Raw genomic sequence first — 115,343 nt, 5'->3', positions numbered from 1 at the left:
GATGTGCGGACAACATTGCAGAAAAACTCCTTTTTTCGCGCTGAATATTTTGATGATGTGATGGCAGCCGGCCGTTTTTCTGAAAATCTATGGAATTTCAGAATGAAAATAATGAACTCAGGAGTTGCTCTGAACAATAACGTTTTTTTCGGTTATAAAGGTTTTAAAGTAAGTTATGAAAATGACCTTACCAATGCCTTAACGATCAATATTGCTGCTAAAAGGACCCAGGAAGAATCGAAATTTAATTATAATTTTAAAGAGCTTGGAAGCCGTTTCGATATTGCATCATCAACCATCACATTGAAATATTCTCCTAATTCTAAAAATATTATGACGCCTACCGGAAAATATACGTACGAACAGAATCTTCCGGAATTCTATCTCAATTATGAGCAGGCTTATAAAGCATTGGGAGGTGATGTTCAGTTCAGTAGGTTTGACGCACTATTTGTTCATAATTTTAAGACCAAGCTTGGTTTAACGGGGGTGAGACTGTATGGAGGACTGGTTACCGGTGATGCCCCAATATGGAAGAATTTTACACTGAACGGGTTAGGGAATGGAAATGGAGGATTGAATTTCAACCTTACTTCCTATCTGGGTTTTGCAACAATGGAAGGCGGGAAATATTATAATGACAAGTTTGTAGGAGCTTATCTGACGCATAGGCTGCCGTGGTATTTTAAAAGCTTTGGAAAGAATGTTTCAAGTTTCGATGTGATTTACAGAGGAACAGTCGGCGACATGAAAAATCCGGAATTTCACCAGTTTGAATTTAAAAAATTAGATCATTTGTATAATGAGCTGGGACTGGAGTGGAATAATTTTTTATCCTCCCAGTTTAATCTAGGGTTTTTCTACAGGGTAGGGCATTACAATACTCCAAAATTTAAAGATAACTTTGCGATTCAATTTAAGCTTAAACTTCTGGGCTTCTAAAAACGATATGAAATTTAACTCAAAAAAAACTGTTCAAAAGAACAGTTTTTTTTTATAAAGAATACGATAGCTTTATCCAAATTTTCGACATCTCATCCCGGTTTTTGAATCGTTGTTTAAAACTTTTTACACGGATAATCAAATGGGAATCAATTAGACTGACTTTCTCCTTTCAATTTTAGGGTAAACATAAGGTTATCCTTTTAAATATTTAAAATCAGATCTGTAAAAATAAAATTTTGATACAGAGAAAATTGCGTAATATTACTCAGAAGGGTAGTGGAGGCAAAGACGAAAATAATACTAAGCCAAAACTATTTTTCGGGACCCAAAAACATCAGTAACAAAAACAAATTAATATGACATCTAAAACATTCTTTGTGGCTGCATTAATTGCAGGAACATTATCAACAGTGACCTCATGCTCTTATTTTGAAAGCGGTAAAAACCGTGAAAAAGGGACGCCAGTGGAATCCTCAAAGACAGCAGTACAAAAAATTTTGGACGACAAAGAAGCCAGTGAAGGGAAACGTTTTTCTATTACAGGCTATTTGAATTATTCGGCAGGAATGACGGTTTATGTTGGCAGACCTCAAACAGTATATGTCAATACCGCACCGGGTGATGGCGGAGAAACGATCACTCCCATAGAGATGGCATGGGCAGAAAACGGACATAATAGTGTTTTCGTTCCTGAAAATGCGGGACGCGGATCTGATAAAACAATATTTTACGATAATGAAGGAAATCCACTAACAACAAATGATAAGGTAGAAGTATCGTTTGAAGTGGGAAAAGCATCAGTTTATCCCGTTGAAGTAAGAATAGACAAAGTAAAATAATTAGGGAGGGAAACCTGCAGCATTTGACGAATTTTTCAAAATCAATTGTGATAGGATAGTTCCTTCTGCTTAATGGCTTGGGAGGTATTGGCAATCCGACAGAAGGGAGAGGACTGGATTATCCTTATTTCATTACAACCGAGCCTGTAATAGTTAAAAAAATAGTACTGCCTAAAGGAACAAAGCTGACATATGAGGAACAGCTTTTTAAGAAAGGACAGCAGGACAGGATCATGAATGAAAAAAAGCTTACCAATATAGAGCTGCCCAAAGGAAAAACGAGCACAGGCAAAAGTTGGGGCTAAGCAAAAAGATACGATAATCTGAATAAGAAAAAAGCATGATCCTTCACTCCCCTAAGCTGTAGTCTAAAATTTTTTATTTTAGCATTGAAAGATTCAGCGGCTGCCTTGGTGCTTCCTGTCTCAAAATAATTCAGTACATCTCTGCAATGATTAGTTATAGTCCTGCTTAAAGTAGCAAATGTAATATTTTGATTGTAGATAAGCCCATATTACTTGTATGGTATTCGGAAAACATCTTTTTGAAATAAGTTTCATAGGCCCTGCCATATCTAAAGTGATTTCTTTTATTTTTCTCCGAAGTTTGCTGCTTATTTTTGAAAGATGTTCTATGATAACATCACTTTTTATTCCTTTAATAATCGCTGCAATACTTCCTTTTTTAGCTTTTGCTTTTTTGGAAGTGAGAACATTATAAAGTTCGCCATAGGATAACGCGAGTTCATCTAAAGATAAATATTCCGGGAGATTACAGGCATAAAGTATCCAGTCTTCTGCATGGGATTTTTTTTCTATTGCCGATATCCACTGAGCTTATTTTTGTATTGTTTTTGAAAACTCTTCCCATTGATCCCGAAAAGATCAACAATCATTTTTAGGGGATACGCTTTAGTATCGGCTAATTTTTTTTAAGAATCCCGCAAAGTCCTGAGGTATTCTAGTTCCTTTACAGACTACTTGCCAGTCTCTTTGCAGTATTTATCCAGATGACTTATCTGTCCATCTTCTTCTTCTTTTTTTACATGAAGTTTTACAATTTTACCACGCAAGGAATAATCAGTAATGGTGATTGCAGGTACAAAGCTTTTGATTTCAATAAGCGATCGGAGAATTTATGCGGATGTATTTTTTCTTCAAAGAAGATGTGAAGTTCCTTATTCTGTTGTTCTTCTGCGATAATATCAAAATGCTCTACCAAAAACTCAGGTAGTAATAATTTTAGAAGGTCGCGATAGCTTATCATAAAAACACAAAAAACGTATAGCTAATTGATTTCTTAATCTCTTGCCGGCGATATAAAAATTTAAAAAGATTCAATTAATTTATTTCAAAAAAATCTTTTAATTAGGATGCAAAAAAACTATATTTGCCTTCTTTTTAATTAGTTTAAATAACAATAACCAATGCTAAAACTCTACATGTGTACATTATTATGTACAACCTTGAACATGTCCGCTCAGGAAATTCTCTGGCAGCAAGATATTAAATCCTCTAGTCAGGATTTTCTGAGCCAAGTGACCACAACTATTGATCAGCAGTATTTAATAACAGGAAGTACCATCCAAGCCGATAAGCTGCAAAATTCTCAAACTAAACAAAATAACGGTTACGATTTTCATTTGGTGAAGCTAAACCAACAAGGGGAAAAAATTTGGGAGAAGTATTTTTCTGGTAAGAATCATGATTATCTCTCTGCAACAGTTGCTACGCAGGAAGGAGGTTTCCTTTTGGCGGGAACTTCTTATTCGGAAAAAGGAATAGATAAAAAAGATGATTCTAAAGGAGGATCCGATATTTGGCTCATCAGAATCAATGAATTTGGTGATGAACTATGGCAACAGACAATTGGCTCAAGATATGATGAGCAAGCCAGATCTGTCATTCAGACGGCAGATTTGGGGTTTTTCGTTGCTGGAAATACACTAAATAATGCTAAAGGTTATGGTTCTAAAGATGTTTTAATTATAAGGTTAGACAAAAACGGAAAAGAGGTATCCCAAGTAATTATTGGTGGAAAAGGATTAGATGAAATTGAAAAAATAATTCCTACAAAAGATGGAGGGGCTTTACTTGGAGTATATTCCAGAAGTAGTGTTGGAGGACTAAAAAAAACTGAAAATTATGGTGAAGGCGATTACTGGATTATTAAATTGAATAAAGAAGGAAGGATTGAATGGGAAAAGAACTTTGGAGGGAGTGGTGATGATCATCTGAGAACTTTAGCCTTGACTACCACAGGATTTTTAGTAGGAGGGGAATCAAGATCCGAAAGATCAGGAAACAAATCTGTGGGTATAGAAGAAGGTACGGATATATGGCTGCTTTCACTTAATGAAAAAGGAGAAGAGATATGGCAGAAATCTTACAATTTTAAAAATAGAGATGTTCTTATGGGAATGAGCGTGGTTCATTCTTCTGATGATAAAATTTCAAAGGGAATTTTATTGGGTGGGTACACTCAGAGGGAAGATAAACCGGAGAGTGATGATGAAACTTTTTGGATTCTGTATTTGGATGAAAGTGGTAAAGAAGAATGGAGAAAACATATAAAAGGCGAATCCGGGAAGAGGGAAGAAAGGCTTGCTGATCTGAAATTAAATAGAGACGGATCAATTATTCTTGCTGGAACCAGTGCAGAAGAGTTGGGAAGGGAAAACTGGAAAATTATAAAGCTTGGAGACAAACAAATTGATCAGCTAATTGAAAAATTGGATATCAAAATTTATCCTAATCCTGTATCAGATTACTGTTATGTGGAGATAGGTCTGGATTTTAAAGAAGCTGATATTAAACTTTATGATATGGGCGGAAGACAGCTCAAAAGTTTAAAAACCCAAAATAAAGTAACCAAAATAAATACACAATCATTGATTCAGGGAGCTTATCTCGTAGTAATATATACAGATGCAGGGAAGACTGCCAACGCGAAATTAATTAAAAAATAACGATAAAAAAACTAACCATGTGGAGGAATAACCTAATGATAACAGCTCTTTTGCTGTTATTCACAAAACTTTTATCTCAATCGGATAATAAAAACACATATCCAAACAATGAAATGTTGTTATCGCCGGATGTAAGTGCATTTCAAAGATATAATTTAACAGATGTCAATCTTTATACCGGGAAAATCGATTTATCAATTCCTTTGTATGAAATTAAGACCGGCAATATTACAGTACCTATCAGCATAAGCTACAACTCGTCAGGAGTAAAAGTAGATAATATTGCATCCAGTGTAGGAATGGGTTGGAATCTAAATGCAGGAGGTAATATCATTAGAAAAATTAAAGATCTGGATGACCACTCGATACTAAGCCAATCAGGACAAAGCAATTCCAAACCTTACATTTATGAACTTGGCTGGCTAAGACAGATGACTGATATAAGTCCTGACGGTACATTAGGAAGTGGTCTTATAACAACTTATTCTAAGACAGATGCTTCTCCTGATGTTTTTAAAGCAGTTGCTCCAGGATTAAATGCAAATTTCTATCTTACCAATTTAAACAGAGGAAATCCAAATAATTTTTACAATAACGTTAGTACCTATAATTTGAAGTTTCTCGATGGAAGTGGTACCAAAGGTGATATTGTTACGAAAAAACTTTTGAGTACATTGCCTGCCAGCGGTTTCTCCGGTGGGGAAGTTTTAAGTACTTTCTTTCCGCCAAATGTTGGTAGTGGAGGAGTTCCTAATGACTATGAAAAGTTCCAGCTGACCAATACTGAAGGTGTCAAGTATTCGTTCGACTCACCGGACGTCGTAGAATCAATTCCTAGTTTTGCAAGCGCAGTAAATCGTAGTATTATGTCTTTTTCCAGTGCATCGTTCTATAATTCATATATGCAGGCTATGGCAGGTGGGCAATATAGGCTGAGAGTAAGTGCGTGGCATTTAGGTAAAATAGAAGATTCAAATACCAATAGAACGGTTGAGTTTAAATATCAAAAATATGCTAAGCCTGAAAAAAACTACATCCGGACGAATATAAATACTGTTTTGCTTGAAGATGCGATGCCTTTCGGCGGCGGTTCTTACAATTATCCATCTCATGGTATTTGTGCTTACGGCTTTATAGCAGATTATATGACGAGTTATCCTTATTCGTCACCGCCAGATGAATGTTTAGTGAAAAATGCATTTTTGTATACAAAAGCCCCGCAGAACAATAGGATTGAAGAAATAAAATGGGATAATGGTGAAGTTAAATTTTATTATGATTTAACAAGACAAGATGCACAAAATGAAAAAGCTTTAACGAAAGTGGAGGTTAGGCTTAATAATAAAATAATTAAAACGTATTTGTTTAATTATTCATATTTTATTTCTAAAGAAAATTGTAACGACTGGCAGTGCAAGAGATTAAAACTGGATAATATAGATGTTCTCGGTAGTGAAGAAATACAACCCAAAAGATATTATACATTTGAATATGATTATACCAATCCTTTACCTAGGGTAAATTCATTACAGCAAGATTATTTGGGATTTTATAATAATCATGGGGTAGAGCTTGAACCTATCAACATGCACATTCACCCACAAATCCAAAAAAGCCCTAAATTATATTTCCGCTCGCAAAGAGGGAAGTACTCTATAACACCTTTTTCTGGGAGTAAGCTCATCCCGGGTGATTATAGTTTAGATGCGAATAATTATGCTCTTACAGGTCTATTAAAAAAAGTAATCAATCCTTTAGGAGGTTTTAACGAATATGAATATGAATTAAATGACTTCTATATTGATTCCGAAATATATCAAAGAACTGGAGGTGGTGCAAGAATAAAAACTCAAATAATTAATGACGGTAATAAAGAAAGACATATTTATTATGAATATAAAGAAAAAAATGGAGTTTCGTCAGGTAGGCTGGCAGGCATGCCGATATATGGTTATCCTCTGGCATATGACCAAGCGAGATATGCGGATCAGAATAATGTTTCTTTCGTGGTTTATACTACGAATAGAGAAAACGTGGAATTAACGAGCAATGGTTATGTAGGATATACAAGAGTCGTTGAAAAGGAAGAAGGAAATGGGTATAAGGAACATATTTTTTCCTTTGAGGAAGATCAGCAAAATACAGTACTTCCTAGCAGCCCTTCAGGAAATTATTGTTATGCCTTTCTATATCAAAATAGTTCTTTTCATAATTCGAATTCAATAAGCAACGAAATTGTCAGGGGGAAAAAGTTAGAAGAAAACTATTATAATCAAAATGGAAATCTAGTTAAAGAGATAAAAAATAACTATGCCAAAAATATACTGGAAGAAATTTCCGTTCCTTACCAGAATACAATTTTTCAACCACGTGGAATTGTAAATTATGATCCTGGTTTTAATAATGTATCATTTCTTGCTCGGCATAACTATATAACAAAATTAAGAACAGAAAGAAATGTTCTGACAGAAAGAACAGAAAAGTTGTTTTTCCAGGAAGGAAATGTAGAGACGAAGAGTATATTGACATATGATAGTGTTTTTCCTTTTATAAAAAAGCAAAGAAACTTAAATCCTGATAATTCATTTGTTGACACCAACTTCTTATATCCGCATGATCTTGCAAATCAGATGATGATAAATGCGAATATGCTTGACAAACCTTTGGTTACAGAAACCGTTTTAACCAAAAATGGAATAGCAAAAACAATTGCTAAAAAGGAAAGTGTTTTCAATAAAAATGTCAATACATCAAATCTGATCTTACCAGTTTCGGCTGTTAATTACAAAAGAGACAATTCTCAGGAAACAGAAATATCTTATGATAAATATGATAATAAAGGTAATCTTCTCCAGTCAACCTCCAAAATGGGAATTTCTAATGTTACAATATGGGGATATAAACAAACACTACCCATCATTAAAATAGAAGGTGCTACTTATGAGCAGGTAATGCAGAAATTCAATCTTAATTCTACTGATAATCAGGCTTATCTAAATTTAGATGCAGTATTGAAATCTGATGCTGATATAAGCCCATCTACTGAGCAGGATTTGATAAATTCACTGGTTAATTTCCGTAATACAATGGATTTGCCAGGCAATCAAATAATTCTGTATACTCATGATCCGGGAAGAGGTATTACCAATATATTACAGCCAAACGGACTAAAGCAGGCTTATAAATATAATGCAGAAGATAAATTGGAAAAGATAAGCAATGACCAAAATAAGACAATAAAAGAATTTTCATACAATAGCGTTCCTAATCATCCCCAAACTATTTTTTATAACAGAAAGCAAGAGAAGGTGCTTGTAAGAAATAACTGTCCTATAGGGTATAGTGGAGGAAACTATCCTTATGTGGTACCCGCGGCGAAATATTCTTCTACAATTAGTCTTGCAGATGCCAATCAGCAGGCTTTAAATGATATTCTACAGATTGGACAAGGCTTAGCCAATACCAATGCAGCATGTACATCCATGACATGTCCGTTTACTCCTGAAAGCAATGTTAATTCTGTCATATCCAGCATTCACAGAACTTCAAATACTAATGTAGTTGTAAACATCAAAATACCCGTTGTGTCTAATACGGGATTAAATTGGCAGAGCTTTGTTGCAGGAACAATAGGGGAGAGTTGTAAACTTCTTACATTACAAAACCATGTTTTTGCTACAGAAAACGGAAGAACATGGCGAGTGCTGATGAGCTGGAACGGAAAGATCCTTTTACAGCTGATGAACGGGAGTATAGGTGCTTCAGACACTGTTAATCTGAATTTTCAATATGATATTAATGACTTTAATATGCTCTAATGCAAAGAAAACAATATAAATAATACCATGAAAAAAATTGTAATCCCTATATATATATTATTTGCTACAGAGACTTATTTTGCACAGGCCAATCAGGCAAGTAATACAGAAAACTATATTTATACAAAAACTTATCTCGATGACTCTTCAGCACCTAATCCTAAAATCACTGAAACAGTTCAGTATTTTGACGGGCTTGGAAGACCAAAACAGATTGTAAATATAAAATCATCACCTCTTGGCAGAGACTTAGTAAATCATACAGAATATGATAATCTTGGTAATCAGGCTAAAGATTATTTACCTGTTCCGCAGGCTACTACAAACAATGGTGCAATATATACTAACCCATTGGCTAATGCGGGAAATATTGATGTTTATACATCCGAAAAAATTTATTCCGAAAAAAAGTTTGAGAAATCTCCTCTAAGCAGGATAAGCGAACAAATACAAGTTGGAAATACTTGGGAAACGAAGCCTGTAAAATTCGAATATGGAACTAATATTGATGGTGAGGTAAGGAATTATGTAGCAACGTTTAATTATTCAACATTTCAATCCGATATTAGTCTTTCGGGTTCATATGGCGCTAAGCAGTTGCATAAAAGAGTTATTATAGATGAAGATAATAATAAAACGATTGAATTTAAAAATGGGCTCAATCAGACTTTATTGATAAGAAAAGTTATAAGCCAGACTCAAAATGCAGATACTTACTATGTTTATGACGATTACAACCAATTGGCATATGTAATACCTCCTTTGGCTGTCTCGTCACCTACTATTGATACAGCTTTGAAGGATCATCTTTTTTATCAGTTTAATTATGATGAAGCAGGCAGACTTGTTGAAAAAAAATCTCCGGGAAAGGACTGGGAATTTATAGTATACGATAAGCAAGATCGTGTGGTAGCGATACAAGATGGGAATTTAAGAACGAAAGGACAATGGCAGTATACAAAATATGATCAGTTCTCAAGAGTAATCATGACAGGAATATGTAATGCCATGGGTACCACACGCCAGCAAGAACAGATTTATGCGAATTCCAAAGGAATGAATAGTGAAGAACGCAAAGATAACATGGTCATAAACTACAGTGGGATGGATGTTTATTATTCTGTAACAAATGCATATCCTCAGGTAGATAAAGTGTATAATTTTTTGTCTGTAAACTATTATGATACATATCCGAACGGGAGCCCTTCTATTTCTGGTCAGATATTGGGACAAGACATTTTGCCATACGGTACAAAAAATACGAAAGGTTTTTTATTGGCAACTTATATTAAGAATACAGACGCAAATGACTTCGGATGGACCAGGAACTATACCTATTATGATACATTAGGAAGAACTGTAAGTAAGCATTCTATCAATTATCTCGGCGGGTATACAAAATCTGAAAACGAGTTAAGTTTTGCAGGAGTAATAAAAAAGTTAGTTACAAAGCATAAAAGACTTGTCTCAGATACAGAAAGAGTAATTACAGAAAACTTCACTTATGATACACAAGACAGATTACTAACACACACACACAAAGTCAATAACAATCAGGAAGAAGTACTGGCCCAGAATGAATATAATGAACTTTCTCAGCTAAAGAATAAAAAAGTTGGCGGAACAATAGGTAACGCTATTGAAATTGTAGATTATAAATACAATATCAGAGGCTGGCTTACGAAGATAAACGATCCTCAGAACCTTAATGGGAAATTATTCGCTTATGCAATTAAATATAATAATCCTGAAAATGTAAATGTTTCAGGTAAATATAATGGTGGTATTTCCGAAATAGACTGGAAGACATCCTATAATACCAATCTTAGAAGGTACTCCTATACGTATGACGGTCTGGACCGGCTTACTAACGGCGTGTATAAAGAAGTAAATGTTACTGTTCCTTCAAATGATAATTATAATGAAGCAATTACATATGACTTGAATGGAAATATCAAAACTTTAAAACGATATATCAAGCCTACTGTAGGGATAACGCCTGAGCTTATAGATGATCTTATTTATAACTATGAAAATAATAACCTGAGTAATAAGATTAATAAAATTACACTGCCGCCGGGAGTAGCTAATAATCAATACGGCTATAATGCCTTGGAAAATATTTTCAGCTATGATACAAATGGTAATATGAGCAGTCATTTGGATAGATATCAGGATGTTATTACATATAATCACTTCAATCTGCCAACATACATTCATGCTGCTTCTGGGCATGAGGTATCAAGATTTACTTATCGGTCTGATGGTCTTAAGGTAAGAATGGTCGAAGAGTTACCGTTGTTCCTTAAATATAAAAAAATAACGGATTATCTTGATGGTTTTCAGTATGAAACAGTTTCAGATCCATTTACACCAGAAACTTTAACACTTAAATTTATTCCGACTTCGGAAGGATATTATAATTTCGAGAAAAATAAATATATTTACAATTATACAGATCATTTAGGTAATATAAGAGTACGGTACTCAAGAAACTCAAACGGAGCAGTTGAATTTTTGGGTGAAAGAAACTATTATCCTCTGGGCTTAGATCATGCCTATGCAGATTCATTTATAGGAGACTCCAATCCGTCAGAAATTTTGACGTCGTATAATTATGCATTTAATGGAAAGGAACTTACCCCCCTTCCCGGTATGTATGATTTTGGAGGACGATTCTATAATCCCACTTTAGGAAGATTTGTTTCACAGGATCCTATGCAGGTTTTTGATATGTGGCAAAGCTCATATGCGTATGCTAATAATAATCCAATCTCATATCCTGATGAATATGGAATGGGTATAATTAATGTTGTGGAAAGCCTCGTGGACCGGGTTTCAAACTTTTTTGTAAAGCTATTTAGTAATGATTGTGGATGTGGAAATAATCCCGAAAGTTTCGGAGATGCATTCAGAAGACCTGACTTTAACTTTAGTTTATTTAGAGGAAGCGGGCATTCTTCTCCTGTCCCTCCGTCTGCCAACGGTAATTATATTCCTAATCTTAATCCTGTCGCCACGAATCCTGTGCCTGTTATGATGCCAAATATAAATATGGCAAATATGACACAACCAAATATTTCAGGAACTCCGACTCCTTTTGTGGGTAATAATGTAAGCTATTCACCCTTACCTACAAATGTCCAGTTTAACAGAGATATTGATTTCAACCCCAGCACTACCAAAATCTTTAACAAGGCTCTAGCGGAAAAAACACTTTATGACCTGATAACAACGCTGCAGGAACATGCAGAGCTGAGAGTTGTAGTAAGTGGAAATACTAATTTTGAAAATATAACGGATAAAGATCCCGTTGTTATGGATGGTAAGTCAGGTACAATCTCACAATTACAATTAGGAAGAGCAAATGCTATTAAAAAATTACTGATACAGAAGGGTATTGACCCAAAAAGAATTATTATTAAGAGGGGTAAAAATCGAGGTGCCATTAGCACGACTTTTGAATTAAAAGAAAAGAGATGAAAAAGATAATATATTTTACTGTTTTTTCTTGTACTGCACTATTGTTAAGCTTCAAATATCAAAATGAGGGTTTAATATTATGGGAGTCAAAAAGACCTTTAAAAATTGAAGATTTTAATATCGCTAAAAAAGATACTATTAAAATTGCCAATACCATAAAATTTAAAGGAGCAGAAAGTAAATTAATCTACAAATATGAATTCTTACCAAGCACTTTAACTCCTCCTCAGGTAGGAGTTAAGGTTTTTTTTGATAAACATGAATCTTGGATGCTTGTTAGAGATGGCTCTACATTAGAACATGAACAGATACATTTTAATATTCATGAAATCTTTGCCAGAAAAATGAGAAAGTCGATAGACAGCCTATATGATCTTAATATTCGATCTCTCGATATTTATATGAATAAAATCAATGACTGGACTCAAAAAAGCAGAAATTATTCTCAATTGTTTGATAAAGAGATTGATGATAAAATAATCTTTTCCAATGGTAAATTTTTAACCCATAAAAATCCAAGACAAAAAATATGGAACACAAAAGTTGAAAAAGAACTTAAAGAATTGGAAAAATATAAATTAAAATAAATGAACTTGTTTAAAGATTGTACTTTGTTAATAGATAATTCAATATAAAATAGACTTTATTAAGCCACGTATTTATTCCGGTTTAAGATTCAAATAGTAGTACATTTTGAAAAAACCTGATAAGAAATGACTAAATTTAATATAATTATATGCAGATAAATTATTTTATACTCTTATTTACGGGGCTTTTTTTAATAGGCACATTCATTAATTATAAGTATACCCAAAAGAAGGGAATGGTATTCAGATACAAGCCTCTTTTTTTAATCGTTACAGCTGTTTTATTTTTGGTTTCTTTATATGGCATTATCTCAGGAAAACCATACAACGAAATTCTACCTTTTATACGGTGAAAACAAATTTCATGAAGAAATTTTTATCCAGGATAATGTAATTGAATTATTTTATAAAAATATAACCAGGCCATTCATATAAAAAAGAATTTTATGAGACGAAAATATTACATTATCATAGGAATTTTAACATTTGTAGTTGCATTAGTGATAGGGTACTTCCTTCTGCTTAATGGCTTGAGAGGTATGGGAAATCCGACAGGAGGGAGAGGACCGGATTATCCTTATTTCATTACAACCGAGCCTGTAATAGTTAAAAAAATAGTACTGCCTAAAGGAACAAAGCTGACATATGAGGAACAGCTTTTTAAAAAAGGACAGCAGGACAGGATTATGAATGAAAAAAAGCTTACCAATATAGAGCTGCCCAAGGGAAAAACGATCGATTGGGGTGGCGTGCCTGTCTATATGATTATAAAGTTTTTCAATCCTGAAATGAAGGGATTTTCGGTTTATGCAGATTTTAGCCAGTTAAATGATGGCAAAAAAACTAAGTTTTCCGAAATATGGGAAAGTTGTGGTGGTGATTTAGGGGTTTTAGTCAAAAACCAGAATGACTGGACCTTTGATACAAAAAACATTGTTGATATTTCGGATTGCAGTGTAAACTTTCAGCGTTATTTTAAAGAAGATGCCCAACAGCAGCTGTTGCTTGATAACCTTTATATCGAGCTCAAAAAAGTTGGTCAGACCCGGTAAACTTTAAAATTCATAAGATGAAGAAAATACTGTTTCTCTATTTTTTATTTTCAGCCCTCACCGCCTGCAAAAATGGTGAAGATAAAGTCCGGAATAATAGCAAAGGGAAGGCAGCTGAATCGGTTCAGGCTAAAAATGAATCTGACAGCACTTCACAAAGCCCTTTAGCCGAAACGCCACCACCTGATAAAAACCAACCGAACAGCATTGAAATTTTTGATGCTGATCTGATGCTTTTTAATGGTAAGGTAAAAAGATTTTTCTCGTTAAACGATTTTAAGAAGAACTTTGGAGAGCCGGATAGTACTCAATTAATGAGCCGGGAAGAACCATGCTCCTATGTTTTTGAAAATATTGACGCTGATAAATTTTTGTATAAAAATGGTTCGCGTTTCGAAAACTCAAATGAAAAGGTTGCGATTGACGAATTTAAATTCACAAAAAACAATTTTTTGGTATACAAGGGAATAACATTTAATGCTTCGACTACCATTGCTCAGCTTAAAGAAATATTTCCTAATGCAGTAGAAAATATAGGTATTATGAACGTTTACGGTGAGGGCGAACTGCAGATGATCCAGTTAAGAGAAGGTGATTATGAACTTTACGATGGGCATATCAATATTTTCCTTAAAAACGGTAAACTATATTTTATGCATTGGTGGATTCCTTGTTAGTGGTACACTGATAATCTGCTAAATTCAAAAATAAGCAAATGAAAGTTACAGTTTATATAATCTATATCATAATATTTACTTTTTGCTATTATTACCTTAACAGGAAGTTGGGCAACAAAGGAATATTTATTTTGTATCCCATGCTGTTCGTTGCCGTTGTATTTGCACTTAAATTTTGGTTTCAATACGCCAAATTACAGTACGGTGATAACATGGCAGGCAGTTGGCTGAAAATAGGACTAATGACGCTTGGATGTTTTTGTTTATTTACTATTGTTTACGGGCTTGTTAACTTTATGGTAAATACACAGGTTAATTGTCATCAAAATTATGGCAGACCCGGTACAATCCCCATAAAAAGCTTTTTAGCCGGCACCTCCAGTATCAAAGGTGTTTTGCATTTCTTTTTTTATACAGGAGGGATCATATTGCCGGGAATAGCTATTTTCAAATAGTAAAGATGATTTATAAAATTAGGTAAACCACTGAAATTTTTTACAGAGCCTATTCTGAAGAATAATAAAAAAATACAATGAAACAGGATTTTTAAATAATAGAAAAATGGTTAATGGAAAACGCGATAAAAATTCTAAACCTTTCACTTCAAAAGCCGGCTACAGAAGATGAAATTAAGGAACTTGAAACAGCAACAGGTAAAAATTTGCCCGGTGATTTTAAAGAACTTTATTTATGGCATAACGGATTAAATGATCAGGAAAATTTTGGAAGCCTGTTTTACGGAATGGATTTCTTCCCTGTCAGCAGGATAATTGAAGAATATCGGTACAAAAAAGAACATTACGCATCTGAAAATATTCCTTTGAAAAAAGCAGATAAAGAAATTGACTCCGCCAGCATGTATAATACCGATTGGATAAAATTTGCTTTTGACGGATCTCATACCAGTTTGCTGATTGATCTTACCCCAGCCAGCCAGGGAACTTATGGTCAGATAATCTTTATAGATGATGAGTACGAAACAGGAATCTTAGTGGCAAATTCTACGGCAGAACTGATAGGAAAATTTAAAAACGATTTAGAAAATAATCTGTATCAACTGGATGAAGATGCATTGGAAGACGAAAATCATTATTTAACAGCTGATAAAACAATTGATATCGTCAATTGGGAAACAAGTGAAATTTGGAATCGCTGAGATAGATCTTTGCTGCCGCAATAAAATGATATCGATTAAAAAACAAAATAAAATGAATGGAATTATGAAAAATATTTATCTGTACTTTATATTCATTTTAAGTTCAGTTCCAATGAATTTATTTTCCCAAAGCATTAAAAGTGAAGACAATTATACTTATCAGGTTAGGGAAGAAAATGGAGATTTGAATAATGATGGTAAATTAGATAAAATAACGGTAAAAATGGATACAGTAGACGAAACGAGACCATTAAGACTGCAGATTTTTCTGTCTCAACCCAATGGAAAATTAGCATTGGCCGTATCTTCAACTAAAATCATTGAACCGCAGTATCCCGTTGAAAACCATGGAAAATTTAATGGATATCAAATTCCCGATTTCTTTATTGAAAAAGGAATTTTGAAAATGTGGAGTGAAATCAAAGGTGGAAACATCACATATGACTTCAAATATAACAATGATAATTTTGAATTAATTAATGTAATTAAGCTCACCAATAATGCAACCAAAGGGTATATTGATGAAAATACAATATTTACAGAAACTAAATTTAACCTTGTTACAGGAATCAGAACTGAAACTGACGAAATATCAGGTTCAGCCAAAGCATTGAAAGTAAGAAAAAAAAGAGTTGTAATAAGACCCCTGCCCAAAATACAAGATTTCAAATTTTCTGATAAAGAATTATATTGAGAACCTGATGGCTAATATATAGTGTGTGCCATTAGCCGGATAAACCGAAAGCACAAAACTTTAATAAAGAAGTGTGAAAGAAAAGAATCTGCCCTTTACTGTAAACAGTAATCTGATAATCTTTTCGCAACCAATTAAATAGATAATATGAAAAGTATCCTGATGTTAATTGTTTTTCCGTTAATGATGTCTTGTCAAACCAATAATTTTGACCTGAACCAGTTATCCTTTCCAATAGACGTATCGTCCCTTGAGAAAAAATATGATCTACGCAAAAACAGTGATCTCTCAGGTATTATTGTGTACAACAGTACCAATTCTGATTTGCTGAAATTCTCTGGATTTTCTTTTGCGGGAACCCTTAACAGGCAAGATACCTCCATATTATCCACAAGTTATGTCTCTTTTTATGAGAACAGGACAACCAATCAGGTGGATGCCTACATGGTGGAAATAAAAACAAGCCCAAAAGCAGAGGGATTCGAGAAACTACTGGAAAAGAAAATGGGGAAAACCGATTTTTACTATCGAAATTCGAAATTTTCGTACAGGGTATGGAATAATGGCAGTAAGCTGTATCTGTTTGAGACCAACAATACAGGAATATACAATAATGAAAAATTCAAATCATGTAATTTGTATGTTGTAGCTCAGGGAGATAAGCAACTGAGCAATTATTTTATTTCAGGAGGTTTTCAATACTACGGAGATTACCTTCAGGAGAAAAACAAGCCGGAACATAAAGGAAAAAAATACACGTATAAAAATTTTGTAGATGAAAAGGAGAAAGAAGATGGGAAGGATTCATTCTACCTGAAAAATTATGTGAAATAAACCGGAAATAGTAATATGATGAGAATCAGTGGAAATTATTTCGATAGGTTATGGTATACTGTTTTTCCGATGGCTGTATTTTGTGGAATACTATGCGGAATTTTCTCTACTGATAAAGTGCAGGCCTTTCTGGGGCTTGGAGGAATAATCCTTATCATAACCTGGCTAATTGATACCGCTATTATTTTTCGAAAGTTTGGAACAAAACTTAACAGGTTGGTCCTGACAGACAAAATCCTATTCAACGGTGTCGAAATCCAACCTTCCCAAATCATTAAAATAAAAACTGAAAACATCTACCCTGATTCTATTATCTCTAAATGGAGAATAACCACCATTCGGTTGACGTTGAATGATCATTCAGATTTTTATATTCTCGCAAAACCATATTCCATATTTTTCTATATCAAATATTTAACAGGCATCTTCAGGCATTATTTTAATGATTGGAGAAAGTATAAAAGTGGGATACAAAGAGGCTTTGCACCATTATCGAGTTACTTCGTTAAGGAAACCTCTCAAACTTTGGATCTTTTGATTTTAAAATATCCGGATTTAAAGCTAAAAGTATTTTAAAAACTTTTATTACAGCTGAGAAAATATAATATAAAGCTTAAATCAAGCATTAGTATATTTTTACAAAATCTTCTACCTCACCAGTAGTTAGCTCATCAAACTCTTTTTTACAGATCGAGATCTTTCATTGATGGCATATTAATTTCTTTTACACAAGCAGCATTTGACGTGTTTATAACAAATTTCAATGCATGAATGACGTCAGCGAGAGGGATTAATTCCCCTTTATGTTTTTCCTTGACAATCTCTATACCTTCTTCATATTCGTACTCCGTAGCCAAATCTCCCAGGTTAATGGCAGTTACTCCTATACTATGTTCTCTCAAATACGTTCTTAAAGAATGAATAATTCCCCGGACTGCAAATTTGGTCACTGAAAAAACCACTTCTTTTTTATTGTGGTTCTCAAGACCTAATGTTGAACCAATAATAATGATCTTTCCATTCTTTGATAATCTGAGGTTGGGTAATAATGATTTAATTGATAAAATGGAAGAGGTAATATTTGTGCTGATTATTTCTTCTATTTCATGATCATCTAACTGTTCAAAGTCGTAGTCTGATGTGAATGCGGTTTTTTCCCAGATCCCAACATTATAAATTAAATAATCAATTTTTTCTGCGCCTATAACATCCTTAATGGTGGCAACCGCCTGTTTGGAATTAGATAAATCGGCTTGTATCCATACATTATTGTTGTCCGTTGCTTCCGGGTAAGAAGGTTTAGTTCGGGATATTCCAAAAACTTTATCATTTTTATCAGGCAAAAACTTTAAAATTGCTTTTCCAAGTCCTTTACTAACTCCGTAAATTAAGTAGGTGTTTTTCATTTCTGTCATATATCTTCTTGCATGAGTATTGTTGGTCTGTCAGTTTTCCTTTAAACCAAAGAAATCTGTTATACTTAAATGCAATTTATCACTTCTTTAGATTTAAAATAGTTTCTGGATTAAATATTTTCAATATTCTGTCCTTTAAGGCTATCGTGTTGGTAGTATAAATTCATATTGTCAGATTTTTGATGCTATATAATCATTGATTTTTCACTTGAAATTTAGCTGATCCACCGTGAGAATTACTAAAGTCTGCATTCTGATTTTTCTCTTTATGATCATTTTTGTAAAAATCATCTTATCAAAAAACTGCCCATTATTGTTCTCCAAAATATCATAGAAAGTTAATATAGAGAGCCAAACGCAAAACAAACTACCGAACAACAGCTTGTAACAGCGATTAGAAATCCTTCCAAAATTGGGTTAATGAAATATGCGGTATGGACTTTGATCGTATAGCAGGATATTAATCTACTCTATAAAGTTTTTGTCCAAAAATGCCGGCAGATCCCACAATCATGTCGAAATAAAAACTTAACTTTTATCCGGTGGGTTTGCCAACCTCAATAATACCAGTCACTTGATTTGTTTTTTGTCCTCCTCAGAGAAGAGGATAAAAAATAGGTTAAAAAAATAAATATTAAAATGGAAAATAAAAATTTAACTCAAAAAAGTATTGATACCGTAAGAATTCTGGCCGCCGACGCAGTTCAGAAAGCAAATTCAGGACATCCCGGAACACCCATGGCTTTGGCTCCGTTAGGTCATGTATTATGGTCTGAGTTTATGCATTACAATCCTCAAAATCCACAATGGGCAAACCGAGACCGGTTTATTCTTTCCTGTGGTCATGCATGCATGTTACAATACATTTATCTGCATTTGACCGGTTATAAGATTACCCTCAAAGACATCGAAAATTTCAGACAGTTACACAGCATTACAGCAGGTCATCCGGAATACGGACTTACCCCCGGAATTGAGGTGACAACTGGTCCTTTAGGGCAGGGATTTGCCAACGGAGTAGGAATGGCCATCGCCCAGCAATATATGGCAAAGCGCTATAACCAACCCGATTTTAATATTTTCGACTATAAAATTTATGCGATTTGCAGCGACGGTGATCTGATGGAAGGCGTTTCTGCTGAAGCAGCCTCAATCGCCGGGCATCTGGGATTGGGTAATATGATTTATTTCTACGACAGCAATCATATTACCATAGAAGGCAATACTGATTTAGCTTTTGATGAAGATGTCTCTAAGAGATTTCAGGCTTACGGATGGCATGTGCAGGATCTTCCTGATATGAATGATGTAGAAGCATTGTCCAATGCGGTTAAGAATGCACAGAAAGAAACGGGTCGCCCGTCACTTATAAAAATCCGCAGCCAGATCGGTTATGGAAGTCCCAATAAACAGAATTCTGCTGCTGCCCACGGATCACCCTTAGGTAAAGATGAAGTACGTTTGGTAAAAGAACATTTCGGATTTGATCCGGATAAAAGTTTTGTTGTTCCCGATGAGGTTTCAGCGTTTTATCGTGAAGTAGGCAAAAAATCTTCTGAAAACGAAGATAAATGGAATGAGCTCTATGAAAATTATAAGAAAAAATATCCTGATCTTGCCAGAGAATATGAATCCATCACTTCTGGTAAATTACCCGAAGGATGGGAGGAAAAACTTCCTGTATTTGAACCTGGTGAGGAGATGGCCACCCGTAAAGCTTCAGGTAAAACGCTGAATGCGATTGCAGAATATTTACCTCAGTTGATTGGTGGTTCAGCAGATTTATCACCTTCTACAGATACCGTTCTTGATGGGTACAAATCCTTTTCAGCGAAAGATCGGGACGGTCGTAATTTTCATTTTGGAATCCGTGAACACGCCATGGGATCAATTCTCAACGGAATGGCTCTCAGCAATTATCTGATTCCGTATGGTGCCACCTTTTTAATATTTTCAGATTATATGCGTCCGCCACTTAGACTGGCTGCCATCATGAAAATACGTCAGATTATGGTTTTTACCCACGACAGTATTGCTCTTGGCGAAGACGGAACCACCCATCAGCCTGTAGAACAGCTGATTGGGTTGCGAACTGTTCCCAATATGACCGTCATTCGACCGGCAGATGCCAACGAAACCGCACAGGCCTGGCGCGTAGCCATTGAACATAAAGATGGACCCGTCGCCATTGTACTAACCCGCCAGGAAATTCCGGTTATCGATCAAAAGAAATATGAGACCGCGAAAAACCTTGAGAAAGGCGCTTATATTCTTTCAGATTCAGAAGGAGAACCGGATCTTATTCTCATTGCCACCGGATCAGAAGTTCATTTGATCCTTGAAGCCCAGGAAGAGTTAAAGAAAAGCAACATTAAGGCTCGTGTTGTAAGTATGCCATGTTGGAATTTATTTGATCAACAAACTGCTGCTTATAAAGAACAGGTTTTACCAAAGAAAATTAGAAAAAGACTGGCGGTGGAAGCAGGTTCATCTGTGGGCTGGATGAAGTATACAACGGACGATGGTGATGTGATCGGAATCGACAGATTTGGAGAATCTGCACCGGCAGAAGAAGTCATGAAAGAATACGGATTCAGTGTAGAAAATGTGGTAAAAAGAGCGAAGGATCTGTTTTTGAAAAGGGAATAGAATTTTTTACGAATTTAAATATCCTTTTCTCCTACAAAATCATTTCTCAATTAAATAAAAAGAAGAATGTCAATAGTACAAAAAAAAATAGGGATTTGTGCAGATCATGGCGGTTTTGAACTCAAAGAAAGAATAAAGTCTTTTTTAATTGAAAATCAATTTGAACCGGTAGATTATGGCGCAATGGAACTGAACAGTTCCGATGATTTTCCTGATTATGTGATTCCACTTGCAAAGGATGTAGCTGAAGGTACCGTCTTTCGCGGGATTGCTATTTGCGGAAGCGGTGTAGGTGCATGTATTGCAGCTAATAAAGTTCCCAAGGTAAGAGCGTGCTTAATTACAGATTATTTCTCAGCACACCAGGGCGTTGAAGATGATGATATGAATTTAATCTGTCTTGGCGGCCGTGTGACGGGCTATGCAAGTGCAGAAGAACTGGTTTTGGCTTTTCTTAATGCCAGGTTTATAGGAGCAGAAAGACATCTGAGACGCCTCAAAAAAATTCAGAATCTGGAAGACCATCCATAGGGAGATGCTTTTCCAATCTTTCAAAATATAATCTTTTTTAAAATAAGAAAAATGAATCCATTAAATAAAATAAGAGCGTTTAAACAAAGCATTTGGCTCGATTTGCTGGACCGTGAAATCATGAGATCCGGTAAGCTTCAAAATCTGATTGATCAGGATGATCTGCGGGGCTTAACTTCTAATCCTGCCATTTTTGAAAAGGCCATCAGCGGAAGTTCAGACTATGATGAAGATATCATCAGACTTTCAAAGACTGAAGAAGATAATGCCGCTATCTTTTTTGATATGGCCATTTCTGACATTCAGAAAGCTGCTGATATTTTTAAACCGGTATATGAGAAAACGAATGGGACGGATGGTTTTGTGAGTCTGGAAGTGTCGCCTTTTCTGGCTCGTGATACAGACGGAACTATTGAGCAGGCAAGAGAGCTGTGGAAAAGAGTAAACCGTAAAAATGTCATGATCAAAATTCCGGGAACTCAAGAAGGTCTTATTGCAATACGTGAATGCCTTCGCGAAGGCATTAATATTAACGTCACACTGCTTTTTGGGCTTCCCCGTTATAAAGAAGTTACAGAAGCTTTTATGGGCGGGCTCGAAGACAGGCTAAAAGAAGGCAATCCGATCAATAATGTCTCTTCCGTTGCCAGCTTCTTTCTCAGCCGTATTGATGTGATGGTAGATCCTATGCTGAAAGAAAAAGATGCAGCAGATCTGAAAGGAAAAACAGCTATTGCTTCCGCAAAAATGGCATACCAGATCTATCTTGAAATGATTTCTGGTGACCGTTTTAAAAAACTGGAAGAAAAGGGAGCGCAGAAACAAAGGGTGCTTTACGCGAGTACCGGAGCAAAAGATCCCTCACTCAGTGATGTACTCTATGTGGAAAGTATTATCGGAAATGATACCGTCAATACACTCCCTTTAGAAACGATTGATGCGTTTCGCGATCATGGAAAAGTGGCTGAAACACTGACGGCCCATGTAGAGGATGCTGGTAAAACAATGGAAGAACTTAGCAATAAAGGAATTGATATTGACAAAATCACGCAAAAGCTTGAAGATGAAGGGATAGAGAAATTTAACAAGGCCTACGAGCAATTGCTTAAAAGCATTCATGATAAAAAACGCAAAAAAGAATAAACAATGACTGAATTTAATGCATCGAAAATAAAAGTAATCTTTATGGATATTGGCGGAGTATTGCTTACCAATGGCTGGGATTACAATTCAAGGGAGAAGGCTGCGGAAATTTTTAATTTCGACTTTAAAGAAATGAATATTCTGCACAATTTCATCTACAATGTTTTTGAGATAGGAAGCGTTTCTTTCGATCAATATTTAAATACCGTTCTATTTCACACCCCCCGTGACTTTACGAAAGAACAGTTTAAGGAATTTATTTTTTCTCAGTCCACAGAATTACCACATCTCCTGGAATGGGTCAAAAAATGGAAAAAACAAACTGACCTGCCTGTATTTGCACTCAGTAACGAAAACCTAGACCTGAATGAATACCGGATTCAGACCTTTAACTTACACCAAGTTTTTGATGGCTTTTTCTCATCATGTTATTTAGGTGTCCGAAAACCCGATCCCCGAATTTTTAAGATGGCCATGGATATCACCCAGGTGAAACCCGATGAATGTCTTTATTTTGACGACCGGCCAATGTTAGTCGATGCCGCTGGAAATATGGGAATCAATAGTATTCTTCATACAGATTTTGAAACAACTCAACATATTCTCGAAAATTTTATACGTAAATAATAGGATGATATCGCTATGATTTGACCAATATAAATACAGGAGAGAATTGGCGATAATCCTAGGGCCTTAAAAAACAATAAAAATCTACAGATGAAACAAGAAAATAAAAGTCAGAATGCATTCGGAATGATAGGTCTCGGGACGATGGGTTCCAACCTTTTGCAAAATATCGCTGACCACGGTTATCACTGTGCCGGATACGACAATAGTGCAGATAAAGTAACCACCCTGAATAATTTAAATAATGAAAATATTCATGGGTATTCCAATATAAAGGAATTTACAGACAGTCTTACAAGCCCGAAGGTTGTCATGATGTTAGTTCCTGCCGGTGAAATAGTAGACAGTGTGATTAAAGAATTGCTGGCTGTTTTGGATAAGGGCGATATCATCATTGATGGAGGAAATTCACATTATACAGATACCGAAAGGAGGTATAAAGAGCTGGAAGGTAAAGGCCTTCATTTTGTGGGAATGGGCGTTTCAGGAGGTGAAGAAGGTGCACGAAGAGGTCCAAGTATGATGCCCGGCGGCGACAGGGAAGCGTACGAAATCATTAAGCCTATTCTGAAAAAAATTGCAGCTCATGTTAATGGTGAACCTACCGTTGGCTTTATGGGAGATCGTTCTGCGGGTCATTTTGTAAAAATGGTGCACAACGGAATTGAGTATGCGATCATGCAGCTCATCTCTGAATCCTATGAAATCATGAAGAAAGGTCTTCAAATGAAGAATGATCAGATCTATCAGGTGTATAAAAAATGGAACGAAGGTCATTTACAATCCTATCTGTTAGAAATTACCACAGATATCTTCACGTACAAAAATGAAGGGGAAGATCATCTTTTACTGGACAGTATCAGAGATGAGGCTAAAGCTAAAGGAACGGGTAAATGGACTTCTCAGGCAGCCATGGATTTACACCTTCCCACACCAATCATTGACATTGCTGTTTCCATGCGTGATCTTTCAAGTCTAAAAGATGTACGAACTCAGGCTTCGAAAATATATCCCGATGTAACCGAAATGCATCAACAAAAAAATGAAAGTGATTATTTGGATAAGCTGGAGGATGCTTTTTATTTTGCTATGGTTTCCGCTTACGCTCAGGGAATGCACTTACTCTATCAGGGGAATGAAGAATTGAAGTACAATCTGAATTTAGATCTCATTGCAAAGATCTGGCGTGGAGGATGCATTATCCGATCCCAGTTTTTGGAAGATATTTATGCGGCCTTTAACAGAAATCCGAAGTTACAGCATTTACTTTTGGATGAAGCTGTTGCGGGTAAAGTTGCCAAAACCATTCCGGGTATCCGTACCATTGTTTCTGATGCGGTAACCCATGGAATTTCTGTACCTGCATTTTCTGCGGCATTAAGTTATTTCGATGATTTCCGGAGTGAAAATATGCCGACCAACCTTATCCAGGCACAACGGGATTACTTTGGTTCGCATACTTACGAACTGAAGGGCAGGGAAGGTGTTTTTCACACCGAATGGACGGAAGATCGTAAAAGTTAAACTGTTTTTTTAATCAGAAATTTATAAAAATTAAACAATGGCAAACACATCAAATATAAAAGTAAATCCCACAGTTTTAATTATTTTCGGAGGTAACGGAGATTTAGCTAAACGGAAAATTATTCCGGCTCTTTACAATCTTTTTCTTGAAAACCGCTTACCTGAAAAATTTGCTATAATCGGGACTTCAAGGACCGAGTTCACCGACGAAAAATACAGGGATTCCCTATTGGCCGGGATCAATGAATTTTCTAGGACAGGTAAGGCTAAGAAAGACGAATGGGCTAAGTTTTCCGCCAATATTTCTTATCAGGCATCAGATATCAAAGATGTCGCCTCTTATAATGAGTTTGATCAGAAAATTAATAAGTTGGCAACCGAATGGAAGCAGGACCCTTCAATATTGTATTACTGCGCTGTTTCACCGGATTTATTCTGTACCATCGCAGAGAACATTTCAAAAAGTAAATTAGACAACAATAAAGAAACCACGCGCATCATTATTGAGAAGCCATTTGGCAGGGATCTCGAATCTGCAAAGGCTTTAAACGCAAAGTTACTGACGATTTTTGATGAAAAGCAAATCTACAGAATAGACCATTATTTGGGAAAAGAGGTCGTTCAGAATGTAATGGCTTTTCGTTTTGCCAATACCATTATGGAGCCACTTTGGAACCGTACCCATATTGAACATGTACAGATTTCCGTTACCGAACAAATCGGAGTGGAAGACAGGGGAGGTTATTTTGACCATTCCGGAATCTTGCGGGATATGATTCAGAACCACCTGCTGCAATTATTGTGCATCATCGCCATGGAACCGCCAGTAAACTTTGATGCCGATCTTGTACGTGACCGGAAAGTAGATGTTCTGAAAGCGATACGGAAAATTGTACCGGGAACGATAGATACGGTTGCCGTAAGAGGGCAGTATGGTCCGGGTTGGGTAGAAGGAAAAGAAGTTTCCGGTTATCGTGAAGAAGTTGATGTAGCCCCGGATTCTAACACTGAAACCTATGCTGCGATGAAATTTAATATCGATAACTGGCGCTGGCAGGGGGTTCCTTTTTATCTGCGCACAGGCAAAAGGCTTTTTAAATCGGCTTCACATATTATCATCCAGTTTCGGGAAGTTCCCCATAATATGTTCAATAATGGAAAGCAAAATTTCCTGAAACAGAACAGACTGATCATCAGTATTCAACCCGATATGGCGATTAGATTCCAGCTCGAAAGCAAAATACCGGGTCTTGAAATGAATTTGAATACGGTAGATATGGTATTTGACTATTCCGCAAAAACAAAAATAGATGCTCCGGAAGCCTATGAGACCCTTTTGCTGGATGTTATTTCAGGAGATCAGACCTTATTTATGCGCGCAGATCAGGTAGAAGCAGCCTGGGAAGTGGTCATGCCGGTTCTTGATTATTGGGAAAATAATAAAATGAACAACTTCCCGAATTATCCCGCCAACTCATGGGGTCCTGAAAACGCAGAAGCACTCATTGCAAAAGATGGTTTTCACTGGATCAATCTTCCTGACAAAAAATAAGAAAACGCAGAGGAGGTTTAAATTTTTAATTGGTTTAAAACAAGCTCCTGATTTTCTAGATTTTTCCTTAACCTCAATACATGTTCTTAGAACGTAAAATATTAATAAAAAAGTAAAAAAATGTTTCCTACCATAAACCCAACACAAACAGCAGCCTGGAAAGCATTGCTGGCACATCATGCTGAAATGAAAACCGTTCAGATTAAAGATCTTTTTAAAAAAGATCCCAAAAGATTTGAAAAAATGTCGATACAGTTTAATGAGATTCTTTTTGATTATTCCAAAAACATCATCACAGACCAAACGCTGGAAAAACTGCAGCAGCTGGCCGAAGATTGTCAGGTGAAAAATGCGGTGAAATCGATTTTTGACGGAGAAAAAATCAATGGAACAGAACATCGTGCCGTCATGCATATGGCGTTGCGAAATTTCTCTGGCCAGCCCATGAATATTGATGGCGAAGATATAATGCCGGAAGTTCGCGAAACCCGCCAGAAGATGAAGGCCTTTTGTGAAAAAATTCATAGTGGAGAATGGAAAGGCTATTCCGGGAAAAAAATTAAGAATATTGTCAATATTGGGATAGGAGGAAGTGATTTGGGCCCGGTGATGGTTACTGAAGCACTAAAACCTTATTGGATTGAGGGAATTCAGGCTTATTTTGTTTCCAATGTAGATGGGACTCAAATCGTGGAAATTTTAAAAAATTTAGATCCCGAAGAAACACTTTTTACCATAGCCTCAAAGACTTTCACCACACAGGAAACGATGACCAATGCACAAACCGCGCGGGACTGGTTTCTGAAATCTGCTAAAGATGAACAATTTGTGGCTAAACATTTTGTAGCACTTTCAACGAATGGGGAAGGTGTGAAAAAATTTGGAATTGATCCCGAAAATATGTTCGTTTTTTGGGATTGGGTAGGCGGCCGGTACAGTCTTTGGAGCAGTATTGGTCTTTCCATTGCACTCACGATAGGGTATGATCATTTTGAAGAATTACTGAAAGGGGCTGAGTCAACTGATCATCATTTTAGAACGACAGATTTTAAAGAAAATATTCCCGTGATTATGGCTTTGGTAGGGTTGTGGTACACCAATTTTTTCGGTTCAGAAACAGAAGCTATATTTCCTTATGACCAGTATATGCACCGTTTTCCGGCCTATTTTCAACAGGGAAATATGGAGAGCAACGGAAAACATACCGACCGAAATGGAAATGATGTCACCTACAGTACCGGACCTATTGTTTGGGGCGAACCCGGGACCAATGGACAGCATGCATTTTATCAATTGGTCCACCAGGGCACTCATTTGATTCCATGTGATTTTATTGCACCGGCAATCAGTCATAATCCTGTGGGCGATCACCACAAAATATTGGTTTCGAATTTTATAGCCCAAACAGAAGCTTTGATGAACGGAAAAAATGCTGAGCAGGTTGCTGCCGAGCTGAAAGATACAGGAATGGAAAAATCAGAAATGGAAAAATTAATTCCGTTTAAAGTTTTTACCGGAAATAAGCCGACCAACTCTTTTTTACTGAAAGAGATTACTCCATTTTCATTAGGAGCGCTTACTGCACTTTATGAACATAAAATCTTTGTGCAGGGGGTTATCTGGAACATTTTCAGTTTTGACCAATGGGGGGTGGAACTCGGGAAACAATTAGCCACTAATGTACTCCCGGAGCTGGACAATAATGATAAAATAGATTCTCACGATGCTTCTACCAACGGATTAATCAATGCGTATAAAAACTGGCGAAAGGTATAATTCTTATCATTTCTGAATGCCCATTGCCGCATAATAGGCCGCTCCCATTAAAGCTGTTTTATCATTAAGAACTACTTTAATGGGAGTGGTTTTTAGCAAATGTTCCATTCGTCCGACGGTAATAAAATTTTTGAAGAATTCCTTTTTATCAATCAAACTGAGAATTTTAGGGGTAATTCCTCCACCAATATAAATTCCACTGGTAGCTTTTGCTTTCAGGGCAAGTTGGCTGCATTCCACAGCCAGATATTTTAAAAACAGCTGCATGGTTTCAACACACACTGAATCTTTTTTTTCTATAGCTGCGGAAGATATCGCTTTGGAGGGACTGTCACTTTTTAACTGCTTTGTGAGCCAGTCAGGCTCTTTCCCGCCTCTGTAGCTTCGTAGGAATTCATATATATTGTTGATGCCCTGCCCGGAAATGACTCTTTCCCAGCTTACATGTTTAAATTTCTTATGTAAAAACGTCCATAGTTCCAGATCCAGTTCAGTACCCGGTGCAAAATTAGAATGACCACCTTCTGTAGCATAGGGATGGAAGTATGAGCCATCCCAATACATTCCTGCTTCCCCAAGGCCTGTTCCCGGTGAAATGACCACAGCATTGCCTTCACTTTTCTCACCTTTGGAAATAGTTTCAAAATCTGAATCTTTAAGTGCAGACAAACCGTAAGCGTTGGCCTGGAGGTCATTAATAAGCAAGACACTCTTTATGTCCAAATCAGCTTCTAATTTTTTAGCGTCTATTTCCCAGGTGAAATTTACTCCCTGAACCTTGTCACCATCTACCGCACCGGCTACCCCTAAACAGGCACAGTCAATAGCAGAAGTTTTATCTCCGTGGAATTGGCGGATTGCCTTCACAAATGAATGGTGATCTGTAGTTGCGTACCGTTCACTTTTGATGGAAACCAATTTTCTGTTTTTGATCTGGAAAAGCGCAAGTTCTGTCTTGGTCCCGCCCACATCTGCAGCCAAAACAACCCCTGTTTCAGGTAATTGTTTTCCTTCTGAAGGATAAGCCATTGGTAAATCGGTATCTGAAAGGGCAGGCAACGTAATTTCTTGAAGATTCTTCATAGGGGTGGTAATTAACAGGTTAATTTAGCGAGATTTTTTGACATTTAATTATCTAATCTTTTCATAAATAACAGCCCGGAAAATGATAGGATTCGAAATATAAAAATAATAAAGGAAAACAATATCGAATCAGCACCAACTTATGGCTATAAGTTTTTATAGTATAACCTATTTGAGATTTAATTTGTGCAATAATTTGAATGTATTCGTATTTTTATTTGTAAATTTACGACGTAAACATTTTAATTTATGGCCACAAAAGAAGTGTTGAAACAACTTATCGATCACCTATATGAATTCGAGAACCAGTACCAGGGAGATAAAGATTATAATATGACTGACTTTTTGGGGTTTTTAAATGCAGGCCAGATTCATCAGCCTCCGAATACCAGAGAATTGGCGGGAGGCGAAGAAGAATGGGTGCGTGATAATCAGGATCAGAACACTGAAATAGCCAGGATGTTGGTTTTTATTTATCGGTACGCAGTAATATATTTTAAAAAAGCTTTAAAGGAAAGTAATATCAATACTTTAGATGAATTTTCGTTTCTAATTGTCCTGATGACCTATCCCTTTCTTACGAAAACTGAACTGATCAATAAACTGATTATGGAAAAAACCTCAGGTGTTGAAGTGATCAAGCGTCTGCTGAAGCAGGGATTAATTCGTGAATTTGACAATCCAAATGATAAACGAAGCATAATGGTGGCTATCACACCAAAAGGTAAGAAGGAATTGTCCGAATTATTGCCTAAGATGGGGTTGGTAGGGAGTGTCGTGGTAGGGAATCTAAATTCGACAGAAATTAGCTCCCTGTCGTTCCTTTTACAAAAACTGGATTATCATCATAATGACCTATTTATAAACTATAAGGGCCTGAGTTTGGAGGAGCTTTCCCAAAAAGCAAGAGAATTAAAAAAGGACATATAAATGTCTTATAAAAAATTAACGGAGCACATTTTACCAATTGAGAATTTAGTATAAAAACGAAATGAATAGTAAAAAGAAAGTACTCATATCCGGTGTAAGCATTGCTGGTCCAACCCTCGGGTTTTGGCTGGCTAAATATGGCTTTGAAGTGACGATTGTGGAGCGTTCCAAATCATTGAGATTGGGTGGTCAGAACCTCGATGTCAGACGAGCCGGTCGCGCTGTAGTAAGAATGATGGGAATTGAGAAAGAAATACTTGCCGCCAATACAGGGGAGCTAGGTTTACAATTCGTCAACCGTAATAATGAGGTTGAGGCCGAATTTCCCGCGGAAGGTAATGACAGTTTTACGAGTGAAGCCGAAATCCTCAGAGGCGATTTGGTTAATATCTTATATGATTGCACAAAAAATGACGTAAAATATGTTTTCGGTAAGTATATTACAGCAATACATCAGGATTCCGATAAAGTTGAGGTCACATTCAGTGATAACCATAGCGAGTGGTTCCACTTACTGATTGCTGCGGACGGAGTTCGGTCTACAACGAGAAAGATCATTTTTGGTAATGAACCGGAATTAAAATTTGTGGGGCTTTATAATGCCTGGTATACGATACCAAGGATTGAAAGGGATACTCAATGGGCACGCTGGTATACAGCACAGGGATCACGGGTTATGGTCCTGCGCCCTGACAATCATGGTACCATAAGAGCTTCTTTCAGCTTTCTTTCGGATGATGAAAAGTTTCTCAGCCAATCTGATAGCGAACAAAAAAAAGTTCTCAAGGATAAACTCTCGGGTGCCGGATGGGAAGAAGATCGTTTAATGAAAGAAATCGATGATAACAATGAAGTTTATTTCGATGGAATCAGTCAGGTTAAGGCACCAAGATGGTTCGATGGCCGGACTGGTATGATTGGCGATGCAGCTTATTGCCCGACTCCTTTAACAGGTATGGGGACTACACTGGCTATGGTGGGAGCCTATTTATTGGCTGGTGAACTTTACCGTCATGATAAACATGAAGATGCATTTGCTGCATATGAAAAACGGATGCGCCCCTTTGTGGAAAAAGTTCAGAAGCTGCCTCCGGGTGTTCCCTGGCTAGCTCATCCGAAATCAAAACTTGGAGTTACTATAGTGAATAAGGCTGCAGCTCTTTTAGCAAGTCGTCCTGTCAAAATGATAGGCAAACTGTTGAGTAGTAAAGAAAAAGATGTTACTAAAGATGATATTGAGCTTCCTGTATTTGAATAGATTTATTTATAAAATTGAAGAAGCATAAAAATCTCCAAAGTCTTGAGACTTCGGAGAGTAAGAGATATCGAAATTTTTCGAATGAATATTGTTTGATTAACAGGTGTTTATAAATGGTGTCAAGATCTTTAAAAACAGTTCTTGCCATTAAGGACATTTGTTTTTATCTCAAATCACTAAAATTTCTAATTCTATAACTATTAGTTTGTTCTAACGGGTTTATTTTTTCGGCTTCAAAGAGAGGTTATCCAGATAAACGGCCTGATGAACACCATTCAGCATGACTTTCAGACCCAGACTTGAATCTTTTTGTAAAGAAATGTTAAATGTCTTTTTGTCCTTTGTAATCTTTGAAGGTTTAGCTATTGAAACATAGGATTTTGCATCAGAAGCATTAGGTATTGAGAAAAGTTCCAGTGTCGTTTCTCCTCCGTTGTCGGAAATATCAAAAGAAAGAGTATAAGTTCCTGCTTTAATTTTTGGCGTAACTAAATACATATTTTCTCCCGGGCTGTTCATCGAATAAAATATAATTTTTTTGTCATTCGCATAAAGCATTGCTTTTCCGGACTGAGCAGTCCAGCATTTGTCAATATCTTTCCAGGTATCAAAGTTTTCCGTAAGTGTGGATACACTTTTGCACTGTGCATTGGCCGTTAGAAATCCTCCAAAAGCCAAGACTCCGGCAAGTACGATTTTTCTCATAAATCATTTATATATTATCAGGTAAAAATAAGTAAAAAACGTTGTATGAGAAAGCTATTGTGTAAGTTTATATTATACTGGATTCTCCTCAGCTTTCTCAAGCGGATCTCAAGAATATAAAGTACATGTGATGAGACACGATCCGTACTACGCGTTACAAATTACTTTTGCAGCTGACTTGGCCAGTTTAACCGGCGAGGAATTCTCTGTTGCTTTACTGCGTAGAATGGCACCCTCAAAAAGCATAATAATCTGGGTAGCCAGCGACCGGCTCTCGGCAATATTTCCCTGAACCAGATACCGCTCAATGAGTTGCTGAAGTGTATTCACATGTATATCGCAGGCAGCTTCAATTTCTTTAGCCTTATGAGCATATTCTGTTTTGGCGTTCATGGCAAAACAACCATCCACATTACCGGCATCCACGCGTTCTGTAAGAAAGTCAAAAATTCTTAAAGCTTTATCTATTGGTTTTTTTGATGGTGACTGTTCTATATAATCAGTGATGGCTTTATAGGTGATCTGATGGTAGTAATTGAGGGCAGCAATAATCAACCCTTCTTTTGATATAAAGTGTTTGTAGAGTGTTCTTTTGGATATTCCTGTGCCTTCGATGATTGCATCCACACCGGTAGCATGAAAACCATTTCTGTAAAAAATGTCGTATGCACTTTTAATCATTTCATCTCTTTTCTGAGAGCTTGAAGTCTGATCTGTTTTTTTTTTCATGAGTGAAAATTTCCTTTGCAAATGTAAACTATTTAGTTTACATTTGCAAAGAGTAAACAGGTCGGTTTACATTTTGATTTATCTGTAAACCTTAAAAAAACAATTTAATATTTTTCAAATGGAACAAAACAAAACAATGGGAACTGCAGTGGTAACAGGCGCATCTTCCGGTTTAGGTGAAGTATTTGCTGAAAGATTGGCAAAACGTGGATATGATTTAAAATTGGTGGCACGCCGTAAGGAGAGATTGGATGTGATTGCCGAAAAGCTGGAAAGCCAATATGGCGTGAAAGTAACCAACCTCGTTGCAGATTTAGGTTTGGAGACTGATCTGGAAAAAGTTGCAGAAGATTTAAGAAAAGATGACAGTATAACGCTGCTCATCAATAATGCAGGTACTTCCACACTTTCTTCAGTAGCAGCAACACCTGTAGAGAAACAAAAAGAAATGGTCAATGTGAACGTCACCGCATTGATGCTTTTATCAAGTGCTGTTTTACCTCGTTTTATCACAAAAAATGAAGGTGTCCTGATCAATATAGCTTCAGTACTTGGATTTTACACATTACCCATCAGTGCTGTTTACAGCGGGACAAAAGGTTTTGTAGTGCAATATACCAAAGGTTTGCAGGAAGAAGTACAAGGAACGAACATTCATGTCCAGCTGGTGAATCCCGCGACCACAGCTACAGAAATATGGGAAGTTGGCGGAGTTCCTTTATCCGCATTGGAACAGTCGACCATTATGACCACTGAAGATTGTGTTGATGCTATTCTTGCGGGATTAGATCAGGGAGAACTGACAACGCATCCATCAGTAAACGATCAGAATCTAATTGATAATTATGAAAATGCCCGCATTCAATTATTCCAGGGATCACAAAGTGGGAAGCCTGCAGAACGTTATCTTAACAGTTAATATTTGATACTGTCCACGAATGGAGGAGTCTGAAAAAAGGATTACTCTGAAAAATTGCAACTTTCTGTAGAAGAAGTTGCAATTTTTTTTATCCGAAAAAAGTTTTGCTTTCATCAAACGTGATAGGCTGAATTTTATCTTCATTTTCAATGGCTCACTATTAAGGAGCAATCTGTTAAGAGATTGGTATACTCATGTTTAAAATCAAAATTTTTATTTCACCCGAATCATTTTGCAGTAAAGGCTTTCCGGAGGTAAGTTGCAGATACCCAAATACGTCCCCATATTGTGACAGGGTCTTTGCGTAGAAAAATATGTATCTTCGCCATTGCTTTATGAAAAAAATCCGGTTTACCGGACTTTTTTTAGCAAAGAAATAAGAATAAAAAATTGACGATTAATTTTAAACACGTATTATCTCAGAAATATATTTATATAGCTGTTCTTTCAGCCTGTTTAATTGCGGCAGCTGCATTTGCCGTTCTGAGTATTCTGATTACCCGTGACAGCCGTAGGAACAACGAAGAATTTGCCCGGAAAACCTTTGTCCGTAAATATGAAACGGTAGAAAAAGAATTCAGAAATATAGAAGACTACCAGTATCTGCTTCGTGCGCTGATCCAAAAAGACGGCCTCAAGAACTACAGGGAATATTCTGCCGTCTTAAATGATATCAACCGGAAGCGCAATCTGCTGCCTTACAGTTGGTATTCGTATTATAATGCCACATCCGGAAAATCAGAAAACAACAGTCTGCTGTCTGATGTATTCAGAAAAAAGGGAAGGGAAAACGGATATGTGAAAATAAAAAACAACGGATCCGGACATTTCAGTGATCTTTTGATTACGCGTAAAGACAGCACGTACTGGGTAAGCTATGATTCTATTGTGCTGCCCAGAAAAGATATTCTGTATTATGGTTCAGCAGTAAGTCTTGATGATCTCCATCAGTACTTTATCAATGTTGATAAAACCCCTAATAATTATGCCTATGTTTTTACGAAAGAAGGCATCTGTATCACCCATCCCGAAAAAAAATATATAGGAAAAAACATATTTGATTTCACCAATATTAAACCAAAGGATACTGTATGCAGTACCACCCAATTAGGATATACAGAAGGAAGTACCATTTCTGAGTATCTTAATGTTGAAGTAACCCGATTTGTAAAACCTCTCAAGACGGATAATTTTGAAGGGTATGCAGTCGTGAATCATGTCAATTTCCTGATTGATGAAAGTGTCAACAGAACAAAGACGTATACCGTCTATATTTTTCTGGCAGCTTTGTTTCTGATTGTGACGGTCTTTATTTTATTTTACAGATTTACCAATAGCGCGTATAAGGAGAAAGAAAAGATTCAGTCTGATAAAAACTTACTGCTTATAGAAAACGAAAAGATGCATAAGGCCGAAGCTCTTAACCAGCTTCAGCAGCTTAAAAATAACATCAATCCGCATTTTCTTTTCAATTCTCTGAATTCTCTGTATATGCTGATCGGCATCAACAAAGAAAATGCCCGGAAGTTTACCATGAATTTGTCTAAGATATACCGGTATCTTATTGTTCCTCCAAAAGAAAATATTGTCCCTGTTGCGCAGGAAATCAGTTTTATTCAGCAGTATATGGAGCTTCTTAAAAGCAGGTTTGATGAAGAACTGAGCTTTACTCTGATTATCAACAATACGGAAAGTTTAGAAAAAAAGATTCCATACTTATCGCTTCAGATGGTAACAGAAAATGCCATTAAGCACAATATAGCGACGATAGACCATCCTTTGGAAATTAGTATTACTGTTGAAGAGAATGGAATTACGGTGAAAAATACATGGCAGCCGAAAACGGATGAAGCAGTTCAGGGTGAGAAGTTCGGACTTGACTATTTGAACCAAGTTTATGATTATTTTAAAAATAATTCTGTTAATATTTCTGTAGATAGTGAATATTTCATATGTTTTTTACCATTATTAGAATAAAAAATGAAATCCATTCACTCTCGAAATACTGCCTTTCACTCCCTAATAATGTTTATATTATTTCTTTACCTATAGTTTTGTGAGCTGAAACTGAGATATCTAATAATTTGGAATGAATCGGACTATTTTAATGAAGAACTACAGACTTGCACTGTACTTAGGAATGGCTATGGCTTCGCCAATGGCACTTGCACAGAAAAAAGATACTTTAAAGACGGATAAAGAAAAAACGGATAAAACAGATGTTTCGTCCAAAAAAACAAAGAAAATCGAAGATCTTGTTAAAAAAGGAACTTACAAAAAAGGACTTTTTAATACGATTCAGGTGAAGACCGATGTTTATTTCGAAATCCCCGACAGTTTGATGGGACGTCAGTTCCTCGTTGTCAATAAACTGTCCCAGGTACCGATGCAGGTGAATGAGGCGGGACTGAACAAAGGAATGAATTATGAAAATAAGGTCATTTCTTTTCACCGTGATGCAGTAGCAAAAAAGATATGGGTTAAAACCGTGGTTCCACAGGTATCATCCCCAAAAAATGATGTGATTACAAGATCTGTTAAAGACAATTTCTCAGAATCTGTGATCGAGGTTTTTGACATTGAAGCTCAGAATAATGATTCTACAGCGGTAGCCATTAAAGTCAATAAGATTTTTGACGGTAATCAGAAAAGTTTTAATGATGTTTTGGCCAATGTAGGTCTCGGAGGATCCGTAAAATCAAACCTTTCCTATATCGAGGGGGTAAAGACATTTCCTCAGAATCTTGTGGTGAAATCTCAGCTGACGACTTCAGTGAATGAAGGTGGAGTGGATCTGCCGGTAACACTTGGGGTAACTACAAATCTTGTACTGCTCTCCAAAGTGCCGATGGAGCCAAGGGTAGGAGACTCAAGAGTAGGTTTTTTTGGTGAAAAACACTGGACATTCAACGACCGCCAGCAGAAAATGGACGAAAAACAGTTCATTACCAGATGGCGTCTTGAACCCAAAGATGAAGATAAAGAGAAATATGCAAGAGGGGAATTGGTAGAACCGAAGAAACCGATTGTTTATTATATAGATCCTGCAACGCCGATACAGTGGCGTGAAAAAATCATAGCAGGAGTTTTCGACTGGCAGGCTGCTTTTGAAAAGGCAGGTTTTAAAAATGCAGTGATTGCAAAAATGCCTGATGAAAATGATAAAGACTTTGATATTGATGACGTAAGATATTCAGTGATTACGTATGTAGCTTCACCGAAATCGAATGCGATGGGACCTTCAGTGGTCGATCCGAGAAGTGGTGAAATCATTGAATCTGATATTATCTGGTGGCATAACGTAATGACTTCCCTTCAGGAATGGATGAGAATTCAGACAGGTCCTATCGACCCTAAAGCCAGAGGAAATGTATTCAGCGACGAGCATATGGGGGAGGCCATTAGGTTTGTATCCTCTCATGAAGTAGGACATACTTTCGGACTGAAGCATAATATGGGATCTTCTTTCGCATTTCCTGTAGAATCTCTTCGTTCGAAAGAGTTTACAGATAGAATGGGTGGAACGGCGCCTTCCATTATGGATTATGCACGTTACAATTACGTAGCTCAGCCGGAAGATGGCGTTACCGCGATCACTCCAAAGATTGGAATCTATGATAAATACGCTATTGAATGGGGGTATCGCTGGTATCCTGATGCCATAACCGAAAAAAAGGCTTTGAGGAATTTAATAGAAAAACATCAGGATGATCCTATGTATTTCTATGGAGAACAGCAGAGCTACCTGGAAACCATCGATCCGCGTTCACAGTCTGAAGATTTGGGAGACGATGCGATGAAGGCCAGCGAATATGGAATGAAAAACTTAAGAATTGTTGTAGACAACCTTCTGAAGTGGACTTATGAAGACGGTAAAACATATACCGATGCAGGGAAACTATATTTGGGGGCCATAGGGCAGTGGGATCTTTATACGGGTCATGTGATGGCTAATGTAGGAGGAATCTATTTGGATAATACAGTCTTTGGCAGTAAGAAAAAAGCGTACGAGGCGGTGCCTGCTGAAATTCAGAAAAGAGCGGTGGATTATCTCATTAAAAATTCGATCAATCTTCCGGAATGGCTGTTTTTTAACCCCATCACAGAAAAAACCTATCCGGTAAAAAATTCACCGATGGGACCATTCGAGCAGACTCCTTATAATCTGGCAAGAGGGATGCAGTATGGTAATCTGTATTCTCTGTTTATGGATGACCGTCTGCTTAGAATGATGGAGAATGAATTAAAACATGAGGTGTCAGGTTCGAAAGAAGAGATCTACACCGTTGAGAATTTATTTGAACAGGTTCGTGGGGCTATTTTCAATAAAAGGGGAAGCCTGACCATGCTTGAAAAGATGACTCAGAAAAACTATGTCGATGCGCTGATCGTTTCAGTGAATAAATTATTCGAGAAAACGGCAGTCAAAGCTTTAAAGGTAGACAATACCCTGAACATTCCGATGATCTGCAATTTCCATGAAGGGGATAGCTCACTTAGGAATATCAACTATTCATCCATGAAAAGGGTATCTGAAGTTACCACTTACAAAAGAGCAGAACTACAGAAAATATTGAACTTATTAAATAAAAGTAAGAATAAAGGAGATGAAGCTTCCAGGGCTCATTATGCAGACTTGATCATCCGAATAAAAGAGGCTTTAAATAAATAATCAGCTATGAAAAAAACTCTAATACTTTTACCTCTTTTAGCGGCTCAGGTTGCATTGGCCCAGGAAAAGAAAACCATTACCGGAAAAATCGAAGATGGAAACACAACGACAGTGATTTCCGGGGCATCTGTAAAGATAGAAACCCAGTCTGTTTCTACAAAAACCGATCTGGTAGGAATTATTGAAAGTGTATCTGTAGGGACAGTAACCGACAGTAACGGAAAATTTATACTGGAAATTCCTGCAGATACCAAGTCTGTACTGGTAAGTTATCCGGGCTATGAGTCCAGAGTGATCCAGATCAGTGAAGGGCAGACCAATTATACGGTAAGACTGATTCCTGAGGTTTCAGACAAAAATAAAATCCAGGAGGTAATTATCACCGGATATCAGAAGATTGAAAAACGTAAACAGACGTCTGCCGTTTCAACGGTGAAAATGGATAATATCAACCAGGCCGGGGTTGCCAGTGTAGACCAAATGCTTTCGGGGCAGGTAGCCGGGGTTGTCGTAACCCCTCAAACAGGATCTCCGGGAGGACCTGCGAAGATAAGAATCAGAGGGACGGCTTCTCTTTCCGGTACTCAGGATCCATTATGGGTTGTTGATGGGCTTCCTTTGGAAGGAAATGACGTTCCAAATTTCAGTGACAAAGACAATATAGACCAGCTGCAGAATTTTTCTATCGCAGGTCTAAATCCTAATGATATTGAAGATATCACCATTTTAAAAGATGCTGCGGCTACTGCAATCTATGGAGCCAGAGCAGCTAACGGAGTGATCTCTATTACCACAAAAAAAGGGAAAAGAGGAAGCATGAGAATTAATTTCTCAGCAGATACTTTCGTGACTTCCCGCCCGGATTTTAGCAAACTTAACCTACTGAATGCTGCTGAAAAAGTGGATCTGGAATTAATGCTTGCGAGCCGTGCAGATTTAACCTACCGTGCCGACAAAGGTGAGGTGATGCGGATTTTAACGCAAAACGGACAGCTGGACACTTTCAGAAACGGAGGATTAGGCGCACTGAACTCATTTACCCGTCAGCAGTTAGATGCTTTAAGAACTAATGATACAGACTGGGGGAAACTGCTGTACAGAAACGCGATCAACAATCAATATGGAATGAGCATTTCAGGAGGAAGCGACCGCTCAGATTATTATTTCTCGCTAGGGTATTATGATGAAGAAGGAACAACAATAGGAACAGGTTTCAAACGGTTTAACCTGACTTTAAAAAACAATTATAAAATAAGCGATAAACTGAGTGCGGGAGTCTCTGTTTTTGGAACTCAAAGTGAAAGAGAATCGTTTGTTACAGATGCTGATGCAGCGGCTAGCCCTATCAATTATTCAAGAAACGTTAATCCTTATCTGAAACCGTTCAACGAAGACGGAAGTTACAGATATGACGCAGATATTGACGGTTTTGCAGACCAGTATGTTCCGTTTAATTTCTTGGAAGAAAGAGAAAATACAAGCTATACACTGAAAAACCATTCCTTAAAGGCAATTTTCGATCTTGAGTATAAAGTGTCAAAAAATCTGAAATTTACTTCACAGTTGGGCCTCCAGTACGATACCAATAAAACAGAGAAGTATGCTGATCAGAATACTTATTTTACAAGAAAGATGAGAGAAGCAACCCGTTATTATAAAGATGGGACCTACCGTTATTTTTTACCTGCCGGTGGGGTAAAACAGGATTGGGATAATAACTTTTTTCAGTATAACTGGAAGTTACAGGGAAGTTACAGCACAAAAATAAATTCGAGACATGAAATTGATTTAATGGCTGGAACAGAAATCCGTAAAACTGAGGATAATACAACTATTACCAAAGGTTTTGGGTATAATAAAGCGACAAGAACATCTACTCCAATCATGTTTCCGAGTTCTAATGATGCTGCAAACAAAAGATTTGAGACCTATCGTGAAGCTCCTCCCGTAGAAAATGCATACGCTTCCATGTTTGCTACAGCTTCTTATACCTTCGATCAGAAGTACACCTTTTTTGGAAGTGTAAGATATGATGGAACCAATTTATTTGGGGTGAATAAGAAATATAAATACCTGCCGATATGGGCTGTTTCAGGTTCATGGTTGGTAACGAAAGAAAATTTTATGCAGGATCTTAAGGCTATTTCTAACCTTAGATTAAGAGCTTCCTACGGTTTACAGGGAAATATAGACCGTAATACTTCACCATTCTTTATTGGGGAATACAATGATGCTACGATTCTTCCAGGCGTAAAAGAAAGTGTGATCAGTGTGATCAGCCCTCCAAACGATAAACTTCGTTGGGAAAAAACAACCAACATTAACTTTGGAGTTGATTTAGGATTATTCCAAAACAGGATCAACTTTACCGCTGATGTTTATGACAGAAAAGGGACAGACATGATCAGTATGAAAGAGACTCCACTGGAAACAGGGTTTGAATATATGATGGTGAATTGGGGAAGTCTGTCGAATAAAGGTTTTGAATTGGCATTATCCACCAGAAACATTGACAAACAGAATTTCAAATGGTCAACCACTATTAATTTTGCCCATAACAAAAGCAAGGTCCTTAGTGAACAGCCCCGTGGAAATTCTCAGGTTCCTTCTAGAGAGGGGCTGCCTGTAAATGCTATTTTTGCTCTGAAAACTGCCGGATTGGATGAAAATGGAAATCCAATGTTCTGGAAAGGAAATGAAAAGGTAAAGGCCGAAGAGTTCTTTAATCTGTATGATGTATATGGAGACTTTCTTCCCGGTATGTTTGTACAGACAAAATATTCAACAGAAGAGATGAGAAACCTTTTTACCTATGTGGGTGACAAGGATCCCAAATTTACAGGAGGTATTATCAACACATTTAAAGTACATAATTTTGACCTGACTGTTTCTGCGACCTTCAATTTGAAGCAAACCGTAATGAGAACTCCTTCCTACCGAGGAATGGATCTGGACCGTGGTAGAAATTATACTAGAGATATCTACCAGGCAGGAAATTCACTTCCTGGAATTACAAGTCCTGATATGAATACCAATCCAGGTTGGATGGCTAATAAGTGGTTTGCCAGTAATGACTATAATACATACAATCTACTTGATATCTGGGCTAAAGAGATCAGCTACGTAAGAATCAGCAGCATCCGTTTAGGATACACACTTCCTAAGGAGTTTACCAATCCTATGGGAATCAGCAGTCTGAGGCTTAGCGTTGAGGGACGTAATCTGTTTGTATTCAGTAACGGGTACAAAGGATATTTTGATCCGGAAACCTATGGTAATATTTATGCACAACCAATTACCAAGTCTGTGACAGTAGGATTTAATGTTTCTTTTTAAAAATTGAAAAAAATGAGAAAAATTACAACATTCATTGCGATAGCAGCATTAAGCTTTTCCAGTATCGGATGCGATCGTTTTCTGGATATTCAGCCTGAAGGAAAAGTTATTCCGGTAAGTGTTGAGGATTACCGCAAAGTACTTACATCAGCCTATGCAAAATATCCAGAGCATAGATCTTTATTGGCACTTCGTACAGATGAGGTCAATTTAGATGAAAACACAAATGAATTTAATGTTTATCGTGAAATTGCGATGTGGCAGGATGTCAATAACGATCCGAAGACGATGGAGTTTCCGTGGGTCAACTTTTATTTGATAAATTTCTATCTGAATCAGATCATCAATGAGGGAAGTAAGACTATGGCAGATTCTCCCGAAAAAATGCAGATCCTTGGTGAAGCATACGCATTACGTGCCTATGTGTACTTTGATTTGGTCAACTTATATGGGAAACCATACAACAGTGCTACTGCATCTACCGACAGAGGTGTACCTATCAGTTTGGAAATTGATCTTGAGCAGGTGCTGAAGCCTTCAAGTGTGCAGGAGGTATATAACCAGATTCATTCAGATATGGAAAAGGCAGAAGGGTTTATGGTAGAGGAGAAGCAGCCATTAGGAATCAATTACAGATTCTCAAAGGTAGCATTGAAAGCACTTCAGGCAAGAACAGCTCTCTATCAGGGCGAATGGAATAAGGCTCTAAACTATTCAGAACAGGTATTGGCTGTAAAAGGAGATCTAAGCAATCTGAATACAACCAATGTAGCCCCCAACCATTATGGTTCGGTAGAATCTATCCTGGCTCTGGAAAATGTATTTAACGGAACTGTACAGAATAATTTAACCTTTGCATCTCCGGAATTGATTTCAAAATATAATAACAGTACAGATAAAAGGTTTGGAATTTATTTTGAAAAAAATAACAATCAATACAAAATCATTAAAAAAGGACATTCTGATTTTAAGGTGTCTTTCAGAACAGCAGAGATGTACTTTATAAAATCTGAAGCCTTATTAAAACTGAACAGGTTGAGTGAAGCTAAAGCTGCAATACTCAAAGTAGCAGAAAACAGATATACTCCGGAAGGCTACAATACAGTTCAAAATACCCTCAGTTCAATGAGTGCCGCAGAATTTATGAATTTTATATTAGACGAAAGATTCAGAGAATTTGCAGCGGAGGGACAACGTTGGTTTGATTTGAGAAGAGCCAACCAGAAAAAGATAACCCATATTGTAAACGGAACAGAATATATTCTTCAGCAGAATGATGTGAGATACACCATAGAATTTCCAATGAGTGCGAAGAAGAATAATCCCAATTTATAACATTTCATATTAACACCCCCTGAAACCGCTAGAACTTAATCGTTTTAGCGGTTTTTTTGTATTTTTGCAATGTTATGAAAATTGCAATTATAGAAGATGAATTGCTGGCAGTTAATTATCTCAAAAATTTATTGGATATACAAAACATAGTCCCTGTTACAGAGACTGTTATTCTCCGTTCAAAAAAACAGGCCATCGAGTTCTTCGAACATCATACCGCCGATCTTATCTTTATGGATATTCATTTGGGTGACGGGATGAGTCTGGAGATTTTTGAATATGTGGAACTTTTTACTCCCATCATTTTTATTACAGCTTTTGATGAATACGCCATGAGGGTTTTCAGGCATTTCACCATAGATTATCTTCTCAAACCTTTTGAAGAAGAGGATTTGCATAAAGCACTGCAAAAATTCATTTCCATCAGATCCAATTTTGATCCCGAACCTTTATTGAAATCTGTTTCTGCCTTAAGACGCTCAGATGATCCTGAAGTCATGAAACGGTTTATGGTAAGAGAAGGCAATAAACTTAAATCGATAGATGAACATAACACCGCTTATTTTTTCGCATCGGGAAAATATCTTTTCCTTACAACCATGGATCATCAGACCTATATTTATGATGATACCATTAAAGATATCATCCACAGGTTAAATCCCCAGATGTTTTTTAAAGTGAACCGTAAATTTATCATCAATAAAAATGCGATTGCAGAGATCATCAAGCATTCCAGTCAGAAAGTAGAATTAAAACTTTCTCCTGAGCCTGAGACCAGCACCGAAGTATATGTCAGCAAAAGACAGATTACTGAATGCCTGAACTGGCTTAAAAGCTGATGGTTTAAGGTGAACATTGTTATTCATACTGTACAAAAACAATAAAATTCCCGTGATGGATCAGAACCTTGTCAATACCTATGAAGTTAAGTTAGAAAATAAAACCATGAAATGGGACGGATTTTTTGGAAAGAAAAACTGTAAGATCATAGAAACCAATAATTACTGCCTTACCTGTTTTTTAATCTGTTGGAAGTCAGTGTCAGAAATTAATGATTCATTACTGCCGGATATTAATGAAGCCCTTGCAGATGCTGACTTAGAAATCGAAAGTGATTCTGCACCCGTAGACATCATCATGTTTAAGAATACGGTAGACTTTTATGATCGTGATGGATATGTAAACAGTATGCCATTAAAAGATTTCAAAGAAATTGTAATAGGATGGAGAGATTTTCTCAATAGACATCCTTTGAATGGAGCAAAAGTATATTTTTAAACTCATTCTTCCAGAAACTCCATAATCGTAACTCCCTCAGACCGTTATTTATTTTTTTTTCTTTGTAAATAAAATCAATAAGTGTTTATACTCATAACCATATTGGTTTGTTTTTACTCTAAGATCCACACTTTTTCCGTCAGTACTTTGACTTGTTCGATGAGAAAAATCAGGAAGCTGTGGAACAGGATAACAATACCTTCTTATTTTAAAAACCACATCTCAAAAGAACTGCCTTCCTCCAGAGCGCGATAGATAAGATATCCGCCGTGGGCTTCCATAATACTTTTCGAAAGAGTTAAGCCAATGCCTGAACCTCCGTTTCTCGTAGTATAAAAAGGAAGAAATATTTTGTCTTTGATTTCATGCGTAATGCCCGAACCATTGTCAGATAAAGTTAAGATAACTCTGTTCTTATGTGATTTTATGGAGGTTGTGATGATCTTCTTTTCCTTTTCAGAGACCGCAAATATGGCGTTGAGATAGAGATTGATCAGACTCCTTTCGATCATCTTCAAATCGGCAGAAACAAAATGTTCCTCAAGATCTAAAACAATCTCAATATGATTTTTTTCAAACTCCTTCTTAAGAAAGTCAATCGCAGATTCTACGATCTTTTTCAGAGAGACATGCTTAAGAATCGGCTTTGGCAGTTCGGCAACCTGCCGGTAATTATCAACAAAATTGAGAAGCTGCTTTGATTTTGAAGTGATGATTGTCAGACTTTCTTTCATTTCCTCCTGATCCTCTTTATCAACCACGTCCTGATTGCTGATGTATTCCAGATTCTGGATGAGACTGTTAACCGGAGTTAATGTATTTAAAAGTTCATGAGAAATTACTTTCATCAGATTATTCCAGGCCAGTTTTTCTTTTTGCTCAATAATTTTCTGAACAGATTCCAGAGTGATGATATAAAAATGATGCTGAACATTCCTGATCTGTTTGGTTCTCAGAGAAAAAGACTGTTTCGTAGTCTGTCGGATAGAAATGTCAAAAAACTCCTGGGAACTCTCATAGTGGGTAGCTTCAATAATTTGATAGAAATCAGGAATTTTTGCAGCGTACAGTTTCCATGAATTATATTTTGGAATGTCTAGGATTTCAAGAAATACTGGATTCACATAAAAGACTTTCCATTCTTCTTCTGTGTCGGACAAAATCATAAGGCCAATATCCAGCTGGTCCAGAATACTTTCATAAAGAAGCTTATAGGAAGAGAAAGAAAGATGTTCATCTTTACTGTGATAATAAAGCTGGACGCTATTTTTCATTAGATCAGAACCATCGTCTTTGGGAAATAACGAAAAATCTTTTTTAAGAATAGACTGAATGATCCGATCCGCTTTTGTAATCTGAGAGGAAAAAGAAGAATTGGCTAAAAGCAGAAAAATCAGCAGCAGCACAGAAAAGAGAATCACATTGATCCATTTTTCCTGTAAAAAAAAGTGATAGCATATGATGCCACTACCGATGGCAAGTGCGGTATAAATCAGCCATATGTAATTATTTTTGCTCATTGGATTCTAAATATAAAGTCAGTTATAATCCGAATTTTTCCATTCTTCTGTACAGGGCAGCTCTTGAAAGTCCCAGATCTTCGGCAGCGGTGGAGATATTACCCTGGTGTTTTTTCAGGGCTTTTTTGATGAGTATTTCTTCCATTTCCTCAATATTGAGGCTGGTGGGCAGGTTGGTTTCTTTTTCTTCCAGCTGGGGAATCAATAGCTGGAGATTTTTGTCATTCGATAAAATAACACTTCTTTCTATACAGTGATCCAGTTCACGGATATTTCCCGGCCAGGGATATTTTTTGAGCTGAGTTAATAAATTTTCAGACCATTCCAAATCCGGTTTGTGATATTTCTGTTTGTATCGGTCTAAAAAATAAGCAGCAAGAATCTCTATATCTTCCTGTCTTTCCCTCAATGCCGGAATATGAATTTCTACCGTATTGATTCTGTAATATAAATCCTGCCTGAAGCGGTTTTCTGCCACCGCTTTTTTCAGATTTTCGTTGGTCGCAAAAATAAAACGGACATCCAGGATCCTTTCCCTTGTCTCACCAACTCTGGACAGCTTTTTGTTTTGGATTAAACTGAGCAGTTTCGTCTGAAGATGAAGAGGAAGATTGCCGATCTCGTCCAGAAAAACTGTTCCGTTCTGGGTGTTTTCTATCTTTCCTGCGTAATCCTGATGGGCACCGGTAAAGGCTCCTTTTTTATAACCGAACAACTCAGCTTCAAAAAGATTTTCAGAAATACTTCCCAGATCGATATGCACAAAAGGCTCATTTTTTCGGTCAGACTGTTCATGAATAGATTCTGCCAGAACATATTTTCCGGTTCCGTTCTCCCCTAAAAGAAGGATGTTGGCATCCGTAGGAGATACCTTTCTGATCTGCTCAAGAACCTCCTGCATTTTTTGTGAATGACTTTCCAGCTGGTACTGATTGCTTTTCTGATTGATATTTTCCCACTGGCTCAGCTTTTTATTTTTCCGTGAAATATCAACAGCAAGATTCACCGAAGCATATAGCTTTTCGTTGTTCCATGGTTTTAGAATAAAATCAGATGCTCCCTTTTTTAAACCTTCAATAGCCAACTCTACTTCTCCATATGCGGTCATCAGAATAATAGGAATCTGTGGCTCCAGCGTCTTTATTTCATTCATCCAATACAGACCATCCTGACCGTTTTCAAATCCCTTTCGGAAGTTCATGTCCAAAACGACCGCATCGATTTGATGTTCCGTTAAAAATTTAAGAATTTTTGTAGGATGGCTCAGGCAGCTTACCTCTGTGAAAAATTTTTTAAGCCAAACCCTGGCAGAAAATAAAATGTCTTCTTCATCATCAACAATCAAAATATGAGCTTCTTTTTTACGCATGATTATTTTAAAATTTAATTAAACAGAGAACCCCATTAAACAAAAAGAAAGCTTTACTGTCCGTATCCGCACAGAAAGTGTCCGATAATGAACAGTTTCAAAAAGAAAGATAAAGCTTTATTTCAGATTTTCAAAGACTTACAACTTTATAAATGTCTGGCACTTGTATTGTGTAATTAATTGTAAGCAAACGAGTTATCTTAAATATGGATACGAAAATAGTAAAAAAGAAATCTAAATTGAAAATTGTTTTGATCGGATTGATCATCATTGGGGCAGGTTCCGTGTTCAGTCTGTATTTTATCAAACAGAAAAGCACGTATAATGTTTCAGTAGAAGACATTCAGACGGATGAAGTCACAAGTGGAAAATTTGAAGATATGCTGATGCTGACCGCACAGACCCAATCTCTAAATTCCTCTTTGGTCAATGTTCTCGAAGGAGGGGCAATCAAGGAAAAATTTGCCGAAGACGGGCAGATGCTGACGAAAGGGCAGCCCATTGCACGGGTGTACAACCCCAATACAGAGTTTAATTATCTGAACCAGGAAACCGGAATCATGCAGCAGATCAGTCAGATGAGAAGCACCCTTCTTGAACTTAAAAATCAGGAATTTGCGCAGGACAAAGAATTACTGCAGTCTCAGAATGATTACAACACGGCTTTACAGTCATTCAATCTCCAAAAACGTCTTTATGATGCAGAAATCGGGAAAAAGACAGATTACGATATCAGTCTGCAGAATCTTAACTATCAGAAACAGAGAAAATCAATTGTAGAAAATGGAGCTTTTAATGAAAAAAAATCCAGAAATTCACAGATGTCTGCTGTTAATTCTTCTATAAGTCAAATGGAAAAAAGTCTTCAGATACTGCATGCCAACAAAAATAATTTTCTGATTATGGCCCCTGCTTCAGGAAGATTATCTTCATTTAACGTTTCAATAGGAGAGAATCTCACGACAGGTCAGAGTATCGGTAAAATAGATTTGATGGATGGCTATAAATTAGTGGCGAAAGTAGACGAGTATTACATCAACAAGCTTCAGAACGGAATAAAAGGAAGTTTGGATAATGATGGTAAATCTTATAATGTGATCATCACTAAAATTTTACCGGAAGTAAAAGACGGACAGTTTTCTGCAGAGCTTAATTTTTCAGATACAAAACCCCAGAATCTCAAAATAGGAATGACCTTTGGCGTTAAGCTCAAACTTTCTGCAGATACTCAGAGTATGATGATTCCTAAAGGGAATTTTTATAAAGATACCAACGGAAAATGGATATTTGTCGTAAAAGGAAATAAGGCAGAAAAAAGAAACATTGTTTTGGGCCGTGAAAATCCTTTATATTACGAAGTCGTTTCAGGGCTGAAAAGCGGGGAAACGGTGATCACATCTGATTATTCAGATATCAAAAAATACGAAATCCTTGAGATTAAAGATAAAAAATAAATAACCTTCACCTTTAAATAAGAATTAAAATGATTAATGTTCAGAACCTTTCAAAAACATATAAAACAGAAGATGTACAGACCAATGCGCTGAATAACGTAAGCCTTCATATCACAGAAGGGGAGTTTGTAGCAATAATGGGACCTTCGGGTTGTGGAAAATCAACATTCCTTAACATTCTTGGCCTTCTGGATGAAGCCTCTGCCGGTTCTTACCAATTTACGGGAATAGAAACAGTAAAGGCAGGAGAAAAAAAGAAATCAGCCATCAGAAAGAAACATATAGGATTTATATTCCAGAATTTTAATCTGATTGATGAGCTTACAGTGTATGAAAATATAGAATTACCACTCATTTATAACGGAATTTCCTCTTCAGAAAGGAAAAAAAGAGTAGAGGAAATTATGGAACAGATCAATATCGGACACCGTGCCAGGCACTATCCGCAGCAGCTTTCAGGAGGTCAGCAGCAGAGAGCGGCAGTAGCCAGAGCTTTGGTCACCAGGCCTCAGTTGATTCTTGCCGATGAACCTACCGGAAATCTGGACAGTTCCAACGGAAATGAAGTAATGAACCTGTTGGCAGAGCTTCACAGAGAAGGATCCACCATCGTAATGGTGACCCACTCTTCTTACGATGCCGGTTTTGCTTCCAGAATTGTCAATATGAAAGACGGCGAGATATTCAGTGAAGAGCATGCTTCCCAAAGAAGAGATGTCTTCGAAAAAGCAGATGCTGCCCAACTCCTGTAGTGAGATCATTTTTTAACTCAATTATATTGTAAAAAACTAATAACCGTGGAACTCAGCTTCTTTGATGTCAGGTCTGTTTTTGACCTGTGCATCAAGATGTACTTTCTTCACTAATAATACTACTATCATGCTTAATAACTGGCTCAAAATAGCGTTCATCAATTATAAAAAAAACTGGCTGTCCACTGCCATCAATTTATTTGGTCTTACAGTGGGTCTTACAGGATTCATGCTCATTCTGATGCATTGGAATGATGAAGAATCATTCGAAAAATGGAACCCAAAAAAGGATAGCATTTATTATTTCCAAAGCTATCATAAGAAAGAAAATGATTATGGAAACAATATTGCTGTTCCCATGGCAAAACGTGCCAAAGAGGTAATTCCGGGAGTAGAAGATTATGTTTTGTTCAACGGATCAGGAATAGGACTTAAAATGACGACCAAGTACAAAACATTTTATCAGCAGGAAGGAATGACGGCTACGGAAAGCTTTTTTAATTTCTTTCCCTTTAAACTGGTTTCCGGAACCTATAAAAATGCTTTGAAAGGAGAGGGTGTTATTGCCCTGTCAACTGTTGCGGCAAAAAATCTTTTCGGTACGACCAATGTTGCTGGAGAAAGTGTGAAGTTTGACGGCAAAAATTATGTAGTCACTGCCGTTTACGAACTCCCGAAAGAAAACAGCCAGATTAAGCCCGAGTTTATTATCAACCCGGTAGAGCAAATCAAAAATGATGAAAAGAATTGGGGTAACTTCAATTATGGATGCTTTTTTATGCTTAAACCAGGAACAGACCTTTCAGTTTTACAGCAGAAATTCTTAAAAGATATTTTTGAGTACCGTGCAAAACTGGATAAGGATTCTGAAGGAATGACACCGCAGCAGTATCTGGACATGTATGGTCCTACAGACAGCGTGTTTACTCCTCTTGATGAGGTAAAACTCCACGCAAAAGCATCGTGGTTTGGAACCCCTGATTTCAAAACGATCATGATCCTGTTTACCCTTTCTGTTTTAATTGTTGTCCTGTCAGCGATTAATTTCATCAATCTGAAAACCGCACAGGCTTCTCAGCGAGCCAAAGAAATAGGCGTAAGAAAAGCCATTGGAAGCACCAGATCCAATCTTATTGTTCAGTTCTTACTGGAAACTTTTGTGATCTGCATCGCGTCTTATTTGCTTTCTCTGGCTCTTACGGAAATTCTTCTGCCAGGCTTCAATAAATTTTTTGGTAAGGAAATGAAAATGGATGACTGGCACATTTACTTTTATTCCTTTGTCATGGTTATTATGGTCACCGTGATTTCAGGATTGATTCCCGCTATGTATCTGTCCAATTTCAAAGCTATAGAAACCCTGAAAGGAAATTTTGCAAGAAGCAAACACGGTATTTGGCTCAGAAACGGAATCCTGACTTTGCAGCTGATTATTTCTTCATTCTTCATTATTGGCGGACTGATCGTCAATCAGCAGGTGAAGCATATGATGAACAAAGATCTTGGGTACAGCGGCAAACAGATACTGATTGTGAATTTCAGAGATTCCAATCCGAAACCCTGGCTGAAATACGAAAGATTAAAAACCGAAATGAGTAGGATCCCCGGAGTTGCTGAGATTTCTTATGGGGAAATTGTTCCCGGAAGCAACAGATCCAGCACATCCAATGTCGATTTTATGGATAAAAGTATCCAGGCTCAGCACGGATCTATGGATTACAATTACCTTCAGTTTATGAATGTAAAATTGAAAAAAGGACGTTGGCTTGATCCGAACCTTGCATCAGACACAATCCACAACGCCCTGGTTAATGAGGCTTTTGTGAAAAAATTCGGCTGGAGTGATGATCAAGCTTTTAAGAATGAAATCCGTCCTGGATTCGACAGTATAAAATACAATATTGTAGGAATCGTGAAAGATTTCAATATCAGAAGTTTAAGATCTAAAATAGAACCTGTTATCTTTTTTCATTATAAAGAAACAGATTGGAAAAAAATGAATGTTTATAATATTCAGCTGAAAATAAAACCTGATGATATTGACGGGACGGTGCAGCGTATAAAAAAATACTGGTCGGGCTCAGTAGAACCGGGATACCCATTTGATTACTTTTTTATCGATCAGAGATTTGCCAAAACCTTTGAAAAATATCAGAAACAGCAAACCCTTTTCACGATTCTTAATGCCATGGTTTTGATGGTAGCCTTGCTGGGATTATTTGCTTTGTCTTCCTTGATGATTGAGCAGAAACTGAAAGATGTTGCGATTAAAAAAACTTTGGGTGCTTCAGACGGAATTTTAATCATGGGACTGACAAAACAATTCCTTTGGATTACATTAACAGCGGTTCTGATCAGTATTCCTATCAGTTATTATCTGATGAGCGAATGGCTGAAAGATTTTGCTTACCGTATTGATATGCCGGTCTGGCCCTTCATTACAAGTCTTGTTGTCCTTGTTATTTTAACATTCGCTGTAGTGAGTATTAAAGCCTATAAAGCTACAAAAGTAAGTCTTGTGAAGTATCTTAAATATGAATAGTATTTCTTAACACTAAAATAAGAACATACCCGAACTCAGATGATATGGGAATGCTGTTTATTCTGAGTTCTTATGTTCCTTCAATCTATTTAAATTCATCTTTTACATGAAAAATTTTATTTTCATATTCTTTGTTGGATTATTTCCTGCACAGCAATCGTGGAACCTCAAACAGTGTCTGGACTATGCTTCTGCCAATCATCCGCTGGTAAAGCAGGCAACAGTAAATATAACGAAAAATGAGCGTCAGATTGCAGCCTCAAAAGGAATGTTATTACCCTCTGTAGAAGCTGGAATTAATCACAGCTATAGTTTCGGATCATCGATTAATCAATCCAGTAATCAGAGAGAAGTCCTTAACACGCAGTATGATCAGTTTATTGCAAAAGCCAATGTTGAACTTTTCAACTGGCAGAATTATGTGAATATCTCCCTGTCGAAACTCAATAGAGAAACAAGTACCTATAAACTTAAAAAAGCTCAAAATGAAATAAAGCTCAATGTGATTCAAGCTTTTTTTAGTTATCAAAACAGCAAAAGCTGGCTCGATGTACTGGAAACTCAGATTTCAGGGATGGAAGAGCAGATTAAGCGAACAGAAAAAGAAGCGGAAATCGGAAGCCGTTCAAAAAGTGATATTTACGATATAAAAGCCAACTTAGGAACCTTACAGGAACAGTGGGTATCTGCAAAAAATCAAAGAGATCTGGCGAAAATTAACCTTCTCAATGCTTTGGCTGTCACTCAGGATTCTATAGATTTTGTAATGGACAGTGAAGAAACTTTACCCGAAGAAGATTTTGATAATGCTGATTTTACCAAAAAATTACTGGAAAACAACCCCGCCTATCAAACCGTCCTTGCGGAAATCAAAGTACAGGAGAAAAATATCAATCTCGCTGGTTCCGCTTATTTACCAACACTTAACGGAAGCTATAGCTGGTCCACTTTTTATAATAAATTTCTGAATAAAGATAATGTCTCTGCCATCAGTTTTTCGGATCAGTTTTCTCAGAATAAAAACCAATCTGTGTTTTTTGGACTTAGTATTCCAATCTTCAATAAGTTTCAGGTTAAAAATAATGTAGAAGTTGCCAAACTCAATGTCATCAATTCCAATTACGAAAAAGAACTGGTGATTAATAATCTTACGCAGAGCATCAATTCTATAAAAACCCAGTTTTTAAATGCTCAGGAAAAATACAGCCTTCTGGAATCTAATTTTGAAAATCAGAAACTGTCATTTCAGAAATCAGAAGAAAAATACAAAGAAGGACTGATGGATGCCTACACCTTCTTTGTGGTAAGAAACAATTGGCTTCAGGCTAATTACAATCTGATCAACAGTAAAAATGACGTGATTCAGCAGACCGAAATGCTGAAAGTACTGAAGTCCGGTTTATAATCAGCTGTTGTAAATAGGTATTGTCAAAACAGAAGCTCAATTCAATCATGCTTTAAAATTCAATAGGGGTGGACTTTAGTCCGCCCTTACTTATGATATAAACATAGAAAAGGCTTTAGTCTAAAATTAAAAATAACTATCCGGAAACCAAAATCCAATTTCAGCCTTACCCCAAAATTTCTTTTCTGTGTGTACGTCCCCAGCTTAAAAGTTCGTATAAAACATTTCTGAGGGAAGCTCCATGCTCCGTGATTGTATATTCAACGGTGGGAGGGAAGGTGTCGTAAACATCCCGTCTGATAAGCTTACTCTCCTGTAGAATCTTTAATTCTTTGGCAAGAGCTTTATCCCTTATTCCATGTACTTCCTTGGCAATTTCTGTAAACCGTTTCGGTCCCGTACAAAGAGAATACAGAATTAACAGTTTCCATCTGCCTTCCACCGCTTCCAAAGCATCTTTAATCAATAGCATTGCTTTAGAACAATCCTTGTCTTCAAATATTGAATCATCAGTTTTTACCATCGTTACTTTCATTTTGGAAAGTGCTTTCCAAACGGAAAGTACTTTCAATTGTAAAGCAAAGATAAATAATTTTACAGAATGAAAAATGAAGTAAAAATTAAAGTTAAATCTGATAACAGTAAACGCAGCAGGCAGTTGATCTTAATAACAGTCTGTATTGCATTAATGGCAGTCGTTGCATCAGTAAGCGGACTGAATGTAGCCCAGCAAAAACTCGCCGTCGAATTTAAAGTTTCACAGAATACAGTGTTGTGGATCATCAATACCTATACACTTACTCTGGCAGCTCTTCTTCTCCCATTAGGTGCAGTGGGTGACCGGATAGGAAGAAAACCTGTGTTACTTGCAGGCCTTTTGATCTTCGGTATAGCAGGCCTGATGTCCGGTCTGGCAGTTTCACCTGCTGTCATGCTTATGTCAAGACTGTTGAGCGGTATCGGAGCTGCTCTTATTATGCCGGTAACACTCGCTGTTATTACGTCTACCTTTCCCGATGAAGAACGCTCCAGAGCGATTGGTATCTGGACTGCTGTAGCAGGAGGCGGCGGCATTCTGGGAATGTTTTTATCTGCTGTTTTAGTAGATTGGGGATCATGGCGGTGGCTTTTTGTACTTCCTGTTCTTTTGGCTGCAGTTGCGTTTGCAATGACATGGCGTCTTATTCCCAATTCAAAGGAAATACCCGGACATAAGTTTGATATTGTAGGATCTGTACTGTCTGTTTTTGCCATTATCGGACTTGTTTTCGCCCTGCATGAAGTTCCCGGAAAAGGATGGACAGATCCGGGTACGGTTACAGGATTGGTTATAGGCATTGCAGGGAGTATTGCTTTTATATTTTGGGAAAAACAGCACGTAGCTCCTCTCCTTGATATCCGGCTTTTTAAAAAGCGTGGTTTATCAGGCGGTTCACTTTCATTAATCATTGTTTTCGGTGTACAGGCGGGGATTTTTGTAGTTCTGTTTCCCTATTTTCAGGCAGTTTTGGGCTGGTCTGGTCTCAGGTCAACCGTGGCAATGATGCCGATGGCCGTTCTCATGATGGCCGCTTCTGGTTTAGCCCCTAAAATTGCGCATCAATTCGGAAGCCGTCTGACAATGGCAGCAGGAGCAATCCTCGGAAGCACGGGAGCAGCGATGATGGCTGTTTTTGTTTCCGTAGAAGGAGGATACTGGTCGATTTTTCCCGGAATGCTCATGATGGGTTTTGGAATGGGACTGTCAATGACCCCATCTACAGAAGCCATCACTTCTGCTCTTCCTCAAGACAGGCAGGGAGTGGCATCTGCACTTAATGATATTACCAGAGAACTTGGATCAGCTTTGGGAGTAGCGCTATTAGGTGCATTGGTAACTTCAGGTTATAGTCATGCCATGACTCCTTATCTTACAGATTTACCTTCTGCAGTTTCATTACCCGCAAAAGCAGGAATCGCCAATGCTTTAGCCGTTGCTCCCGGACTTGGGCTAAAATCAGATCTCCTCATTCATGCTGCCAGGGAATCTTTTATACAGGGATGGAAAGATGCCATCTGGATAGGATCAGCAGTTATGGCATTACTGTTTGTGTACATCATTACGGCAGGTCCGGAAACGTCCGGACAGGCAGATACATCCAAAGCGTTGGACGAAACAGTTTAACGATAGCTTTTTGTAAGATAATATCATAAGTAATCATTAAAAAAATAAAAAATGCTTAACTCATTATTCGGAAGAATTAAAATATGCAACGTCATAAGAACCTATCAGGCAGACTCGCTGAATCCAGAACAGGTAGGTAAAATTGAAGATGCTCTTAAAAAACTATTGCCGGAAGCAATCATAACATTCGATCTCAAGGATGATAAAAAACTGATCCGGATTGAAAATATACCGTTTGATTCTGATCTTGTTATTGAAAAGCTTGAAGAGCTGGAGATTTTTTGCAGCCTTATATCAGATGATATCTTGACGGATAATCTTTTGAATACATCTGAACAGATGCATGATTTTTGGGATTCAGCTTTTCTGCGGCATCAGACCATGTGGGGCTTTGAGCCAGCCAATTCAGCAATCTACGCAAAGAATTTTTTCCTTCAGAACGGCGTAGAAAATGTTCTCATTCCGGGAATAGGATATGGCAGGAATGCGGGCTTGTTTATTGACAACGGGATAGAAGTCACCGGAATTGAAATATCGGAAACAGCGATACGTCTGGCTGCCCAAAAGTATGGAGAAGAACTTATCATCAGGCAGGGTTCGGTTACCGAAATGCCATTTGACAGCCGGACTTATCAGTCTGTTTTCTGTTATGGCCTGCTGCATCTGCTTACACCACCGCAGAGAAAAAAGATGATACACGATTGCTATAGTCAGCTGGAGGAAGGGGGCTGGATGATCTTTGCAGTCTTATCCAAAAAATCACCAAATTATGGGAAGGGCAGAAAGATTGCTGATGATACATTCGAAGTGGGGAATGGCGGACAGATTTTCTTTTATGAGGATCAGTCCGTACAGGAAGAATTTAATCAGTACGGCTTCACGGATTTCATTGAAGTTGATGAGCAGGTCAATGTCAGTACTCAAAAGCCGGATTTCAGATTTTTGATGATTAAATGCAGAAAACCGGTCAATAATAAAACATAGCAGATCTTTCTGTTACCTCTTACAGGTTAAGTTTTTAAAACATTATTTTGTGACACCTAAATTTTTCAGTACAGACTTGGTGATTTCTTTTCGGCAGTTTCCAAAATTGGGGGTATTCACCTTTCTGTCCTGAAGAAGGAGAGTAGCAAAAAAGTAAGTGCCATGTTGGCTTTCCAGATAGCCAACCCACCATCCTGTATTGATGCCGCTGTCTCTCGTCCATCCGGTCTTTGAATGAATAGTATAATCGGAATTATTTTCTGTAATCATAACCTTTTTTACAATGTCGATATTGCGTTTTGAGAAAGGAAGCCGGCCTTTATAAAAATTCCTGAGAAATTCAACCTGTTCAATCGGTGAAATCGCAAAATGACCAAAGTTCCAGAAATCCGGATCGGTTTCAGAAAGATCAAGATTGCCATACCCGCTTTCGGTTAAGAATTTTTTATAGTTTTCTTTTCCTATTTTCTTGGCTAATTCTACAAAAACCCAACCCGCTGAAAGTTCAAAAGCCTCTTTTACAGATAGATCACGATAAATGTCCGGTCGGTATCCATATTGTATAGTATCGGTTTTTCCCGGCCATCTGACAATGTCGTTTTCACTTGCAATCGTTTTAGTTTCAAGAGCTATTAATAAGTTAATGACCTTAAATGTTGAAGCCGGAAGCGATTGCTTTCCGGTCTCAACGGGATCCGACAGGATCCATTCATTTTTTTGATTGTCATAAATGGCTATAGACCCATTGGTATGACAGTCATCAAAGTATTTTTTAAAATCATGCCTTACAATAACAGGATCACGGAGCTGAGTCGTTCCGGAACTATGTTTCATATCCGTTGACGCACACGAAACCAGTGAAATAATAGATACTATTCCAAAAAATAGATTTTTTAAAAGCATTGTATGATATTTGTCTTTATTATATTAATTCCAACAGCATCTTTTGCTTTTAAATACAAACAGAATATTATCGAAAATAAAACGTATGATTTATTTCGGCTAAGGATGGATAACCACAGGAGTTCCACCACATACTGTATCGCAGATTTCATACGGGGCAGGGCCCATCGGAAGATCCGTCTGACTCTGGTAGTTTCCGAGACAACAGTTGTAACATGTCGAAAATTCAGCAGTTCCCCAGTTGTCGCACGCCCCTGCAGCCACTCCGCCGTTGATACTTTTTAGTTTTGATCTGTTTAAAGATCCGCTACTCATGGCTTTCATTCTTAATTTCATATTTTTCATGATATAGGTTTTAGTTATTCAAATATAATCATTTCATTGATATGTGAAAAATAATGTATAGTCAATTGATTTTAAGATGATTATTGTGATATTTACGTCGTGTATGCCTGTTTTAAAAGTAGGGTAATAGACTTTTAAGCCTATATGAAATGTTCCATAACGGTCTTACTCAATATCCGAAACCTGTACCATCTCCACCAATTGTATAGGCTCACTCAGAAGGATATCCATCTGTGTTGCGAAATTTTTAAAATGAACGGTCTCAATATGATATTCAAAGGCTGCTTTATCTTTAAAGGCCTCACGCATATAAAATGTACCTTCCTTATTTTTATCTTCGAAAAGAATATAATACAGACATCCGGGTTCGTTTCGGGTGGGCGGTATCAGGTCCAGTAAGGCTTTTTTTAAGGCAGTTTTTTGTCCTTCTTTAGCTTTTAAAATTGCAGTTGACAGAAATGGTTCGTTGATCATGATCTTTTTATTTTATAATTAATTATTGTTTTAAAGTATCTGGTTTTCAGATGCCTGATGAAATATTTTCTATTACAGTTTGATTCTGTAAATAAAGTAAGGAGGCTTTCCCTGATCTGCTTCACCGGAAAATGCAGGAGTTGTATTCAGTTGATTCACCGATATGTACAGATATCCATCTTCAGAAACGGCCACATTATCCGGCCATTTTAACCTTGCATCCTTAACGAAGTCACTCAGTGCTCCATTTGCATTCAGCTTACTGATGCTGTGTCCTCCGGGATTCGTTATATAATGATTACCATGTTTATCCGTAGCAGCACCGTCACTCACCGGTTTATTTCCAAACTTTTGGATCGCATGTCCAATGGTAATATCATCAGCATTTTCCCTGAAAAGCTTTGCCGGAACTTTATACCATGTTGTACCATTCATGGAGCCGAAGAATAAGGTTTCCCTGTCATCGGATAGGGTAATAGGGTTGACGGCCACACGGGAAGGTTTTCCGCCAAAGTCGATCACTTTTCCATCGATGATCATATCGACATCTTCAGATTGAAGAGATGAGTGGCCACTGAATCTCCTGGCTTTTTTTGTTTTCAGGTTCAAAGCTATGATACCGGGATTGGCAATGTCTGCAAGATAAGCCCATTCATTTTTTTCATCGATCGCTACGTCCTGTACAAAGCTTCCCTGAGGAGCGATATCAGCGGGCAGATCAATTTTTTCTGTAACCCTATTTTTCTTTAAATCAAAACACCATAAACGGGTCTTTCCCAACTCCAGTCCCATATCGATCATCCACAGACGGTTTTCCTTATCTACGGTTATTCCGAGAGGAGTATCAAACTTTTTGTTCCCTGCCTTTCCTCCGTTTTTCTGTAATCCTGCAGACGGAAAGGAAACGGGCTGCCCATTAACAATTTCTACAAGTTGCTGCTGAGGTGACCCTAAAGGATGAATGGTGGCGAACGTACGGCCATTACGGCTTACGGCTACATTGCCCGGCCTCATATCATTGAACTGTGCTACTGTTTCAAGGGGATTTGCCTGCTGCTGAAGATACCCCGCTGTACCATTTGTCCAGTCTTGACGGACTGGAGTAAAGAAGTCCAGATCTTCTGTACCATCTTCCAGACAGAAGAATTCATGCGTAATCCCCGCAGGGATAATCAGGACTCCTCCGGCTTTTACAATATGTTCTTTATTATTCATCAGAACTCGTACACTGCCTTTCGCAATATAAGTGACCTGCTCATTGGGATGCTGATGAGGTGGAACGTGAGCTCCTTGATCCATTTTCCAGAATGCAAAAGTACTTTCTGCTCCCGAAACCCATTGACGTTGCAGCCCATTGCCCACCTGCTCCCAGGTTCCCTTACTGAAGTCGGTTTGCATTACTTTCTGCTGGCCGGACATAAAACCCAATGACACTATCGCCAATGGCAAAAAGATTGATTTTCTAGTATTCATGATGTTGAACATTTATTTTTTATAATTGAATTAATACTGTGCTTTTGCTTCAGAAGAGCTCCATTTGCGTTGATAACCTGCCTCATTACTGTTCGGTAAGATGACTTCATAAGCGTTTTTTTCATCAAGCTCAACGGTGATTTTAAGATCCGAAGGAATACCTTCTATCAAATGTCCACCAACACTTTTATCATCTGATAGAAAGTGAAAATGAAACGGTGTGAGGTCCAGACCTCCTGCATAGGGAGGATTGTAAAAACCTATCAGGGTTCCTTTTACATTCTCTTTTTGATAAACAGGACGGCTTTTCATAAAATAAGCAATACCTCTTGTATCTTTCTCATTCACTTTTTCCGCTCCGCCTAAGCTTATGCTACGGAAAGAGGCTTCTATTTTTACAGCATAAAAACGATTGGGAGAAGGCAGAAGTTCAATTAATTTCTTTTGCAGATCAGCAATATTGCGAACACCCTGCAGTTCAATTGACTGCTCTTTTTTGAAAAAAGTAAATGAGCCAAATGGAATCAGCCTTTTTAAATCTGCTGTTTCAACAGAACCATCAGAAGCAATACGGTATATATTTCCATCCAGCGCTATCAGCTCACCATCCAGAAGATTATAAGTGCCCAGCCCAAAGTTTCCTTTTTGCTTTGCATCCTTCACCGTAATATCACCGGTATATACTCCGTTTCTCATGGCATCCATGGAAGAATAATGAAAGATTTTGTCATCATGCTGCTGTGCGTTAAAGGGCACAGTCAATAGATTCAGCATGGCTATCGTTAACAGCGATTTTATCATAATTTATATTTGATAAAGCAAAATTATACTGATTTTTGACGGATTTGTGGTATATGGTTTCCATCTTTTTGTATATTTTTGCCATCAAACCAATCTCATTTTTTATGAACCGTGAAGTATTATATCAGCCATACAGCATTCATTTTGAAACTTTGGATGTTTTTCCTGATAAAGAAAGCAGAAAGAATTTTTTTGAACTTGTATTTATTTTATCAGGTACAGGACAGCACTGTATCAATAAGCATAGCTTTTCCTACAGCGCCAATCATATGTTTCTGCTCACCCCGCAGGATTGTAGTCAGTTCTGGATTGATACAACAACAAGATTTTTCTTTTTAAAGTTCAGTGATATCTATTTAAAGGACAGCAGTATTTCAAAAGACAATATCCAGCGCCTGGAATTTATTATGGAAAATGCCAACCATAAACCGGGTTGCATTTTAAAAAACCAAAGCGACAAAACACTGATCCGTCCGATTGTAGAGGCACTGATCCGCGAAGCAGTCAACAGAGATGTTTATCATAGCGATATCACAGCACAGCTGGTCAATACACTTATTGTGGTGGTAGCCCGGAATATTGCCAAATACCTGCCCCAAAAAATAGACGAAACCTCCGAATCACGCATTATCAGCATCCTTAATTATATTCAGAGCCATATCTATGAGCCTGAATTGATCAGGACAGAAAGCATCAGTAAGGCTTTTGGGTTTTCAGAGAATTATCTCGGCAAGTATTTTAAGAAACACAGCGGAGAGACACTGCAGTCATACATTAATAATTATAAAACCACTTTAATAGAACATAGGCTGAAGCACAGCGACAGAAGGATTACTGAAATTGCAGATGAGCTTGGATTTACGGATGAAAGCCATCTTAATAAATTTTTTAAGTCTCAGCGGGGCAAAAGTCCGAAAGCATTCAGACTGGAATTTGCACAGTCATAAAAGGGGCCAGTTGATCTAAAATAAAAAAAACTTTAATAGGAAAAGGTTTATATTATAAAGTCTTGATCTGCTTTTCTTAGAATAACTTATTTAACTAAATAAGAAGGGTATTATAATTTTAACTTAGTGGATAGAAAGGAGTCATATCGTCTTTGCGGTATACCCAATTTGGTCTGGTATTTGTAAAGTGTTTAACTTAATTTCTAAAATACAGAAATATATGCATTCTAGGGATTGATGAATGAAAAAAAAATGAATGGAAAGACTAAAACCTTACATTTGTACTAGAAAACTATTTTTAATAAGAAGCAGATTTGAGAAACTTTTATACAGTAATTTATTGATGCCGCCTGTTTTTTATTACATGTTTTGCCTGAGCTTTATTTTAAATTTTTTTTAGACTGAAACTTGTTAAAAAATATATGACTAATAAACCATTATACCTTTTAATTTCTATTGTACTGTGTAGCCTCCCGCTGCGATCTCAAATTAAAAAAGATCAAACATTTGATGCTGCTTTTTTCCGTTCTTTCAGGGAAGAAGGAGTGGATATTATGCTTAAAAAGGGAGACTCGCTGTATGCAAAATCAGAATCAGAACTGCAAAAAGTAAAATCACTGGTTGTCATTGCAAGTGCTTACTCCCGAAAACTTAATACCAGTAAATCGATCAAATATTGGAAGAAAGCAGATTCTATTGCAAGAAAAGAAAAGCTGCCCGATTGGATCGCACTTTCGAATGAGCGGCTTGCAGCGGAATATTTAAAATTAAATCTTAAAGATGCAAGCAAACAGTTTCTTGAAAGAGCAGTAGTGGCCAGTAAATCTCTATCTGGTTCGCTGGAAAGTAAATACACATATGCCATGATGCTTGAAACAGAAGCATTGCAGAAAATGGAGGATAAGGATACGATTGGATTTCTAAAAAGTATTAAAAGCAACCAGGCCTATCTGGAAACTATACCGAAAAATACAATCAGAGACTATCTGTTGGGAAGATCACAGCTTAAGCTGGGAGAGGTTTATGTCCAGAATAACCGGCTGGATTCTGCTGATTATGCTTTCCATTTGGCTGAAAAAAATCTGAAAAGCTCCAAAATTAAATCTTATTACGGGGAAAGTGCCACATTGTACAGAGGTTTGGGAAATCTTGCGTTAAAACGTAAACAGCTGGATGAGGCTAAACAATATTTCTTAAAAGCTCAGAAAATAGCGCTGGCCAACAACAATCGTGAAGTGACAGATCTTATTATCAATGACCTTCGGAAGTATTACAGAACGGTTGGAGATCATGAAGGTCTGCTTTACATCAACCAGACCAAGGATTCTATAGACCTTCTCAAAAAAGATGAAATGGTCATTCTTGCAGATCAGGATTTCAAAGATGAATTTGCCCAGAAAAGCAGGTTTGAGGGTTATACTTATATTTTTATAGCATTGTCTGTTCTCCTTGTTCTTTTTCTCATTGGTCTGTTTCTGTACTACAAGCAGCAAAGGAAGAAAAGCAGATTACAGTTTGAAAAGATTATAGAAAAATTAAAAGTTCAGCAGGAAACAGAACGTTCAGAACCTATTGCGGTCTCGGCTGTAGCCGATTATCCGGCTAATGATATTGAGGATGATTCCTCATTAAATATGAGTGCTGAAAAAGAAGAAGAGCTGGTCCGGCGTCTTAAAGATTTTGAGCAGCAGGACCTATATCTGGATCAGAATATCTCAAGACCTAAAATGGCCTCTTCCCTTCATACCAATACAAAATACCTGTCTTATATTATCAGGAAATACAGAGGTTTGGATTTTAGTGATTATATCAATCAAAACAGAATCAATTATATCACAAAGAAATTATATACCGAACCTTCTTTCCGCATCTACAAGATCAGTTATCTGGCAGAATTATGCGGCTATTCTTCCCACAGCCGGTTTGCGAATATATTTAAAAAGCAGATGAATATCTCACCTTCCGATTTCATCTCACAGCTTCAGAAAAGAGCTAAAAAAAACACTTAGTTTCCCCAAACTATAGTGATTGATGTAAAAAAAGATAACATCCCTGAACTTCCGGTTTAGGGATGTTTTTTTTTGCAGATATAGAATCTGTGTATCCTGTAATAGTCTGTTAATATTCGCGAATAGTGACAGACCTTTCGTTGCAGTTGTAAAGTTCAGTGTCTACATTTGTCACAGATCATTATCCGGAAAGATAATTGATATGCAGATCATTCACTTTGGAGACCTTACATTAAAAGCCCTCAATATTATTTTGCTTTACACAATGATGGAAAATCATGGGGGCTTTTATTTGAGTAAAACGATACTGAACTCGGTTAGTTCTTACCAGCCATTTAAAGTTATAGGCTCAAAAATAGCATTTCGTTCTGAAAACCAGTATTATATATACAATAGTTTGAGTGTGTTTTTTGACACATCATTTGTTTTTTTGTGTTCAGTCTGCCTGTAAAAGGCAGACTTTTTATGACAGATTTTTTATTGTAGAGAGGTAATGAATAGTGGGTTACAGTTGACCTGTAATTGAATAAATACGATATCATAGTATTCTACATGATATTTTTTTTCATATTTAGTATTTTGTTGTGTAACTTTTCCGGGAATTCCAAAGTTCCCGGAAAGTTTTATAATAATATAAAGTATTCTTTTTCTTCTTCCAATTTTATATACACTTAACACTTCAAAATAGGTCTTTCACTTAAGTGACAAGGAAGTTTGTACAGCAATAGGTGATCATTCCTCTTTTTAATCTTATCAGATTTCATGCAGGATGTTTTTTACCTGTTAATATTCGCGAAAAGTAACAGCCAATCTTTTTGAATTTTGTGGAATATGGAATAGTTTTGCGCTATCAAATCAATCTATATGTAACACAATTATCTTTATGAAAAGCTTTAAATTAAGAATCTGCCTTTATTTAGTAAGGGATATGATTTTTGAGACTAATGTTGGACAGAAAAATAGAATTTCATATTAAATAGTTGTGCTGATCTGCTCTGAAAAGAGCAGATTTTTTTTTCATCATGAAGTATTAATGGATTGATGGTGCTAAAATGGTTTAGAGGATTAATATGAGATTTTAAAAAAAATTATGATTAATACTTTTTGATTTGTGTTTTGGCTGTTGTTGTTGACGGATAACAGCAGCTTATTTTTACCATAGGCTGTCATTATTCGCGAATAGTGACAGCTTATTTCTTTGTATTCGGAAAACTTCAATATAATTTTGTGCCTTACAATAACGATATTTTCATCTGTTTTCTCAATTCCATGGGAATTTTTAACTGGAAAATAACGGACCGTATGTTTTGTTAACGCAATCAGAATTTTAAATAACACAAGTATGAAAAAAGAAAAATTGATTTTATCAGCAGGAGTGCTGTTTTTTTCAATGTCAGCCTATTCGCAGGTCGGTATGAATACTGCTTCTCCCGCCGCAACTTTTGATATCACAGCTCAGAATGCAACGGGGAATTCCAAAAATGTTGACGGTCTGCTTATTCCCAGAGTCGATAGGGAAAGGGCGCAAAATATGACAGGTATTCCAATATCAACCCTGATCTATGTAAACGGTATTGTCACAGGAGATACCACTGGAAATGCAGTCAATATTGACGCGGTCGGATACTATTATTACACTGGAACGGTATGGGAAAAACTCATTACTCCGGCATCCGCCAATACGAATATCTATGTTACGGATGGTAATTTGAATGACAACAGGACAGTAGCTCAGGGGGATAAAACCTTAACTTTTACAGGGACAAAAACCAATGCTTTTTCCGTAGATGGAGCTACTTTTTCTGTAGATGCTGCCAATGACAGAGTAGGAGTTGGTACAGCTACTCCGTCTGTTAAATTACATGTGGTAGCTACTGCTTCAAGTTGGAACAGATATAATTTATTTGATGCGCCCGCGTCCAATGGTGAGGTAAACCTGGCATTAAGAAATACTTCTGCTCTTGCTGTGGGAAATCAATCACTTATTGGCTTTACAAATAGCGGCCCAGATTCGGGAGGAGCCAACTGGGGAATTGGAAGCATAAGAACAGGAGCAACAGCAACAAATGGTACTGAAGAAGCTTTTTACATTGGGAATTCGAGAGGAGCTAATTATATAGAACGTTTTAGAATTGATCCATCAGGAAACTTAGGAGCTGGAACATCTACTCCGCAAAAAAAATTACATGTGAACGGATCTTTCCAGGTGACCAGTGAACTGAATGTAGGGGGAAGTGCAACCGCAGCAGGCAGCGCAGGAACCACAGGTCAGGTGCTTACTTCCAATGGAGCAGGAGCAGCACCAGCATGGACTACCGCCCCGGCCAGTGTGAATATGTACAATGCCAATGGGACGATCGATTCGGACCGTACCGTAGCTCAGGGAGACAAGACATTATCTTTTACAGGGACTAAAACCAATGCCTTCTCAGTAGATGGCACTACTTTATCAGTAGATGCAGCGAATGACAGGGTGGGAATAGGGACTTCAGCTCCACAAAATAAGCTTGATCTGGGTGCTACAGCTGGAAGTAGCGTAACAGATGTTGCCGGTAAAAAGCTGGCGGTTTTTAATAATGCATCAGGGACCGATTTCTATGGATTGGGTGTTAGCTCACTTGCTTTACAATTCCATGCTGCTGCTGTAAAGGACAAGGCACCGGGTATGGTTTTAAGTAGTTCAGGCAATGTGGGAATAGGAACTTCAGCTCCTCATGCGACACTGGAAGTAGCTTCGGCTCCAGGAAATAATACAAAAGCAGATGGGATCATCCCTCCCAGATTAAAAGGATCTGAACTGAAGGCTAAGGACGGAGCATACGGTATAGATCAGACAGGAGCTGTAATTTACGTTACAGAAGGATTAGCAGCAGCAGCGATCACTGCGAAAACAAAAAATGTTACTGTGCCGGGATATTATTATTTTAATGGTACAGAATGGATGCGCTTTAATGATGTAGGTGCTGCTCCTCTTACCAAAGTGGCCTTTAATGGCATGGGCAGTGCAGAACCGGCTATGATTGCTGGGGGAATGTCTAAAAAACTTTCTTTTCCTGTTACGAATATTACAGCAGATGCCCAGATTGGAACATGGAACAGTACGACAAGTGAAATGACAGTCAGCAAAAAAGGCGTCTATACAATCACAGCTTCTTTGGTATATCAGAATGTGGCAACTACCGGAGGGGCTACATTAACCGTAAGAGGAGGAAGCGACTCTGACTCTTCAAGTTCTGTAGCAATAGGTGGTGCTGCCGCACCTTACACGCAAAGAAACAATATTACTTCCATTATGGTTTTAAATGCAGGTGAAAAAATATGGATTGAAGGGTTTAGAAATAATTCCGCCTGGTCGGTTGGAAAGAGGTCTCTCAATATTACTTTTTCTGAAATTAATTAAAAGGAAATAAACAAATTGAAAGATTCTTTCAGAATGACATAAGACAAAGATCAATTGCGATTTTTCGTCCTGTCAAATTCTATCTTATTGGAATTTTTGGCTGTCATTATTCGCGAATTATGACAGCCTTTTTATTGCAAAGCTGCATAATAGGTTTTAATTTCACAACACATAACAGGATATTAAAAAGAATAAATTCATAGTAAAGTATTTTTAGGAGTGTTTTTCAGACAACCCTGTTTTTTGTGTTCGGTCTGCCCAATTCTCAGGGCAGACTTTTTTAGTAAAGCTGCTTCTGATCACAAAAATTTGTCCTTTATAGAAAGTTAATCGATTAGTCAAAAGATGGAAGAGATTCTTTATGAGGATTTTGAGATATTTTTCATAAGGTATAACCAGTGAGAGCATATGAATAAAAAATGGATACAATATATTTTTTTGTTTTGTAAGATGTTGATTAATAGTAGATATTGAGTGCATTCAAAATGATGCAAACTATTGTTTTGGGTGTTAATATTCGCGAATAGTGACAGTCTTTTAATTGCAGCAGTCAAAACTTCATTATAATTTTGCGGTACACAAATGATGAGAAAAGATTGTACTTGTCAGTATTTATTTTTTATTCTCCGGGAGTTTCCTCTGTTTACCCTTACCCTACCGGAGAATTTTTATCCTCAAGATCTTTGATCTTATTTTTCCTTCTTCCCCTTGATAACACCTATTAAAATAACACATTTTGAAAAAAAAAATACTTTTATCTGCCAGTGCACTTTTATTTTTTACAACGGCAGCCTATTCTCAGATTGGGATTAATACACCAGATCCCCATGCTACTCTTGAAGTAAGTTCAGAACCAGGTACCAGCTCAAAAACAGATGGTTTTATTGCTCCGAAGCTGAAAGGATCTGAGCTTAAAGCTAAAGATGCTCTGTATGGATCTCATCAGGAAGGGACCATCGTATATATTACAGAAATGCTGTCTTCCGGTGAGACAACGCCCAAGACACGTAATGTTGTGAATACCGGATATTATTACTTTAATGGTACGGTATGGATGCGTTTTAATGATCTGGGAAGAGCACCGCTCATGGTGACTGCTTTTAATGGAAGTGGGGCTCCTGTGCCTGGTGTCATTATAACGGAGGGAGTCTATCAAAAACTTTCTTTTCCCAAGGTCAATATAGGAACAGATTCTTCCATTGGGATTTGGAACAGTTCGGGCGACGAATTTACCGTGGTTAAAAAGGGGGTGTATACGATTGCCACTGCTCTGAGGATGGAGAATGTCATTCAGTTTGGATCAGCATTACTTATTATTCATGGCGGGACTCAGATCGGTTCATCCGGAGCTACAGCATCGGGGTCTGGAGCCCCGCTTCCACTTAGCAGTAGTTTTGTCATGATTCTGGAACCGGGAGATAAAATCTGGGCTGAAGCTGTTCGTAATATTACCGATTCGAAATGGGAGCTCGGAAACAGATCAATCAATATTACTTTTTCTGAGATAAACTAGAATGTAAAGGATAGTATAATATCTGCGGATTCAGCGTGATCGCGGGCAATAGGTACCGAATCATAATGATGATCTCATTTTCACAACATTAAAAATGGTCGGGAGGATTTAATCTTAGTGCTGTTTTTGTAATATTTCTACGCATTCCCGTTTTATAAGAAAAAGTGTCATTCTGTGGACAAGATCAACAAATACTTAGGCTGTCATTATTCGCGAATAGTGACATCCTTTTAGTTGATTTTCCAGGTACATAGACCTAATTTTGACCCACTGATAATAAGAGCTCTTTTACAATACGATGTTATATGGTTATCTCTTTGGGACTTGTCTTAGTCAGTATAATGTATTGTCCCAAAGAGTTTTTATAAGATCTGTGATGAAAAACAACGGTAGAGCCGTTCACCATTTCCGAAAAAATTAATCTCCATAGGAGGGTCAATATATCCCTTACAATTCGTTTTAACTGATAGATCAAAATTTGATGATTGTATCATTCTCTTGTTCCCATATCAATTATCATCATAAAGTTTTGTCTTACCATTAATATTCTGTATTTCAGAAATTTTTATTGGCAAGGCCCCAAATAAAACAGCTGCAGCAGCTAACCTGTTTCCCTAAAAATACAAAATACATTCTTTTCTGTCGATAGGGCTTGAAAAGAGAAAAATAATTTAATATGCTGAAAAAAGTTTTATGTCTTAGTTCCGTTATGATGTTTTCGGGACATGTCTTCTCCCAGAATTACAGTGACAGGCGGTCACAGTTTGTCAAATGGAACCTGGGGCTCAATTATAGTGGAGGTTCTCTTTCCAATAAGGAGGAGAAAAGCAGTCAATGGGTGAATAAATATACTGCAACACTTTCTGTAGATGTAGCCCTCTCAGAAATATTTTACTTTGACTCAAGTACCTTATACCTGCAGCCATTTTTTGAAGTGTCCTTACCGGTTAAAAACCCCAACAATAGCGAATTTAAGTTTGTGACATATGCCGGAGGTCTGCACCTGAAAAAATACCTCAACAGCAATTTTGAGAAAAGCAGATTCTTTCTGCTTGGAGGCGGAAAACTTGAATATGTAGTCTGGACATTGGATTATGTAAAAAATAATAAAGAGAGAGAATATAAGTCGACTCAGTTTGATTACGTTTTGAACGGGGGAGGAGGTTATGTAATTTCAGACCGGATAGAAGTTTTTGCTCTTTACTCCAAAGGATTTGGAAAAGCTTATACGACTACAGACCTTGATCATATGACGAATTTAAGTTCTTTTTCAGTAGGAGTAAAAGTAACATTGGTTAAAAACTGGTGGTTCACTAAATAGAAAAATAAAAGTTCCGTTAATGGTGTCTCAAATTTATGAGTGGAAGGTAAAGCAATTTTTCTGTTCAACAGATCGTTAAGCTTTTCCTTGAATTGTTTTTTGATCATTTCACTTCCAAACCTTGCCAATTTTTGTTTATTATTTTGAAGTTGGCTGTTTAAATAATCACTAATTTGTGAGTATTTTGTTCTTAAGTTGTGTTTATGCATGATCTACAGAGGCTTTTAAGGGAATGTGGTGTTATTATTCGCGAATCCAGACAGCCTTTTTCTTGTGCTGAGTTTTATTTAAAGATAATTTTGTTGTGAGTCTACAACAGATATTTTAGGGGTTGGAGGTAAAGTTTCGGTAGTAAAGAATTATCTCACACCTATTACTTTTTATAACCATACTAAAACTTATAAATATGGGATTTGATATAACTTACCACCCGATCAGCGAGCATGAAATACAGGAATGGTATTTTGATGCCATGAATGATCTTTCCCTTATTGAAAAATTAGCCATCCGAAATAAGATGGATGAATTTCATAAGGAAAAGTACGAAGACATTATTTTACTGGCTAAAGAAACCCAGCCTGCTGATATTTTTGATATGACCCACGGCCGTTATATATCAGTGATTCAGGGGTTTTTCAGAACGTATTTTTATACCCGGAATTCTGCTTTTTCTTTTTTGATAGACCAATATCCGTTTTTCAAAAAGTATACGAAAGGATGGGCTGAAATTATTCACGGACCCATCTCCAATCCCATTAACGACAGGATCACAGAAAATTATAGTTCAGGAATTTTTATCCCTGAAGATCAGGTCAGTATATTGCTGAGTGATTATCGGTCAAACCAAAGTCTCAGGGATGTACTGGACAGTTTCTATTCTCATGAAAGGATTACTGTCTTTATAAAAGCACTTGAGTTTTCTAAGCAGAACAGGATGGGAATTCTGGAAGCAGCAGATGTTATAGAGCCCAATGTACGGGAACTTAATAATACACTGTATTATTCAAATGCCTGCAATTGTGATCAGGAAGGAATCCTTCTTTATGTCGAGGAAGCGATGAAGAAGATGAATGAAGCAGAGAAATTTAAAAGTTCCGGCCAGCAGAACAGAAAAATTCCGAATAATCAAATTTCAGACTTGGATTCAGATCAATTAAAAAATAAAAAGGGATTTTGGAGGAAGTTGCTGGGAATTTAATTTTTAAAAGTGGAAAAAAAGCCTGATCCGATTATTTTGAATAACAATACTGTCAATATTCGCGAATTGTGACAGCCTCTCTTTTGTGTGTTCAATATATTCACAATATTTTTAAAATCTTCAAACAACGTTTTTCATATTAACATTTTTGGTATGCTTCTTAGGGGTTACAATACCCCTGAGAAGTTTTTTTTTGCCAACTCTTTAAAAGTATATCCGGCCGCAAGCAGATCACCATCATAAAAAATCATTATTATTCAGTTTTAAATAAAATTAAATCTGTCGGAGAAAAACTTAACATTCACCTGTTCATATACACTCCGATAATCAATGGGTATTGATAGTAGGTTTCTGAATAAATAAGAAAATCCCATTCGTTCTTTTACAGTCATGCTTTATTAAAGAAATGAGAGAAATTCTTATTTCCGTAATTCCCAGTTTATTCATAGACAATATCAGATTAATGTAGGTTTTTCGCCAGCTGCTGTAAGATTCAAACAGGCTGAAGAGTAGTGTTTTTTATATTGAATGCTGTCACTATTCGCGAATATTAACAGACCTTCTTTTTTGTATCTCCCGGTTAAGTGATAGTTTTAGCAGGTAAATAAAGTTTTTTATTTCATAAGATTTTTTAAACTTCTTTGGAGGATCCCGAATGATTCGGACCTCCAAAGATTTAAAACCCAATAACGGTTCTGAAATTGGAACTGAATATTCTGACTACAGAATTAAAATTCTAAAATCCATTCATATTAGCGGTTGTATTTACTTTGTCTGCTTTCTTTAGATGAGATTCCAGTATATTTTTTTCATTTGTGTTCGGGCTGCTATTAGTGAGGGGGAATAGCAGCCTTTTTTATTTTTAATTATCGACGTTCGTTACTTCTCCCATATCTGTTCTGGTTTTTATGGATAAAAAAATTTTACTTCCAAATCAGACAATCCTGGTATAATGCTTAAAGATTTGACTGTTAGTATTCGCGAATAGTAACAGCCTATCCTTTGCTATTCTTAAAACTCCAATATATCTTTTCACGGTGTAAGGAATAAAAAATAAATTCTTACAGCAGATTCTGCTTCTGTAATAATTCTGGAAGGTTTACGAAGAACCCGGAACATAATGGATAAAGAACATCCATTTAAATATTAACCTCTAATAAAACAATTATGAGAAAAAGCAAATTATTGGCAAGTGCCGTTACGGCATTGTTTTTTGTAAGTCTGCATGCGCAAGTGGGCATTAACAACCAGGCACCGAAAGCCACTCTTGAAATCACAGCTAAAAACCCGACAGGAATTTCTAATGCAGTGGAAGGTCTTCTGATCCCTAGAATGGACAGGGAAAGGGCTCATAGTATGACAGGAACTCCTGAATCGACCATGATCTATGTCAACAGTGTGGCTACCGGAAGCGCTGCAGGAACGACGGTCAACATGAATGAAACAGGATATTATTACTTTGATGGATCCGTATGGCTGCGCTTTAACGATGTTGGGGTAGCACCTCTTACAAAAGCTGCATTTAACGGAAGTGGAACGTATAATGATGCCGCCGAAACGGTGGCGAATGGAGTCGTTAAAAAAATATCTTTTCCTGCAGTTAATATTACAGCAGATCCGGAAATTGGGGTATGGAGTATGGTAAATAATGAAATGACGGTCAGCAGAAAAGGAGTATTTACGATTACTGCATCATTGCTGTATGAAGACTGTTCCAATACAACCAGTGCCTTTTTGGTCATTAAGGCTGGAAATGAATCTGAAACAACGGCTAACAATATACTCATTACTCCAACACCCGGGACAACGGGCCCTTTTACACAGCGTAATAATCTTTCTGCCAGTTTTGTCCTTAATTCCGGAGATAAAATATGGGTTGAGGCAAGCCGGGCTAATTTGGGCTGGGCGGTAGGAAAAAGATCTGTAAACATTACTTTTTCTGAAACAAACTAATTAGGGAAATTATACGATGACTAAACACTTAAAAATGAAAAAACAATTATTTTTATCGGCCGGAGCTGTATGTTTATCAATGACATTACATGCTCAGTTTGGCGTTAACACCAACTTTCCAGCTGCCACACTTGATGTGACAGCGACTGCTGAAACGGGGACTTCTTCCGTCGTAGACGGAGCTTTGATCCCCAGGGTGGACCGCCAGAGAGCCCAGAGTATGAAAGGAGTTCCTGTCTCTACCCTTATTTATATTAACAATATTGCTACCGGAACGGCTGCGGGGGCAGCGATCCATATTGATGCGATAGGATTCTACTATTATAACGGAACATCCTGGATCAAACTGATACCACCGTCTGCAAATACTAATCTTTATAACAGCAACGGAACGCTTGATGATAACAGAGTGGTAGCTCAGGGAACAAAAACCCTGGCCTTTACGGGAACCGCAGCCAATGCGTTTTCTGTAGACGGGGCTACTTTTTCTGTAGATGCCGCAAATGACAGGGTAGGAATGGGAACCGTTTCTCCTTCAAGAAAACTTCATGTAGAAGGTGGGCAATTTCTCAATGCAGCAAAAGAAGATACAGGACGTGATGCCACCACCAATGCAATAGATATCAATATTGGCCAGGATGGATATGGTTATGGGAACCGCTGGAACAATTACGGGATTAATATAAAAAGTTCCTCTTCTGTTCATACAGGTAATGTTGCGAGGATTAATTTTGGGGATACCTCGACTTCTACAGCAGGTGGGGAACGTTATCTTTCCTTCAGTGTAGGCAAATCGCTAAAGGAGCTGATGTTTCTCGAGAGTGCCAATGATGGCAGGGTAGGTATAGGAACAGCTGCACCTGAAACCAGGCTTGACATCAATACCCCAACAAAAAGTTATGGACTGCAGCATACTGATGGAACTGTAAAGTTAAGGTCTTATTTGGGAAAACGCATCTCAAATGGTGGTACTGATGCTGCATGGCTGGGAACCTACAGCAATCATCCCCTTGATCTGATGACTAATGATACAGCTAAGATGAGAATTGATACCAATGGTAATGTGGGGATAGGGACAGATTCTGCAACAGAAAAACTGGATATCGATTCCGGAAATGTTAGGATACGCTCTATCAATACCAAACTGGGATCTGCAGGTATGGATAGGATTGTGGTTGTGGACGCCAATGGAGTATTAAAGACTATTGGAGCAGGATCAGAGGATTCCGGATTGTTTTATGCACGTTTGGGACAAAATAAAAATGTATTTGGAGTACCTGTTACTTTGTTATTTTCTGAACTTGCGGCCGCTTCGGCTCTGTATTCTTATAATACTTCTACTGGAATACTGACTTTTAAACAAGCGGGATCTTATCAGATTAATATGCAGGCCAGCTTTGCACAACCTTCTGTTAACCTGATGAGATATGTATTGGGAATAAAAACTTCTTCCCAGAGTAATGCTGATGGAAATTATATTGCACGGGCGAGTAAGTTTTCTTCACGTCCTATTCTTGCTAATGATCATAATCCAACCATAGGAGATCTTATGACTTTTACAACGGCAATTAAGGTTCCGTACTCTGGTTACAGTATAAAATTTGTAGCTGCTTCGACAAGAGGGGATAGTAGTGGTCCTGCTACAGCTGTAATTTTGTCAACTGAGTCAGGAACATCAGGAGATGGAAATGTCACCAATATTTCAATCCAGAAAATTAAGTAGAATACAATCTCTTTTTTAGGGTCTAGTTTGGAAAATACTACTAGATGAGAAATATAAAGATATTCAATTTCTGCGATTGGTAAAGGATCATTACATTTTTTTTAATTTGTGTTAGGCTGTTATGAAATGATTGATCATAGCAGCCTTTTTAGGGTAAACAACTTCAATATCGCTGTGGTATATCGGAAAGATCTCCTATTTCGTCTAGTACTGAATATTTTTTACCACGTCATACACTGATATCTTCTTTTGCAATACAATCATACAGATGGGTATAAAATTGCATATGGTGTGAGTTATAAACTTAAAGAAATATTTGATGCTTAATTCTGATTTTCATTTAATTTTTAATATTTTAATTACCTTTTTTGATTGTCAGATGATGAAATTATCAGACAGTTAGCAGTCTTTTTGTTAAGATTAACTTCAATATTTTAAAGTGGATTTATTTTATTTAATTAATTGTTTGTCATTGTTTTATGCTTTTTTCAGTCTGTTAATATTCGCGAATAATGACAGGCATTTCTTTGTCGCAGAGAATGATTAAATCTAAATGTGCAGCACATTATTTCTCATGAGTCACAGCTTAGAATATTAAATAACACGAATAGTCCTTTAATAGAAGGAAATTTTGCTGAAGAAACCTTAAAAACCAACGGAAGTTTTGAAATCAATAGCGGAACGAAAAACGGAGGTATAAAAATTACAGATGGTACTCAGGGGGAAGGAAAGGTATTGACGTCCAATGCTGATGGATTGGGAACATGGCAGTATCCCAAAACTTCTGTAAAAACGGTTACAGGCAGCTACACCATCATCAGTGACGATGATAATGGATTTGTATTTGTAAATTCAGATTCCAATATAATTATTACGGTTCCAGCCGGGTTGCCTGCAGGTTTCAACTGTGAAATTATTCAAAAAGGGATCGGGCAGATAGAAATACAGGGAGATTCTGTTGCGATAAATTCTTCCCAGGGATTAAAAACCCGAACAAAATATTCTGTGATGAAAATTATATTGGAAACTGCTACAAATGGTATTGCTACTGGAGATCTGGTACATTAGATCTGCTATTTGCTTATTTTTTTGTCTGTCATTATTCGCGAATAGTGACAGACATTCTTTTTTATATCTCCCGGTTTAGTGATAGTTTTACGATGTAAATGAACGTGGTTTTTCTTTGGAGGCGATACGGATGATTCCTGCCTCCAAAGATTTTAAATCAGTACATTGAATGTTCAGGACCGCTATTCTTCAAAGTTTTTATTATGGTTATATATGAAAAATAATAAAAGCTTTTAACCATTATTCATATTAGTGTCTCCTTTAGAAGGGAGTAGCCTGCCATCTTTGGCAGGCTTTTTATATGTGTTGCAAACCGTAGGATATCAACCCAAACATAATACCTCTTTTAATAGAATGACTCAAACTGATCCGGACAGCCTCTTACACTAAGACTGTTTTGTGTTGCCTTTTTACCGGAAAAACAGAAATAACTCTAATTTTTATCTGTGTATGTTAGTTTTGTTTTTAATGCATTTAAATGCCTATTAATAAGTGTTTTAAGTATTAAATTATGCTGTTAATATTCGCGAATAGTAACAGCCATTTGTTTGTGTTGTACTCAATTCCTTCCTAGATTTGCAACAGAAATACAATGATGATCTCATAAAAACACAGTGATGATTTCGTAGGGTTTATTTTTAATTTCTTTGGAGGGTTCCTCAGTTCCTCTGCCTCCAAAGAAATTTTTACCTCAAAAAAATAATACGTATTTCATCAAATGATCTTAACCATTTTATCAGGTAGGTATTCGGATCTCATTATATAATCTGTTATTCTCATTTTCTTAATGTAAACAGAATTTCGATAGAGTAAAGTAAGTATTGGAAATACAAAATAATAACAACAATGAAAATAAATTTAAAGAATATCAATGTCGGAAATTTAATTGCTGAAAGAGTCGGGGAATGTGATATTGATATGTTTCGTATTTGTAATTTTTTTAACTGTACAGAAGATGAGATCTTAAAAATGTATAAAGAGGAAAACTTAAGTACTGATCTCCTTCTTAAATGGAGTAAATTATTGAGCTATGACTTTTTCCGATTGTACACACAGCATCTTGTTTTGTACTCTCCACCGGATGGGAGTGAGAAAACATCCGGAACGAAATCTGCCATTCTGCCTACATTCAGAAAAAACATTTATACCAAGGAGCTTATTTCATTTGTCATGGAACAGCTTAATACCGGAGCGATGAAAAGGAGTCAGATCATTGAAGAGTACAGGATACCCAAGACCACACTGTATAAATGGCTGAGCAAATATAATCATGTACATCTATAATTTTTACCAGAACAATATGGATTGGAGAATTGCATTTCAATTGAAAGGGAGAGAAAGAAATAAAAAAAAGGTTTTGGAGGCGGAATGTATCGAAAAAATCAGTTTTTATGGGAAAACCAGATCTGAGGTTTTAAAGGTATTGGATCACTATAGCATCGAAGGCGAAAATGATTTCCTGTCCGCTGTCCTGTCTGAAACCTGGTATGGAAAACGAAAAACAATCAGACTGATTTTTACGGAAAATAAAGTAGAGGAAAAGTATATTAAAACAGAATATGGAAAACTGTCAATCACCAAATTATAAGAGGATTTATCAGGATATTATTGAAAAAAAATACCCCGATAAAAAAGAAAAATGCATTGATCTTCTGGAAAAGGAAAAGCTTACAACGAGAGAGATTATTCTGATCAACACCTATATATTCGGTACAGAAATCGTGTCAGAAGTCATTGAAAATAACAGTAAATTCAGATCTTATGATCAGGAAACAGTTCTATATATTCTAAATTATCAGATAAGAAATAATCTGAACAATACGGAAACGGCCAATTATTTCAAAATAAGCAGAAACACGTTGGCTAAATGGAAAAAAATGTCTAAACAACTGTAAATCCATTTCATTTGCAAATCAGTAAGTAATGAAATGGATAACGTAGATGTAAAAGGTGAATTAAGTAAAAGAAATCCTTTCTGGTAAAGAGATTTAGAAATATATTTATAATTTTGCTTCATGAGAATATTTCTTTGTGCATTATTATGCTTACCCCTTTCTTTTTTCTCACAGACGTTGGCAAAAGTAGTAGGAATTTCAGATGGTGATACCATTACAGTTTTATTGGACGGAAACATACAGAAGAAACTTCGTCTGGCAGAAGTAGACTGTCCCGAAAAAAGACAGCCATTTGGAAAAAATGCCAAACAGTTTACATCAGATCAGGTTTTTGCCAAGCAGATCAGGTTTACAGAAATGAAGAAAGACCGTTATGGGCGTTCAGTCGCCAAAGTGTATTATGACAACGGAAAGTATCTTTCTGAAGAGATTATCAAAGCCGGATATGGATGGTGGTATTATTCCTATTCTAAAGATAAAAATCTTGGAAAAATACAGGATACCGCAAAAAATAAAAAATTGGGCTTGTGGCAGGATAAAAAAGCAGTTTCACCCTGGGAGTTCCGTAAAGAGCAACGGGAAAACGCTAAAAAGAAACGCCTTCAAAAACAAATGGAGTTGCTGAGATAATTTAGTTCCCGATTAAGTCTTTAAGATATCTGAAAGAAATATAAAATAAAACCGCTGCTAACAAGCAACGGTTTCTTTATAATAAACATGATCAACTAAGATTCTGCCTTCAGCATTCCATAACTGGATGTTGACGGCTCTTTTCCGAAAAGACACGAGAAAATATTCTGAAACTCGTGAATATACCTGCACTTGATGGAGTTTCCGTATATTTTAAGGCCCTCCAGAATTTTTTTTGAACTTAAATCAAAGTCGTATTTGATAAACGCTTCGGGTCTTTCATAACGAATTCTCTGCTCCGAGCTGTAAGTGCGTAAAAATCCAAATTTTTCAAGCCATTCCTCAGTTATTTGGATCGGTGTAATAGATTCAGCCGGAACTGAAAAACTTTGGATGTCATTTTCAATTTTCACAAAATAATCATGATTTCCTCCCTGAAAAATTTCAGTAATCGTGTACGTCTGATTTTTGTATTCAACTAAGTTTTTAATTTTAAGATCTGCTGCGTTCATAATATTGTGAGTTTAGAAAGGTGTGTGGTCTTTAAGTACTTGCAAATATTATGCCCTGCATTAGAGTAATGTCTTTGTATTCTTGAATGTTTTGTTAATTTTTCTTATAAATAATTAATTATTTGTTAAAATAATAGGGTAAATTCTTAAAATCAGTACAAAACCAATATGATTTGTGGTAGCTGTGTGGTATATTTTATTTGTTAAGACATTTTAATTTCCTTTAAATCCTTGTTGGCCGAAGCGAGTATAAATGAAATAGCAACCGAAAACAGCAGGATGGTTATAAAAATATTCCACGAAAATGCGTGCAGAATATAACCTGTACCACTGCCCAGAATACTGGATCCGAAATAATAAAAGAGCCAGTAAATAGATGTTGCCGAAGATTTACCCTGTTTGGCATGCAGTGCGGTCATTTGGCTTGCCATGGTGTGGGCTGCAAAAAAAGCCAGAGTAAACAGTCCCAAACCAAAGATGACCACATAAATATTCTCCGACAGCAGCAGTGCTGTACCTGAAAGCATGAAAACCACTGAACTTTTGAGAATCAGATTTCGGCTGAATCTTGTGGAGAGCCTGCTTGTAATCATTGTACCAAATACCCCGAAAATGTACATTAAAAATATAAAAGCGATCACAAAATGACTAAGCGAAAAAGGTTTAGCTTCCAGTCTGAATGTTAAATAATTATATACGCTTACGAAGGTTCCCATCAGAAGAGCTGCAATACCATACAGGCGAAGCAAATAGGGATCTGTAAAAAATTTTCTCATCTGCTTTACTTTCAGAGAATAATCTGTTTTTTGCGGATTGAAGAATTTGGACTCGGGGAACAGTTTCCAGAAAACAAGTCCCAGCAAAAGACTCTGTAAACCTATGATAAGAACTGCATTGCGCCATCCGAATTCTCCTGCCAGAATAGTGGCCAGGATCCTCCCGCTCATTCCACCGATTGTATTACCGCTGAGATACATACTGATGGCGAGCCCTACGACGGAAATGTGAACTTCTTCCGTAAGATAGGCAAGGGCAACTGCAGAAACCCCCGATACCACAAAGCCTTTTATAACACCGGCGGCAATAAGAATGCTCAGACTTGGGATCCATGCAGACAACAGGGTAAGCAATGCAGAGGAGAGCAGAGAAAAGGTCATCAGTTTTTTCCTTGAATAACTGTCTGCTTTAAAGGCAAAGAACAGCAAACCTGCTGCCATGCCTATGGTAGAGGAAGATACTAGAAGAGAACTGTCTCCTGCAGTTGTTTTAAAATATTCTGCAACAGTGGGCAGCATGGGTTGAAAAAGATAAAGCTGTGCAAAGACAGAAAGTCCCGAAAAGAAGATACAAAGTTTTATATATCGGAAACGGGTGCTTCCTTTTTCTGCTTTTTCAGATAGATTCATGATTTTGTACAATTAAAAACACGGAGGTTTTTACAGAAATTTACGTTCTGTAAAGTTCCTGATATTTTTTCAATCCTGAAAATGCTTTATTCAATCAGGTTTATTGGTAAAACCGATCGCTGACGCAATGGAAATCAGAGCAAATGCATCGGTTACTGTGGCATAATGAAAGCGTCTTTGCCAATAACTCTGCATCCATACCTCAAACGTAGTGGCATGTAAAATCACAAGTATCTTTGTACCGGGACCGGATTTTTAACAAGACATTCCGGTCCCAATTTTTTTTACTGTTGAATTCCTGCTGCGTTAATGCATCATTTCATGTACCTTGATCAGTTCTGCAATGTTGCTGATGTTCAGTTTTTTAAAAATTCTCTTTTTGTAGGTGCTTACGGTAGACATTTGGATGTCCAGCTTATTTCCTATTTCAAGATTTCCACTTCCGTTAGCCAGCAACTTAAAGATTTCATATTCGCGTGAAGAAAGCTTTTCTGCTGGGTTGCTTTTTTTATTCTGTATAATGAGCCCGATCAGTTCTGCAGGATAATAATATCCTTTTTCAATCACTGATTTTACAGCGGCTCTGATTTCTTCTTCACTGCTCTGTTTACTGAGGTAGCCTTCAGCTCCTTCCCGGATATACTGTATGGCTACATCCTTATCATACCCTGAGAATACAAGGATTTTCAGGTCTTCCTGAATACTTTTCAGTTCAGGGATCATTTTCTTATACTGAGTTCCCGGCATATCAATATCCAGTAGAAGCAAGTCATAATGACAGCGGCCCAGATGGTTCTGCACCTGCTCATAATTTTCTGCAAAATCTATACTAAGCTGTGGATAAGCGGACTCTAACACTAAAGCAGTTCCTGCTCGTACTACATAGTGATCATCAGCGATTAAGATTCGTTCATTCATAAAATTGACTTTAATAAGAGTAGTTTTCAAAGATAGCTGGGGAAGATCGGTCCTGAAATGAGCTTGGCAGACGTTTCTGCTCCAGTATCGGCGGTTATTATAATTAGTTTTTTATTTTTTTTAATGAGATCAGAGGATCTGGATATAGGGCTGTACAATTCCATGACAGGGATGAACGCGCTTTTGTATGGCGGGAATCCGTTGTCAACTGTACAACACATGGAAGGATGACATTGTCCGTAAGTGTTCAAAAACAAAATTACATAAAACAAGGTCCAGGTCTTCATAAATGCATAAATGATCTATGTTTTTCTGCTTGATTAGGGCCGAAATTTATTAATAATAGTCATTGTACAATCTGAAGTTTTTTTAAGTTTTGGGAATAGCTGAATGCAATGTTTTTTCATTATATAATTCTGTGTTTTGTGTTTTTGAGTTAAACAAATTTAGTTTAAGCTGTAAAATTAGTGATTTTATACGCATAAATTGTTATCCTGATACATATTTGATACGAATTTTAACTTATGTAAAAAGTGAAAAAAACATATTTTTTTTAATAAAATTTCCACAAACGGTGAAATATTGTTCTCTGATTTTTACTTCCGTATCATTTTAAGGCATTTTACTTCGAATCGACAGTTTAAAAAAATGCTGATCCTAGTGTTTTTCTGAAATTTAAATGACAAATACATGATTTTTTGTAGTAAAAATTGTACAAGCATCACTTCTTTATTCTACATATAATTTTTCTGTTACTCAGCCATTGCCCGTATTTTTGCAAAATGCTCCTGATGCTTTCGAGATAAGATTATGATGCTTAAGAGGGTATATTTTGGTTCTAAAAACACATACGGTTTTGGCTGGAAATAAAAAGGTCTCTCACGGGATCTTTTATTTTTGTCGTCCATCCAGTCATTGAAATTAAGTTAAAAACAAAAACCTCCCCAAAAAAGGGAGGCGAATAAAAATTGACTGTATATTGAATGTAATTCAATCGTTATTGGTTGGCTTCAAGCCATTTCAGCCTGCGCTGATCGGGAAGATGCTTTACTTTGAATCCTTCAAATACTGCCGTAAAGCCTTTTCCGTCCGGACACGCAGCCATTAGTCCTACCATTACAGGAGTATTGTCCTGAAGATAGGCATTGCGCATCATCGTATAGTTTTTGTCATCAAAAGAATAGAATACTTCTACAGCATCAAGTCTCCTCACTGCTTTGATCCAGACCTCGGAGGGTGTTTTGTCCAGTGTAATAACACTCCAGTCACTGGTTCCATGAGTGACCACCGTACTGAGGTTATATTTCCCGTCTACGAATTCGATGCCTGCCTTTATGTAATTTTCCTTGTCTGTTCTCAGCATGAGCCCCATTTGGTCAAATCTGGCCTTGTAATTTCCGCTAATCTTTACTTTGGCTTCAAATTCTCCTCCGTACGTCGTATAATAAAAAGGAGCATCATCCACCGTAAATCCGTAATGGGAAATTCTCCAGTAGTCACTTTGTGGAGTTACAGACATCGATAAACTGTTGTTTTTGATCTCCCACTTTTCAGGTTCATTGAACCAGTTCATCTTTTCCAATGTCTGTGCAAAGGTCTTCTGAACAAATAAAATAGCACAGAAGCTTAAAACCAATCTCTTCATTCTCTTTAGCTGGGCGTAAATGATTATTTTAGCAAAAGTATAATTAAACGCTTATGATGACAATACTGATAAATAACCATTTATGGAGATTATAGAAAAACTGAATAGCAGACTTCTGGATACAACAGACCAACGATGCAGGCTTGACGTAGAAATATACAAGCAGAGAGCATTGGTGTATGCTCAGATGGAAGGCGCTGTATCGGTCTTAAGTGATATGCAGGAAGACAAAAGCTATGTTTACAAATCTAACGCAGCAATTGAACTGGGACTGAGTACAGTAGAAAATCCTGCAGAGATTAACTCCATCTGGGAAGATGAGATCATAAAAAAAATACATCCGGAAGACCGGCTCAAAAAATACATCCATGAACTCAGATTTTACGAACTTATGGATTCGATGGATAAGGAGCTTAGATCAGAATATTGCGTTCTTTCAAAAATCAGAATGAAAGACAAGAATGACAATTACAGACTGGTAAAGCACCGTATGTTCTATATCTACTCCCCGGATAATGGGAAATTGAGATTTGCATTCTGTCTTTATCATACCGGACTGAATCAGACGCAACTCCTCATTTCTGATTTTATGATCATTAATATGATTAAAGGAGAGGTTATTGTAAAAGATAAACTGGATTATCAGAATATTCTTTCCAAAAGAGAACTGGAGGTATTAAAATATATAGGGGAAGGATACGCCAGCAAAGAAATCGCAGGATTTCTTTCTATAAGTGTCAATACAGTGAGCCGTCACCGTCAGAATATCCTTGAAAAACTCAAAGTGAAAAATTCTGTACAGGCATTTAAAGATAGTTTTTATTAAAGAATGAAGGCGGTTTGATTGTGAACCTCCGAAAACTTCACCGTGTTTTTTATATTCATATCTTTACTTTTATAGATTGAATTTTTCCTGTTAACCAATGATGACCATCCATGAAAAGAAGTAAAGAGATCACCAGCCAGTATTTTGCTTTTCTCGAAAAACATATTGATGATGTGCTTTCCGGCACGGTTCCTGAATTTATGGAGCTCAATGAAATTGCCGGACAGCTTGCCGTTTCCCACAAACACCTTACAGATACTGTGAAAAAAGAGAAGGGACAGCATCCGTGTCACTTCTATGATGAGAAAATTATCAATGAAGCTAAAATCAGAATTGCAAACTCCGATCAGTCGATTGCAGAGATTGCAAGAGTTTTTACCTATGATCCTTCAAACTTTTCTAAATTCTTTAAAAAAATAACAGGAATTACACCTGGAGAATTTAGAAAGAACAGCAGACAGGAATAATCAAAAAACAGCTGAGTTTGTAAAAAGGAGATTAAAAAAGTGATGCAAATCCCAATTTGGGACTTTAGGCTTTAAGAAAAATTAACATATTCGAAAATAAAAGCAAAAAATAATATTTTAGAAATGAGGCAATTGTGTAAACATTTGTCTTTTTTTTGTGATTTATTTATAGATAGTGATTTATTGTTGCCTTTTTTTTGTTAAATTTAGATTCACTAAAAAACTAATCAACTGTTAAAAACTTATAATTGATCCGACGATCTTAGAAATAGTTTGACTGTCAGATCATAAGGTTAAAGTTCTTATATCATGTATAATATTTAATATAATAGGAAGATTCCGCAAGCTTTAATAATTATATATTTGTTTCTTCAAACAATTAACATAACAACTAACATTAACAACTAACAACTTAAGGATGAGTATCGATTTTACAACAGCAACATTTAAAGATTTTGAGAATATTCCAGATCACAACATGCTTGAGAGAGCAGAGATTTTCAGCGATTTTCTGGATTATATGAAATCCAACGGACGCTTACACTACAGACTGAGAAACACTTCAGGAACCAACGCAACATTGAATGTGAAAATCGCAGATCAGAACAGAGAATACGTGAGTTTTGTATCCAGTGATTATTTAGGATTTACGCAGCACCCAAAAGTAAAGCAGGCTGCTATTGAAGGAATAGAAAAATATGGAACCGGTACAGGTGCAACGCCCCTTATCGGTGGATATTTTGATTATCATGACCGGTTGGAAAAAAGAATTGCCAACTTTTTTGGAAGAGACGGTGATGAGGCCGTAGTTTTTACTACTGGATATACTGCCAACAGTGCCATGCTGCAATGCCTGATGAAATTGGAAGATTTAGCTATTTTAGACATGGCTGTACATGCCAGCGTACATGAAGGATGTGCTTATACCAATAAAAAAACGTTTCAACACAATAATTTGGAACATTTGGAACACATTTTGAAGACATCAGAGAGTCAGTACCGTACAAAACTAGTTGTAATCGATGGAGTGTATTCCCAGGATGGTGATATTTCGCATACCAGAGAGATCTATGACCTTGTTAAGAAGTATAATGCTTTTCTAATGGTAGATGATGTTCACGGGATAGGAGTGTTGGGAGAAACAGGAAGAGGAACCTTAGAACAGACAGATTTGCTTAGTAAAGTGGACATAATGACAGGGACTTTCAGTAAAACTTTCGGTAATCTTGGCGGATATGTTATTGCAGATAAAAGAATCGCAACATTTCTTAAATTCCAATCCCGTCAGCAAATCTTTTCAGCAACGGCGCCACCTTCTTCAGCAGGGGTTATTAAAGCTATTGACTTAATAGATGAAGAGCCGGTTTGGAGAGAAAAGCTTTGGAAAAACATCAACTATTTCAAGAAAGGACTTGATGATCTGGGACTGGATACAGGAATTACCTGTTCGGCGATTGTTCCTGTGAAGATCGGAGATCCTCATATTACCGGGGATGTCGGAAGATTACTGATGGAAAACGGAATTTATACAAACCCTATCATATATCCTGCTGTATCCAGAAAAGATGCCCGTATCAGGATGAGTGTTACAGCAAGACATGAGAAGGAGCATTTGGATAAAACTTTAAATATATTTGAAGATATCAATACAAAATTGCATATTGCAAAAAAATAATAAATTATGCCCAGAAAAGTAGTGCAAGGTCCCATTAGGGATAAAGAAAAAACCAAACAAAAACTGCTTGCCGCAGTAGGTAAAATCCTTAGAGTAAAAGGTTACTCCGGATTAAAAGTAAGTAAAATTGCTGCGGTAGCCGGTTTCGATAAAAAACTGATCTACGAATACTTCGGAAGCACTGATAAGCTTATCGATGAGTATATCAGATCTCAGGATTATTGGAGCAGAGTCAATCAGGAATCTTTAGAAGTAGATCTTTCTGACGGAGGAAAAGAGCTTTGTAAGAGTGCTGTGCTTACCCAATTTGAAAGCCTTAAGAAAAATAAGGAACTTCAGAAGATCATCCTTTGGGAACTTTCCGAAAGTAAGCCGATCCTGAGAAAATTGGTAGAGCAGAGAGAAGAAGCTGGAGAGGTCCTGTTTGAAAACATTATCGATCCTTATTTTGGAGACCAGGCATTGAGAACAAGGGCTATCATGGCATTACTTGTTTCAGGAGCTTATTATCTGAATCTTTACACAGGTTACAATGCAAGCAAATTTTGCGGTGTTGATCTGAAAAGTGAAGAAGGAAGAAAAGCTATTGAAGATGCTATTGTTGAATTAATTGATCTATCGTACATCAAAAAATAATGATTAAAAGTTTTCCAATTTTACCGAAAATAAGTTTTTGTTGATAATTTGAAAACTTTTAATTTTCAGATTAAAACTATATTTCATATTTTTGACCAATGGAAAATTTTATCGTATCTGCAAGAAAATATCGCCCCCAACAGTTTGACACTGTCGTAGGGCAATCCCATATTACGGATACTTTAGAACATGCGATTGAGGAAAATCAGCTGGCTCAGGCCTTACTTTTCTGTGGTCCGCGTGGTGTAGGAAAAACTACATGTGCCAGAATTCTGGCCCGAAAGATCAACGAAAAGGATGGTTCAGTTTCAGAAGACGGCTTTGCCTATAATATCTATGAACTGGATGCAGCGTCCAACAATTCCGTAGATGATATCAGAGAGTTGATAGATCAGGTCCGCTTTGCGCCTCAGGTAGGTAAATATAAAGTATATATTATCGATGAGGTGCACATGCTGTCCTCTGCAGCATTCAACGCTTTTCTTAAAACACTTGAAGAACCACCAGCTCACGCGATTTTTATTTTAGCGACTACTGAGAAGCATAAAATAATACCTACTATTTTATCGCGATGTCAGATTTATGACTTCAAAAGAATAACAATAGAAGATATTCAGGGACATCTAAAGAATATCGCTCAAAAAGAAAGTATTCAATACGAAGATGACGCTCTCTATCTGATTGCTCAGAAAGCAGACGGTGCATTAAGAGACGCACTTTCCATTTTCGACAGGCTTTCTACTTTTTCCCAGAAAAATATCACACTGGCCAAGGCTGCCGAAGTCCTGAACATTCTGGATTACGATCAGTATCTTAATATCGTGGATCTCGCCAAAGAAAACAAAATTCCGGAAGTACTTTTTGCTTTTAATGAAATTGTAAAAAAAGGCTTTGACCCCCATATTTTTATTGCAGGACTAGGAAACCATTTCAGAGATCTGATGATGGCTCAGAATGCGAGAACAATAGAACTTATTGAAGTCGGGGAGAGGACGAAAGTGAAATTTGTAGAGCAAAGCCAGAAATGGAATGCCCAGCAGCTCATTGATGCCGTCGAGATTTGCAACCATGCGGATATTAATTATAAGAACTCCAAGAACCCAAGACTTACAGTAGAAATTGCACTGATGCAGCTGTCTTCCCTGACAGTTAATTTAGGCGATACTAAAAAAAAAAGTTCTTAATACTGGCTCCCTTTCTCAGTGAAAAACAGGAAGTGAAAATTCTTCCGAAAGCTCCCGAGAAAGAAGAATTCATACCGGAAAAACCAATCCAGCAAACTGAAGCTGTTCAGGAAACAGCTGTAAAAACTACAAAACCTTTATCACGACAGGGAGTATCTTCAGGCTTCAGCATCAATTCTTTTCTGAATAGAGAAGAGAAAGAAGTAAAGGAAGAGACCGTAGTTGTAAAAACAGAAAATCTTCCACAGAACCATTTCACAGATACCGACCTGCAAATGGAATGGAATCTGATGCTCAAACAGCTTCAAAAAAGAAATGGCTTTATCTTTAATGCGATAAAAGCATTTAAGCTGATAAAATCAGGAGAGAATACCATTAAAGTTTTATACCCTTCAGATTCTGCCAAAGTAGAATTTGATAAAATCGCTGGAGAGTTTTTTAATCATTTCAAAACAAAGGTTCACAATCATGCTATTGCTATAGATTATCAGCGGGACTTCGATAATCTCAAGATCGAAGTAATGACCAAAAGAAAAATGTTTGAAAAATTCATCGAGAAAAACCCTCTTTTAAAAGATCTTGACGATTTAATGAAGTTTGATCTGACATAATTTATTGTATTTTTCACAATTTCTTTTTGTGAGAATAAGTTTTTTTTATATCTTTGTCAAATATTTTTGTGAAAAATAAGTTTTTGACAAAAACAAATCAGATTTAAAAAAGCTAAACAAACAGAAGTTTCAGAATCCAGGTGGAAAATCTATTAAAACCATATCTGTCTCATTTTGCACCCGCTAATTATTTTAGCGGTTATTTTAGTTTTTCTGCTTTCTATTATAGAAATTTCAGAACGTATTATCGATTTTATTGGTACTGCTAACTGAATTTCTTTCCAAAAAATACAGGAGAATTAAAGTCCTTTTGTTTTCCTGATTCCTTTAAACCATTTTTGAACGGCATTTTTTGAAAAGAATTATAAAGTAAATTTTATAATGAAAGGACTATTGCTGTTAATTTTAAAAATAAAAAAAACAATAAATTTAGAAATATGAATTTAATAGATGTAAAAAACGAGTGGATCAATGAGCTTTCACAGCCATTAATGATCGCAGGACCATGCAGTGCGGAAAGTGAAGCTCAAATGCTTGAAACTGCCAGAAGAATAAGAGAAACCAATGCTCAGGTGTCTATTTTCCGTGCAGGAATCTGGAAGCCGCGTACCAAACCAAACGGTTTTGAAGGAGTAGGGGTAATTGGTCTGAACTGGCTGAAAAAAGTAAAAGAAGAATACGGATTTAAAACAGCTACAGAAGTAGCGAACGCTCACCACGTATTTGCTGCTTTAGAAGCGGATGTTGATGTCCTTTGGATTGGAGCGCGTTCTACGGTGAATCCATTTACGGTTCAGGAAATTGCTATGGCCTTAAGAGGTACTGATAAGCCTGTATTCGTGAAAAACCCTGTCAATCCGGATCTTGCGTTGTGGATTGGTGCATTGGAAAGGCTTTTAGGACAGGATATTAAGAATCTGGGTGTGATCCATAGAGGTTTCTCAACATACCAGAAAACAAAATACAGAAATAACCCGAACTGGCAGATTGCCCTTGATTTCAAAAGCCAGTTTCCTAATATTCCTATGCTGATAGATCCTTCACACATCTGCGGAAACAGAACGGGTCTTGCAGATATTACACAGGAAGCACTTAACGTTGGATACCAGGGAGCTATCATTGAAACACACTCTAATCCTGATGAAGCATGGAGTGATGCTTCTCAGCAGATAACGCCGGAAGTATTGGCAGAACTGATCGGAAACTTAAAAGTAAGAAACTCAGGTATTGCAGGTTTCGATAATGAAATGGGAAGACACAGGACCCTTATTTCTGATCTTGACTTCCAACTGATTGAACTTCTTTCTCAAAGAATGAAAATCTCTGAAAAGATCGGTAAGCTGAAAAAAGAAAATGATATCGCGATCTTCCAACCTGAAAGATGGAAAGTAATCACAGAATACGCAACGCAGAAGGCTAAGGAAACAGGAATGTCTCAGGAATTTATTGAGAAAGTTTTCAAAGCGATTCACGAAGAATCTATTGAGGTACAGAATAGTATTATGATCGACAGACAATAATTGAAAGATAATAAGTAAAAGGGCTTAGGAAATAGGGAAGAGTTTACTCAGATACCCAAATCCTAAGCCCTAATTGCTTATCTTTGTATCCAATTATCATATGAAAGGAAAAATCATTAAATCTACAGGAAGTTGGTACCAGGTTATGGAATTCGAAACCGATAAAATTTTCGAAGCCAGGATTCGTGGGAAATTCAAACTCATTAAGACAAGACTTACCAATCCGCTTGCCGTAGGAGATTTTGTAGAATTTCAGTTAGAACAGGATGATGTCGCGTGGATCACCAAAATAGAATCTCGTACAAATTACCTGATCAGAAAATCTGTAAACCTTTCAAAAGAAGCTCATATCATTGCTTCCAATATAGATCTTGCCTGCTTCATCTTTACTCTGAAACATCCTGAAACGTCGCTTGGATTTCTTGACCGTTTCCTGGCATGTTGTGAAGCTTATAATATTAAGCCTTTAATCCTTTTCAACAAAATTGATGTTCTCAACGAAGATGAAATAGAACTGGTGAAGGATATTGAGTTTCTTTATCAGGAGATTGGTTATCCTACTTTAGAAATTTCATCATACTCTAAACTGAATTTTGATGAACTTCAGGAACTTCTTAAAGATAAAACATCTGTGTTCTTCGGGCACTCAGGATGTGGAAAATCAACATTAGTTAATGCACTTCAACCTGGCTTGAATTTAAAAACTTCTGAAATTTCAGGTTCGCACCTTAAAGGAAAGCATACTACGACCTTTGCACAGATGCACTTCTGGGATTTTGGCGGCAATGTAATTGATACGCCTGGTGTACGTGAGTTTGCCATGATTGACATTCAAAAAGAAGAAGTACAGCATTATTTCCCTGAAATTTTCAAAAAAAGGGAAGAATGTAAATTTCACAACTGTCTTCATATCAACGAGCCGAAATGTGCTGTTCTGGATTCCCTTGAAACCGGAGAGATTCAACATTCGCGTTATGCGAACTACATAAAGTTGATGGAAGAAGCTGAAGAAGATTCCCAAAAATAAAAGGATCCCTCATTTCATCATCGGGTTTAATACTTTCCTTAGATAATAATGCACCTATTGTTATGGCTTTGGTCAGGAGGTTCTGTATGTAATTGTGCCCAATTCTGCTATGGAATTTGTTCTGTGCCATTGAGAATAGGGAAGATGATAACGTTGCCGGGTAAAGAGTTATTTGATCGAAATTTTCTCAAATACGACTAATCAAGATGCGTTTTCCTTATATGCTTTACTTAAATTAAAGTTGCGTACCCACGCAATGATTCCAAAGTAGAATTTTTACTGTTTCTGATGTATAAAGAATTCATATTTCTGTAATTTCTCCCTTTTAAAAAGTTGTTTTTTTCCGAATAATAATTTTGTCAGTGATAAAAACAGTTCTGTTTTTAAAATAACTCCACTTTTTGTCTGTGATTTTTCTGCCATATTTGACTGTTTTTTCAGATTTACGGCTATATTAAAAATGAAGACAAAAAAATGTTGAAAAATTAATTTTATTTCATTGATTGAAAAGGAAGCAATAATGTATTAATATGCTTTTAATGAGTTTTAAAAATTATCAAATTCTCAATAAAACACATTGATTTTTATAAATAAAAAACCCAGCCGAAGCTGGGTAAAAACTAATAACCATGAAAACTCAAATTAAACATGAGAATCGTAATTAAATTAACAATTACTGTGCCAAAGTTTTTTTCAGATTTCTTAATAAAAGTTATTTTTATGTTAAAAAAAAATTAAAATAAAAATGAAAGATATTTTTTGTAATTTTGCGCCATTAAAAAAATATACATTTATGTCTAACATTACATTCACTATGATTAAGCCTGATGCGGTAGCAGACGGACATATCGGTGCTATATTAGGTAAGATCGCAGAAGGAGGTTTTAAGATCAAAGCTTTAAAATTAACTCAGCTTACGGTAGCTGACGCTAAAAAATTCTATGAAGTACATGCTGAAAGACCATTTTATGGTGAGTTGGTAGAATTCATGAGTTCTGGTCCTATTGTAGCTGCGGTTTTAGAAAAAGCTAATGCGGTAGAAGACTTCAGAACATTGATTGGTTCTACTAATCCTGCTGATGCAGCAGAAGGAACTATCAGAAAAATGTTTGCAAGAAGCATAGGAGAAAATGCAGTTCACGGTTCAGATTCTGACGAGAATGCTCTTATCGAGGCTCAGTTCCATTTTTCAGGAAGAGAGATTTTTTAAGAAAACATTTTTTTTAAATATTAAACCAGAGAATTTTCTCTGGTTTTTTTATGCCAAAATGTCTAGAAATAGTATGTCATCAATTGCCTTCACGGCAATGATCTTCTGTCGATACAATTTCTTCACATGTTTATTCATTGATATGGGACTGACAGTCATGATTTTGTAACAAATTCTTTAATGAGATCTTTACATTTTACAGTGAGATATTTTGAACTGAAAATTATTCAGATGTTTCAAATAATTTTAGTAGTTAATTATTTTTTGAACAATAACCAGAAAAGCGGCTTTGATTCGTGTGTTTTATTTTACTTTCCAATTTAAATCAAAATTTAGACGAGATTTAATTTCCGAATAATAAAGGTGGTTCTTATAGTAGGATGTTAAAATATCAGATTTAAACTTTAATTTTAAAAATATTCTTCGTTAAATTGTTGTAGTTTTATCATAATCATAAATGGAATACTTATTGTAAGTTTCATTAAAAAGATATTATGAAAATTCCAGCATTAGTAATGGCTAGCTTATTAGCTGTAAGTGTATCAGGGCAGACTACGAAACCTGTAAAGAAGGGAAGTAAGCCAGTTAAAAAAATAAGAAAAGCAGATTCTCCAAAAACGGTCAAGGCTGATCCTAAACATGTAGTAAAAAAAGATACTATTCTGAAGTACGGAGGCGGGTGCCCTGCCTGTGGAATGGGATAATGTATGAAAAAGCCATTATTAGGTTTGTCTATGATGCCGGAAGCAGATTTTGTTTCCGCTATTGTTCCTTTGCTTCAAAGTAACTCCGTAGAAGTATTGGAATGGTCTTTCGATACCTTTTATGATGCTGAAGAACCTGAATGGCTTTCCGGTCTTCTTAATTTTTATGCCGGGAACGAAAGGCTTATTGGTCATGGAGTTTATTATTCTCTTTTTGATGCCAGATGGAATGACCGGCAGGAAAATTGGCTGCAAAAATTAAAGGAAGAATGTAAGCGTAGAAAGTATAATCATATTACTGAGCATTTTGGTTTTATGAATACCGAAAATTTTCATCAGGGTGTTCCATTGCCTGTTCCATTGCTTCCTAAAACGCTTCAAATTGGAAAGGACAGGCTGAGAAGACTTCAGGATGCTGTAGAGATTCCGGTGGGAGTAGAGAATCTGGCTTTTTCGTTTTCTATAGATGATGTGAGAGAGCAGGGACATTTTCTTGATATGCTTGTAGAAGATATTGACGGTTTTCTTATTTTGGATCTCCATAATATCTATTGCCAGGCTTGTAATTTTCAAATAGATATGCAGGAAATTATTAATCTGTACCCTTTGGGAAAGGTCAGAGAAATACATCTTTCAGGAGGAAGTTGGCAGGAAAGTGCTTATGGAAGGAGACCGATCAGAAGAGATACTCATGATGAAAGTATTCCTGATGAAATATTAAAGATACTGCCGAAAGTTTTATCCCAATGTTATAATCTTGAATATATTATTATTGAGAGACTTGGGAATACGTTAAATAATGACACTGAAAAACAGATTTTTTTCAGCGATTTTAACCATGTTAAGGAAATCATTGAAGTTTCAGTCTATCCCGATATAATCAGGCAGGATTGGAAGAGAACGGAAAAGATATATTCAGAACCTGTTGAAGATTTGTTACTGCATGAAGAGCAGACAAGGCTGACAAAGCTTCTGTTTGATGGAAATAACGTTGAATCTGTTAAAAACGGAAAGTTTCTTTATTTCAAACCGGAAAACTGGGACGAAGAAATGATTATGACTGCACAGCAGATCATCAGAAAATGGAATCCTTACTAGGATTCTTTTTGTTTAAATATCACAAATCAAAATATATGAAAATGACAACGGTATTTTTGTTAATTGCTGTCGTGCTTACGGCTTTGATCGCTGGGCTTTTTTATGCCTATTCGTGTTCTGTAGTTCTGGGATTGGGGAAATTATCGGATACTGAATATTTAAAAGCTATGCAGAGTATTAACCGGGAGATTCTTAATCCGGTATTCTTTTTGAGTTTTATGGGGACTGCAATACTTCTGCCGGTGACTGCTTTCCTGTTCCGGGGGCAGCCTCCTTTTCTTTTTCTTGTATTGGCATCAGCCGCTTATCTTATCGGTGTGTTTGGAGTGACCATTGCCGGAAATGTCCCTTTAAATGATATGCTGGATAAGTTTGATATAAGCGGTTCAACAGTTGAGGCAGTTAAACAGATGCGTGATCGTTTTGAAAACAGATGGAATCTTTTGAATAACGTCAGAACAGTATTTTCTGTCATAAGTATAGGTTTAGCTGTTTGTGCCTGTCTCTGGAGCAGGGAAGTGGTATAGTGTTCTGAAGGATTACGTATAAATACTTAATCTTAAATTCAGTATTTATACGGATGCATTATATGGGGTTTTATGTGCAATTTTACATCAGTAACAGCACTGGGAATCTAAAGCATTTAAAGTCTTACGACAAAAAACTAATAACCACATAAGCTCAAATTCCGCAAGAAGAAAGGCAGCTCTCACGAGCTGCCTTTTCTGTATTTTAAAATCAATTTTTTTAGATTTTCAAAAGCTCTATTGTTCTTTCAGGGCTTTCTGCAGAAAAAACGGCATTTCCGGCAACAAGAACATCAGCACCTGCTTCGAATAGTTTCGAAGCGTTTTCAAGATTGATACCGCCGTCAATTTCGATCAATGCTGTTGAATTATTACTTAAAATCAGGTCTTTGGTTTCTGCGATCTTTTTATAGGTGTTTTCAATGAATTTCTGTCCTCCAAATCCTGGATTTACACTCATTAAAAGAACCAGATCTACATCAGCAATGATATCTTCAAGCATGAGTACAGGGGTGGAAGGATTCAAAACGACACCCGCTTTTGCTCCCCTGCTCTGAATATGATGAATGGTTCTGTGAAGATGGGTACATGCTTCATAATGAACAGAAATAAGGTCTGCTCCGTGATTGATGAATTCATCTACATACTTGTCCGGTTCTACGATCATCAAATGAACATCTACAAATTTTTTAGCATGTTGCTGAACGGTTTTCATCACAGGAAAGCCAAACGAAATGTTGGGTACAAATCTTCCATCCATCACATCGATGTGGAACCAGTCGGCCTGGGATGCATTCAGCATTTCAATGTCTCTTTGCAGATTCCCAAAGTCTGCGGATAAAAGGGAAGGAGCAATAAGCTTCGTTTTCATTTTTACTTAGATTTTAGATGTAAGATGCAAGATATCAGATGTCAGACTCTTAAAGTCTGTTATCTGGTGTCTTTATTAGTGATACTTCAGTTTCATCTCAGGTTTGATCTTCAGAAGTGTTTCATAGATCAGTTTGATCACGTTGCCAACATCTTCTTTAGATACCATTTCCACTGTAGTATGCATATAGCGCAAAGGTAAGGAAATTAGTGCACTTGGCACTCCGCCGTTAGAATGCGCAAAAGCGTCAGTATCTGTTCCTGTAGCTCTGCTTGCTGCTGCTCTCTGGAAAGGGATTTTCTTAGTTTTTGCAGTGTCAATAATGAGTTCTCTAATGGTATGGTGGATGCTTGGAGCAAAGAAAACAACAGGTCCGTCACCGCATTTCTGATCACCCTCTTTTTTCTTCTCAATCATTGGAGTTGTAGTGTCATGGGTAACGTCTGTTACGATCGCGATATTAGGTTTAATTGTATCTGCAATCATATCTGCGCCATATAATCCCACTTCTTCCTGAACGGAATTGGTAATATACAGTCCGAAAGGAATTGTTTTTTTGTTCTCCTTTAAAAGTCTGGCCACTTCCGCGATCATGAAGCCCCCTATTCTGTTGTCCAATGCTCTGCAGACGAAATATCTGTCGTTCATTTCAAAGAATTCATCAGGATAGGTAATCATGCATCCTACATAGATTCCCATTTCCTCTACTTCTTTTTTAGAAATAGCTCCACAGTCGATGAAGATATTTTCAATTTTTGCAACCGGTTCATTCTGATTGCTTCTGGTATGAATGGCGGGCCATCCGAATACCCCTTTTACAATTCCTTTTTCCCCATGGATGTGAACCACTTTTGAAGGCGCAATCGTCTGATCTGAGCCTCCGTTTCTGATTACATAGATTAATCCGTCGTCTGTAATGTAATTAACGTACCATGATATCTCGTCAGCATGTGCTTCAATCACTACTTTAAATTCGGCCTCCGGATTAACTATCCCATAGCATGTTCCGTAATGATCCACTTCTATTTTGTCTACATACGGTCTGATGTAGTCCATCCAGATTTCCTGTCCCCTGTGTTCGTAACCTGTTGGAGAAGAGGTGTTTAAGTATTTTTCTAAAAATTTTAAAGATTTCTTTTCAAATTTCATAAAAAGGAATGATTTTTGCGTTTAATTTTTGTTATTATAAGTGTAAAAATAATGAATTTTAGTAAGATTGTCTGTCTTTTTATCTTCTTTTTTGGAGTCAGTGTTTTTGGTCAGAAGGATTCTATTGTTGCAAAACCTCTCAATCAATATCCTGCGGAATCATTGAAAGTAGATGAGTTCGGTAATAAATATTATTATGACGAACGTCAAAAGATGAAGGTTTATGAAATAAACGGCGAACCTGTAGTAGTACTGGATGAGCTGATTCTGGTTAATAAACCTAGGTTTAATAATCAGCTGGATAAAAATTACTACTATTTCCTCAATAAAAAACTGAACAGGGTATACCCGCTGTTTGTCACTGCATTGCAGCAATACAGGGATATACAGGCTGATATGAATGATATGGACAGCAAAGCCAAAAGGAAATTTGTAAGAGAGAGACAGAATATGCTTGCAGATCAGTATGAGAAGCAGCTAAGAGATCTTACAACTACCGAAGGCCAGGTTTTTGCCAAGCTGATGAACAGAGCGACCGGGAAGAATGTTTATGAGATTATTAAAGAGCTTAGAGGGGGATGGAGCGCTTTCTGGTGGAATGTAAAAGGTAAGATGGCAGATATCGACCTGAAGGACCAATACAACCCTCATAAAAACAGAACGGATGAGTTTATAGAATCTCTGCTTCAGTCTAACTGGAATTCCGGCTACTTACAACCTTATCCTGGAGCTGCAGATTTTAAGGTCAGAAAATAAATATAAAATTCCTGTAAAATTATTTACAGGAATTTTTCTTTTAATTTATCAAATACAATTTTGTCTACCGGAAGCGGGAAAGGATTGTCCGGTCTGTCGATGTCGATCCATTCTGTTCTTTCTATACATGGATCAAGGATAAGGAAATCTTCTTCGGTGGTGATGTTGACTATATAATATATAGTAAGCAACTGTTCATTTTCTCTGAAACGTGATACCAGGAAATCTTCCTGTGTATAAAAATGTTCTACCACATCAATCTTTACATTCAGTTCTTCATCAAACTCACGGTGAAGGCATTCTAAAAGTCCCTCTCCAAATTCCAGACCTCCTCCCGGAAATTTCATTAAGGGTTCGCCGGCATATTCTTCAAACAGGGTCAGTACCTTTTTATCTTTTACTGCACATGCATATACCCTAATGTTGATCTTGTCAATCATATATACTATTTTGTATAGCTAAAATAAGGAAATATGTGGAAAGGGCAAAGGACAGAGCGTAAAAGAATGAATGATAAAATGGGTAAGCCGTCAGTTTATCCCTGATTTTCTTCTATGCTGATTTCGCCTTCCATTTTCACAGCGTTGATCATTTCTCTTTTCCCCGGAGGCCCCTGTTTCTTCTCTACCTTAAAATTGAGTTCCTGAAGAATCCTCCTGACACTTCCTTTAGAAGAGTAAGTTGTTAATAAACCGTTAACGGACATTTTGTCGGAAACCATTTCAAAAAGCGGTTTTTCCCAAAGGTCCGGCTGTACCCTCGCACCAAAACAGTCGAAATAAACAAGGTTGATTTTTGGTAAGTCTATGTCTTTCAGGTCAAAGAAGTCGCATTCGATCTTTTTAAGATTAAAACCGGTAATGATTTCAGTAGACTTTCCCCATTCTGTCTGATGAATTTTTTGATAAATATTTTTGAATTCCGGGTTATCAAAATGCTCAAAGTAGGCGAGATCATTAATTTCCGATTCATTTATGGGGTATTTTTCAAGGGAAAAATAATTGATGACATGATTTTTGTCAGTTTTTAAATATTCATTAATTGTCACCAAAACATTCAAACCTGTTCCAAAACCGAGTTCTAAAATATTAATTTCGTAATCATTTAATTGATTTAATCCATTTTTGATAAACACGTGTTCTGCTTCCTGAAGCGCTCCATGGTGAGAATGGTAGTTTTCATTTAAATCATTGATAAACAAAGTTTTACTACCGTCGTTTGTGGTCTTAATCTCTCTTTTCAAGCTATTTTTTTGTCAAATTTACTCCAAAATTTTTATATTTAGAAAATTATGTTAAATTTGTAGAACATCGTAAAAATTTTTAAAAATGATAATTCAAAAAACTGAAAACTCCAGACTTTCGGAATTCGATCCGAACAATTTTTCATTTGGAAGTACTTTTATTGACCATATGGTGATATGTGAGTATGAAAATGGAAAATGGGGTGATGTAAAATTGGTTCCTTACGGTCCTATACCATTTACTCCAGCCATGATGGGGGTAAACTATGGACAAGCTTGTTTTGAAGGTATGAAAGCTTATAAAGACAAAGACGGTCAGGTTTTCCTTTTCAGGCCAGAAAAGAATTTTGAACGCATCAACAAATCAGCGACTCGTCTGGCAATGCCTGAAGTAACTGAAGAGATGTTTTTAGACGGATTAAAAGCATTAGTGGATATCGACAGAAACTGGATCCCACAGGGTGAAGGAATGTCATTATATATCAGACCATTGATTTTTGCTACAGAGGAGGCTTTGAAAGCAAGAGTTGCCAATAAATATATGTTTGCCATCGTTGCAACGCCAGCGAAAAGTTATTATTCAGAACCTGTATCAGTAAAAATTTCAGATCATTATTCAAGAGCTGCCAACGGAGGAGTAGGTTCAGCTAAAGCAGCAGGTAACTATGCCGCTTCTTTCTATCCTACACAGCTTGCTATTGAAGAAGGATATGAGCAGATCATCTGGACTGATGATGCTACTCACGAATATTTTGAAGAGAGTGGAACAATGAATGTATTCGTAAGAATTAACGATACGATCTACACCCCTCCAACTTCTGAAAAAATTCTTGACGGAGTAACAAGAGACAGCTTTATCCAGCTTGCCAAGAAAAGAGGTATTGAAGTGAAAATAGAGCCTGTAGCAGTGAAAACGGTTGTAGAAGCTCAGAAAAACGGAACATTGAAAGAAGTTTGGGGAGTAGGAACAGCTGTTGTAACAACTGTATTCCAGGCGTTAGGTTACGAAGGCGTAAAACTTGAACTTCCAAGATTGTCAGATGACGAAAGTTATGCGGCAATTCTTAAAAAAGATCTTACAGATCTTCAGAACAATCTTAGCGACGATTCTTTCGGATGGAGAGTGGTTGTTGAAAAAGATGTTTTGGAAACTGTTTAATGGTAACATTATTTGATTCAATAATACGACCGGCAGAAATTTATTCTGTCGGTTTTTTTATTTTCTCGTTAAATATTGGTAATTTTTCAGAAAATTTAGAATAGTATGAAATTCATGAAGTTCAAATTACCTCTCGGGCTGCTTTCAATGGTGAGCATTTTAGCATTTTTCTCATGCAGTAAAGATGATGATGCAGAATCAGCGGTTAATGAATCGGCCGTTATTACGGTAGAAAATGTGATAGAGGGAAAATCAATGACGCAGTTTGGAACCTTCCAGAATGCAGGATCATCACCGCTTATTAATCCGGGTGAATCAGCTTCTTTTACATTTTATGCGGGAAAAGGACAGGCAGTAAGCTTTGCTGCGAGGTATGAAAATAGTCATGATTTATTCTTTGCTCCTGCCAATCCGGGAATAAAACTATATCAGGATAACGGAACTCCGGTAACCGGGAATGTTTCTTCCCAAATCAGGCTTTGGGATAATGGTACACGTGCCAATGACTCTGCATTGCCTCACCCTGGCACCCTGGAATCTCCTCTGAAAAATGTTTCAGAAATTGCATTAACTATTCCAGCGTCCCAACTGCTTAAAGCTGAGCTTACGCACGAAGGAGGAACAAAATTTACATTAAAATTAACCAATACTTCCGGTGGTACAGTCAACGAAACACCTATCAGTGCAGGGATCTGGGCTGTTTCACATATTTCAGGAACAACACTTGTGAAAGAAGATCCTATATTTTCACCTGGAAAACTATCCGCCAATGGATTAACAGAACTTGCTGAAACCGGAAAGACAACAGCCCTGAGCCAGTACCTCACAGGGATTACAGGGCCAAATTCGGCTTTCTCACCGGTATTGGTTGTAGTGTACAGCGGGAATGATAATCCTATTTTTAAGACCGGGGAAAATGACAGAGAACAAGGTTTAAAGGAGCTTTCCCAACAGGGTAATGCAGATGTTTTGGCCTCTTTTCTTAAAACTAAGTCTGGTGTAAAAGAAGTATATGTTCTTAAAGATCAGGCTACAAATATTCTACTTCCAAGAATAAACGGGAACAATGGAGGTAAAGTTTCGCAAACAATCTCTGCCCGTAAAGGTGACCGTATTGCACTGGCCACCATGTACGGACAATCTAATGACTGGTTTATAGCTGCTGTTAATAATGGAGTAGATGGTTCAACAAGAGGGGACATATCTTCTATCATAGGCCTTTTTGACAGTGGAACATTGGAGAGTTCTTTTCCGGGTGCTCACATAGGATCTCAGCCTGCACAGACTGAAAACCAGCCTGTAAAACAGTTAGCTAATCCGAATCAGTTTAATACACTTCCTTCTCTGCCACAGATGATTAAAGTGACACTTCAGTAATATTTGAATAACATAAAGCATATGATCACCTCTTTACGGGGTGATTTTTGTTTTAAATAAACCATCTGTTTAATCACAAAAGGAACAAAGCTTTTATTGTTAGATGTTTTGGTTATAAAAGTTTTACCAACCCGAAAACAATAAGATGCATCATCTGAAAATCAAAGATTTTGATAAAACTTAAATGTCCTTTTTGCCGTTGAATTTCAAACTTTAAATACACTTAATTGTTTCAAATCTTTTGTCACTTTTGTAGTGAAAATCTTTAAATCCTTAAATTTTTCAATATTTAAATCTCCTATAATTCCATCCCCGGAAAATACTTCATCATTTTCTGCTAAATTTTTTAAAACCTATTGAACAATATTTCCCCGAAATGCGTATTTTCGCAAAAGTTTATGAAAAAATTACTCTTCATATCAGCAGTAAGTCTGTTAAGCTGCAACCGGAAAGCTCCTGTAGCGCATCCTCCTGTTGGTGGAGTGTTGAGTCAGAAAGATCTGGATGTTTCAAAGGAAAGGATGAGAAATCTGAATACTATTGAAAGAGGCCAGATTCAGGATTGGATCACCGGGCAGTCTGTGAAGTATTATCCTACACAGCTTAATTACTGGGTAACTGTTGAAGGTTTTGATCAGAGAACAAGAAGAGCGGATGATACGCCGATTTCTTATTCTTACGATCTGTATGATTTTGATGAAACCAAGATCTATGATAAACCTTTTGAAAGAAGAGATGCCAGATTTGGGCATTTTGATGAACTGAAAGCGGTAGAGAATGCTTTGCGTTTTATGCATGATGGAGAGGAAGTAACGCTTTTGGTACCTTCTTCACTGGCCTACGGAACCTTTGGAGACGAGAAGAATATAGACAACGATATACCATTGATCATAAAATTAAAAGCTCTATAAATAATGAAATTGTTTAACAAGAATATAATTCTGGCAGCGGCTAGTATCTCGCTGATGAGTTGTACCCCAATCTATAAAAAAATGAACGTAGACAAAGAAACTTACGAAGGTCTTAATGACGGACTTTATGCAAATCTTCAGACTTCTAAAGGAAACCTGATCGTGCAGTTCGAAGACAAAAAAGCACCGGTAACTGTAGCCAATTTTATTGGTCTTGCAGAAGGGAAAATAGATAACAAAGCTAAGGCTAAAGGAGTTCCTTTTTATGATGGAACTATTTTCCACAGAGTGATCAAAGATTTCATGATTCAGGGAGGTGATCCTCAGGGAACAGGAATGGGAGATCCTGGATATAAATTCGAGGACGAGAAGAACGACCTTAAGCATACAGGAAAAGGAATCCTTTCTATGGCGAATTCAGGACCTAATACCAATGGTTCTCAGTTTTTCATTACTGAAGTAGCTACTCCTTGGTTAGACGGAAGACATACGATCTTCGGAAAAGTAGTGAAAGGCAATGATGTAATTGATGTGATCGCTAATGTAGAAAAAGGAGCTCAGGATAAGCCAAAAACGGATATCGTTTTAGAAAAAGTTTCTATTTTTGGTAAAGGTGATGCTTACAAAAACTATGATGCAGCAAAAACTTTCACAGAAGGAAAAGCTAAAATCGCAGAAAATAATAAGGCTTATATCGCTAAAGAAGAAGCTGACAAAAAGAAAAAAGAAGAGGAGTTCAAAGCTAACCAGGAGAAAATGGTTGAAGACCTAAAAGCTGGAATGCAGAAAACTGAATCAGGATTATATTACAAAATCACCAAAACAGTGGCAGGTGCAAAAGCTCCTAAATCCGGTGACAATGTATCTGTACACTATGCAGGTAAATTAATCGACGGTACAGAATTCGATTCTTCATTCAAAAGAAACGAGCCAATCGAAATTCCAATCGGAATGGGAAGAGTAATCAAAGGATGGGATGAAGGTATCCTGTTGCTTAAAGAAGGCGAAACGGCTACATTATTGATCCCGCCAGCAATGGCTTATGGAGAAAGAGGAGCAGGAGGTGTTATTCCACCAAACGCTTGGTTGATCTTCGATGTTGAGCTTGTAAAAGTACAGTAATTGAATATTCAATATATTTAAAGCCGTCCGGGAGGACGGCTTTTTTTGTTTTATATTCTGATGGTTGAAAGGGATTTTGATAGCTTATATAGATCAAAATCGCTATTTTCGTGTAAAGTAATTTCATGAAAAAAATCCTCTACAGCCTCCTCGTGCTTTCCACAGCTACTTTTCCCGCACAGGGAAAGAAGTTCTTCAAAAGCGGGGAAGTACAGCTTCAAAATCCCGTAGAAAAGATGAATCTTAGATTTGCCAATGATCTGCCTTTTGTTCAGGTAAGCATCAATGGGAAATCTTATAATTTTCTTTTCGATACCGGAGCTCCGACAGTAATTTCTACAGCGGTCTATAAGGAGCTGGGGCTGGAGAAAAAGCATAGAAGTACCGTAAAGGATTCGCAGAAAAATAAACAGGAACAGATCTTTACCATTCTACCGGAAATGACTGTAGATAAAGCCGTTTTCACTGATGTAGGTGTTGTTGTCATGGATTTGAGTGTTTCCGAACTCAGCTGCTTCAAGATAGATGGTATTCTGGGGGCTAACCAAATGGCGAAGCTGTTCTGGAAAATCAATTATTCAGAAAACTTATTGGAAGCTTCAAAGGACCTTGATCAGTTTAATCCTGCAGATTTTGATATGGTTATTCCTTTCAGTCCGAGAGCGCAAAAAACACCTGTAGTGGAAATCGACCTGCAGGGTAAAAAAATAGATTTCACTTTTGATACCGGATTTTCCGGAAGATTAAAAATCGCAGACAATGCTTATAATGCCGGAAAAGCTGTAAAGAGTGTCGAAGTCTACGGAACGAACTCGGTGGGCGCTTACGGGGCTGCAAAGCCTGCTCCCGGGCATATTTTCAGGACAGCAGGTCTGTCACTGGGTAACAAAAGTTTTTCAAATGAAATAATAGCCACAGGAAGCACAAGCCTGATTGGAAATGATTTCTTTAAAAATTTTATTTTTATCCTGGACTGGTCCGGAAACAGGATCTATATGAAACGAATCAGAAACGAGCCTGCCAAACTGGAGTCTTTTGGTTTTGGATATCGGTTTTTAGATACAAAACCCACAGTTGCCTTTGTGTTTCAGGAAGAAGGTTTTCCTCTGAAAATAGGGGATGCTATTCTCAGCATCAATAATGTAAATCTTGATCATCTTGACAAAGAGGGTGCGTGTCACTATTTTCTCAATAGAATAGAGAGCGGACAGAATATGATCAATGTGAAAATAAGAAGGGACGGTAAAGAAATGGACGTGAAGCTGGAGAAGAAAGAGTTTTTGGAAATCTAAAGGGATTTGAGACTATAGAATAGGGTTTTAGAGTTTTAAATAGATCATTCATTCTGCTGGTTGGTGAGAGGGTATGATTGTGAAAATTGATATAAACTCTTTATACATCAATTTTTGAGCTGAAAAAACTAAAGTGTTGAAAAACGTATGTTTCTTTTGTGATTGCAAAAAAAGGATAGTAAATTTCAAAAATTGTAGTTATAAAGCAGAAAAAAAGACCGTTCAAATGGATTGAACGGTCTTTATAGTAAAATTGAAATTAAAGTTATGCGTGTCTTGATTTCTTCCTCAAATTCGAGGAATTCATTTTTCTCGCCAGAGAACTGATAAATACAAGTCCAAAGCCGAGGTATGCCGCAAATGCGGTAAGGTATACTATCAGGCTGTTAAAACCAGGTTCTGTAGCATATATAAGGTACACAAGTACGGAAAAAACACCAAAACTTAACAGAAGCATAAGGCTCCAGATATTCATTTTTGCGGCGTCTTCATTTCTCTTAAAAATCATTTCAAAAAAGTCTCTCATCATAATCACTTTTTAAGGGTTATACATTTGTCTTCCGTCCTTTGATAGAACGGTCCGGAATCATTTTCCGTTATAAATTGATGGCACATGGATCATGGTTAAAACTTGGCTAAGGTCATGATCTTATGGCCGTTTGGTTGTCTAGCATCAGGGTATACTTTAGCTACCCAGAAAATTGAATTAAAAGCAGTATTGAATCCGGAATGGGATTCATGAGCTTTATGACACCGTACACAGTACATCGTAAATGGAATTGATAAGAGGATTATCTCTTCCGTTGTATACGGTATCTAAAGAAAAAGGATCATATAAAATGATAAATAGCCTTTATCCGGCTCAGCGGAAACTGAATATCCCGCGGTAACCTTTATTCATCTTTTGTGCTTTAAATAATTTTTTTTCAATGAATTACCTTGCGAATTTCATGCCAAAGTGATTTTTTTAACTTATTTTTAGCATTAAGTTGTTTTAAGTTTATATAAATATCCCTCATGACTCACGAAAGTTTAGAAAAGAATATAGAAATCAGTGCCGTCAGACTTATAAAATTAGCAGAAGAACGATCATGGAACAAAATTTCACATCATATGACTTTTATTATTTCAGATTGTAATGAGTTTAAGGGTGAAAACTTTGGTGAAATCAGAAAATCCAGATGGAAGATAAATAGATATAAAATACCCCAGCCGTTAGACCAGGTTATTGGAGTGCTCAAGAATGAATATGAAGATCTTTACGATGTTAACCTTTATGTTTTTAAAGCATTAAGAAAAGAAACGGTTATTGAGATTCAGTATTACAGAAAATCAAATCTGAACCCAGATTATTTTGAGAAAATAAAGGATAATCAGCCGATGTTTCATTCAAAGATTACACTTCCGGGCTATGCTTTGGACGGAGCAAAGTTCGATATTAACCGGGAGTCTGGTGGAGGACCAAGACATTACTGGAATTTATTTCTTTACGAATTCAAGTATAGAAGAATGATGAAGAAAATGGAAAAATAAATTCTATCCAATTGAATCCACTAAAATTCAATTTACCGGGAGCACATTCCCCTCCTCCGGAGGGGTAGCGAAAATTTAAAGAATTTTTGACGGGGTGGTTTATAACTGCAAGACATTCACAGTATATATCGATCAATCAAAATGAGTAAAAAAAATCAACAAGTCAACCCGTAAGAGTCAACTTGTCGACAAAATGTATTTTTAATAAATCTCTACTTTAAAATATGACCTACCAGTTTTTATCAATCATATAAATGATCTGTGTCATTGTCGCAGCTCCCAGAAGAAGTTCTCTTCGGTTAACCTTTTCAAAAGTATCCTCTTCTGTATGATGAATATCAAAATACCGTTGAGAATCCGGAACCAATTCTGCTGTCGGAACACCCATGTCATGAAGCGGGTAAATATCTGTTCCTGAATATTTTCCTTCAAAGTTGTACACTCCATAAGGGTAGAATAATCCGGACCAGCTCTTGATCTGATTTCTTTTTTCATCATCCATTTCCAGAGCAATGCCTCTTGGAGCAAAACCACCTGCATCGGACTCTATGGCAAAAAGATGCTTTTCATTCTTTTCTTTGGCGGTCTTTCCATATTGGATGCCACCTTTTACGCCATTTTCCTCATTGGCAAAACAAACTACCCGGATGGTGTGATTATTTTTAATCCCTAATTTTTTAAATGTTCTCAGGACTTCAATACTTTGAACAATTCCAGCGCCGTCATCGTGGGCACCTTCACCTACATCCCAGGAATCAAGGTGTCCTCCGACTACGATCACACTCTGGTCTTTTTTGCCTGTGATCTCACCTATAACAGAGTGGGAGAGCTTTTCACCTTTCATTCCGCAGTTGGAATTAAGCTTTGCGGTGATTTTCTGTGTTTTTAAAAGTGCCTCGAGCTCGTCCGCTGTAGTACTTCCAATAGCTATTGCCGGGAGTTTTGGAATTTTATCGTCATAACGCATGGCGCCAGTATGGGGTACATCATCAAATGCTGAAGAAAGAGACCGTATAATCGCAAACTTTCCTCCTTTTTTGGCAGTCAATACCGCCGCAGTTACCCGGTATTTTGCAGCGTCACTATAGCCTTTAAATGTTTCTACAAAAGATTGATTGAAAGGGTAGTTAAAGAACACTATTTTATCCTTTACTTGATCTGCTGTAAGCTTGTCGTATTCATCCATTGATTTCACAACAATGATTTCGCCGGTGATATCTTTTCCTCCTGTGCCTTCAGAATTTCCGAGAGAAAGCATCTTCAGATTTTTCCATTTTCCATCTGCTGTTTTAATTTGAAGAGATTCTTTTCCTCTGGTCCAGACCGGAACCATAACTTCCTGTAGCCAAACCTTATCAGCACCGGCATCCCGAAGCTTCTGTTCTGCCCATTTAACAGCTTTCTCATAAGCTGGGGAGCCACTGAGGCGATGACCTATGTTTTTGCTTAAATCCCGAAGTTCAGTATAGCCTTTTCCATTATTCAGTATTTCTGTGGAAATCTTGCTGAACTGTATCGAGTCTTCTTTATTTTGGCTAAAAACAGCCATCCCTAAGAATAATAACGAAGTTCCAATTATCTTTTTCATAGTTTACCAGTTTTTGTCGATCATATAAATAAGCTGTGTCATCACCACAGAGCCTAATAGTAATTCTCTGCGGTTGACTTTTTCAAAAGTGTCTTCTTCTGTATGGTGAATGTCAAAATAGCGCTGCGGATCAGGCACCAGTTCTGCTGTTGGAACTCCCATTTCATGGAGGGGAGCAATATCTGATCCCGAATACTTTCCGTCAAAATTATAAACCCCGTATGGCAGAAAAAGGTTTACCCAACTTTGGATTTGGGTGCTGTTTTTATCATCCATTTCCAGGGAAATTCCTCTTGGTGAAAAGCCTCCTGCATCAGACTCTATGGCAAAAAGATGCTTCTCATTGCTGTCTCTCGCGGTTTTTCCATATTGCTTTCCACCTTTCGTTCCATTTTCCTCGTTGGCAAAACACACGGCTCTGATGGTATGATTATTCTGTATTCCAAGTTTTTTAAACGTTCTCAAAACTTCAATGCTCTGTACGATTCCAGCACCGTCGTCATGGGCACCTTCACCTACATCCCAGGAATCTAAATGTCCACCGACGACAATCACACTTTGGTCCTTTTTACCCGTGATTTCACCGATGACAGAATGAGAAAGCTTTTCGCCTTTCATACCGCAATTGGAATTGAGCTTTGCAGTAACTTTCTTATTTTTTAATAATTTTTCCAGCTCATCAGCTGTAGTGTTTCCGATCGTTACAGCCGGCACTTTGGAAATGTTATCCTCATAACGCATATTGCCGGTATGAGGAACGTCATCAAATGCTGAAGACAAAGATCTGATAATAGCAAATTTTCCACCTTTTTTAGCCGTTAAAATAGCTGCAGACCTCCTGTATGCTCCAGCTTCGCGATAAGCAATAAATGTTTGCGCATATGACTGATTGAAAGGATGGTTAAAGAATACGATCTTATCCTTTACTTGAGATTCGGTGAGCCTGTCGTATTCTTCTAAAGACTTTACCATAATGATCTCGCCGGAAACATCTTTTCCACCAGTTCCTTCAGAATTTCCCAGGGAAAGCATTTTCAGTTTCTTCCATTGACCATCGGCAGTTTTAATTTGCAGAGATTCTTTTCCTCTCACCCAAACCGGAATCATTACCTCCTGAAGCCAAACCTTATCAGCTCCTGCATCACGAAGTTTTTGTTCCGCCCATTTTACGGACTTTTCATATGCTTCTGATCCGCTTAAACGGTTTCCAATGTTTTTAGTAAGGTCTTTCAGCTCTGTATAACCTTTTCCATTGTTCAGGATTTCTGAAGAGATTTTACTGAACTGGATTGAGTCTTCTTTAAACTGTCCGAAAACAGCCATACCTGTTACTAAAAGCGAAAGGGTGACAGTCTTTTTCATATTACCAGTTTTTGTCGATCATAAAAATCAGTTGTGTCATGGCAACAGCACCCAAAAGAAGTTCTCTTTTGTTCACTTTATCAAAAGTATCTTGTTCAGAGTGATGGTAATCGAAGTACCTTTGAGTATCTACCACCAGTTCGGCCAAAGGAATATCCAGCTTTTTCAGTGGGGATATATCCTGAATAGCTTCAGTTTGGTCAAAATCATAAATCCCGTAAGGAAGAAAATAGTTCTTCCATTCGAAAATCTGCTTTCTTCTTTGTGGCGGCATATCTAAGGAAAATCCTCTTGGTGAATATCCTCCCGCATCTGTTCCTAAAGCAAAAACATGTTTTTCATCTCTTTTTTTCACATAGGCTGCATACATTTCGCGTCCTTGTCCTCCGTTTTCGCTGTTGGCATAAAAGACAACTCTTATCGTATGATTATTTTCGATACCAAGCGCTTTGAATGTTCTTAAAACTTCAATGCACTGTGCAATACCGGTTCCGTCATCAACAGCGCCTTCCCCAAAATCCCACGAATCTAATTGAGCTCCTAAAACAATCACTTTAGCGTCCTTTTTACCTTGAATTTCGGCAATAATATTAGGATTGGTCGTGTCACCTTTTGACTGTGCAGTCATATTTATTTTGGCGGAAACCTTTTGATTTTTTAATAATTTTTCTAATTCGTCAGCAGACTTTACTCCAATGGATAAGGCAGGAATTCTTACTTTGTCATCTGGTTCATAATACACCATTTTTGCATGGGGTGTATCATCCATTGCTGTTGTTAAAGATCTTATAATTAAAGCTTTTGCTCCTGTTTTTGCAATCACAGAAGCAGAGATTAATTTGGATTTTGCGGTGGCCAAATAAGAATCATTTGTATTAATGATCTTTGGGTCCATTGGAAGATTAGCGAATACTATTTTACCTTTCAATTGCCCCACGGACATGGCATTCAGTTCGGAAGTTGAATTGATTAAAACAATATCCCCTGTAAGATCTTTTCCGCCTGTCCCTTCAGAATTTCCGAATGACAGCATTCTGATGTTTTTCCAATCTCCATTAGCCGTTTTTATCTCCAGGGATTCTTTTCCCCTGATCCATACCGGAGCTTTAGCTTCCATTCGCCAGATCATTTCAATGCCGATAGATTTGAGTTTTTTTTCTGCCCATTCCACCGCTTTTATATAGCCGGAAGTTCCACTGAATCGCGGGCCTATTTTTTTGGTAAGCTCGCCGAGATTTTCATAAGCTGCGCCGTTGGTCATGATCTCGTCCGAGATCTTTTTAAATTCATCGTGATAGTTGAATTTCGCCAGGGTCACCTTTTTAGCAGGCTTTTTGAGTGGCTTTTTTTGAGAAAATAAAAATCCACTCAAAAAGAGTGGAAGTATAATGAAGATTTTTTTCATTTTTTATTTACCTTTCTTTTTCCGATGATAAAAGTAGGGAAAAAATAGGAATTTATTAAGGTTTCATATCGTACATTAACATTGCTGTAACCAATTTTGGTTCGATGAATGTACATTTCGGAGGCATGCTCAGTTTCAGGTCTGAAATTTTGATCATATCATTGAAACTCACCGGATATATTCCAAAACCTACCTTCCCTTCACCACTGTCTATTTTCTCCTTCAAAAAGTTGATCCCCTGAATATTGGAAGTTCCCTTTGCATAAGAGATCTTCTCAGAACTGTCTGAATTTTCTATTTTAAGGATATTTTTGAAAATGTATTTATCTAAAAGATGGTGGTCCAGATTATCCAGAGACATTTCTCTTGAACGGAGATCATGTTTCACATGAAGAGAATAGAATTTACCATCCAGATACATCGAAATATGAAACTTCTGAGATGGAAAATAGGAGGTTTCTCCTTTTTCATGGATCAGGAAGTACTGGTCCAGTTCTTTTAAAAACTCTTCACTGGAAAGACCGTTAAGATCGCTTAATATCCTGTTGTAATCATGGATTTTGATCGATTGGTTGGAGACGATGAAACTGTATACGAAGTTATAGGCTTCAGTACCGTTATGTCTTTTGTTTTTCTCTTTATGATATTTCGCATTCAATGCTGTAGAGCCAATTCTATGATGGCCGTCAGCAATGTAAAACGAATCGATCTGATCAATTACTTCTTTAAACTGCTGAAGTTTCAGACGGTTGTCTATTCTCCATATCTTGTGTCTGATTCCTATAGAATCGATATGATTGAAAATAGGAACATTCTTTTCTTCATGATTCATCAGAAGTTCGATCTTGGAATTCGAAGGATAGGTAAGCAGTACAGGTTCTGCCTGCAGGTTTACTTTTTCAAGGTAGTGAGCAAGCTTTTCCTTTTTCTGAGGAATGGTACTCTCATGCCTTTTAATCTTTCCGTTCCAGAAATCTTCAATGCTCGCTAATCCAAGCAAGCCTCTGAAAACCTGTTTGTTGGGGTATATTTGCTCATAAAGATAATACGCTGAGCTATCCTGAATCAGTTTTTTTTCATCCAGAAGCTCTTCAAACGTTGAACGGATTTTTCTTAAATTCCGGTCAATATCTTTAGATTTACTTACAACATAGGGTTTAATCATGTTGATGTAAGTATTTTCAACTTGAGCTTTCTCTGTAATTTCCTCCTGGGTAAAATTATCCAGCGGATGGGTAGGGAAGGTGCTCTCAAAGTCTTTATGAGGTCTTATTCCACGGAAAGGTTTAAAAACAGGCATATTTTATCTTATGGTTTCTTTTTGTAGCTTAATAATTTGTTCTGCAAGTTCTGCGCCGATTTTTTCCTGTGCATCCACTGTATTTCCACCTACATGGGGTGAAAGAGACAGCGCAGGGTTCATCAGTAAAGGAAGTTCTGGGCTAGGTTCGTTCTCAAACACGTCCAGTGCAGCTCCTGCTACTTTCTCAGATTCGATGAAATCCAGAAGAGTAACTTCATTGATTACACCTCCTCTTGCAGTATTCACGATGTAGACTCCGTCTTTCATTTTTTCAAACTGAGGCGTGTCTATGATATATTCATTTGTTTTAGAAGTATTGATGCTGATGAAGTCTGTGTCTTTCAGGAAAGCATCCATATCATTGGTGGAAGTGATCTCAAAATTAAGACTCTGCCCGTCGAAAAAGTCCAGTGAAAGAACTTTTGTCTTTGGATTCTTTGTCAATACTTTAATTTTCATTCCTAATGCTATTCCCATTTTCACTACTTCCTGTCCGATACTTCCAAATCCTATTACTCCAAGAGTTTTTCCGGAAAGTTCATACGCTTTACTGAATGACTTTTTCATAGCATCGAAGTGGGTTTCTCCCTCCAATGGCATCAGTCGGTTCGATTCGTGAAGGAATCTTGCCAATGCGAAAAAATGTCCGAAAACAAGTTCGGCTACTGATTTTGAAGATGCAGTAGGAGTGTTGATCACCTTTATTCCTTTGCTTTTAGCATAATCTACGTCAATATTGTCCATCCCGATACCACCGCGCCCGATGATCTTAAGACTGGGACAGGCATCAATTAGGTCCTGTCTTACTTTCGTTGCACTTCTTACCAAAAGAATATCTACGTTATTTTCATTAATAAAATTAATAACGTGATTCTGAGCCACTCTGTTGGACAGAACTTCAAATCCTGCCTCTGTAAGTGCCAGTTCTCCTGTTTTCGAGATTCCGTCGTTTGCTAAAACTTTCATGTGTTAGTGTCTTAATAGATCCTAGATGTAAGATGGTCAAAATCAGGTTTTAAAATCTGATATCAGGCATCTGAAATCTTTTAATCTTTTTTATTTTTTGGGCCGTCTAATATAAGTTATTTTATTGACTTCATAACATCCACCAAAACCTGTACGCTTTCGATCGGTAAGGCGTTGTATAAGCTTGCTCTGTATCCTCCAAGGCTTCTGTGTCCGTTCAGTCCACTGATCCCTGCAGCCTTCCATGCATTGTCAAATTCTTCTTTTTTGCTTTCGTCTGTTAATTTGAACGAAACATTCATCAGAGAACGGTCTTCTTTTACACAGAACGTTTCAAACAGAGGATTGTTGTCGATTTCATTATATAAAAGTTCTGCTTTGGCTTCATTTCTTTGTTCCGCGGCTGCAATTCCTCCATTCTTCTCAAGATACTGTAAGGTAAGAAGGGAAGCGTAAACAGGGAAAACCGGAGGTGTGTTGTACATGGACTCTTTTGAAATATGCTGAGAATAATCCAGTATGGACAACATATTTTCTCTTCCTGTTTTTCCAAGAATCTCTTTTTTGATAACCACCAGTGTAACGCCTGCAGGTCCCATGTTTTTCTGAGCTCCGGCATAGATAAGGTCAAATTTGGAGAAATCAAGCTGTCTTGAAAAAATGTCAGAACTCATATCACATACCATCAACGTATCTACATCCGGAAAAGATTTCATCTGAGTTCCGTAGATTGTATTGTTTGAGGTGCAGTGGAAATAATCATATTCTGAACCTACTGTATAATTTTTCGGAATGAAAGAATAGTTTTCTTCTTTTGAAGAACCTATTACATCTACTGTTCCTAATTTTTTGGCTTCTTTAACAGCACCTGCTGCCCAGGTTCCTGTATCAAGATAAGCAGCTTTACCGCCCACTTTCATCAGGTTGTAAGGAACCATAGCAAACTGAAGGCTTGCACCGCCTCCTAAATAAAGTACTTCATAATCATCACCAAGGTTCATCAGTCTTTTCACAATGGCACGCGCTTCGTCCATTACCGCTACGAAATCTTTGCTTCTATGCGAAATTTCGAGAAGAGACAATCCAATACCGTTGAAATCTAAAATAGCTTCTGCTGATTTTTCGAATACCTCCTGAGGTAAGATGCATGGTCCTGCGCTGAAGTTGTGCTTTTTGCTCATATTTTTACTTTTTTGGTTGTGCAAGGTGGTTGGGCTTGCGGTTTATTGTTGATATTTTATTAGATTCTTTTAGATCTAAAATTAAAAAAACCGCCTCATAATGGTGAGACGGAGCCTTTATTATTCACCGTGTAAGAACGCTTTTTTCTCTAGCAGCGCTTCTTCAGATTCTACGTGATCTTCATCAGGAACGCAACAGTCTACCGGGCAAACAGCTGCACACTGAGGTTCTTCGTGGAATCCTTTACATTCCGTACATTTGTCAGTTACAATGAAATATACATCATCACTCACGGGTTCCTGCGGAGAATCTGCATCCACTGTAAGTCCTGACGGCATAGTTACAGTACCTGCAAGAGCTGTACCTTCAGAAGCTTTCCAATCTACGGCCCCTTCATATATTGCATTATTTGGGCATTCCGGTTCACAGGCACCGCAATTAATGCATTCATCAGTTATTTTAATAGCCATCGCTAATTTTTTTTAAATTTGCACAAAATTACAAAATATTCCCCAATTTAAAAGTAATTATGAATATCGAAAATCAAGTTTTAGGACTTATTAAGTTAAGTGAGTATATAAAAGAGTATTTAGCAAAGAATACAGAAGATGATAATGGGACTGATACTGAGTTCGAATTATTACTCAAAAGATCTGAAATAGAGAATCCATGGTTTACCATTGATAATCAGAAATTTGCTCTTAACGAGTGGGCTAACCTGCTCACTCAGGAAAATATAAATAACTGGATCAGAAACTATTCCGTCTCTAAAATTTCAAAAAGAGTAGGATTGATTCTGGCCGGAAATATTCCTCTGGTAGGATTCCATGATGTGATATCGGTTGTCTTAAGCGGACATATCCCGTTAATTAAACTTTCTTCAAAGGATAAGCTGATGGTTCCTTTCCTTTTGAAAAAATGGAATGAGTTTTCCGGTGGGGCTGTTCAGTTTGAATTTGTTGAAAGACTGGAAAACTTTGATGCTGTGATTGCAACAGGAAGCAATAATACGGCACGATACCTTGAGTACTATTTCAAAAATCATTTAAGCATTATCAGAAAAAACAGGACTTCTGCAGCTGTTTTAAAGGGAGATGAAACTCCTGAGGAACTTCAACTGCTTGCTGAAGATATTTTCAGATATTTCGGGCTTGGATGCAGAAATGTGACGAGAGTTTTTATCCCTGAAGATTTTGTGATCGACAGGCTTTTTGAGAGCTTCGTAGGATTCCAGGATATTATCAATCATCATAAATATGCGAATAATTATGACTATAACAGAGCGGTTTACCTTCTGAATCAGGATAAATTCTGGGATAATAACTTTGTGATGATGAAAGAGGATGAAAAGCTTTTCAGTCCACTATCTGTGATCAATTTCAGCAGATATTCATCTTTGGAAGAGGTTGAAAATTTCATCGCTGAAAATGAAGAAAATATCCAGTGCATCGTTGCCAAAGAAGAGCTTGGGTTGGATTCTATTCCTTTTGGAGAAGCGCAGCACCCGTCGTTGGATACTTATGCTGATAATGTAGATACGATGAAATTTTTGGAAGTGGTCTGATTTTCGTATCTTAACTCACCAATTTTACCAAAAATCTAATAATTATGAAAAAAATATTTTTAGGACTTACAATGCTTGCTGCACAACTGATGTTTGCTCAGAAAGTAACCGGCGTAAAGGTTGAGAAAGCTCAGAAAGAAGTTCAGGTACAGCTTACTAAAGAAAAGATTAATCTGTATAATGAGAACTTTTTAAAGTTTGTCACAGCATTGAAATCTTCGGACCGTCCTGCAATT

Annotated in this window: 100 protein-coding genes (2 of these 100 only partly in view); 70 read left to right on the top strand and 30 right to left on the bottom strand. The window is 37.0% G+C overall.

Going from position 1 to position 115,343, the window contains the following annotated elements; all coding sequences use genetic code 11:
- The 3 genes from IW16_RS24875 to IW16_RS24865 form a co-directional block, all read left to right on the top strand.
- Positions 1-942, top strand: the final stretch of a protein-coding gene (locus IW16_RS24875; RefSeq protein ID WP_034751185.1) for a hypothetical protein. 1,512 nt of this gene lie to the left of the window's left edge; 942 of the gene's 2,454 nt are visible here — the last part of the coding sequence; the start codon falls outside the window, past its left edge; it ends in the stop codon at positions 940-942.
- Between the two features lie 359 nt (positions 943-1,301).
- Positions 1,302-1,784 carry a hypothetical protein gene (locus IW16_RS24870; RefSeq protein ID WP_034751181.1) on the top strand — a complete coding sequence of 161 codons (483 nt, stop codon included), beginning with the start codon at positions 1,302-1,304 and terminating at the stop codon, positions 1,782-1,784.
- A gap of 77 nt (positions 1,785-1,861) precedes the next feature.
- The gene (locus tag IW16_RS24865) at positions 1,862-2,089 is read left to right on the top strand and encodes a hypothetical protein (RefSeq protein ID WP_051890758.1); all 228 of its coding nucleotides are present in this window, start codon (positions 1,862-1,864) and stop codon (positions 2,087-2,089) included.
- Here the strand turns inward: IW16_RS24865 and IW16_RS27035 are convergent.
- Entirely contained in the window at positions 2,086-2,223 is a 138-nt protein-coding gene (locus IW16_RS27035; protein ID WP_262484366.1) for a transposase, read from the bottom strand. The two genes, IW16_RS24865 and IW16_RS27035, sit on opposite strands and share 4 nt — an antisense overlap.
- A gap of 16 nt (positions 2,224-2,239) precedes the next feature.
- Positions 2,240-2,572 carry a transposase gene (locus IW16_RS27030; RefSeq protein ID WP_228376997.1) on the bottom strand — a complete coding sequence of 111 codons (333 nt, stop codon included), beginning with the start codon at positions 2,570-2,572 and terminating at the stop codon, positions 2,240-2,242.
- Positions 2,573-3,534: 962 nt separating this feature from the next.
- On the opposite strand from IW16_RS27030, the gene IW16_RS24855 reads away from it, so the two are divergent.
- From IW16_RS24855 to IW16_RS24805, 11 genes are all read left to right on the top strand, one after another.
- Complete coding sequence (locus IW16_RS24855; protein ID WP_228376994.1) at positions 3,535-4,752, top strand: T9SS type A sorting domain-containing protein; 1,218 nt, start codon at positions 3,535-3,537, stop codon at positions 4,750-4,752.
- 17 nt (positions 4,753-4,769) lie between these two features.
- A complete protein-coding gene (locus IW16_RS24850; RefSeq protein WP_034751176.1) occupies positions 4,770-8,570 on the top strand; it encodes a DUF5977 domain-containing protein in 3,801 nt (1,266 codons plus the stop codon).
- A 27-nt stretch (positions 8,571-8,597) separates the two neighbouring features.
- Entirely contained in the window at positions 8,598-12,053 is a 3,456-nt protein-coding gene (locus IW16_RS24845; RefSeq protein ID WP_051890755.1) for a DUF6443 domain-containing protein, read from the top strand.
- Complete coding sequence (locus IW16_RS24840; protein WP_034751174.1) at positions 12,050-12,640, top strand: hypothetical protein; 591 nt, start codon at positions 12,050-12,052, stop codon at positions 12,638-12,640. The genes IW16_RS24845 and IW16_RS24840 overlap by 4 nt, the downstream gene beginning before the upstream one ends.
- Before the next feature lie 446 nt (positions 12,641-13,086).
- Entirely contained in the window at positions 13,087-13,692 is a 606-nt protein-coding gene (locus tag IW16_RS24835) for a hypothetical protein (protein WP_228376993.1), read from the top strand.
- Positions 13,693-13,709: 17 nt separating this feature from the next.
- The gene (locus tag IW16_RS24830; protein ID WP_034751169.1) at positions 13,710-14,369 is read left to right on the top strand and encodes a hypothetical protein; all 660 of its coding nucleotides are present in this window, start codon (positions 13,710-13,712) and stop codon (positions 14,367-14,369) included.
- Between the two features lie 38 nt (positions 14,370-14,407).
- A complete protein-coding gene (locus IW16_RS24825) occupies positions 14,408-14,824 on the top strand; it encodes a hypothetical protein (RefSeq protein ID WP_131327993.1) in 417 nt (138 codons plus the stop codon).
- A 113-nt stretch (positions 14,825-14,937) separates the two neighbouring features.
- Entirely contained in the window at positions 14,938-15,525 is a 588-nt protein-coding gene (locus tag IW16_RS24820; protein WP_084694617.1) for an SMI1/KNR4 family protein, read from the top strand.
- A gap of 64 nt (positions 15,526-15,589) precedes the next feature.
- Positions 15,590-16,219: a hypothetical protein gene (locus IW16_RS24815; RefSeq protein WP_131327991.1), complete on the top strand. Its 630-nt coding sequence runs from the start codon at positions 15,590-15,592 to the stop codon at positions 16,217-16,219.
- Positions 16,220-16,366: 147 nt separating this feature from the next.
- On the top strand, positions 16,367-17,053 hold the full coding sequence (locus IW16_RS24810; protein WP_034751162.1) for a hypothetical protein: 687 nt from the start codon (positions 16,367-16,369) through the stop codon (positions 17,051-17,053).
- Positions 17,054-17,068: 15 nt separating this feature from the next.
- Positions 17,069-17,629, top strand: a complete 561-nt coding sequence (locus IW16_RS24805) for a hypothetical protein (protein WP_131327989.1) — start codon at positions 17,069-17,071, stop codon at positions 17,627-17,629.
- A gap of 107 nt (positions 17,630-17,736) precedes the next feature.
- On the opposite strand, the gene IW16_RS24800 is transcribed toward IW16_RS24805, so the two are convergent.
- A complete protein-coding gene (locus IW16_RS24800) occupies positions 17,737-18,459 on the bottom strand; it encodes an SDR family oxidoreductase (protein ID WP_034751436.1) in 723 nt (240 codons plus the stop codon).
- Positions 18,460-19,107: 648 nt separating this feature from the next.
- On the opposite strand from IW16_RS24800, the gene tkt reads away from it, so the two are divergent.
- From tkt to pgi, 7 genes are all read left to right on the top strand, one after another.
- The gene (tkt, locus tag IW16_RS24795; protein WP_034751156.1) at positions 19,108-21,117 is read left to right on the top strand and encodes a transketolase; all 2,010 of its coding nucleotides are present in this window, start codon (positions 19,108-19,110) and stop codon (positions 21,115-21,117) included.
- Between the two features lie 66 nt (positions 21,118-21,183).
- The gene (locus tag IW16_RS24790; RefSeq protein WP_034751153.1) at positions 21,184-21,648 is read left to right on the top strand and encodes an RpiB/LacA/LacB family sugar-phosphate isomerase; all 465 of its coding nucleotides are present in this window, start codon (positions 21,184-21,186) and stop codon (positions 21,646-21,648) included.
- A gap of 51 nt (positions 21,649-21,699) precedes the next feature.
- Entirely contained in the window at positions 21,700-22,791 is a 1,092-nt protein-coding gene (tal, locus tag IW16_RS24785; protein ID WP_034751151.1) for a transaldolase, read from the top strand.
- 3 nt (positions 22,792-22,794) lie between these two features.
- Entirely contained in the window at positions 22,795-23,418 is a 624-nt protein-coding gene (locus IW16_RS24780; RefSeq protein WP_034751148.1) for an HAD family hydrolase, read from the top strand.
- A 90-nt stretch (positions 23,419-23,508) separates the two neighbouring features.
- A complete protein-coding gene (gene gndA, locus IW16_RS24775; protein ID WP_034751146.1) occupies positions 23,509-24,942 on the top strand; it encodes an NADP-dependent phosphogluconate dehydrogenase in 1,434 nt (477 codons plus the stop codon).
- Between the two features lie 37 nt (positions 24,943-24,979).
- On the top strand, positions 24,980-26,494 hold the full coding sequence (zwf, locus tag IW16_RS24770; protein ID WP_034751141.1) for a glucose-6-phosphate dehydrogenase: 1,515 nt from the start codon (positions 24,980-24,982) through the stop codon (positions 26,492-26,494).
- A gap of 120 nt (positions 26,495-26,614) precedes the next feature.
- The gene (gene pgi / locus IW16_RS24765; protein ID WP_034751138.1) at positions 26,615-28,270 is read left to right on the top strand and encodes a glucose-6-phosphate isomerase; all 1,656 of its coding nucleotides are present in this window, start codon (positions 26,615-26,617) and stop codon (positions 28,268-28,270) included.
- A gap of 6 nt (positions 28,271-28,276) precedes the next feature.
- Here the strand turns inward: pgi and glk are convergent, their stop codons facing one another.
- Positions 28,277-29,353, bottom strand: a complete 1,077-nt coding sequence (glk, locus tag IW16_RS24760) for a glucokinase (protein ID WP_051890751.1) — start codon at positions 29,351-29,353, stop codon at positions 28,277-28,279.
- A gap of 249 nt (positions 29,354-29,602) precedes the next feature.
- Here glk and IW16_RS24755 point away from each other — a divergent pair, with 249 nt between their 5' ends.
- Both IW16_RS24755 and IW16_RS24750 read left to right on the top strand, forming a co-directional pair.
- The gene (locus IW16_RS24755) at positions 29,603-30,283 is read left to right on the top strand and encodes a MarR family winged helix-turn-helix transcriptional regulator (protein WP_051890749.1); all 681 of its coding nucleotides are present in this window, start codon (positions 29,603-29,605) and stop codon (positions 30,281-30,283) included.
- Positions 30,284-30,344: 61 nt separating this feature from the next.
- Positions 30,345-31,541, top strand: coding sequence for an FAD-dependent monooxygenase (locus IW16_RS24750; protein WP_034751135.1), 1,197 nt, complete (start codon positions 30,345-30,347; stop codon positions 31,539-31,541).
- Positions 31,542-31,760: 219 nt separating this feature from the next.
- Here IW16_RS24750 and IW16_RS24745 read toward each other — a convergent pair whose 3' ends face one another.
- Together IW16_RS24745 and IW16_RS25995 are read right to left on the bottom strand one after the other, a co-directional pair.
- Positions 31,761-32,246, bottom strand: a complete 486-nt coding sequence (locus IW16_RS24745; RefSeq protein ID WP_034751132.1) for a hypothetical protein — start codon at positions 32,244-32,246, stop codon at positions 31,761-31,763.
- 147 nt (positions 32,247-32,393) lie between these two features.
- Positions 32,394-32,975 carry a TetR/AcrR family transcriptional regulator gene (locus tag IW16_RS25995; protein WP_051890747.1) on the bottom strand — a complete coding sequence of 194 codons (582 nt, stop codon included), beginning with the start codon at positions 32,973-32,975 and terminating at the stop codon, positions 32,394-32,396.
- 118 nt (positions 32,976-33,093) lie between these two features.
- Between IW16_RS25995 and IW16_RS24735 the strand changes: the two genes are divergently transcribed.
- The 7 genes from IW16_RS24735 to IW16_RS24705 all read left to right on the top strand — a co-directional run bounded on the left by IW16_RS24735 (position 33,094) and on the right by IW16_RS24705 (position 44,515).
- Positions 33,094-33,894, top strand: coding sequence for an SDR family NAD(P)-dependent oxidoreductase (locus tag IW16_RS24735; protein ID WP_034751129.1), 801 nt, complete (start codon positions 33,094-33,096; stop codon positions 33,892-33,894).
- A 390-nt stretch (positions 33,895-34,284) separates the two neighbouring features.
- Positions 34,285-35,871 (top strand): histidine kinase, encoded by a 1,587-nt coding sequence (locus tag IW16_RS24730; protein WP_034751126.1) that lies wholly within the window; start codon positions 34,285-34,287, stop codon positions 35,869-35,871.
- 112 nt (positions 35,872-35,983) lie between these two features.
- Positions 35,984-38,566, top strand: a complete 2,583-nt coding sequence (locus IW16_RS24725; protein WP_034751124.1) for a zinc-dependent metalloprotease — start codon at positions 35,984-35,986, stop codon at positions 38,564-38,566.
- Between the two features lie 6 nt (positions 38,567-38,572).
- Positions 38,573-41,902 carry a SusC/RagA family TonB-linked outer membrane protein gene (locus IW16_RS24720; protein WP_034751122.1) on the top strand — a complete coding sequence of 1,110 codons (3,330 nt, stop codon included), beginning with the start codon at positions 38,573-38,575 and terminating at the stop codon, positions 41,900-41,902.
- A 12-nt stretch (positions 41,903-41,914) separates the two neighbouring features.
- Entirely contained in the window at positions 41,915-43,237 is a 1,323-nt protein-coding gene (locus IW16_RS24715; RefSeq protein WP_034751119.1) for a RagB/SusD family nutrient uptake outer membrane protein, read from the top strand.
- 74 nt (positions 43,238-43,311) lie between these two features.
- On the top strand, positions 43,312-44,076 hold the full coding sequence (locus IW16_RS24710) for a LytR/AlgR family response regulator transcription factor (protein ID WP_034751116.1): 765 nt from the start codon (positions 43,312-43,314) through the stop codon (positions 44,074-44,076).
- A 55-nt stretch (positions 44,077-44,131) separates the two neighbouring features.
- The gene (locus IW16_RS24705) at positions 44,132-44,515 is read left to right on the top strand and encodes a hypothetical protein (RefSeq protein WP_034751114.1); all 384 of its coding nucleotides are present in this window, start codon (positions 44,132-44,134) and stop codon (positions 44,513-44,515) included.
- Positions 44,516-44,718: 203 nt separating this feature from the next.
- Here the strand turns inward: IW16_RS24705 and IW16_RS24700 are convergent, their stop codons facing one another.
- Both IW16_RS24700 and IW16_RS24695 read right to left on the bottom strand, forming a co-directional pair.
- Entirely contained in the window at positions 44,719-46,035 is a 1,317-nt protein-coding gene (locus tag IW16_RS24700; protein ID WP_034751111.1) for a sensor histidine kinase, read from the bottom strand.
- 22 nt (positions 46,036-46,057) lie between these two features.
- On the bottom strand, positions 46,058-47,404 hold the full coding sequence (locus tag IW16_RS24695) for a sigma-54-dependent transcriptional regulator (RefSeq protein ID WP_034751107.1): 1,347 nt from the start codon (positions 47,402-47,404) through the stop codon (positions 46,058-46,060).
- Between the two features lie 206 nt (positions 47,405-47,610).
- Here IW16_RS24695 and IW16_RS24690 point away from each other — a divergent pair, with 206 nt between their 5' ends.
- The 4 genes from IW16_RS24690 to IW16_RS24675 all read left to right on the top strand — a co-directional run bounded on the left by IW16_RS24690 (position 47,611) and on the right by IW16_RS24675 (position 53,557).
- Positions 47,611-48,858 (top strand): efflux RND transporter periplasmic adaptor subunit, encoded by a 1,248-nt coding sequence (locus tag IW16_RS24690; protein WP_034751104.1) that lies wholly within the window; start codon positions 47,611-47,613, stop codon positions 48,856-48,858.
- Positions 48,859-48,887: 29 nt separating this feature from the next.
- Positions 48,888-49,610 carry an ABC transporter ATP-binding protein gene (locus IW16_RS24685; RefSeq protein ID WP_034751102.1) on the top strand — a complete coding sequence of 241 codons (723 nt, stop codon included), beginning with the start codon at positions 48,888-48,890 and terminating at the stop codon, positions 49,608-49,610.
- 127 nt (positions 49,611-49,737) lie between these two features.
- The gene (locus IW16_RS24680) at positions 49,738-52,152 is read left to right on the top strand and encodes an ABC transporter permease (RefSeq protein WP_034751099.1); all 2,415 of its coding nucleotides are present in this window, start codon (positions 49,738-49,740) and stop codon (positions 52,150-52,152) included.
- A gap of 106 nt (positions 52,153-52,258) precedes the next feature.
- Positions 52,259-53,557, top strand: a complete 1,299-nt coding sequence (locus IW16_RS24675; RefSeq protein ID WP_034751097.1) for a TolC family protein — start codon at positions 52,259-52,261, stop codon at positions 53,555-53,557.
- A 166-nt stretch (positions 53,558-53,723) separates the two neighbouring features.
- Here IW16_RS24675 and IW16_RS24670 read toward each other — a convergent pair whose 3' ends face one another.
- Positions 53,724-54,128, bottom strand: coding sequence for a winged helix-turn-helix transcriptional regulator (locus IW16_RS24670; RefSeq protein WP_228376992.1), 405 nt, complete (start codon positions 54,126-54,128; stop codon positions 53,724-53,726).
- Between the two features lie 30 nt (positions 54,129-54,158).
- On the opposite strand from IW16_RS24670, the gene IW16_RS24665 reads away from it, so the two are divergent.
- Together IW16_RS24665 and IW16_RS24660 are read left to right on the top strand one after the other, a co-directional pair.
- Positions 54,159-55,721 carry an MFS transporter gene (locus IW16_RS24665; protein ID WP_051890745.1) on the top strand — a complete coding sequence of 521 codons (1,563 nt, stop codon included), beginning with the start codon at positions 54,159-54,161 and terminating at the stop codon, positions 55,719-55,721.
- A 51-nt stretch (positions 55,722-55,772) separates the two neighbouring features.
- Positions 55,773-56,705, top strand: a complete 933-nt coding sequence (locus IW16_RS24660; protein WP_228376991.1) for a class I SAM-dependent methyltransferase — start codon at positions 55,773-55,775, stop codon at positions 56,703-56,705.
- A gap of 42 nt (positions 56,706-56,747) precedes the next feature.
- Here IW16_RS24660 and IW16_RS24655 read toward each other — a convergent pair whose 3' ends face one another.
- The 5 genes from IW16_RS24655 to IW16_RS24635 all read right to left on the bottom strand — a co-directional run bounded on the left by IW16_RS24655 (position 56,748) and on the right by IW16_RS24635 (position 60,701).
- Positions 56,748-57,608, bottom strand: a complete 861-nt coding sequence (locus tag IW16_RS24655) for a penicillin-binding transpeptidase domain-containing protein (RefSeq protein WP_034751093.1) — start codon at positions 57,606-57,608, stop codon at positions 56,748-56,750.
- Between the two features lie 99 nt (positions 57,609-57,707).
- A complete protein-coding gene (locus IW16_RS24650; RefSeq protein WP_034751091.1) occupies positions 57,708-57,953 on the bottom strand; it encodes a hypothetical protein in 246 nt (81 codons plus the stop codon).
- A 165-nt stretch (positions 57,954-58,118) separates the two neighbouring features.
- Entirely contained in the window at positions 58,119-58,427 is a 309-nt protein-coding gene (locus IW16_RS24645) for a putative quinol monooxygenase (RefSeq protein WP_034751088.1), read from the bottom strand.
- Between the two features lie 72 nt (positions 58,428-58,499).
- A complete protein-coding gene (locus tag IW16_RS24640; RefSeq protein WP_034751417.1) occupies positions 58,500-59,900 on the bottom strand; it encodes an L-dopachrome tautomerase-related protein in 1,401 nt (466 codons plus the stop codon).
- Between the two features lie 30 nt (positions 59,901-59,930).
- Positions 59,931-60,701 carry an acetolactate decarboxylase gene (locus IW16_RS24635; protein WP_034751086.1) on the bottom strand — a complete coding sequence of 257 codons (771 nt, stop codon included), beginning with the start codon at positions 60,699-60,701 and terminating at the stop codon, positions 59,931-59,933.
- 104 nt (positions 60,702-60,805) lie between these two features.
- Between IW16_RS24635 and IW16_RS24630 the strand changes: the two genes are divergently transcribed.
- The 13 genes from IW16_RS24630 to IW16_RS24565 all read left to right on the top strand — a co-directional run bounded on the left by IW16_RS24630 (position 60,806) and on the right by IW16_RS24565 (position 78,358).
- Positions 60,806-61,648 carry an AraC family transcriptional regulator gene (locus tag IW16_RS24630; RefSeq protein WP_034751415.1) on the top strand — a complete coding sequence of 281 codons (843 nt, stop codon included), beginning with the start codon at positions 60,806-60,808 and terminating at the stop codon, positions 61,646-61,648.
- Between the two features lie 422 nt (positions 61,649-62,070).
- Positions 62,071-63,657, top strand: a complete 1,587-nt coding sequence (locus tag IW16_RS24625) for a helix-turn-helix domain-containing protein (RefSeq protein WP_034751084.1) — start codon at positions 62,071-62,073, stop codon at positions 63,655-63,657.
- A 1,342-nt stretch (positions 63,658-64,999) separates the two neighbouring features.
- Positions 65,000-67,057, top strand: coding sequence for an autotransporter outer membrane beta-barrel domain-containing protein (locus IW16_RS25990; RefSeq protein WP_051890743.1), 2,058 nt, complete (start codon positions 65,000-65,002; stop codon positions 67,055-67,057).
- A gap of 736 nt (positions 67,058-67,793) precedes the next feature.
- Positions 67,794-68,570 carry a hypothetical protein gene (locus tag IW16_RS24610; RefSeq protein ID WP_034751080.1) on the top strand — a complete coding sequence of 259 codons (777 nt, stop codon included), beginning with the start codon at positions 67,794-67,796 and terminating at the stop codon, positions 68,568-68,570.
- 676 nt (positions 68,571-69,246) lie between these two features.
- On the top strand, positions 69,247-69,891 hold the full coding sequence (locus tag IW16_RS24605; protein WP_131327987.1) for a hypothetical protein: 645 nt from the start codon (positions 69,247-69,249) through the stop codon (positions 69,889-69,891).
- Between the two features lie 406 nt (positions 69,892-70,297).
- On the top strand, positions 70,298-71,089 hold the full coding sequence (locus IW16_RS24600; RefSeq protein ID WP_034751074.1) for a hypothetical protein: 792 nt from the start codon (positions 70,298-70,300) through the stop codon (positions 71,087-71,089).
- 1,167 nt (positions 71,090-72,256) lie between these two features.
- Entirely contained in the window at positions 72,257-73,042 is a 786-nt protein-coding gene (locus tag IW16_RS25985) for a hypothetical protein (protein ID WP_051890741.1), read from the top strand.
- 34 nt (positions 73,043-73,076) lie between these two features.
- Entirely contained in the window at positions 73,077-74,765 is a 1,689-nt protein-coding gene (locus IW16_RS25980; protein WP_131327985.1) for a hypothetical protein, read from the top strand.
- 555 nt (positions 74,766-75,320) lie between these two features.
- Positions 75,321-75,833 carry a hypothetical protein gene (locus IW16_RS25975; protein ID WP_051890721.1) on the top strand — a complete coding sequence of 171 codons (513 nt, stop codon included), beginning with the start codon at positions 75,321-75,323 and terminating at the stop codon, positions 75,831-75,833.
- A gap of 846 nt (positions 75,834-76,679) precedes the next feature.
- On the top strand, positions 76,680-77,117 hold the full coding sequence (locus IW16_RS24580) for a transposase (protein WP_316931946.1): 438 nt from the start codon (positions 76,680-76,682) through the stop codon (positions 77,115-77,117).
- A 16-nt stretch (positions 77,118-77,133) separates the two neighbouring features.
- Complete coding sequence (locus IW16_RS24575; RefSeq protein ID WP_131327983.1) at positions 77,134-77,421, top strand: hypothetical protein; 288 nt, start codon at positions 77,134-77,136, stop codon at positions 77,419-77,421.
- Complete coding sequence (locus IW16_RS24570) at positions 77,393-77,728, top strand: hypothetical protein (protein WP_034751068.1); 336 nt, start codon at positions 77,393-77,395, stop codon at positions 77,726-77,728. The genes IW16_RS24575 and IW16_RS24570 overlap by 29 nt, the downstream gene beginning before the upstream one ends.
- A 120-nt stretch (positions 77,729-77,848) precedes the next feature.
- Positions 77,849-78,358, top strand: coding sequence for a thermonuclease family protein (locus IW16_RS24565; RefSeq protein WP_034751065.1), 510 nt, complete (start codon positions 77,849-77,851; stop codon positions 78,356-78,358).
- Positions 78,359-78,453: 95 nt separating this feature from the next.
- Here the strand turns inward: IW16_RS24565 and IW16_RS24560 are convergent, their stop codons facing one another.
- From IW16_RS24560 to IW16_RS24540, 4 genes are all read right to left on the bottom strand, one after another.
- Positions 78,454-78,870, bottom strand: a complete 417-nt coding sequence (locus IW16_RS24560) for a hypothetical protein (protein WP_034751062.1) — start codon at positions 78,868-78,870, stop codon at positions 78,454-78,456.
- A gap of 203 nt (positions 78,871-79,073) precedes the next feature.
- Positions 79,074-80,276: an MFS transporter gene (locus IW16_RS24555; protein ID WP_034751059.1), complete on the bottom strand. Its 1,203-nt coding sequence runs from the start codon at positions 80,274-80,276 to the stop codon at positions 79,074-79,076.
- Positions 80,277-80,582: 306 nt separating this feature from the next.
- A complete protein-coding gene (locus IW16_RS24550; RefSeq protein ID WP_034751057.1) occupies positions 80,583-81,194 on the bottom strand; it encodes a response regulator in 612 nt (203 codons plus the stop codon).
- 997 nt (positions 81,195-82,191) lie between these two features.
- Complete coding sequence (locus tag IW16_RS24540; RefSeq protein WP_034751053.1) at positions 82,192-82,839, bottom strand: DUF1349 domain-containing protein; 648 nt, start codon at positions 82,837-82,839, stop codon at positions 82,192-82,194.
- 82 nt (positions 82,840-82,921) lie between these two features.
- On the opposite strand from IW16_RS24540, the gene IW16_RS24535 reads away from it, so the two are divergent.
- The 12 genes from IW16_RS24535 to chrI all read left to right on the top strand — a co-directional run bounded on the left by IW16_RS24535 (position 82,922) and on the right by chrI (position 94,324).
- Positions 82,922-83,665: a response regulator transcription factor gene (locus IW16_RS24535; RefSeq protein ID WP_034751052.1), complete on the top strand. Its 744-nt coding sequence runs from the start codon at positions 82,922-82,924 to the stop codon at positions 83,663-83,665.
- 110 nt (positions 83,666-83,775) lie between these two features.
- A complete protein-coding gene (locus IW16_RS24530; protein ID WP_034751050.1) occupies positions 83,776-84,132 on the top strand; it encodes a helix-turn-helix domain-containing protein in 357 nt (118 codons plus the stop codon).
- A gap of 418 nt (positions 84,133-84,550) precedes the next feature.
- Entirely contained in the window at positions 84,551-85,807 is a 1,257-nt protein-coding gene (locus IW16_RS24525) for an aminotransferase class I/II-fold pyridoxal phosphate-dependent enzyme (RefSeq protein WP_034751048.1), read from the top strand.
- A 6-nt stretch (positions 85,808-85,813) separates the two neighbouring features.
- Complete coding sequence (locus IW16_RS24520) at positions 85,814-86,443, top strand: TetR/AcrR family transcriptional regulator (RefSeq protein ID WP_034751046.1); 630 nt, start codon at positions 85,814-85,816, stop codon at positions 86,441-86,443.
- 98 nt (positions 86,444-86,541) lie between these two features.
- Entirely contained in the window at positions 86,542-87,627 is a 1,086-nt protein-coding gene (gene dnaX / locus IW16_RS24515) for a DNA polymerase III subunit gamma/tau (RefSeq protein ID WP_034751043.1), read from the top strand.
- Positions 87,628-87,659: 32 nt separating this feature from the next.
- Positions 87,660-88,238: a hypothetical protein gene (locus tag IW16_RS27025; protein WP_223878152.1), complete on the top strand. Its 579-nt coding sequence runs from the start codon at positions 87,660-87,662 to the stop codon at positions 88,236-88,238.
- A gap of 437 nt (positions 88,239-88,675) precedes the next feature.
- Positions 88,676-89,758 carry a chorismate mutase gene (locus tag IW16_RS24505; protein WP_034751040.1) on the top strand — a complete coding sequence of 361 codons (1,083 nt, stop codon included), beginning with the start codon at positions 88,676-88,678 and terminating at the stop codon, positions 89,756-89,758.
- Positions 89,759-89,858: 100 nt separating this feature from the next.
- The gene (rsgA, locus tag IW16_RS24500; RefSeq protein WP_034751036.1) at positions 89,859-90,785 is read left to right on the top strand and encodes a ribosome small subunit-dependent GTPase A; all 927 of its coding nucleotides are present in this window, start codon (positions 89,859-89,861) and stop codon (positions 90,783-90,785) included.
- 793 nt (positions 90,786-91,578) lie between these two features.
- On the top strand, positions 91,579-91,995 hold the full coding sequence (locus IW16_RS24495; RefSeq protein WP_034751397.1) for a nucleoside-diphosphate kinase: 417 nt from the start codon (positions 91,579-91,581) through the stop codon (positions 91,993-91,995).
- A 494-nt stretch (positions 91,996-92,489) separates the two neighbouring features.
- On the top strand, positions 92,490-92,699 hold the full coding sequence (chrA, locus tag IW16_RS24490; protein WP_034751033.1) for an MNIO class RiPP chryseobasin precursor ChrA: 210 nt from the start codon (positions 92,490-92,492) through the stop codon (positions 92,697-92,699).
- Positions 92,700-92,702: 3 nt separating this feature from the next.
- Positions 92,703-93,797, top strand: a complete 1,095-nt coding sequence (gene chrH, locus IW16_RS24485; RefSeq protein ID WP_034751030.1) for an MNIO family chryseobactin maturase — start codon at positions 92,703-92,705, stop codon at positions 93,795-93,797.
- Between the two features lie 41 nt (positions 93,798-93,838).
- Positions 93,839-94,324 carry a chryseobasin maturation helper ChrI gene (gene chrI, locus IW16_RS24480; RefSeq protein ID WP_228376990.1) on the top strand — a complete coding sequence of 162 codons (486 nt, stop codon included), beginning with the start codon at positions 93,839-93,841 and terminating at the stop codon, positions 94,322-94,324.
- A gap of 220 nt (positions 94,325-94,544) precedes the next feature.
- On the opposite strand, the gene rpe is transcribed toward chrI, so the two are convergent.
- Together rpe and chrP are read right to left on the bottom strand one after the other, a co-directional pair.
- Complete coding sequence (gene rpe / locus IW16_RS24475; RefSeq protein ID WP_034751024.1) at positions 94,545-95,195, bottom strand: ribulose-phosphate 3-epimerase; 651 nt, start codon at positions 95,193-95,195, stop codon at positions 94,545-94,547.
- A 75-nt stretch (positions 95,196-95,270) separates the two neighbouring features.
- Positions 95,271-96,344 (bottom strand): chryseobasin maturation metalloprotease ChrP, encoded by a 1,074-nt coding sequence (chrP, locus tag IW16_RS24470; protein ID WP_034751019.1) that lies wholly within the window; start codon positions 96,342-96,344, stop codon positions 95,271-95,273.
- A 51-nt stretch (positions 96,345-96,395) separates the two neighbouring features.
- On the opposite strand from chrP, the gene IW16_RS24465 reads away from it, so the two are divergent.
- Complete coding sequence (locus IW16_RS24465; protein ID WP_034751017.1) at positions 96,396-97,100, top strand: DUF4294 domain-containing protein; 705 nt, start codon at positions 96,396-96,398, stop codon at positions 97,098-97,100.
- Between the two features lie 23 nt (positions 97,101-97,123).
- Here IW16_RS24465 and IW16_RS24460 read toward each other — a convergent pair whose 3' ends face one another.
- Positions 97,124-97,540: an NUDIX domain-containing protein gene (locus tag IW16_RS24460; RefSeq protein ID WP_034751014.1), complete on the bottom strand. Its 417-nt coding sequence runs from the start codon at positions 97,538-97,540 to the stop codon at positions 97,124-97,126.
- 95 nt (positions 97,541-97,635) lie between these two features.
- A complete protein-coding gene (gene mnmD / locus IW16_RS24455) occupies positions 97,636-98,343 on the bottom strand; it encodes a tRNA (5-methylaminomethyl-2-thiouridine)(34)-methyltransferase MnmD (protein ID WP_034751012.1) in 708 nt (235 codons plus the stop codon).
- An 85-nt stretch (positions 98,344-98,428) separates the two neighbouring features.
- On the opposite strand from mnmD, the gene IW16_RS24450 reads away from it, so the two are divergent.
- The 5 genes from IW16_RS24450 to IW16_RS24430 all read left to right on the top strand — a co-directional run bounded on the left by IW16_RS24450 (position 98,429) and on the right by IW16_RS24430 (position 104,204).
- Positions 98,429-99,502, top strand: coding sequence for a branched-chain amino acid aminotransferase (locus IW16_RS24450; protein ID WP_034751009.1), 1,074 nt, complete (start codon positions 98,429-98,431; stop codon positions 99,500-99,502).
- Between the two features lie 114 nt (positions 99,503-99,616).
- Complete coding sequence (locus IW16_RS24445; RefSeq protein ID WP_051890781.1) at positions 99,617-100,879, top strand: spondin domain-containing protein; 1,263 nt, start codon at positions 99,617-99,619, stop codon at positions 100,877-100,879.
- Between the two features lie 398 nt (positions 100,880-101,277).
- Positions 101,278-101,790 carry an FKBP-type peptidyl-prolyl cis-trans isomerase gene (locus tag IW16_RS24440; RefSeq protein ID WP_034751004.1) on the top strand — a complete coding sequence of 171 codons (513 nt, stop codon included), beginning with the start codon at positions 101,278-101,280 and terminating at the stop codon, positions 101,788-101,790.
- 81 nt (positions 101,791-101,871) lie between these two features.
- The gene (locus IW16_RS24435; protein WP_223878181.1) at positions 101,872-102,912 is read left to right on the top strand and encodes a peptidylprolyl isomerase; all 1,041 of its coding nucleotides are present in this window, start codon (positions 101,872-101,874) and stop codon (positions 102,910-102,912) included.
- A 125-nt stretch (positions 102,913-103,037) separates the two neighbouring features.
- Positions 103,038-104,204, top strand: a complete 1,167-nt coding sequence (locus IW16_RS24430) for a retropepsin-like aspartic protease (RefSeq protein ID WP_034750997.1) — start codon at positions 103,038-103,040, stop codon at positions 104,202-104,204.
- A gap of 265 nt (positions 104,205-104,469) precedes the next feature.
- Here the strand turns inward: IW16_RS24430 and IW16_RS24425 are convergent, their stop codons facing one another.
- A complete protein-coding gene (locus IW16_RS24425) occupies positions 104,470-104,733 on the bottom strand; it encodes a hypothetical protein (RefSeq protein ID WP_131327982.1) in 264 nt (87 codons plus the stop codon).
- Between the two features lie 488 nt (positions 104,734-105,221).
- Between IW16_RS24425 and IW16_RS24420 the strand changes: the two genes are divergently transcribed.
- Positions 105,222-105,737, top strand: a complete 516-nt coding sequence (locus IW16_RS24420; RefSeq protein ID WP_034750991.1) for a hypothetical protein — start codon at positions 105,222-105,224, stop codon at positions 105,735-105,737.
- A 229-nt stretch (positions 105,738-105,966) separates the two neighbouring features.
- Here the strand turns inward: IW16_RS24420 and IW16_RS24415 are convergent, their stop codons facing one another.
- The 7 genes from IW16_RS24415 to IW16_RS24385 form a co-directional block, all read right to left on the bottom strand.
- A complete protein-coding gene (locus IW16_RS24415; RefSeq protein ID WP_051890711.1) occupies positions 105,967-107,325 on the bottom strand; it encodes a M20/M25/M40 family metallo-hydrolase in 1,359 nt (452 codons plus the stop codon).
- A gap of 3 nt (positions 107,326-107,328) precedes the next feature.
- Positions 107,329-108,687 carry a M28 family peptidase gene (locus IW16_RS24410; RefSeq protein WP_034750990.1) on the bottom strand — a complete coding sequence of 453 codons (1,359 nt, stop codon included), beginning with the start codon at positions 108,685-108,687 and terminating at the stop codon, positions 107,329-107,331.
- A gap of 1 nt (position 108,688) precedes the next feature.
- The gene (locus IW16_RS24405) at positions 108,689-110,092 is read right to left on the bottom strand and encodes a M20/M25/M40 family metallo-hydrolase (RefSeq protein ID WP_084694616.1); all 1,404 of its coding nucleotides are present in this window, start codon (positions 110,090-110,092) and stop codon (positions 108,689-108,691) included.
- A 55-nt stretch (positions 110,093-110,147) separates the two neighbouring features.
- On the bottom strand, positions 110,148-111,392 hold the full coding sequence (locus IW16_RS24400) for a DUF1015 domain-containing protein (RefSeq protein WP_034750989.1): 1,245 nt from the start codon (positions 111,390-111,392) through the stop codon (positions 110,148-110,150).
- 3 nt (positions 111,393-111,395) lie between these two features.
- Positions 111,396-112,361: a D-2-hydroxyacid dehydrogenase gene (locus tag IW16_RS24395; RefSeq protein WP_034750987.1), complete on the bottom strand. Its 966-nt coding sequence runs from the start codon at positions 112,359-112,361 to the stop codon at positions 111,396-111,398.
- A 116-nt stretch (positions 112,362-112,477) separates the two neighbouring features.
- Positions 112,478-113,542: a 3-phosphoserine/phosphohydroxythreonine transaminase gene (serC, locus tag IW16_RS24390; RefSeq protein WP_034750984.1), complete on the bottom strand. Its 1,065-nt coding sequence runs from the start codon at positions 113,540-113,542 to the stop codon at positions 112,478-112,480.
- Positions 113,543-113,662: 120 nt separating this feature from the next.
- Complete coding sequence (locus tag IW16_RS24385; protein WP_034750982.1) at positions 113,663-114,013, bottom strand: 4Fe-4S binding protein; 351 nt, start codon at positions 114,011-114,013, stop codon at positions 113,663-113,665.
- A gap of 59 nt (positions 114,014-114,072) precedes the next feature.
- Between IW16_RS24385 and IW16_RS24380 the strand changes: the two genes are divergently transcribed.
- Positions 114,073-115,107: an acyl-CoA reductase gene (locus IW16_RS24380; protein WP_034750979.1), complete on the top strand. Its 1,035-nt coding sequence runs from the start codon at positions 114,073-114,075 to the stop codon at positions 115,105-115,107.
- Between the two features lie 44 nt (positions 115,108-115,151).
- Positions 115,152-115,343, top strand: the 5' end (the start) of a protein-coding gene (locus IW16_RS24375) for a hypothetical protein (RefSeq protein WP_034750977.1). Its footprint extends 252 nt past the window's final position; 192 of the gene's 444 nt are visible here — the first part of the coding sequence; it begins with the start codon at positions 115,152-115,154; its stop codon lies off the right edge, out of view.

Source organism: Chryseobacterium vrystaatense (assembly GCF_000737765.1).
GTDB lineage: Bacteria > Bacteroidota > Bacteroidia > Flavobacteriales > Weeksellaceae > Chryseobacterium > Chryseobacterium vrystaatense.
Note: the sequence above shows the minus strand (reverse complement) of the source record. Positions and strands in the feature narration are given on the sequence as shown.

Bases quoted from the DNA above. Each gene is read 5' to 3' on its own strand.
- IW16_RS24870 (WP_034751181.1), top strand. From the start codon at position 1,302: ATGACATCTAAAACATTCTTTGTGGCTGCATTAATTGCAGGAACATTA.
- IW16_RS24850 (WP_034751176.1), top strand. From the start codon at position 4,770: ATGTGGAGGAATAACCTAATGATAACAGCTCTTTTGCTGTTATTCACA.
- IW16_RS24845 (WP_051890755.1), top strand. From the start codon at position 8,598: ATGAAAAAAATTGTAATCCCTATATATATATTATTTGCTACAGAGACT.
- IW16_RS24840 (WP_034751174.1), top strand. From the start codon at position 12,050: ATGAAAAAGATAATATATTTTACTGTTTTTTCTTGTACTGCACTATTG.
- IW16_RS24835 (WP_228376993.1), top strand. From the start codon at position 13,087: ATGAGACGAAAATATTACATTATCATAGGAATTTTAACATTTGTAGTT.
- IW16_RS24830 (WP_034751169.1), top strand. From the start codon at position 13,710: ATGAAGAAAATACTGTTTCTCTATTTTTTATTTTCAGCCCTCACCGCC.
- IW16_RS24825 (WP_131327993.1), top strand. From the start codon at position 14,408: ATGAAAGTTACAGTTTATATAATCTATATCATAATATTTACTTTTTGC.
- IW16_RS24820 (WP_084694617.1), top strand. From the start codon at position 14,938: ATGGAAAACGCGATAAAAATTCTAAACCTTTCACTTCAAAAGCCGGCT.
- IW16_RS24815 (WP_131327991.1), top strand. From the start codon at position 15,590: ATGAAAAATATTTATCTGTACTTTATATTCATTTTAAGTTCAGTTCCA.
- IW16_RS24810 (WP_034751162.1), top strand. From the start codon at position 16,367: ATGAAAAGTATCCTGATGTTAATTGTTTTTCCGTTAATGATGTCTTGT.
- IW16_RS24805 (WP_131327989.1), top strand. From the start codon at position 17,069: ATGATGAGAATCAGTGGAAATTATTTCGATAGGTTATGGTATACTGTT.
- IW16_RS24800 (WP_034751436.1), bottom strand. From the start codon at position 18,459: ATGAAAAACACCTACTTAATTTACGGAGTTAGTAAAGGACTTGGAAAA.
- tkt (WP_034751156.1), top strand. From the start codon at position 19,108: ATGGAAAATAAAAATTTAACTCAAAAAAGTATTGATACCGTAAGAATT.
- IW16_RS24790 (WP_034751153.1), top strand. From the start codon at position 21,184: ATGTCAATAGTACAAAAAAAAATAGGGATTTGTGCAGATCATGGCGGT.
- tal (WP_034751151.1), top strand. From the start codon at position 21,700: ATGAATCCATTAAATAAAATAAGAGCGTTTAAACAAAGCATTTGGCTC.
- IW16_RS24780 (WP_034751148.1), top strand. From the start codon at position 22,795: ATGACTGAATTTAATGCATCGAAAATAAAAGTAATCTTTATGGATATT.
- gndA (WP_034751146.1), top strand. From the start codon at position 23,509: ATGAAACAAGAAAATAAAAGTCAGAATGCATTCGGAATGATAGGTCTC.
- zwf (WP_034751141.1), top strand. From the start codon at position 24,980: ATGGCAAACACATCAAATATAAAAGTAAATCCCACAGTTTTAATTATT.
- pgi (WP_034751138.1), top strand. From the start codon at position 26,615: ATGTTTCCTACCATAAACCCAACACAAACAGCAGCCTGGAAAGCATTG.
- glk (WP_051890751.1), bottom strand. From the start codon at position 29,353: ATGAAGAATCTTCAAGAAATTACGTTGCCTGCCCTTTCAGATACCGAT.
- IW16_RS24755 (WP_051890749.1), top strand. From the start codon at position 29,603: ATGGCCACAAAAGAAGTGTTGAAACAACTTATCGATCACCTATATGAA.
- IW16_RS24750 (WP_034751135.1), top strand. From the start codon at position 30,345: ATGAATAGTAAAAAGAAAGTACTCATATCCGGTGTAAGCATTGCTGGT.
- IW16_RS24745 (WP_034751132.1), bottom strand. From the start codon at position 32,246: ATGAGAAAAATCGTACTTGCCGGAGTCTTGGCTTTTGGAGGATTTCTA.
- IW16_RS25995 (WP_051890747.1), bottom strand. From the start codon at position 32,975: ATGAAAAAAAAAACAGATCAGACTTCAAGCTCTCAGAAAAGAGATGAA.
- IW16_RS24735 (WP_034751129.1), top strand. From the start codon at position 33,094: ATGGAACAAAACAAAACAATGGGAACTGCAGTGGTAACAGGCGCATCT.
- IW16_RS24725 (WP_034751124.1), top strand. From the start codon at position 35,984: ATGAATCGGACTATTTTAATGAAGAACTACAGACTTGCACTGTACTTA.
- IW16_RS24720 (WP_034751122.1), top strand. From the start codon at position 38,573: ATGAAAAAAACTCTAATACTTTTACCTCTTTTAGCGGCTCAGGTTGCA.
- IW16_RS24715 (WP_034751119.1), top strand. From the start codon at position 41,915: ATGAGAAAAATTACAACATTCATTGCGATAGCAGCATTAAGCTTTTCC.
- IW16_RS24710 (WP_034751116.1), top strand. From the start codon at position 43,312: ATGAAAATTGCAATTATAGAAGATGAATTGCTGGCAGTTAATTATCTC.
- IW16_RS24705 (WP_034751114.1), top strand. From the start codon at position 44,132: ATGGATCAGAACCTTGTCAATACCTATGAAGTTAAGTTAGAAAATAAA.
- IW16_RS24700 (WP_034751111.1), bottom strand. From the start codon at position 46,035: ATGAGCAAAAATAATTACATATGGCTGATTTATACCGCACTTGCCATC.
- IW16_RS24695 (WP_034751107.1), bottom strand. From the start codon at position 47,404: ATGCGTAAAAAAGAAGCTCATATTTTGATTGTTGATGATGAAGAAGAC.
- IW16_RS24690 (WP_034751104.1), top strand. From the start codon at position 47,611: ATGGATACGAAAATAGTAAAAAAGAAATCTAAATTGAAAATTGTTTTG.
- IW16_RS24685 (WP_034751102.1), top strand. From the start codon at position 48,888: ATGATTAATGTTCAGAACCTTTCAAAAACATATAAAACAGAAGATGTA.
- IW16_RS24680 (WP_034751099.1), top strand. From the start codon at position 49,738: ATGCTTAATAACTGGCTCAAAATAGCGTTCATCAATTATAAAAAAAAC.
- IW16_RS24675 (WP_034751097.1), top strand. From the start codon at position 52,259: ATGAAAAATTTTATTTTCATATTCTTTGTTGGATTATTTCCTGCACAG.
- IW16_RS24665 (WP_051890745.1), top strand. From the start codon at position 54,159: ATGAAAAATGAAGTAAAAATTAAAGTTAAATCTGATAACAGTAAACGC.
- IW16_RS24660 (WP_228376991.1), top strand. From the start codon at position 55,773: ATGCTTAACTCATTATTCGGAAGAATTAAAATATGCAACGTCATAAGA.
- IW16_RS24655 (WP_034751093.1), bottom strand. From the start codon at position 57,608: ATGCTTTTAAAAAATCTATTTTTTGGAATAGTATCTATTATTTCACTG.
- IW16_RS24650 (WP_034751091.1), bottom strand. From the start codon at position 57,953: ATGAAAAATATGAAATTAAGAATGAAAGCCATGAGTAGCGGATCTTTA.
- IW16_RS24645 (WP_034751088.1), bottom strand. From the start codon at position 58,427: ATGATCAACGAACCATTTCTGTCAACTGCAATTTTAAAAGCTAAAGAA.
- IW16_RS24640 (WP_034751417.1), bottom strand. From the start codon at position 59,900: ATGAATACTAGAAAATCAATCTTTTTGCCATTGGCGATAGTGTCATTG.
- IW16_RS24635 (WP_034751086.1), bottom strand. From the start codon at position 60,701: ATGATAAAATCGCTGTTAACGATAGCCATGCTGAATCTATTGACTGTG.
- IW16_RS24630 (WP_034751415.1), top strand. From the start codon at position 60,806: ATGAACCGTGAAGTATTATATCAGCCATACAGCATTCATTTTGAAACT.
- IW16_RS24625 (WP_034751084.1), top strand. From the start codon at position 62,071: ATGACTAATAAACCATTATACCTTTTAATTTCTATTGTACTGTGTAGC.
- IW16_RS25990 (WP_051890743.1), top strand. From the start codon at position 65,000: ATGAAAAAAGAAAAATTGATTTTATCAGCAGGAGTGCTGTTTTTTTCA.
- IW16_RS24605 (WP_131327987.1), top strand. From the start codon at position 69,247: ATGCTGAAAAAAGTTTTATGTCTTAGTTCCGTTATGATGTTTTCGGGA.
- IW16_RS24600 (WP_034751074.1), top strand. From the start codon at position 70,298: ATGGGATTTGATATAACTTACCACCCGATCAGCGAGCATGAAATACAG.
- IW16_RS25985 (WP_051890741.1), top strand. From the start codon at position 72,257: ATGAGAAAAAGCAAATTATTGGCAAGTGCCGTTACGGCATTGTTTTTT.
- IW16_RS25980 (WP_131327985.1), top strand. From the start codon at position 73,077: ATGAAAAAACAATTATTTTTATCGGCCGGAGCTGTATGTTTATCAATG.
- IW16_RS24580 (WP_316931946.1), top strand. From the start codon at position 76,680: ATGAAAATAAATTTAAAGAATATCAATGTCGGAAATTTAATTGCTGAA.
- IW16_RS24575 (WP_131327983.1), top strand. From the start codon at position 77,134: ATGGATTGGAGAATTGCATTTCAATTGAAAGGGAGAGAAAGAAATAAA.
- IW16_RS24570 (WP_034751068.1), top strand. From the start codon at position 77,393: ATGGAAAACTGTCAATCACCAAATTATAAGAGGATTTATCAGGATATT.
- IW16_RS24565 (WP_034751065.1), top strand. From the start codon at position 77,849: ATGAGAATATTTCTTTGTGCATTATTATGCTTACCCCTTTCTTTTTTC.
- IW16_RS24560 (WP_034751062.1), bottom strand. From the start codon at position 78,870: ATGAACGCAGCAGATCTTAAAATTAAAAACTTAGTTGAATACAAAAAT.
- IW16_RS24555 (WP_034751059.1), bottom strand. From the start codon at position 80,276: ATGAATCTATCTGAAAAAGCAGAAAAAGGAAGCACCCGTTTCCGATAT.
- IW16_RS24550 (WP_034751057.1), bottom strand. From the start codon at position 81,194: ATGAATGAACGAATCTTAATCGCTGATGATCACTATGTAGTACGAGCA.
- IW16_RS24540 (WP_034751053.1), bottom strand. From the start codon at position 82,839: ATGAAGAGATTGGTTTTAAGCTTCTGTGCTATTTTATTTGTTCAGAAG.
- IW16_RS24535 (WP_034751052.1), top strand. From the start codon at position 82,922: ATGGAGATTATAGAAAAACTGAATAGCAGACTTCTGGATACAACAGAC.
- IW16_RS24530 (WP_034751050.1), top strand. From the start codon at position 83,776: ATGAAAAGAAGTAAAGAGATCACCAGCCAGTATTTTGCTTTTCTCGAA.
- IW16_RS24525 (WP_034751048.1), top strand. From the start codon at position 84,551: ATGAGTATCGATTTTACAACAGCAACATTTAAAGATTTTGAGAATATT.
- IW16_RS24520 (WP_034751046.1), top strand. From the start codon at position 85,814: ATGCCCAGAAAAGTAGTGCAAGGTCCCATTAGGGATAAAGAAAAAACC.
- dnaX (WP_034751043.1), top strand. From the start codon at position 86,542: ATGGAAAATTTTATCGTATCTGCAAGAAAATATCGCCCCCAACAGTTT.
- IW16_RS24505 (WP_034751040.1), top strand. From the start codon at position 88,676: ATGAATTTAATAGATGTAAAAAACGAGTGGATCAATGAGCTTTCACAG.
- rsgA (WP_034751036.1), top strand. From the start codon at position 89,859: ATGAAAGGAAAAATCATTAAATCTACAGGAAGTTGGTACCAGGTTATG.
- IW16_RS24495 (WP_034751397.1), top strand. From the start codon at position 91,579: ATGTCTAACATTACATTCACTATGATTAAGCCTGATGCGGTAGCAGAC.
- chrA (WP_034751033.1), top strand. From the start codon at position 92,490: ATGAAAATTCCAGCATTAGTAATGGCTAGCTTATTAGCTGTAAGTGTA.
- chrH (WP_034751030.1), top strand. From the start codon at position 92,703: ATGAAAAAGCCATTATTAGGTTTGTCTATGATGCCGGAAGCAGATTTT.
- chrI (WP_228376990.1), top strand. From the start codon at position 93,839: ATGACAACGGTATTTTTGTTAATTGCTGTCGTGCTTACGGCTTTGATC.
- rpe (WP_034751024.1), bottom strand. From the start codon at position 95,195: ATGAAAACGAAGCTTATTGCTCCTTCCCTTTTATCCGCAGACTTTGGG.
- chrP (WP_034751019.1), bottom strand. From the start codon at position 96,344: ATGAAATTTGAAAAGAAATCTTTAAAATTTTTAGAAAAATACTTAAAC.
- IW16_RS24465 (WP_034751017.1), top strand. From the start codon at position 96,396: ATGAATTTTAGTAAGATTGTCTGTCTTTTTATCTTCTTTTTTGGAGTC.
- IW16_RS24460 (WP_034751014.1), bottom strand. From the start codon at position 97,540: ATGATTGACAAGATCAACATTAGGGTATATGCATGTGCAGTAAAAGAT.
- IW16_RS24450 (WP_034751009.1), top strand. From the start codon at position 98,429: ATGATAATTCAAAAAACTGAAAACTCCAGACTTTCGGAATTCGATCCG.
- IW16_RS24445 (WP_051890781.1), top strand. From the start codon at position 99,617: ATGAAGTTCAAATTACCTCTCGGGCTGCTTTCAATGGTGAGCATTTTA.
- IW16_RS24440 (WP_034751004.1), top strand. From the start codon at position 101,278: ATGAAAAAATTACTCTTCATATCAGCAGTAAGTCTGTTAAGCTGCAAC.
- IW16_RS24435 (WP_223878181.1), top strand. From the start codon at position 101,872: ATGAACGTAGACAAAGAAACTTACGAAGGTCTTAATGACGGACTTTAT.
- IW16_RS24430 (WP_034750997.1), top strand. From the start codon at position 103,038: ATGAAAAAAATCCTCTACAGCCTCCTCGTGCTTTCCACAGCTACTTTT.
- IW16_RS24425 (WP_131327982.1), bottom strand. From the start codon at position 104,733: ATGATGAGAGACTTTTTTGAAATGATTTTTAAGAGAAATGAAGACGCC.
- IW16_RS24420 (WP_034750991.1), top strand. From the start codon at position 105,222: ATGACTCACGAAAGTTTAGAAAAGAATATAGAAATCAGTGCCGTCAGA.
- IW16_RS24415 (WP_051890711.1), bottom strand. From the start codon at position 107,325: ATGAAAAAGATAATTGGAACTTCGTTATTATTCTTAGGGATGGCTGTT.
- IW16_RS24410 (WP_034750990.1), bottom strand. From the start codon at position 108,687: ATGAAAAAGACTGTCACCCTTTCGCTTTTAGTAACAGGTATGGCTGTT.
- IW16_RS24405 (WP_084694616.1), bottom strand. From the start codon at position 110,092: ATGAAAAAAATCTTCATTATACTTCCACTCTTTTTGAGTGGATTTTTA.
- IW16_RS24400 (WP_034750989.1), bottom strand. From the start codon at position 111,392: ATGCCTGTTTTTAAACCTTTCCGTGGAATAAGACCTCATAAAGACTTT.
- IW16_RS24395 (WP_034750987.1), bottom strand. From the start codon at position 112,361: ATGAAAGTTTTAGCAAACGACGGAATCTCGAAAACAGGAGAACTGGCA.
- serC (WP_034750984.1), bottom strand. From the start codon at position 113,542: ATGAGCAAAAAGCACAACTTCAGCGCAGGACCATGCATCTTACCTCAG.
- IW16_RS24385 (WP_034750982.1), bottom strand. From the start codon at position 114,013: ATGGCTATTAAAATAACTGATGAATGCATTAATTGCGGTGCCTGTGAA.
- IW16_RS24380 (WP_034750979.1), top strand. From the start codon at position 114,073: ATGAATATCGAAAATCAAGTTTTAGGACTTATTAAGTTAAGTGAGTAT.